The organism is Kitasatospora phosalacinea, assembly GCF_030268885.1.
GTDB lineage: Bacteria > Actinomycetota > Actinomycetes > Streptomycetales > Streptomycetaceae > Kitasatospora > Kitasatospora phosalacinea_C.
Map to the genome: position 1 here is coordinate 57,672 of NZ_BSSA01000013.1, position 111,744 is coordinate 169,415.

Here is a 111,744-nt window from a genome sequence, read left to right on the forward strand (position 1 = left end):
CCAGGGCGTCGGACTCGCCCTGCTGGAGAACCTGCGCACCGAGGGCGGTGTCCCCGTCAACGCCTCGCTCACCGGCTACCGGCTCCCCACCGCGCTGGACACCCCCGACATCCGGATCGCCGCCCTGCTGGAGGAGCGCGACGTGGTCGCCCCCTTCGGCGCCAAGGCGGTCAGCGCCGTGCCCGCCGTGGTCGCCCCCGCCGCGGTCGCGGCCGCCGTCCGCGCCGCGACCGGGCTGCCGGTCGGGCGGCTGCCGATCCCGCCGGAGGACGCCATCGTGCCGGTCTGACGGGGCTCCGTCGGACCCCGGCCGTGGCTCCGCCGGACTCCGGCCGTGGCTCCGCCGGACCCCGGCCGTGGCTCCGCCGGACCCCGGCCGTGGCTCCGCCGGGCCCCGGCTCCCGGCCGGGCTGCCGGCTCAGCGCCTGGCGGGCACGGCCGAGCGGACGTGCGCCGCCCAGGCCGCCTGGAACTGCGCCAGGGGCTGGCCGGTCGCCGCGGTGACCTGCTGCTCGTACTCCTTGGGCTGCCCGTACTGCGCGGCCACGAACGCGAACACCTTGGCGTCGCCGTACTTCGACGCCATGAACCGCAGCGCGTCGCCGGACAGCGTGTAGTTCGCCGTCCGGCGGTCGGCGTCGCTGGCGTAGAACTCGTCACCGTTGCCCGGCAGTTGGCCGTCGAAGGGGACGTCCTTCAGGTACGCGTTCAGCTCGTCGCGGGCCAGCGAGTCCTTGCCGCGCAGCGCCATGTACTCCGCGAAGCCCTCGGAGACCCAGTCGCGCGGGCCGCCCGACCCGTCGAAGCCGCCCGAGGTGGTGAGCAGCGGGGCGACGATCGCGTGCGCCATCTCGTGCCGGCCGATGTCCGTCACGCCGCCCTGCCACTGGTCGCTGGTGAAGCGGCTGCCGGTGGTGTCCATCACGATCCGGCTGCCGCCGATCAGCAGTTCGCCGTCGCCCGCCTTCGGCCCCTGCGCGGCCTGCATCGGCATGTTGACGCCCGCCTCCAGGCTGTCGTTCGGCTTCCCGTCGCCCCGGTACAGCTTGTTGTAGACGTCCCGGTTCTTCTCCAGCACCACGAAGAACCCGCTCGCCCCCTTCCGGTCACCGGTCGGCGCCGGACCGTACTTCTGCCAGGCCGCCAGGTCGTCCGCCGCCGCCCGCGCCAGGACGTCCACGTCCCGGTTCAGCTCGGCCGCCTGCCCCTTGTCCGACATCACCACCAGGTGGTCGCGGACCTGCACCGCCAACTCGTCGTACGCGTCCCACGGGGCCGGGTAGTAGCCGAAACCGGCGTCCTTGCCCCGGTCGTCCTTCACCCCGCCGACCTCGGTGACCACCTCGTCCACCCCCGGCGGCGGGCCCGCCATCGGGTCCGGGCTCGGCCCCGACGCGGCGGACAGCACCTTCCACCCGTACTGCTCGGTGATCGGGAAGTTGTCCACCCCCTTCACCTGGTGCACGAAGTCCACCGTCAACTGGCCGTCCATCGTCAGGCCCGGCTCCCAACGCGCCGTCTCCCACGGGATCTTGACCAGGTTGCGGAACACCAGCCGCTGCTTCTCCTTCGTCGCCCCCGCCGCGAACGGCTTGACGAACGCCTCCTCGTCCTTCGCCGCCAACGCCGCCGTCAGCCCCGCCGTCACCTTCTCCCACGCCCCGCCACCCCCCGACGACGACAACGGCTGGCGCACCGGCGCCCGTTGCCGCGCCACGTGCAGCAGCACCGCCCCGCCCGCCACCACCCCCAGCAGCACCACCAGCACCACGCCCGCACACGCCAACTTCCGCCCCGCCCCGCCCCGCCGCACCGGCTGCGGTGCCCCGTACGGCGGGAACGGCTGCTGCTGCGGGAAGTGCGGCGGAAACTGCTGCGGGTACTGCTGCGGGAGCCCCGGCCCGGACGGACCCTGCGGGTACGGCGGCTGCGGGTACGGCTGCTGCTGCGGGTGCGGCGCCTGCGGATACGGCGGCTGCTGCTGGTACGGCGGCTGCTGGTAGGGCGGCACCGGCTGCCCCGCACCGGACACGCCGGACTGCGGCGGGTACGTCACAAGATCCCCCTGGATGAACGACGCGCCATTCATAGCACAGCCCCCCACCACCCCCACCGGCCCTTTTCCCCGCCACCGGGCCGGCCGGAGCAGTCGTACGGACCGCCGCCGGCGGCACCGCCGGACCCTCCGCACCAGCGGACGCCGCATCAGCAGCCTTACCGGGGCGGCAGTTGGCAGGAGGTCATGATCAGGTGAAATGTGGTGCGCCTGTCACGACGGCCCGGTGCCGGGGCGAGGGGCGGACGATACGATCGGACCGTCCCACGTTCCGGGGGCGCTGCGAGAACGAACGGGCTGTCGATCGACTGACGGGGTACTGATGACGCTGACCAAAGCCGTGCGCCTGCTCGGCGCGACGACACTGACCGGGGCCCTGCTGCTCAGCGCCGCACCGACGGCGTCGGCGGACCAGGTGCGGGACGCGCAGTGGACGAACGCGTACTTCGACCTGGACAAGGTGTGGTCGGTCAGCAAGGGCGACGGCGTGATCGTCGCGGTGATCGACACCGGCGTGGACGCCTCGCACCCGGACCTCACGGGGTCGGTGCTGCCGGGCTACGACCCGAGCGGAGCCGGGCAGGACAAGCGGCCGTCGGATCCCCACGGCACGAACATGGCGGGCCTCATCGTCGGGCACGGACACGGGGACGGGGTGGGCGTGGTCGGCCTCGCACCCGGTGCGAAGGTCCTTCCGCTCTACCGGGAGACCGCGGCCGGTGGTGACGCGATCCCGGAGGACATCAAGTGGGCGGTCGACCACGGGGCCAAGGTCATCAACCTCTCGCAGGCCGGCGTCGGCGAGCCGAAGGGGGACTCGGCGCTGACCGAGGCGGTCGCCTACGCCGCCCGGCACGACGTGCTGATCGTGGCGGGTACCGGGAACGACGGCCGGGGCAAGGTCGCCAGCCCGGCGAACGAACCCGGTGTGCTCGCGGTGGGAGCGACCGACAAGGCGGACGTGATCTGGCCGAAGTCCAACTACGGCTCGCAGACGATGCTGGCGGCTCCCGGAGTGGGCGTGGTCACTCCCGGTTCCTGCGGGGGGAACCAGTACTGCATCGGCGACGGGACGTCGAACTCCACGGCCTTCGTCTCCGCCGCGGCGGCACTGGTCCGGGCCAAGTTCCCGGAACTGACCGCAGGTCAGGTGGCTGACCGGTTGGTCAAGTCGGCGAAGGTTCCGACCGCGCTGAAGGGCGGGAAACTGCCCGACCCGCACTACGGCTACGGAATCCTGTCGCCGTACGACGCGCTGACGAAGGACATCCCGGCAGGTTCTGCGCAAGGTCCCCTCGCGGGGACTTCCGGCAGTGGAGCCACCGCTGCGCCGAGCGGCGCGGCGACCGTCGGCGCAGATCCCAAGCAGCCCGACGCGCTGCCGCAGGCCAGGAGTTCCTCCGACTCCGGCCTCGGTGTCGGAGTGCTCGCCGCCATCGGCGCGGGTGCCGTTCTGGTGGTCGTCCTCATCGTGGTCGTGGTGGTGCGGAGCCGTCGGCGCCCCGCCCCGGTGCCGCCCCAGGGGCAGCCGCCGTACGGTACCCAGCCCGGTTGGCCGCAGCCGCAGCCTCCGTACGGCGGCCAGGCGCCGCAGCAGGGGTATCCGCCGCAGCAGCCCTACGGCGGCCAGCCTCCACAGCAGGGTTACCCGCCGCAGCAGGGCCCCTACCAGAACCCGTACGGCCAGGGCGGGAACCAACCGCAGCGTTGACGCCGGTATGGGTGCGGAGCCGTGTCGGCGATACCATCAGAGTCTCAACTAGCCGAATTCTGAAGCCTTTTGGCTGGTCGGACTTACGGGGAAGAACTCAAGACTCCAGGGGGAGGAGAGGGCCGCGTGGCCAACGGATACCGCGTCAACACGGACGAGCTGGAAGCGGTCGTGAAACGACTGCAGGTGATCCAGCAGAACATGGCCCAGACCAGCGAGCGCAGTGCGTACGGCACCGACGTCTCAGGCTCCGATTTCGGGTCGAACTTCAGTCATGCTGCCAAGGTGCACGAGGCCCACCAGAACATGCAGGCCTGGCTCACCGAGACCATCACGGGCCTGACGGAGCTGATCAACGACTTCGGGAACAAGACTCAGACGGTCAACAACGCGTACAAGGGGCTCGAGACCGAGGGCGTGGCCAACATGACGTACCAGGGAGGGGCGAGCTGACATGGAGCGCATCCACGAGTTCGAGCAGCAGGCGCTGATCCCGCTCAAGGGCATGTTGGCGGACTCCCAGCCCGAGAAGCTCACCAGGGTCGCCGAGCACTGGGGCACCGCGAGCGAGGACCTCCAGGCCGCGGCGAGGGACCTCCAGCAGGCACTGGAGCACGCACAGAGCAACTGGGAGGGCGCGGCGGCGGACGGCTTCGCGGCGCGGGCGGCAAAGATCCAGACGATGCTCAGCAGCACGGCCGACCACGCGGCCAAGACCTCGTCGGCGATGCACCTGGCGGCGAACGCCCTGCAGGCGGCCAAGGCGCAGATGGACCGGATCTCGGTCCCCAGCCAGTTCGACAGCGGCGTCAAGTGGCTCAGCGACCTGGGCGACCGGTCGGACGCCCAGTTCAAGGCGGACCTCGCCAGCGGCATGAACCGCTTCGACGCCGTCAACAAGAACTACGACGAGCTCTCGGCCACCGAGATCCAGCACCAGTACGCCATCGGCACGATGGAGTACCTCGCGCCGTACTACGAAGAGGCCGCGAACCAGATGCCGCCGCCTCCCAAGGGCAGCATCGTGGACCCGCAGCCCTTCCCGCCGCCGCCGGACGACCCGGGCGGCAAGGGCACCGTTCCTCCGGTGGGGAGGCTGCCGGAGATGCTGCCGCCCAAGGAGCCGCCGCAGCAGACCACGCCGCCCAAGCAGGTGTCGCCCGGCCTGCCCGGGATTCCGGACCCGACCTCGCCCGGGCACCCGACGACGCCCGGGATCCCCCCGGTGTCGACGCTGCCCGCGCCCGGGCACCCGACGTCGCCGACGAGTCCGGGGACGTGGATCGACGGGGTCAACCTGCCGCCTTCGGTGGGGGTGCCGATCGGGCCCGGGACCGGAGGGCCCGGCGGGGTGGGGACGTTGCCGGGGGGTGGTGCCGGAGGTGGTGGCACCGGCGGCGGTGGCGGCCTCGGCGGTGGCGGGTTCCTGCCGGGGGTCGGCGGTGGCGGGTACGTGACCGGTGGTGGTGGTCTCGGTGGCGGCCGGGTGTCCGGCGGCGGGCTGGCGGGGACCACGGGGGCCGGTGGCGGCCGGACGGCCGGTTCGGGTGCTGCGGGGTCGGCGGGCCGGGGGGTTGCCGGTGGGGCCGGGGCCGCGGGAGCCGGGGCTGCGGGTGCCGCGGGTGGCCGCGGGGCCGTGGGTGCCGGCGGGATGGGCGGCATGCACGGTGGTGCCGGTGGCGGTGCGCGGGGCGGTGCCGGGGGCAAGAGCAGCGGCAGCGGCCTGGTGCGCAAGGCCGGTGGCACGATCGGCGGGGCCAAGGCGGCCGGTGCCGGTGGACGGGCGTTCACCGAGGGCGGGTCGGGCATCGGGAAGGGACGGGCCGGGCAGGCGGGCGCGTCCGGGATGCACGGCGGCTCGGGCAGCGGCGGCAGCAAGAAGAAGAACCAGGGGCACCGTCCCGACTACCTGGTCGAGGACGAGGACACCTGGCGCGGTGGCGAGGCCAACCCCGGCGTCATCGAGTAGCCGGGCGTCCGGACGGGCCCGGGCGGGCGTCGACGGCGGTCCTGGGGACCGCGGTCGGCGCCCGCCGCCGTTCCCCGGCGGGGGAGGACTGCGAGAATCCCCCGGAGAATCCCCCGCGGAAAAGGAAAAGGGCAGCGGAATTCACCGGTCGCCCGCTCCGCGAGGAAAGGCGACCGGTGAATTCCGGACGGAGACCATGACGGGAATCGAACCCGCGTAAACCGTTTTGCAGACGGTTCCCTGAACCACTCGGGCACATGGTCGTGGAGTGGAGCGAGCCGACGGGAGTCGGCGGGCAGGCGTCAACGGGCCTGCTGCTAGGGGTGGTTGCGACTCAGGCGCAACAGCTGCAACGACAGGAACGCGCGCAGTCGGGACAGGGGGCACAGGTGCGGGGCGCCGCGTGGGCCACCGTCTTCCTGTTCATCGCCATCTCCTGTCGCGGGGTGCGGACTGCGCCGGATTCGTTCCGGTGAATTCACTATAGCGGGCGCCGCCGGGTCCGCGTCAATATTCGACCGTGAATTCTGTGTGTCGGCGCCGTGCTACCGTCGGAGGGGAGGCGGCCGTTCGCGGCGGCCCCGGACGAGGTGCGTCGTACCCGGCACGACAAGACGGCGCGGTAGGTGTTTCGACTACTGCGGAGGAGTCCGTCGTCATGGCCTGGGTGGTTCTGATCGTTGCCGGGGTGCTGGAGACCGTGTGGGCGGTGGCCCTGGAGGCGTCCAAGGGGTTCTCGCGGCTGGTGCCGAGCGTGGTGTTCGCGGTGGCGTTGGCGCTGTCGATGGGCGGGCTGGCGTACGCGATGCGGTCGATCCCGCTGGGGACGGGGTACGCGGTGTGGGTGGGCATCGGCGCGGTGGGCACCGCGCTGTACGGGATGGCGGCGATGGGGGACGCGGTGAGCGCCGCCCGGATCACCTGCCTGGTGCTGATCCTGTCGGGCGTGGTCGGGCTCAAGGTGCTCCACTAGGTCCGGCCGCGGGTCCTAGGGCCGGGGGCGGAGGCCGGGTTCCGCCTGCAGGTCAGGATCGAAATGCGGATGTGGCACTTACCATGGCTCGGTGACCAGCACTTCCCCGGCCGAAACGGCGGCACCCGCGCACCCCCTCCCCGACGGCACCGGCAGCGACGACGGCACCGGCGGGGTGCTCAGCGGCCCCTGGCGGGCGCTGACCCTGGGCATCGTGTCGGTGGTGCTGCTGCTGGCCTTCGAGGCGACGGCGGTGAACACCGCGATGCCGACGGCCGCCCAGCAGCTCGACGGGATCGGCCTGTACGCCTTCGCGTTCTCCGGGTACTTCACCACCACGCTGCTGGCGATGGTGGTCTCCGGGCAGTGGTGCGACCGCAGCGGCCCGCTCGCCCCGCTGTTCAGCGGCATCGCGGTGTTCGCGGCGGGCCTGGTGACGGCCGGCACGGCGGTGAACATGTGGATGTTCGTCGCGGGCCGGGCGGTGCAGGGCCTGGGCGGCGGCCTGGTGATCGTCGCGCTGTACGTGGTGGTCGGCCGGGCGTTCCCGGAGCGGTTGCGGCCCTCGGTGTTCGCGGCGTTCTCGGCGGCCTGGGTGCTGCCCTCGATCCTCGGCCCGGTGATCTCCGGCGCGGTCACCCAGCACCTCGGCTGGCGCTGGGTGTTCCTCGCGGTGCCGGTGCTGGTGCTGCTGCCGCTCGCGGTGATGGGCCCGGCGCTGCGCCGCTCGGAGCGGTCCCAGGCGTCGCTGCGGGCCGGCGCGTACGACTGGCGGCGCACCCGGGACGCGGCGATGGTCGCGCTCGGTGCCGCGCTGCTGCAGTACGCGGGCCAGCGGCTGGACGGCTGGGCGCTGCTGCCTGCGGCGGCGGGGGCGGCGCTGCTGGGCCCGGCGGCGCTGCGGCTGCTGCCGCGCGGCACGCTGCGGGCGGCGCGCGGGCTGCCGACGGTGATCCTGCTGCGCGGGGTCGCGGCGGGCGCGTTCTTCGCGTCCGAGCTGTTCATCCCGCTGATGATGCAGACCCAGCGCGGGCTGTCGGTGACGATGGCGGGCCTGACGCTGGCGCCGGGCGGGCTGTCCTGGGCGTTCGGCTCCTGGTTGCAGGGGCGGCCGGGCGCGGAGCGGCACCGCGGGGCGCTGATCCGGATCGGGTTCGTGTCGACGGCGGTGGCGGTCGGCGGGGCGGCGCTGGTGCTGTTCCCGGCGGTGCCGGTGTGGGTGACGGCGGTGTTCTGGGGGGTCGGCGGCGCCGGGATGGGCCTGGCGATCGCCAGCATCAGCGTGCTGATGATGAAGCTGTCCAAGCCGGAGGAGACCGGCGGGAACTCGGCGGCCCTGCAGCTCAGCGACGCCCTGGGCAACGTGCTGCTGACCGGCCTGGCGGGCGTCCTGTTCGCGGCCCTGGGCGGCGGTGCGGTCGGCGCGGCGGCCCACGGCGCGGACGGCGGGGCGGCCCTCCCGGCGGGGGCGTTCGCCGCGGTGTTCCTGACCATGCCGGTGGTCGCGCTGGTCGGCGCGGTGCTGTCGGGCCGGGCGACGGCGAAGGCCGGAGCCTGACGAGCGGCTCCGGCCTCGCACGAGGGGGACGGGAGGGGAGGCTGGGCTACTTGCCGCCCGCGACCGCCGGGACGGACGGGGACGCCGCCCCGCCCGCCGGGCTGCCGCCGGTGCCGCCGAGGTAGGCGTTCCAGCCGCCCGCCGGGGCCTGGCCGGGGGCGAGCGCCTGGAGCTTCTTGAGGACCGCCGGGTCCTGCGCCTCCAGCCACTCGACGAGCTGCCGGAAGGAGACCATCCGGACCTCGGGCTTGTCGGCGATCTGCTTGATGGTCTCCTCGACGGCGTTCATGTAGATGCCGCCGTTCCACTGCTCGAAGTGGTTGCCGATGATGAACGGCGCCCGGTTGGTGGTGTAGGCGCGCTCGAACCCGGCCAGGTACGCGTCGCGGGCCTGGTTCTGCCAGAACGCCTGCTTGCCCGGGTCGCCCTTGGTGTTGTCGCCGGACTGGTTGTACATGATGTTGTAGTCCATCGAGAGCACCTGGAAGCTGTGCCCGGGGAACGGGATGGACTGCAGCGGCATGTCCCACAGCGCGCCGCCGGCGAACTTCTGCGGCCACACCTGCAGCCCGCCGGGGCCCGAGCTGTCGTACTTCCAGCCGCGCTTGACGGCGGTGGGCAGCAGACCGCGCTGGCCCTCCAGGCAGGGGGTGCGGCCGCCAATGAGCTCCTTGCGGTAGTCGAAGGGGAGCGCGGGCAGCTCGGTGTTGCCGGTGTTGGTGCGCCAGTTCATGACGAAGTCCATGGCCTGCTGGATCTCGCTGTCCCAGTCCTCGGGCGACCACCGTCCGCCGCCGTTGGCGCCGCAGAAGTGGCCGTTGAAGTGGGTGCCGATCTCGTGGCCCTCCAGCCAGGCGGCGCTGACCTGCTCGATGGTGGCGCGGATGTGCTGGTCGCTGAGGTAGCCGATGTCCGAGGCGCCGACCGGGTGCTGCGGCGGGTGGTAGAGCGACTTCTTCGACTCGGGCAGGGTGTAGATGCCGCTGAGGAAGAAGGTCATGGTGGCGTCGTGGTCCTTGGCGAGCTTGCGGAACCGGCTGAACAGCTGGTTGTCGAGCTCGCCCGCGCCGTCCCAGGAGAAGACCACGAACTGCGGCGGCCGCTGACCGGCCTCCAGCGGGACGGCCTGGGGCTGGTTGGGCTGCGGGCCGGTGTCGGAGGTGGAGCCGTCGCCGATCAGGGTGGCGGGCGGCTTGGGGACGGCGCTGGGGCTGCCGTTCGCGGCGAGGCCGTCGGCCTGCGCGGGCGGGGCGGCGCCCCCGCTCCCGGAGGTGCTCGCGCAGCCCGCGGCGAGGGTGGCGGCGGTCGCCGCACCGGCGGCCAGCAGGGTCCGGCGGGAGAGGGCGTCCATGTCTCACATCCGTTCACCAGGGAGTCAGGGGAAGTCACCGGCCGGATGAACCGTCCATCGGATGGAATGGAGAGATGCGTCGTCCGGGGAGTCGGCCTCAGCATGGCACGCGTCCGCCCGCCGCGCCGGTAAGCACGGCCCGGGTACGGATGACCGGGGGACGCCACGCCGGAGCGCTCACCTGTTCGGAGCACCGGACCGGAGCGGCGGCACCGCCGGGGAGTTGACTTGACGTCAGATGGCACGGCACGCCCGCCCCGCCGACATGGAGGTCGCACCCGCCGATGTGGCAGCCGCTGATCGACGCCTACCGGGACCGGATCGTCGACACCGGGCGGGAGCCGCTGTTCCTGCTGCTGCTCGGCCTGGTGCTGGCGTTCCTGTTCATCCGGCTCAGCACCCGGATGATCCGCGCCCGGGTCCGCTGGTGGCCCGGCAACGTGACCCCGGGCGGGCTGCACATCCACCACGTGGTGTTCGGCCAGGCCCTGCTGCTGCTGTGCGGGGTGGCCGGGTTCGCGCTGCGCGGGGACGGCGGCGCCTGGTGGAACCTGCTGGGCTTCGGGTTCGGCGTCGGCGCGGGCCTGGTGCTGGACGAGTTCGCGCTGGTCCTGCACCTCGAGGACGTCTACTGGTCCACCCAGGGCCGCGCCTCGGTGGACGCCGTGGTGTTCGCCGTCGCCGTGATCGGGCTGCTGCTGATCGGCGAGCTCCCGCTCGGCGGCTTCGTCCGGAACCCGGACGGGCCGACCCTGGCCGGGGCGGCCGTGCTGCTGGCGCTGGTCGTGGTCAGCCTGCTCAAGGGCAAGACCTGGACGGGGCTGCTGGGCATCATGCTCTGGCCGCTCGCCCTGGTCGGCGCCGTCCGCCTGGCCCGCCCGGCCAGCCCGTGGGCCCGCTGGCGCTACCGCGCCCGCCCCCGCCGGCTGGCCCGCGCCGAGCGCCGCGAGGAGCGGTTCCACCGCCGCCTGGTCGCGGCCAAGACCGCCGCGTACGACCTGGTGGCCGGCACCCCCGACGCCGACCCCGAGCCCGAGCCCGCTCCCGCCGTCCCCGCCGCGCCCGTCGAGCCGCTGCCCGAGCCGCTGCCCGAGCCGTCGCCCGAGCGGCCGCCCGCGCCCTGGCGGCTGCGCTGCGCGGCGCTCGCGCAGTGGTACCTGCGGATCGCCACCCTGCTGAACCTGCTCGGCGCGGTGGTCGCCCCGTTCCGGGCCCAGGTCGAACGCGCCGACCGGGGCGAGTACTTCACCCCGGTGCTGGTCACCTCCGGCTTCACCACCGCGCTGCTGACCGGGTTGCTCGCCGTCATGCTGCGCCGCCGCAAGCGGGCCGCCTGGATCGCCGCGCTGGCGCTCACCGGGCTGCACGCCGTCGGCTACGCCCTGGCGCTGGCCTTCCCCGAGTACCGCGCGCACCCGTTCAACTGGGTCTCGGCCGCCCTGACCCTGGCGCTGCTGCTGGCCCTGCTGGCCGCCCGCCCGGTGTTCCGGGTCCGCGGCGGGCGCGGCAACCTGCCGCTGGCCGCGGCCGTGCTGCTGCTCGGCGGGGCGCTGCTGACCGGCGCCGGGGCCCTCGCCGTCCGGCACACCGGCGGGGCGCCCGGCTGGGGCGAGGCCGCCCGGTACGCGGTGCTGCGGCTGGTCACCGTCTCCGGCACGGTCGAGGTCGACGGCGTGGACGTGCCGGGCTGGCTCGACCTCGGCCTCAACCTGCTCGGCACCGCCCTGCTGCTGCTCGTCCTGCGGATCCTGCTGCGCTCCCCGCGCGGCACCGACCGGCAGGGCCCCGAGGACGAACGGGCGCTGCGCGCCCTGCTGGCGCGGCACGGCGGCCGCGACTCGCTGGGCTACTTCGCGCTGCGCCGCGACAAGTCGGTGTGCTTCTCGCCCAGCCGCAAGGCCGCCGTCGCCTACCGGGTGGTCAACGGCGTGGCGCTGGCCTCCGGCGACCCGGTCGGCGACCCGGAGGCCTGGCCGCAGGCGATCGAGGAGTGGCACCGGCTGGCCCGCGCGCACGCCTGGGTCCCCGCCGTCACCGGCGCCGGGGAGCGCGGCGGCACGGCGTACGCCCGGACGGCCGGGCTGCGTGCGCTGCACCTGGGCGACGAGGCGGTGGTCGACGCGGCGGGCTTCACCCTGGAGGGCCGGGAGTCGCGCGGCCTGCGGCAGACCTGCCGCCGGGTGGAGCGGGCGGGCTACACGGTGCTGCTGCGCCGCCACCGCGACGTCCCGCCCGGGGAGTTCGCCGATCTGGTCCGGCTGGCCGACGCCTGGCGGCACGGCCGCACCGAGCGCGGCTTCTCGATGGCGCTGGGCCGGCTCGGCGACCCGGCGGACGGCGACTGCCTGCTCGCCGAGTGCCGCGACGGGGCCGGGCGGACGGCCGCCCTGCTGTCCTTCGTCCCGTGGGGCGCGGACGGCCTGTCGCTCGACCTGGTGCGCCGGGACCGGGAGTCCGACAACGGGCTGGTCGAGTACGCCGTGGCCGCGGTGCTCGGCCGGGCCGCCGAGTTCGGGGCGGTGCGGGTCTCGCTGAACTTCGCGATGTTCCGCGCCGCCTTCGAGCCGCGGCTGGGCGCCGGGCCGGTGCTGCGGCTGTGGCGCGGGGTGCTGCGGTCCCTGTCCCGCTGGTGGCGGCTGGAGGCGCGGTACCGGGCGAACGCCCGCTACCGGCCGGGGTGGGAGCCGCGCTACGTGCTGTACGAGAGGGCGTCCGAGCTGCCCGCGATCGGGCTGGCCACCGCGCTGGCGGAGGGCTTCCTGGCCCGGCCCCGGCTGCGCCGCGGCGGCCGCGCTGCGGACGGCCCGCCCCCCGGCGCGTCGCTCGGCGCGTCACCCGGCGCGTCACCCGGACAGAACGCACGGGGTGCTGCGGCCCCGGGCGGCGGGTGAACTGGGCGGGTCGTGGTGTCGGCGGGCGGAGGGCGCGGTGGGCGAGCGGACGTGGACGGGGGCGGTGGCGGCCGCCGGGGCGGTGGTCACCGGGGCCTGGCTGCTGCACGGCGGGCTGGCCGGCACCCTGCCGCCCGCGCCGGTCGCCGCGCAGGCGTACGACGGCACCCCGGTCGGCCCGGCCGTCCCCGCGCTGCCGCCCTCGCCGCCGGTGCGGGTCCGGATCCCGGTCCTCGGGGTGGACGCGCCGGTGGCCCGGCTCGGGCTGGACGGCGAGGGGCGGCTGCAGCCGCCCCCGGAGGAGGACCGCAACCTGGCCGGCTGGTACCGGGACGGGGCCGCGCCCGGCTCCAGCGGGGCGGCGGTGCTGGCCGGGCACGTCGACAACGCGCACGGCCCGGCGGTGTTCTACCGGCTGGGCGCGCTGCGCAAGGGCGACCAGCTGGAGGTCGCCCGGACGGACGGCTCCGGCGCCTGGTTCCAGGTCGACGGCGTGGAGGTCTACCCGAAGAGCGACTTCCCGGACCGCAAGGTGTACGCGGCCACGCCGGACGCCCAGCTGCGGCTGATCACCTGCGGCGGCAGCTTCAGCCGGGAGGGCGGCTACGACGGGAACGTGGTGGTGTACGCGCACCTGGTGCGCACCCAGAAGGCCTGAGCGGCCGCCGTCCTGGCGGGGCGTGAGGGCACCCGGCCGGGACGGCGGCCGTTCAGGACAGCAGCTCGGCCAGCGCCCGGTCGCAGTCCAGGTGGCGCAGCTCCTGCCCCTCGGGCACCACCAGGTAGCTGTGCCACAGGAAGCGGCGCAGCTCGGTGCGGTCGAACTGGAGCAGGGCGACGCCGTCGGGGGAGCGCAGCTCGACCACGGTGCGCTGGCCGAGCGCGGGGCGGACGTGCACGTCCCCCTCGCCGCTGGGCAGGTCCAGCCCGGTGGCGAGCAGTTGCCGGGCGAACACCCACTCCACCCCGTCCACCGGGGCCGGCTCGGCCGGGAGGTCCGCGGCGGCCTCCAGCGGGTCGGCGGTCGGATCGGCGGCCTCCAGCGCGTACTCGGCGGGGAAGACCATCCGGACCGCCAGCGGGTCGTCGGCGCGGTACCGCAGGGTGACCCGCAGCAGTGCGGAGCGGTGGGTGCTGACGATCAGCCGGGCGTGCGTGGTCTGCTCGACCGGCGCGGGCGCTGAGAACACGGTGGTTCCTCCGGGAGGTGCGGGCGGTACGGACGGTGCGGATGCGACCGGTGTCGCCTCCTGATGATGAAGAGTCAGGAGGGGCAGGTGCGATTACACCGGTTTCGAGTCCGTCCCCAGTGATCCGCGTCACACCCGGACGGACCAATCCGGTCATTCCGGGCCGGTGGCATGGGCATTCCATGGGCAGCGGCGGGGGCGCCCGGGCAGGATCGCGAAAGCCGTGCGGGCCCCCCACCCCATCGCCCGCGCGGCGACCCAGGGGAGGGCCGAGACCATCGAGGAACGAGTGCGGACGGCCGGGCGGACCCCGCTCGCCGCGTACACCGAGCTGTACCAGCGCCACCACCCCGGCCTGCTGCGGTACGCCGGGAGCCTGACCGGCGGCGACCGCTGGCGGGCCGAGGACCTGGTCGCCGAGGCGCACCTGCGGGTGTGGCGGCGGCTCGCCGACGGGCACCGGATCGAGGACCCGCGGGCCTACCTGGCCGCCACCGTCCGGCACCTGGCGGCCGCGCCCGTGCGCGAGAGGGCCGCCGGGGAACTGCCCGGCCGGGCCGCGGGGGAGGAGGCCGCCGACCCGGCGCCCCGGGTGGCCGAGACCGACCGGATGCGCGGGCTGCTCGCCCAGCTGCCCGCGCGCTGGGCGCAGGCGCTGTGGCTCTCCGAGGTGGAGGGCCTGCCGCCGGGCGAGGTCGGCGACCGGCTCGGCGTGGGCCGCGGCGCCGCCGCCGTGCTGCTGCACCGGGCCCGCGAGGGCCTGCGGCTGGCCTACCTGCGGGCCTACCCCGGTGCCCCGCGCGACCCCGGCTGCGCCGGGCACTGGGCGGCGCTCGCCGGACAGGCCCGCGGCCGGGCCGGGCGCCGGGTCCAGCGGCACCTGGCCGACTGCGCCGACTGCCGGGGCCGCCTCGCGCTGCTGCGCCGGGTCAACCGGCGGCTGGCCGTCCTGGCGGGCAGCGCGGCGGCCCTGCTGGGCGCCCTGGCGCCGGCCCCGTTCGGCGAACCGGGCCGCGCCGACCCGGCCGAGGCGGGCTGCGAGGTGCGCTACCGGGGCACCCGCGAGAAGGACGACCGGTTCACCGCCCGGATCGCGCTGCGCAACACCTCCGACCGCCCGGTGAACGGCTGGACGCTGCGCTGGCCGCTGCCCGCGGGCGAGCACCTGCTGGCGGCCTGGCCGGGCACCGGCGAGGGACGGGAGGGGGCGGGCGAGGCCGCGATCCACGACGGCGGCTGGAACGCCGTCCTGCCGCCCGGCGGCTCCACCGTCACCGGTTTCTCCGGCAGTTGGACGCACCCGCAGCCGGCCCCGGCGGCGATCACCCTGAACGGCCGCCCGTGCCGCGTGAAGGTGTGGTGACAGTCGTACGAATTGGCTGGGACGGACGCCACAGGGGCGTGCCGCGGCGGCCGTCCGCCCTCCGGGAGGAGCTAGGCTGGGCGGGTTCCACGACCGCCCGCCGACCGCGGGGGAGGGGCCTCGCACAGGCCCTGACCTGCGACGACCCCGTTCGGAGACCGTGACTACCGCCGCCTCCTCCTCGATGGCCCCGCTGTTCTCGCACGCAGACGGCACCCACCCCCGCCCGAGCGGCACCTCCGCCGCCGCGCACCTCTCCCCGGCCTTCCCGGGCCGCGCCCCCTGGGGCACCGCCGCCAGCCTCCGGGCCTGGCAGCAGGGAGCGCTGGACCTGTACATCGAGAAGCAGCCCCGGGACTTCCTGGCGGTCGCCACCCCGGGCGCCGGGAAGACCACCTTCGCCCTGACCCTGGCGTCCTACCTGCTGCACAACCACCTGGTGCAGCAGGTCACCGTGGTCGCGCCCACCGAGCACCTGAAGAAGCAGTGGGCCGAGGCCGCCGCCCGGATAGGGATCCGGCTCGACCCGGCGTACTCCTCGGGCCCGCTGTCCAAGGACTACCAGGGCATCGTGATCACCTACGCGGGCGTCGGGGTCAACCCGATGCTGCACCGCAACCGGACCGAGGCCCGCAAGACGCTGGTGATCATGGACGAGATCCACCACGCCGGCGACTCCAAGTCCTGGGGCGAGGCCTGTTTCGAGGCCTTCGAACCGGCCACCCGCCGACTCGCCCTCACCGGCACCCCGTTCCGCTCCGACACCAACCCGATCCCGTTCGTCCAGTACGAGGCCGGGAGCGACGGCATCCGCAAGTCGGTCGCCGACTACACCTACGGCTACGGGCACGCGCTGGCCGACCACGTGGTCCGCCCGGTGATCTTCCTCAGCTACTCCGGCAACATGCGCTGGCGCACCAAGGCCGGCGACGAGCTGGAGGCCCGGCTCGGCGAGCCGATGACCAAGGACCTGATCGCCCAGGCCTGGCGCACCGCGCTCTCCCCGCAGGGCGAGTGGATCCCGGCCGTGCTGCAGGCCGCCGACCGGCGGCTGACCGAGGTCCGCAAGGGCATCCCGGACGCGGGCGGCCTGGTGATCGCCACCGACCAGACGGTGGCCCGCGCGTACGCCAAGCTGCTGCGCGAGATCACCGGCGAGAAGGTCACCCTGGTGCTCTCCGACGAGGCCGAGGCCTCCCAGCGGATCTCCGACTACGCCGAGGGCACCTCGCGCTGGATGGTGGCCGTCCGGATGGTCTCCGAGGGCGTCGACGTGCCCCGGCTGTGCGTGGGCGTGTACGCCACCTCGATCTCCACCCCGCTGTTCTTCGCCCAGGCCGTCGGCCGCTTCGTGCGCGCCCGCAAGCGCGGCGAGACCGCCTCGGTGTTCCTGCCGACCATCCCGATGCTGCTCGGCTTCGCCAACGAGATGGAGCTGCAGCGCGACCACGTGCTGGACCGGCCGAAGAAGGAGGGCGAGGGCCTCTTCGACGAGGAGGACCGGCTGCTCGCCGAGGCGGAGAGGGCCAACGACGGGGCGGACACCGGCACCGAGGAGTTCTCCTACGAGGCGCTGGGCAGCGACGCGGTCTTCGACCGGGTGCTGTACAACGCCATGGAGTTCGGCATGCAGGCGCACCCCGGCAGCGAGGAGGAGGAGGACTACCTCGGCATCCCGGGCCTGCTCGAACCCGACCAGGTGCAGATGCTGCTGCAGAAACGTCAGCACCGGCAGATCCAGCGCTCCAAGGCCAAGCCCGCCGAGGAGGCCGACCTGCTGGAACTCCCCGCCGGGGAGCGCCCGGTGGTCACCCACCAGGAGCTGCGCGAACTGCGCAAGGAGCTGAACGCGCTGGTCGCCGCCTGGCACCACCGCACCGACCAGCCGCACGGCAGCATCCACAACGAGCTGCGCCGTCAGTGCGGCGGCCCGCTCACCGCGCAGGCCACCGCCAACCAGCTGAAGGCGCGGATCGCCCGGATCCGCGAGTGGGCCAACCAGGGCTGACGGGACGGCGGCGCGGCCCGGCCGGACGGGGCCGCGCCCAGATATCGGACACTCGGGCGCCCGCGGCGCGAGTTATGTGCGCCTTATCCGATTTTTCATCACGACTTCCCATCGATACTGACCGAATTTTGGACAACCACTTCCACGGGGCGTCCTCCGTTCATTAGCGTCTCCCCACACTCATCCGGGCCCCACCCGCCGGCCCGGACGAGTGCCGCGGAGCCTGCGCCCTGTCGACGTCGCCTAGGCCGGACTCCCGCGCCGGACACCCTTCCTGCGCGCGACCAATTCCGGTGCGGCCCGCGGCAGTTGTGTCGTAGGGTCGGACTTGCCGCGGAAAGGACCTGGCGCCCCGTGACTGCTGAGACTTCCCAGACGCTGGACAGAGGTGTCCGGGTACTGAAACTGCTCGCTGACTCCGAGCGCGGGCTCACGGTGACCGAGCTGGCCGCTCGGCTGGCCGTCAACCGCACGGTGGTCTACCGCCTGCTGGCCACCCTGGAACAGCACGGCCTGGTCCGCCGGGACATCGGTGGCCGCGCCCGGGTCGGCCTCGGCGTGCTCCGGCTCGCCCACCGGGTCCACCCGCTGCTGCGCGAGGCCGCGCTGCCCGCGCTGCGCTCGCTCGCCGAGGACCTGGGCGCCACCGCCCACCTCACCCTGGTCGACGGCAACGAGGCGCTCGCCGTCGCCGTGGTCGAACCGACCTGGACGGACTTCCACGTCGCCTACCGCACCGGCCTGCGCCACCCGCTCTCCGAGAGCGCGGCCGGCCGGGCCATCCTGGAGGCCCGCAGCTTCCCCGGCCAGCGCCGCCCCGAGCAGGGCTGCGTGATCACCCGCGCCGAGGAGCAGTCGGGGGCCAGCGGCGCGGCCGCCGCGCTGATCGGCCTCAGCGGCATCGAGGGCAGCGTGGGCGTGGTGATGCTCAACGGCCTCGTCCCGGAGCGGGTCGGCCCGCGGGTGATCGAGGCGGCCACCGAGGTCGCCGACGCGCTGCGCTGAGCCCGGCCGCACCGGGCGGTCCGCGCGGCCGTCCGTGGCGGGTGCCGCGGTGTGTTTGGATGCGGGGGTGGCTTCCCAGAACCCGTCCCCGGTCCTGACCTCCCCGCGCACCCGCGCCCTCGGACTGTGCGCGCTGCCGGTGCTCGCGCTGTTCGCGGTGGCCGCGTTCGTGCCGCTGCCCTACACCCTGGAGTCGCCCGGCGCCACCGCCGACACCCTGGGCGCGTACAACGGCGCCCAGGTGCTGACGATCACCGGAACGCCGGTGCGGCAGACCGGCGGACAGCTGCGGGTGGTCACCGTCAACGCGACGCCGCCGGAGCAGCGCAACAGCCTGTGGGACGCGCTGGCGGCCTGGGGCGACCCGAAGCGCGCGGTGGTGCCGACCGAGGAGGTCTTCCCGCAGAGCGACCCGGACAAGGCCAACCAGGTGACGCTGCAGCAGATGACGCAGTCCCAGGACAGCGCGACCCTGGCCGCACTGAACTACCTGCACCTCTCGCCGGACCAGGTCAAGGTGCAGGTCGACCTCGGTGACATCGGCGGCCCCAGCGGCGGCCAGATGCTCGCGCTGGGCATCATCGACAAGATCGCCGGGGACGGCAGGGGCGGCGAGCTGACCGGCGGGCGGAACGTGGCGGGCACCGGCACGATCGACGCGGACGGGCAGGTCGGCCAGGTCGGCGGCATCCCGCTGAAGACCCAGGCGGCGCGCGAGGCGGGCGCCACGGTGTTCCTGCTGCCGCGCAGCGAGTGCGCGCAGGGCAGGGTCAACACCCCCGACGGCCTGCAGCTGATCCCGGTGGACACCCTCGCCGACTCGGTCGCCGCGCTCCAGGCGCTGAACGGCGGCGGCGCCGTCCCGCACTGCTGACGGCCGGTGGCCGCTCGGGCGGCTGCTGATGGGACCGGGCGTGGCACCCCCGTGCGCCCGGCCCTCGTACGTGGTCCTCCCCCGGGAGAGTGCGTCCGGTCCTACAGTCCGAACGCGGCCGTCACCAGGTCGTCACCGACCCGGGTGCGCAGCTGGGCGGCGATCTCCGGTAACCGGTGGGCCTGGGACATCGGCAGCGACACCGCGACCGCGGCGAGCCCGCTGCCCAGCACGATCGGCACCGCCGCCCCGGCCGTGCCCAGTGCGTACTCCTGGTACTGGGTGATCGGCACGGCCCGCTGCGGCCCGTGCCGGGGCAGCAGCGGCAGGTGGGCGGGTTCGCGCAGGGTGTACGGGGTGAAGGGGACCATCGGGTAGCGGGACAGGTGGCTCCGCCGCTCCTCGGCGGACATCAGGGCCAGCAGCGTCTTGCCGGCCGCGTGGGCGTGCGCCCCGGCCCGGAAGTGCCGCGGGTCGACGGTGGGGGCGCCGGGGGCGGCCGCCGCGGCGAGCAGGTCGACCTCGCCGTCCTTGTAGCGGGCGAAGTGCACGGCCGCGGACAGCTGGTGGGCGATCCGGCCGAGCAGCCCGTCGAGCCGGGACCGGCCGGCCGCCGGGCTCTCCGCCCGGCTCAGGCCGGAGACCGCGGGACCGGTGCAGTACAGGCCCTCGCGGCGCTCCAGGTAGCGGTCGTGCACCAGGGTGCGCAGCAGGTGGTAGGTGGTGCCGAGGGCCAGCCCGGTGTCCCGGGCGAGCTGCTTGGCGGTGGCGCCCGAGGGGTACCGGGCGGCGGCCTCCAGCAGCCGCAGGGCCCGTTGCGCCGAGGCGATCAGGGTGGTCTGCGGCTCGGTGACCCGGCTCATCGCGCGGCCCCCCGTGGTCGAACGGCCCGGCCGGGCCGTGGTGCTGACGACGGGGCGGCTGGTGGGCACTCAGGGAGTGCGGTCCATATGCTCATGGCTGCGATCTTTGCGTGCACGAGCAAAAGGCATATGCCAAAAAACCGCGGGCAAGGGGAGGCGCGCCCTGGAACGGACGAGGTGACGGGGGGTCAGGCGGCCCCGCCGCCGCCCGCCGCCTGCTCCACCAGCGGCAGCACCCGGTACGGCACCGGGTTCTCCAGCGCGATCGCGGTGGACGCCCGGACGATCCCGTCGAACCCCACCACCCGGTCGATCACCCGCTGCAGGTCCGCGTTCGAACGGGCCACGATCCGCACCAGCATGTCCCCGTGGCCGGTGATGGTGTGCAGCTCCAGCACCTCCGGCACCGCCGCCAGGTGCGCCCGGACGTCCGCGCCCTGCCCCTGCGAGATCTCCAGCGTGGCGAACGCCGTCACCGGGTAGCCCAGCGCCGCCGGGTCCACCTGCGGGCCGAACCCGCCGATCACCCCGCGCGCCTGCAGCCGGTCCAGCCGGGCCTGCACCGTGCCGCGCGCCACCTGCAGGCGGCGCGAGCACTCCAGCACGCCGATCCGCGGCTCCTCGGCGAGCAGCCGGATCAGCTTTCCGTCCAGCGCGTCGATGGCGTCGGGCTGCGGGGGCACGGGGCGGCTCCAGGGGGCGCGGGCAGGTCGGGCGTCGACCGACATTGTGCGGCCGCCCCGGTCCGCGCGTCAGCCCGGAGCGGCGGCCGGACGCCCGCCCCGGGGGTCAGTTGCCGATGACGTACGTCTGCACCACGGGCTCGGTGCCGTTCCAGCTCACCGAGACCGAGGAGACCCGGTCGTCCTTGGAGAAGTCGACCCGCAGCCACTGCTCGCCGTGCCAGACCTGCATCGACCAGCCCGGCTCCGGCACCGCCGACACCAGCCGGGCCTCGGTGGGCCGCTGGTCCAGCGCCACCCGGCCGCCCAGCACCGGGTAGCTGTGCACCGTGCTGGGCGGAGCGGTGCTCTTGCGGGCCGCCGAGGTCGGCCGCGAGGTCGTGGTCGCCCCCGGCGTCGGGGACGGGTCCGGCGTCGGCGACGGTGGCGGGGCCGCCGCGGACGGCGGCGGATCCTGGGGGGAAGCCGCGGGCGGAGTCGTCTCCGCCGGCTTCGTGGAAGCCACCGAGGGCAGCTGAACCGCCACCGGCTGCTCGAACACCGTATCGACGAGCACCGCGTGCACGCCGAGCCAGGACAACGCCACCGCTGCTCCGGTGGCTGCCGTCCAGGCGCCCAGTTGAACCAGTCCGCTCCGCATCGCGGGCCCATCCTGCCGTACGAAGGTCACGGGCGGGTCAGTGGGCCGGGTCATCCGCAGGAACCTTGTGGAAAAAGGGGGCCGAGCCTTCAGGGAAGCTCAAGTCCCTGCCCGTTCCCGGGGGCGCCGAACCCCCCGAGGTACAGACCACTCGGCCGCCATGCCGTACCGTGCAGCCCCATGGCAACAGTGCTTGTGGTCGAGGACGACCCCTTTGTGCGTTCCGCCCTGATCCGCCATCTGGCCGACACCGGCCACGCCGTGCGCTCCGTCGGCACCGCCCTGGAGGCCCTGCGCGAAGTCGCCCAGGTCGGGTGCGACCTGGTGGTCCTCGACCTGGGCCTGCCGGACCTGGACGGCAGCGAGGCGCTCAAGATGATCCGCGGACTGACCAACGTCCCGGTGATCATCTCGACCGCCCGGGACGACGAGGCGGAGATCGTCCGGCTGCTGAACGACGGCGCCGACGACTACCTGGTGAAACCTTTCTCCGGAGAGCACCTCACGGCCCGGATGGCCGCCGTCCTGCGCAGGCTGGGCGGCGGCGCCCTGACCGCCCCCCAGATCCTCCGGGTCGGCGGCCTCGCCATCGACCCGCAGCGCCGCGAGGCCCTGCTCGACGGACAGCGGCTGGACCTCACCCGCCGCGAGTTCGACCTGCTGGCCTTCCTCGCCGCCCGCCCGGGCGTGGTCGTCCCGCGCAAGGAGATCCTGGCCGAGGTGTGGCGGCAGACCTACGGCGGCGACCAGACCATCGACGTCCACCTCTCCTGGCTGCGCCGCAAGCTCGGCGAGACCGCCTCCAGCCCGCGCTACCTGCACACCGTGCGCGGCGTCGGCGTCCGGCTGGAGGCACCCTCCGGACCGGCGGGGTGCACGACGTGAAGCGCATCCTCCGCTCGCTGCGCTGGGCGATGGTCAAGGCGGCCATCGCCGGCACCGTCATGGTCGCGCTGGCCTTCCTCATCCCGCTCGGCCTGATGGTCCAGCAGACCGCCCGCGACCGGGCCTTCACCGCCGCCGAACGGCAGGCCTCCGCGCTCGGACCGGCCCTCGCCATCACCACCGACCAGGACGCCGTCTCCCGGGCGATGGCCTCCACCGACGCCGGGGCCCGCGAGCGGCTGGCCGTCCACCTGCCCGGCGGCGTCACGGTCGGCACCGCCCACACCGACAACGACCAGCTGCCCGGCAACGCCAACCAGGGCTGGACCCGCACCGTCCGGGCCGGGACCGTCCGGGTCGACGGCGGGTACGCGCTGCTGCAGCCGGTCGCCGTGGACGGCGGCGGCATCGCCATGGTCGAGGTGTTCGTCCCCAACTCCGACCTGTCGCGCGGCGTCGGCACCGCCTGGCTGGTGCTCTCCGGCGTCGCGCTCGCCCTGGTCGCGGTGTCCGTCGCGGTCGCCGACCGGATGGGCACCCGGATCATCCGCTCCGCCCGCCGCCTCGCCACCGCCGCCCGCTCGCTCGGCTCCGGCAACCTCTCCGTCCGGGTCCCGGTCGAGGGGCGCGAGGCGGCGGGCGCGCCCGAGGAGCTCCGGGAGGCCGCCTACGCGTTCAACGCCATGGCCGACCGGGTCGTCCACCTGCTCGCCGCCGAGCGCGAGCTCGCCGCCGACCTGTCGCACCGGCTGCGCACCCCGCTCACCGTGCTCCGGCTCAACGCCGCGGCGCTCGGCGAGGGCGACGCCGCCGACGCCACCCGGCACGCCGTCGCCCAACTGGAGCGCGAGGTCGACCAGATCATCCGCTCCGCCCGCCGCCAGCCCGAGGACGCCCCGGCGGTGGCCCTGGGCTGCGACGCCGTCGAGGTGGTCCGGGAGCGGGTCGGCTTCTGGTCCGCGCTCGCCGAGGACGAGGGGCGCCCCTGGCAGCTGGCCGGGGACGAGGCGCCCGCGCCCGTCCCGGTGCAGCGCGGCGACCTGGCCGCCGCCGTCGACGCGCTGCTCGGCAACGTCTTCCGGCACACCGCCGTCGGCACCCCCTTCGCCGTCGACCTGCTGATCGGCGAGGACGCGGTGACCGTCCTGGTCGGCGACGGCGGACCGGGCTTCGCCGACCCGGCCCCGGCCATCCGCCGCGGCGCCGGACACGGCGGCGAGGGTTCCACCGGCCTCGGCCTGGACATCGTCCGCAAGCTCGCCCAGGGCACCGGCGGCGACGTCACCCTCGGTCGCTCCGCCGTCCTCGGCGGCGCCGAGATCTCGGTGCGGATCAACACCCGCACCGAAGTGGAACTGCCGCGGCAACAGCGCCGCCGCACCGGCCGACTGATCCGCAAGGACTGAGGGCCGGGGGCAGGGGCCGGGGACCGAGGACGACCGGTGTCGACGCAGGAGCTGTTACCGCGGGGGCGACAGCTCGGTGTCGCTCCTCTCCCTTAAATGCGTCCTAGGCCGTGCTCAACGCTGCCTCATCCCGCCCGGGCGCGGGCGAACGGGCCCGCCGGCCCGGATAGCGTCAGCCGACACCGGGGTACGGGACCCCGGAACCGGTGCGCCGACGGGGCCGGGCCGGCTCCGACCGGACGGTGCGGCCGCCGCGCGTGACCAACACCACCGCGCGGCCCGCCCGGTGCCCACGGCCTGCCGGTGCTCGCCGGGAACGGCACCGCCGACCGACCGGCCGCGGCCTGCGCCGTTCCCGCCGGCCGCGCGAACCCGCGGTCGCCCCGGGCCGGGCCCGTCCGTCCGGCCGCTCTCCCCGGCGGCCGGACGGCAGCCCCAGGAGGGGAGCCCGGGGCGACCGCGACCGGTGGCGCCCGCCGACCGTTCGGGTAGTGTCGGCTGCTGGCCCAGCGGAGGTCGACGGCGGACGGAGCAACACAGTGACCACGGTGCAAACGGAACGGGGCACGCACCCGGGCGACCCCGCCCGCTCACCCGCCCCGGCCTGGCAGCGCGTCCTCACCGCCCCCGTCCGACAGGCCGGGGCCGTCGCCGCGGCCCTGCGCGCTGCCCCCCGGCGCCCGCTGCTGGCCGCCGCCGCGCTCTCGCTGCTCTCCCTGCTCGTCTACGCGGTGGTGCGGCACTTCGTCCACACCTCGATGGTCGACATGATGGTCTACCGGGCCGAGGGCGCCGCCGTCGCCGACGGCCACGACCTGTACGCGCTGCGGGTCACCCAGTGGAACCTGCCCGCGACCTACCCGCCGTTCGCCGCGATGCTGTTCGTGCCGACCACCTGGTTCGGCGTCCCGTTCCTGCGCCTCGCCGTCACCGCCGGGAACCTGCTGCTGCTCGCCACCCTCGCCCACCTCTCCTTCAAGCTGGTCGGCTGGCCGCGCCGCGACCTGCGTCCGATCGGCGTCCTGCTGGTCACCGGACTGGGCGTCTGGCTGGAGCCGGTCTTCACCACCCTGCGCTACGGCCAGATCAACCTCGCGCTGGCCTGCCTGATCCTCTGGGACCTCACCCGCCCCGACGCCGCCCGCAGCAAGGGCGTCGCGATCGGCATCGCCGCCGGGATCAAGCTCACCCCCGGCCTGTTCGCCGTCTACCTGCTGATCACCGGCCGGATCCGCGCCGCGTTCGTGGCCGGCGCCACCTTCCTCGGCACCTTCCTGATCGGCGCGCTGGTCCTCCCGGACGCCACCCGCGGCTTCTGGACGAAGTACATGTTCGACTCCAGCCGGGTCGGCAGCACCGTCATCGTCGACAACCAGTCGCTGCGCGGCCTGGTCGCCCGGTACCTGCAGGTCGAGAACCCCGGCACGGTCGCCACCGTGCTCGGCGCCCTGGTCGCCGTCGCCGGACTCTCCGTCGCCGTCTGGACGCACCGCAGCACCCGCTGGTCGCCGCGCGCCGACGCCTGGAGCGTGTGCACCGCCCTGGTCACCGCCGTGCTGGTCTCCCCGATCAGCTGGACCCACCACTGGGTGTGGTGCGTACCCGTGCTCGTCCTGCTCGCCGCCGAGGCCGCGCACGAGCGCTCCCGCCCCGCCGCCGTCCGGCGCCTGCGCTGGCGGGCCATCTTCGGCCTGACGCTGGCCGGCTTCCTCTCCTTCGCGATGTGGGCCGTCCCGCACAAGGGCGACCTGGACCTCCACCTGTCGGTCCTCAAGCAGTTCCCGGCGGGCGTCTACCCGCTGATGGGCCTGTGCTTCCTCGCGGTCGCCGCGCTCCGGGTCCGCTCCCGGCGGCTCGCGGCCGGCGCCCCGCTGGTCCGCGTCCCCGCCCCGCGCGCCGACTCGGACGGGCTCGGCCGCTCCGGCAGCCAGAAGGCCCCCGCGGCCCGCTGAACCGGGTGCCGCGCTCGGCCCGTTCCCTCCTGCTCGCCCGTTCCCTCCGGTCGGCCCGCTCCTTCCGGCCGCCCCGTTCCCTCCGGTCGGCCCGGCCGCCCCGAAGGCGGGCGTTCCGGCGGACGGCCGGGCGGGCGGGTCGGGCCGGACTGCGCCCGCACCCGCGCTCGGGAGGGCCGTACGCGCCCCCTCACGCCAGCAGCTCCGCCAGCGAACCGTCCAGGTCCATCGCCTCCAGCTCCGCCCCCGGCGGCACCAGCCGGTGCGCCCGCTCCAGCCAGGCCGCCACCGTCGGCAGCGGCGCCTCCAGCAGCGCGTCCCCCGCGGGCGAGCTCAGCGCCATGCACAGCACGCTGCGCCGCCCCGACCGGGTCGGCCAGATCCGCACGTCGCCCTGACCGCACGGCCGGAACGTCCCCTCCACCAGCAGCTCGCGGGCGAACACCCAGGTCACCGGCGTCCCGCTGTCCAGGTGGAAGGTCACGTACACCGCGAACGGGTCGTGGCTCCCGTACGACAGCCGGGCCGCCACCGGGACGCTGCGCTCCGGCGACAGCACCAGCTCCAGCTCCAGCTCCTGCTCCACCACTCCGGTCGACTGTCCGGCCATCGCCCTCACCCTCTCCGCCACGCGGGCCGCGATTCGGCCCCGCACCGGTCGAGAGCGCGGTCGCCCCGGACTCTTACACGGGTTGCGCGAGTTCCCGCGGAACTTTTTTCCGGCCGCGCCCGGCAGAACCTTTTCCGCCCCGTCCCGGTTGTTCCGGGCGGGAACACCGGAACAACCGGAGCCGCCCGACCGCTGCTCCGCCACCGCCCCCGGAACGGCCCCGGCCGTCCCGGGCGCACCTGCCGTACCACGTGTCCCCGCTCGTTACACGAGTTCCGGTGAACCCGGGGGACGAGGTCGTTCGAGGTACTACCCTTTGTGACTGCCCGGCGACTCTCCGCCCGCGGCTCCCCCATGCACGTCCGCACACCCGCACGCCGCGGTGCCGGTACGAAGGAAGACGCGACGCCATGACGGACCGGCCCTCCACCGCAGGCTCGATGCCCGGCGCGACCCTGGCCGGGGACGCCGGAGCCCCCGGCTACTACCCCGACCCCTCGGTGCCCGGCTTCGTCCGCTACTGGGCCGGCCATGCCTGGGTCCCCGGCACCAGCCGCCCCGCCCCCGCCCCCGGCGAACCGCTCGACCCGCCGCGCTTCGTCGCCCGCTACCTCACCGCGCCCCCGTACGGCCTCCCGCCCGGCCCGGCCCCCGCGAACCCGGCCCCCGCGAACCCGGCGGCGGCCGGGCCCGGGGCGGGAGCGGGGGCGGCGGCGGGGGTGTCCGCGGGGTCGGTGGTCGAGACCGGGCCGATCTACCTGGACGAGACCGGGGCGCAGGCGCTCTTCACCATGCCCGTCCACCCCGGGGCGGGCGGTCCCGGGGCGGGAGGGGACGGGGCGGGAGGGGACGGGGTGACGGCCGACGCGGCGGCCGGTGGGGCGGCGGACTCCGGGCCGGGAGCGCTGGAGGTCCGGCCCCGCAGCGAGGTGGAGTCGCTGCGCCCCGTCGAGGTGGCCCCCTGGGCGGTCGCCGGTAACGGGCTGCAACCGGTCGCGGCCGAGTCCTGGGCCACCGCGGCCGCGCTGCACCTGGGCAGCGGGGGAGCGGGCGTGCCGGTCGGCGCTGTCGTCGCGCCGCGGAAGGGGCGGGACGCCCGGGACGACGGCCGGGACGGCGCCAGGAGCGGGCGGGGCGCGCGGTCGGCCCGGGAGGTGCGGGAGGTGGAGGCCGCCGCCCGGCCGCTGGAACTGGCCGGGCCCGCGGTCACCGTCGAGCCGGAGTCCGGCCTCGGCGCGGCGATGCCGCCGCGGGCCGCGCAGCCGCTCGGGGGGACGCCCTGGCACGGAGCCGCCGCCGGGGAGGGGATCGGCGGCGGCGACGGTTCGGTGGGGTTGGTGGCCTCGCCGGGGGCGCTGTTCGAACCGGTGCCGTCGGCGGGGCCGGCGGAGTCGGAGCCGCCGGTGGAGTCGGTGGAGCCGGTGGAGTCGGCGGAACCCGGGCGGCCGTCGGCCGAGCCGCGGTCGGACGCGCTGCCGCAGCCGCGGTCGGCCGACTCCGCCTCGGGGTGGCGGGCCGACCCGCGGGCGCAGCGCGGGCTGATGGAGACGGGCGGGGCGCCGCGCTGGGTGTCCTGGGGCGTCGACCCGGAGCCCGGTGCCGGTGCCGGGGGCGCCCCCGTACCGGAGCAGGCCCCGGCGACGGTCGAGGCCGAGCGGCCCGGGCGGGAGCCGCGGGCGGCGCACGTCACCAGCGAGCGGGTCCGTCCGCCGCGCCGGGACGGGGGGCCCGGCGCCGCTGAGGGCGCTGCTCCGGCTGCCGCTGCTGCCGCGACCACCGCCACCGCGACCGCGACCGCGACCACCGCCACTGCCGCCGCCAGCGCCAAGAAGCGGCGTACCGGGGCCCCGGCGCCGGTACCCGCGGGAGTGGGGGCGCGGGCGCTCGCGTGGCTGGTGGACGGCGCGGTCACGGCGGTGGTCGGCGCGGCCGTCGCGGTGCCGCTGGCCGGGACGGTGCGGGCGCACGTCCAGTCGAAGATCGACCAGGCCGCACTGGTCGCCAGCATGACGGGCCGTCAGCGCCAGGTGTGGCTGCTGGACGGGACGGTGCTGGGTCGGGTGGGCGTGCTGCTCGGGGTGCTGCTGGTGTTCGGGCTGCTCTACCAGGTGCTGCCGATCGCCCGGACCGGCCAGACCTTCGGCAAGCGGCTGGCCCGGGTCAGGGTGGTCGCCGCGGGCGGGACGGGCGCGCCGGGCTTCGGCCGCTCCCTGCTGCGCTGGCTGGTGCGCGGGCTGGGCACCGTCGTCCTGCTCGGTCCGCTCGCCGCGCTGCTGGACCGTCCGGCCCGGCGCGGCTGGCACGACCGGGTGGCGCGGACCAGGGCGGTGCGGGCGGAGCGGGGCTGACGTCCGGGGCGGTGCGGGGCTGACCTCCGGGGGGTGCGGGCAGCGGTCCGGCCCGGGGCGGGCGGCGAAACGGGCGGAAACGGATCAAATATCCCAACATCGTAGTATTCGCGGTGTTCTACTCGTGCCATGAGCACCAGCGACCCCTCCGGAACCGAGCCGGAGGAGGGCGGACGGCCTTCCTTCGACAAGCAGCCCCCGTCGCCGGGCAGCCCGTACGACACCCCGCCCGGCTACGGCGGCCAGTACGGCGCCCCGGCCGACTCGGGCTCCCCCTACGACACCCCGCCCCCCGGCTACGGCCCCCCGCCCGGCGGTCCGGTCGGCTCGGGGGGCCCCGGCGCTCCCGGCGGCCCCGGCGACCCGTACGGCTCGCCCTACGGCGCGCCCGGGCCCGGCCCCGTTCCCGGGATGCCCCCGCTCGGCGGCTGGGGAGCGCGGATCCTCGCCCGGGTGGTCGACTACCTGTTGGTGCAGGTGATCGCCATCGTGGTGCTGCTCCCGTTCCTCCACTTCAACGAGCGCAACGGCTGGGCCGGCTCCTTCTGGCTCGGCGGCGCGATCTACCTGGTGTACGAGGGCCTGATGCTCAGTCGGGACGGGCAGACCCTCGGCAAGAAGCTGATGAAGGTCCGGGTCGCCATGCTCGCCGACGGCTCCTCCCCCACCCCCTCCGCCGCCTGGACCCGCGCCGCGGTCTTCATCTTCCCCGCGCTGATCTGCTGCGGCGGCCTCTGGTGGATCGTCGACGGCCTGTTCGGCGTCTTCGACAAGCCCTACCGCCAGTGCATCCACGACAAGGCGGCCAAGACCGTGGTGGTCTCCACCGCCTGACCTCTCCTCCACCCCACTGGGCCCCGGGCGCGCGGCAGCCGTTGACCTGCCGCGGGCCCGGGAGTCTTCGCGTGTCCTCGTGCGTCCTCGGGCGTCCTCGCGTCGGTGCGCGCCCCGCCTCAGCGCCCCTGGTGCGCGTACACCGGCTCCCGGGCGGCGGACGGCGCGGGCTGCGCCCTCTCCCGCGACGCGGTGGCGACCGCCCGCGACGGCGGCAGGCGGCGGGCCGCGACGGGGGACAGCAGGACGGCGGACAGCGTGCCGAGCGCGACGGCGAAGCCGACCAGCACCGCGATCCGCCACACCCCCGACTCCCCGGACACGGCCAGCAGCGCCACCGCGGCCACCACCGCGACCAGCGTGCCGACACCCAACTGCAGGGCACTGAAACGACTTCCGGACACCAACGCGGAAGCCCGGGACGCGGCAACGGCACGGGACGGAACGGCGGGGCGCGGCATGGCGGTCGACCCTTCGCGCGGAGCGGGAGCGGGAGCGGGAACGGGAACGGGAACGGCGAGCGGTGCAGAACGGTAAGTACAGCCTAACCGCCAGGAGTTGCCCTACTCCGGGGCACGGGGGGCGCACGGACTCACTCCCGGCGGTCGCACTGCCGCACCCGGCGTGCGCGACCGCCCGCTAACGTGCGTGCGTACGGACAACCGCGGGGCACCGAGGGGCGCACCGTCCTCCGCGTCCGTTCCTGTTCCTCCCCCCTGTTCCTGACCCGTCCCCGTCGCTGACCACCGGAGCCGCCATGACCGTCCCCGCCGACTGGCCCACCACGGCCGAGGCCGCCCGTGCCGAACAGGAACGCCTGCGTCCCCTGGTCGTCCCCGAAGGCCCCGAACCGCCGCGCCGCCCCGGCACGTTGATCGCCGGGGTCGATGTCGCCTACGACGACGAACGCGACGTCGTCGCCGCCGCGGCCGTCCTCCTCGACTACGCCACCCTCGACGTCGTCGAACAGGCCACCGCCGTCGGCCGGGTCGCCTTCCCCTACCTCCCCGGCCTCCTCGCCTTCCGCGAACTCCCCGCCGTCCTCGACGCCCTGTCCCGCCTCACCCGCACCCCGCACCTCGTCGTCTGCGACGGCTACGGCCTCGCCCACCCCCGCCGCCTCGGCCTCGCCAGCCACCTCGGCGTCCACACCGGCCTCCCCACCCTCGGCATCGCCAAGAACCCCTTCACCTTCACCCACCAGCCCCCCGCCGACCACCGCGGCGCCTGGTCCCCCCTCCTCGACGGCCCCACCCCCGTCGGCCGCGCCCTGCGCACCCGCCAGGGCGTCAAGCCCGTCTTCCTCTCCGTCGGCCACCGCATCGGCCTCGACGAAGCCACCGCCGTCACCCTCGCCCTCACCCCCTCCTACCGCCTCCCCGAAACCACCCGCCGCGCCGACGCCCTCTGCCGCCAGGCCCTCGCCGCCACGGCTCCCGCTCCCTGATCCCACCCGCACCCACCAGGGGGCGTGTTGACAGCCCGTTCCATGTGTTAGACATAGAGATTGGAGCCAACTTTCTTACAGGCCCCAGGCGGTCGAGCAGGAGTCGCGCGGGGCAGCAGGTACGGGGGAGGTACGAGACACATGACTACGGGCGGCAACGGCTTCCAGGTGGAGGTCGACAACCTGCGGGCGTTCGCGTCCCAAGTGCGCGGCTTGCTGAGCGAGTTCGAGAGCGGTGCGGGCAAGTCCGCGGTGTACGGGGCGAGCGGTGTCGGCTCGGGGGCCTTCGGGAGCTTCGGTGAGGCGCAGGAGCTGAGTGCGTCGTACAACATGGTGCGCGTCCGACTGAGCAACATCCTGGCTCAGATCCAAGAGACCATCGATGTGGCGCAGCAGAACGCGGACCACACTGCGATGAACTACGAGGAGCACGAGCAGGACACCAGCAAGCGCATGACGATGGCGCAGGACGGGTGGGCCACCACCTGGAGCCAGGCCGAGCTGAACGCACAGCAGACCTCTGCCAATGTGCCGCAGAGCCAACCGACGACCACGGCGAGGCCGCAGTGGTGAAGGCGCGGAAGATCCAGGGAACGGACGAAGGACGGGGGGCTCCACAATGAGGATGCTGGACCAGGGCGGCGACGGCGGCGGCGCGTACACCGACTTCTCCGCCCACAGTCACGCCGAGTTGATCTCTATGGTGCACTCGCTGGATTCCGGCTCGGTCATGGCAGCAGCCGATCCTTGGCGGCGAGCCCATGAGACGCTGACCCGGATTCAGGCTTCGCTGGCGACTGCCACCAGTGATGCCACCAGCACCTGGCAGGGAAGCACCAGCGATGCTTTCCATCAGCACATGACCGAGTTGGCAAACAACGTTGGCAAGGCGGCTGAGAGCACGCACTATACCGCCACCGTGCTGCAGGAGTTGTCGAAGTCGATCGACCAGGCGAAGGCCGATATGCCCGAGGAGCCAGGCTTCTGGGACAAGGTCGGTGACAGTGTCAGCGACGTGGCCAAGGAATCGGTTGGAGTCGACGACGCGGACACCCAGCACAGCATCACCGAATCGCGCAAGCAAGAGGCGGTTGGAGTGATGCAGGTGCTGGCAGCCAAGTACAGCGTCGCCACCAGTTCTCTGGGGAGGTTCGGGCTTTATGACGATGACCCGAACGCGGCGAAGCAACTGACACCGCCGAGCGACGGTGCTGCGGGGTTCATCGCGGCAATCGCCGGTGTCACTGCGGGTTCCTTCCAGGGGAGCACCCGAACGGTTGCTCCCTCTGGTTCGCAGACTTCACTCAAGGGTTCGTCGAGTAGCCGACCTCCCCAGGCTCCGAAGATCCAGCCCACCGTAATCCGTCCGACCGATGCGGGAATCTCCGGCGGTACGGCTAATGCGCTTCCCCAGCCGAAGGGCCCCGGTACGGGGATCGACGGTATTCAGGGTGGTGTCCAGGGCGGTGCGCGTGGAGGTACCACGACGGTCGGTGGCCCCGGCAGCGTGCATGGTCCGGTCGCCGGTGGCGGCGGAGGTGGACTGGCCGGTGGTGGCACCACCGGCGGCCTGATCGGCCAGGGTGGGGGAACCCTGATGGGTGGCACCGGTCTCGGTGGTAGCCGCGCTGGGTTCAGCGGCAACAGCGTTTCCAAGGCCGGGACGTTTGGCGCCAATGGTCTGAGCAGCAGTTCCGGTGCGGGTGGCACGGCGTCCGGTGGTGCCAATGGTGCCGGTGGGCGGGCTGGCGGCGTGGGTGGCGGTATGGGCGGTGGTGCCGGTGCGGGTGGTGCCGGTGGCGGGGGCCTCAAGGGGCGTTCCGGTAGCGGTCTGACCGGCAAGGCCGGCGGTGTCGTCGGTGAGGCCGCGCAGGGCGGTGCCGGTGGGCGGTCCTTCTCGCAGGGCGGCTCCGGTATCGGTCGGAGCCGCTTCGGCCAAGGTGCCGCAGGTGGCGCCGGTCAGGCGGCCGGTGGCGCGGGCCAGGGCGGTGCGGCCGGGCACGGCGGCATGGCCGGTCACGGGCAGGGCAGCAAGCGGGCCAAGAAGGGCACGTCGGACCGCCCGGACTACCTGGTGGAGGACGAGGAGACCTGGGCCTCCGGCGAGAAGGCCAACCCGAACGTGGTGGAATGACGTTCGGTCAGTAGAACAGTCGGACATGACCTGGCCGCCCTGCAGATCCGAGGGTCTGCGGGGCGGCCGCTCAACGAGGGGTGACGAGGCTTGACGACCAGCCGATCCGTGCGCGGTCTGGCCGCGCTTGCTGCGGGAGCCCTGTTGTGGGGCGTGAGCGCCGGGACTGCCGCAGCGGACCAGGACCGTGAGCAGCAGTGGGTGCTGAAGAACTACAGCCCGGACGTGAAGGTCTGGCCCATCAGCCAGGGCGAAGGCGTGACTGTTGCGGTTATTGATACTGGCGTTGATGCCAGTCATCCGGACCTTTCCGGACAGGTCCTCCCTGGTCTGGATCTCACCGGTTCTGGTGGTGATGGGCGTACCGACGAAAAAGGTCATGGTACGGCCATGGCTTCCAATATTGCTGCGCACGGCCACGGCGGCGATGCGGGAGTGATGGGGCTTGCTCCCAAGGCAAAGATCCTCCCGATAAAGATCGACCTCGGGGACAAGATGCAGCTTGGGGAGGGGGTGGATTACGGGAGCCTCGCCAAGGCGGTTCGATACGCGGTTGATCACAACGCGAAAGTCATCAATATGTCCTTCGGTGGAGGTGGAGGTGCACCGAAGGAGTTCAAGGATGCAATCAACTATGCGATCCAGAAAGACGTTGTGCTGGTCGCTGCTACTGGAAACGAGGGCGCCCCTCTTCCTTCCTTTCCTGCAGGATTCCCCGGCGTAGTTGCGGTTTCGGGGGTGACGGAGAGCGGCGATATTTGGAAGGGTTCAAACACGGGCCCGCAGGTTACGCTTGCTGCTCCGGCTGGTGACATCCATCACGCTGGCCTCAATCATGGGTATGCGACTGCTTCTGGAACTTCCGACTCCACGGCTTTTGTGTCCGCAATTGCTGCGCTCGTGCGCTCGAAGTACCCCAATCTTTCAGCGGGCCAGGTCATCAACCGGATGACCAGTAGTGCGTTCCACCCGGAGGGCAAGGGGACCTTCCCGAACGACAAGTACGGGTACGGCATCGCGTCTCCGTCGGGGGCACTGGCCGAGAACCCCGCGGTGGACAACGGGCCGAAGGAGAACCCTCTGCTCAACCGGGCGGAGCCGGACTGGGCCAACATCGACAGTCCTGTCGCCTCGCCGTCCGCCGGGGCCTCGAAGCCTGCGACGGGCGGGGCCAAGACGCCCTCGAACGGTGGCAGCTCGACTGCTCCGCAGGCGAGTGGTGACTCGGACAGCAAGAGCAGCACCGGGATGCTGATCGCGATCGGCGGCGGTGTCATCGCCGTGATCGTGGTCGTGGTGATCATCGTGCTGGTGCGCCGCTCCAAGAACGGCAACAACGGCGGTGGCCCGGGCGGCCCCGGTGGGTCGGGGGTGCCGGGCGGGCCGGGTGGGCCCGGGGCGCCGGGGTACGGGTATCAGCAGCCGCAGCAGGTGGCGGGGTACGGGCATCCGCAGGGGCAGGCGCAGCCGGGGTACCCGCCGCAGCAGCAGGGTGGGCAGCCGGGGTATCCGGTGCAGCCGCCGGCCGGCGGGAATCCGTACCAGGGCTGAGGTTCGGTGGGTGGACGGCCCCTCGTGGGGCGGCTGGGTGGGGCCCGGTCGCTCTGCGGGGGGCCGTTGGTGTGTGGAGGGCGGGTGGGGGACACGCCGCGGATGGGGGAGGGTGTTCGGGCGGGGTGGGGGTGGTGGGGTAGGAGATGGCGGGAGTGTGGTCGTCGGATACCCGGAGGTGGTTGCTGTGGTGCGGTGGAAGTCCGTGGTGGCGGGGTTGGTCGTGGTGGTGGCGGGTGCGGTGGGGGCGTCGGGGGTGGCGGCGGCCGAGGGGGTGCAGGACGAGCGGCAGCGGGAGGTGTGCGAGCGGTTGCTGGACGGGTTGTTGCCGGGGTTGGTGCCGACGTCCTCGGTGTGTGCGGTGAACGGGGTGGGGCAGGGCTGAGGACGGCCGTAGGGTGGGGGGATGACGGGTGGGGAGTGTTACGCGTGCGCCCGGGAGGGCGAGTTCGAGCGGTTGCCGGCGTACGAGCGGATCGCGGCGGACGAGCACTGGCGGGTGGTGCACGCGGTGGACTGCGCGTTGCCGGGGTGGCTGGTGCTGCTGCCCCGGCGGCATCTGGAGTCTATGGCGGAGCTGAGTGACGCCGAGGCGGCTTCGCTGGGGGTGTGGCAGGTGCGCTTGGCGCGGGCGCTGGCGGTGGTGACGGGGTGCCGGAAGGCGTACGTGGCGCAGTTCGGGGAGGCGGAGGGGTTTGCGCACGTGCACTTCCACGTGGTGCCGCGGGGGGAGGAGTGGCCGGTGGAGTGGCGGGGGCCGCGGGTGTTCGGGTTGTTGGGGGCGGGGGAGCGGGCGGTGCCGGTGGAGCGGATGGAGGAGCTGGCCGGGCGGTTGGCCGCCGTGCTGGGGGAGTGAGGGCGGGTGGCGGAATGTCGACGGCGGCTGGCGTTCTCGCTGCTGGTGGGGCGGGTGGCGGGTCGGCCATGCTGGGCTCATGATCACTCCTGACACCAAGGACTGGACCTGGGTCCTCGAGCGTCCCTGCGCCGACTGCGGCCTGGACACCCCTGCGGTCGCCTTCGAGGCGGTGCCGGGCATGGTGCGTGCGAACGCGGAGTTCTGGGTCGCCCTGCTGGGCGGCGACGGGGCGGTGCTGCGCGAGCGGCCGGCGCCGGGGGTGTGGTCGCCGCTCGAGTACGCCTGCCACGTCCGGGACGTGTTCCGGCTGTTCGACGTGCGGCTGCGGTTGATGCTGGACGAGGACGGCCCGCTGTTCGCCAACTGGGACCAGGACGCCACCGCCGTCGAGGAGCGCTACCACGAGCAGGACCCGGCCGTGGTCGCCGTCGAACTGGCGGCGGCCGGGGAGCAGTTGGCGCGTTCCTTCGAGTCGGTGGCGGAGGCCGACCGGCAGCGCACCGGGAACCGCAGCGACGGCGCCCGGTTCACCGTGGAGTCCTTCGCCCGCTACCTGATCCACGACCCGGTGCACCACCGCTACGACGTCACCGGGCTGGCGCACCAGGCGAGTTGACCCTAGATCGGACGCAGGGCGGGGTCGTCCTGCTCCAGGGTGCGGGCGGGCAGGCCGTGCGGCCTGGCCTCGGCGAGCGTCTGCTGCGGGCCGGTGCCGAGCCGGGCGGTGAGCAGGAAGCGGTGGGTGGCGCCGACCCGGCGGGGCTCGAAGGCGAGGTGGAGGAACGGGGCGGCGGGGGTCGAGGCGGCCGCCAGCCGGGCCAACTCGCCTTCCACGGACCGCCATTCCTCGGCGGGGACGTACTGCCGCATGATCGAGTGCCAGACCACCGTGAGCGCGCCCTCGGCGGTCCCGACGTCGCGCAGGAAGGCGGCCGCGCCGAGCCGTTCGACCGGGGCGGGCGTCTCCGCGGCGAGGGCGAGGGCGCCGTTCAGCCGCTGCACGCGCGGGAGTTGGTCCGCCCACAGGTAGGCGCGCAGGGCCAGGGCGCCGTCGGCGGAGCGGGGGTCGATCGGAGTGGGGTCGCAGCCGCGCCGCTCCGTCACCCGCTGGAGCGGGGCGCCGGGCAGCCAGGCGGGCGGCTCGCCCTGCCAGGCGTCGGCGAGGACGACGGGGGAGTCCGGCGGGCCGTACGAGAAGCCCGCGGAGGTGCAGCGGAACCGGTCGGCGAGGAGGTTGAGGCCCGCGCTGGAGCCGAGTTCGTGCAGTCGCACCGGGAGGGGCGGGGCGGCGGCGAGCTGCTGCTGGGCCCAGGCGAGGCCGGTGAGCAGCAGGTTGGCCCGGCCGACCTCGTTGGTCTGCGGCGGGCGGGTGAGCCACTCGCGGACGAACGGCAGGTGGTCGGCGACGGCGGCGCGGAAGGCGGGCCAGGGGACGTCCGGGTCGGCGGGGTCGAAGTGCCCGCCGACGCTGGGGTAGTGCGCGGCGAGGTCGGGGGCCAGGTCGGACAGCACCAGGGCGTGCACGGCGCCGAGCAGGCGCAGGGCGACGGCGTCCGGGCCGGGGGCGTCCTCGTGTCCGGCGATCGCCTCCGCGCACGGCCCGCCCGCGGCGAGGTCCTCGGCGGCCCGGCGCAGCAGGGCGGCGGACAGCGGTGAGCCCAACTCGGCGCAGGAGTCCGCCTGGTGGCGGAACATGGCGGCGGCGTGGGCGAGCGGCATCCCGGGGTCTCCGTTCTGGTCGGTCGGGCCGACGGTGATCGGCCGCCCCCATCCTTCGCCCGCCGGGCGCGCGGGGGGTAGTGCGCCGGGGGTGATCTCGATCACCGGCCCTTCGGGTGCGACCGGCCCGGGCGGGGGAGGAGCGGCGACCGGCCCGGTGGCCGCGGTCCGCGCCCGGGGGAGCGCCGTCGGCGGTCGAGGCGACCCGGGGGCGTGCGGCCCGCTCCGTGCGCCCGTCGGGTGCGGGGAGCGGGGCGGCGGGGTCACCAGTCGGTGGCACGCCTGCGGTGGGTCTGGCGGAGCTGGCTGGTGATGCTGGCGGTGTCGCCGCCCACCACGTCCGCGATCTCGGGGGTGGCCAGGCCGACCACGTAGTGCAGGATCGCCAGGTCCTCGTCGCCGTCCACGTCGGGACGCAGACCGGCGGGTTCGGCGAGCCCGTGCTGCTCGGTGACGGTGTCGCGGAGGATCTGCCAGGCCTCGGCGGCCGGGTTCGGGCTCTCCAGGACGGTCGGCCACACCGAGGCGATCGCGTGCAGGGCGAGCCGGACCACCCGGTGGGCGGCCCCCGGCTCCTGGAACCAGACCCGGGCGTAGCTCTGGTACCTGGGCTCGTGGAGCTCGCAGAAGGCGGCGAACTCGACGGACACGTGCGGGAGTTCGGTGGACCGATCAGCGGATGCCGAGTCTGCGGCCGGGACATGACGGTCAGTCACATCAGCTGCCTCTCGATCTGGGTCCGGACGGGGAGCGTCAGCGCTCACTCTAGGCCCTCGGGTGGGTGCTGTGGGTGACAAGTCTGCTGAGATGCCCGGAGCCGGAGCGGATTCGGGCCGTTGTGTGACGACACGTCAGCAAATGCCGCCCGCCGAGTGCAGCTGCGAGGGCATCGCACCTGGTCAGAGGTGGTACATCGGCAGTGGCTGCAGGGGAGTTGGTGTGCCACTGTAAGCCGCATGGGTGAACGCTGGAACGGCGACGGGACTCACCTCCACGGGCGAATCCCGGGCCACGGGCATGACCACCATCACACACCGGACCGGCCGGAGCTCCCCGGCCGCGAGCCCCACGACCACCACCACCCGCCCGGCGGCACCGCCCCCGGAGCGGAAACTTCCACCGCGGATCGGCGCACGGAGCACCGGCACGCGCCCCACGCCACGCGCCACCACCGGCAGCACCGGCACGACGACCACGGCCACCACGGTCACGATCACGGCCACGGCCACGGTCACGATCACGGCCACCACGGTCACGATCACGGCCACGGCCACGGTCACGATCACGGCCACCACGGCCAAGAGCACGATCACGGCCACGGCCACGACCACGGCGGCCACGACCACGGCGGTCACGGCCACCCGGGCCTGCGGCACCGCCTGGCGCACCTGCTGCGCCCGCACTCGCACGACGCCGCCGACCGGGTCGACGCGGCGCTGGAGTCCTCCGCCGAGGGCCTGCGCACGCTCTGGGTCTCGCTGCTGGTGCTGGGCGCGACGGCCGCCGCGCAGGCGGTGATCGCGGCGCTGTCGGGCTCGGTGGCGCTGCTCGGCGACACCGTGCACAACGCCGCGGACGCGCTGACCGCCGTCCCGCTGGCCGTGGCGTTCCTGCTGGGGCGGCGGGCGGCGAACCGCAGCTACACGTACGGGTACGGGCGGGCCGAGGACCTGGCGGGCGTCGCGGTGGTGCTGGCGGTGGCGGCGTCCTCGCTGGTGGCGGGGTGGACGGCGGTGCAGCGGCTGCTGGACCCGCAGCCGGTGGGGCACCTGTGGGCGGTGGCCGCCGCGGCCCTCGCGGGGTGCGTCGGCAACGAGTGGGTGGCCCGCTACCGGATCGCCACCGGCCGCCGGATCGGCTCCGCGGCCCTGGTCGCGGACGGCCTGCACGCCCGCACCGACGGGCTGACCTCGCTGGCGGTGCTGCTCGGCGCCGGGGGCAGCGCGCTGGGCTGGCGGTACGCGGACCCGGTGGTGGGGCTGCTGATCACGGTGGCGATCCTGGGCGTGCTGCGCGGCACGGTGCGCGAGGTGGGCCGACGGCTGATGGACGCCGTCGACCCGGCCCTGCTGGACGCGGCGGAGCGCGAACTCGCGGCGGTGGACGGGGTGCGCGGGGTCGGCGCGGTGCGGATGCGCTGGATCGGCCACGCGCTGCGGGCCGAGGCGGACGTGGTGGTCGACGGCGCGCTGACGGTGGTGGCCGGCCACCAGGTCGCGGAGGCGGCCGAGCAGGCCCTGATCCGGGCCGTGCCCCGGCTGCTCGCGGCGACCGTGCACGTCGACCACGCCCCGGCCGAGGCGGCCTGACCGCGTCGGAGGGGCCGCCCGGTCGGCTGACGCACCGTCAGAAAGCCCACCGAGGGGGCTGGTAGGCCCCCTCGGCGGGCTTCTGCGGCCCTCGCGGAGCGGCCGGAGTCTTCTCGGGCGGCTCCGGCGCGTCCGGGCCGTCGACGGGCCGTCCAGCGCTTCCCCGTGCGCGCCGTCCAGCGCTCGCGCGCAGCGCTCCTGCGCCGCTCAGCGCTCGCGCGCCGCCCGGCCCGCCCGGCCCGCCCGGCCCGTCCGGTCGGACCGGTCCGCCTCCGCCGCCGACCGGACCGCTGCCTCCGCCGCCGTCCGGGCCTCCACCGCGGCCCGTGCCGCCGCGCTCTCGGCCGCCCGGGCGGCAGCCGCGACGCTGTCGGGTTCGCGGCGGGTCTGCTCGGGGATGCCGGCGCGCGGGTCGGTGCGGGCTTCGGCCCGGGTGGTCGCCTCGGTGGCTTCGAGGCTCTCGCGGGCGGCCAGGTACGCCTGCACCGCGGCGATGCCGTAGACCGGCTGGATGAGCTGGTGGCCCTTGAAGAAGGGCCGGGCGGGGGCGAAGCCGGCGGCGGTCACGAGTTCGCGGATCTCGGTTATCTCCGCTTCGCTGCGCGCCGTGAAACGCACTTCCCAGCCCTTCTTGTACGTACGTCCGTCCTCCCCGCCGCGCCGGGCGGGATCCGGTTGGCGGACGTAGCCGGGCAGGCGGCCGAGGCGTAGTCGGGCGGCGCGCTGGGCTGATGTCTCGTCGCGGGGCATGTGCCCGATGGTAGGCAATTCGGGGCGGTGGACGACGCCGGGGGCGGTGACGTTGGGTGTGTGGTCGGTCACGTGGGGTCAGATCGCCCAGGTCGGCGCCGCGGACTCGATGGGATCGCAATGCTGTGTCGATCCGATGAAAATCGGATAGTAGAAAACAAGTCCGATCTATTACGGCAGTGGAGTGAACATCCGATACGCCGAATGGGTGAGGGTATGGGGACTTTAGTGCGGAGCAGTCCCGGTTTGACGACGGTTGCGTAACAGGTCGTCAGGTCGGGGGCCGGCTGTCAGCGGTGCGGGGGAACGTGGACGTCATGAGCTACCGGATTCCGCAGCAGCCCGTGTCCCTCGAAGAACTCGCCCGGCGCCAGCAGAACGTGGTGACCGCCAGCCAGCTCCGCGCCCGCGGGGTGCCCGCCCGGATGGTGAGCGAGCACTGCCGCAGCGGCGGTCCCTGGCAGCGGCTGCTGCCACGGGTCTACCTGCTGCAGGAGGGCGCGCCCACGCCCGAGCAGCGGATGTGGGCCGCCCTGCTGTACGCGGCGCAGAACGGGCCGGCCGGGGACGGGGCCCGCGAGGGGGCGGTGATCACCGGGGCGGCGGCGCTGGCGCTGTACGGGTTCGTGTCGGTTCCGCGGCTGCCGGCCGTGCTCGGGGTGGAGGTGCTGGTGCCCCGGCAGCGCCGCCTGCGGGACGCCGGGCAGGTGCGGATCCGGCGCACCGGGCGGGAGCTGGAGGCCAGGTCGGTGCACGGGCTGGCGGTCGCCCCGGTGGCCCTGGCGGTGGCGGACGCGATCCGCGAGTGGAACGAGCGGGGCGCGTTCGAGTCCGGCCGGATCGGTCCGGGCCTGCTGCGGGCGCTGCTGCGCGAGGCGCTGGCCGGAGGGGGCGGCGGCTGCACGGCGGAGCAGCTGCTGGCCGAGCTGGCCGAGGCGCAGCTGCTCGCGGATCCCCGGGTGCGGGCCGCGGTGGACGAGCTGCTGGCGGCGCGCCGGGAGGCCGCGTTCGGCGAGCTGGTCGGGCTGGCGGTGGAGCTGGACCTGCCGGTGCCGCTGTGCGGCCCGGAGCTGCGGATGCGCGGCGGCACCTACGTCGCGGTGCCGGACCTGTACTGGCCGGAGGCGGCGGTGGCGGTGGAGGTCGACTCCGAGCTGCGCTGCGTCAGCGAGGGCGAGGCGGCCTGGGTGCGCGGCGGCCAGCACCGGATGGAGTACCTGGGGGTGCGGGTGGTGTACGTCTCCTCCGCCCGGCTCGCCGCCGAACGGGAGGCGGTCGGCGGCGAGTTGGCCGAGGCGTACGGGATCGGCGGGGAGGACGTGGTGGAGATGGTGGTCACCGACCGCTGAGCGGGGTCGAATTGACCGTCTGTCAGCTGCGGACGATCGGCGTTCCGGTCAACTCGACTCCTGCGGCGCGCAGTTCGTCCAGCGCGGTGGCGGTGGTGGCGGGGGCGACGCCGGCCGTGAGGTCGAGCAGGACGCGGGTGGCGAAGCCCTCGCGGGCGGCGTCCAGGGCGGTGGCGCGGACGCAGTGGTCGGTGGCGATGCCGACCACGTCGACGTCGGTGACGCCGCGCTCGTTCAGCCAGTCGGTGAGGGTGCCGCCGTGCTCGTCGAAGCCCTCGAAGCCGCTGTACGCGGCGGCGTGCGCGCCCTTGGAGAAGACCGCCTCGACCGCGCCGGAGGTCACCGAGGGGGCGAAGTTGGGGTGGAAGCCCACGCCCTCGGTACCGGCCACGCAGTGCGCGGGCCAGGAGCGGACGTAGTCGGGCTCGGCGGCGAAGTGCGGCCCGGGGTCGATGTGGTGGTCGCGGGTGGCGACGATGTGGGCGTAGCCGGGGGCGGACTCGGCGATCAGGTCGGTGATCGCGGCCGCGACCTCGGCCCCGCCGGCGACGGGAAGGCTGCCGCCCTCGCAGAAGTCGTTCTGCACGTCGACGACGATCAGGGCCCGGTGCATGGCTGGCTCTTCTCTCGTGGGCTCGTTCGGATGGGTGCGGGCCGGGGAGGTCCCGGCCGCGGTGGTGTCGGGGAGCCCGGGCGGGCCCGGACGGTACGGCGGTTGGCACTCTAGGCAGTGCCGGGGCGGGCGCGGAAGGCCCGGCGGGCAAAGCCGGGCAGGGGCTCCGGCCCAGGGCGGGCCGGGCTCAGCCGGCGTACCGCTCGGTGGTGATCACCGGCTCGCCGCGGGAGAGCTGGGTGGCCGACAGCGGCAGGGCGGCCAGGGCCCGGCGGTGGCGCTCGCGGGCGGCGTCCAGCGGCTCGCGGCCGACCACCTCGCCGTCGGTGATCAGCGGGACGTGCAGCAGGTGCGGCTCCAGGTCGGCGGGGACGGGGCCGGTGCCGACCACCTCGGCCTCGGCGACGCCGTCCCGGTCGGGGCGGCGGGCGGCCCACTTGCGGCCGCCGACGCTGGTCTTGCCGCCGGCCGAGCGCTTGGCGACCGGGACGAGCTCGCCGCCGGGCACCGACTCGCGGGCGACCAGCTTGTAGACCATCGCGCAGGTCGGGTGGCCGCTGCCGGTGACCAGGCTGGTGCCGACGCCGTAGCCGTCGACCGGGGCGGCGGCGAGCGCGGCGATGGCGTACTCGTCCAGGTCCGAGGTGACGATGATCCTCGTGTCGGTGGCGCCGAGCTCGTCGAGCTGGCGGCGCACCCGGTGGGCGAGCAGGGTCAGGTCGCCGGAGTCGATCCGGACGGCGCCCAGCTGCGGGCCGGCCACCTCGACCGCGGTGCGGACGGCCTCGGCGAGGTCGTAGGTGTCCACCAGCAGGGTGGTGCCGCGGCCCATCGAGTCGACCTGGGCGGTGAAGGCGTCCTTCTCGGTGTCGTGCAGCAGGGTGAAGGCGTGCGCGGCGGTGCCGGTGGTGGGGATGCCGTAGGTGAACCCGGCCTCCAGGTCGGAGGTGGCGGCGAAGCCCGCCAGGTAGGCGGCCCGGGCGGCGGCCACCGCGGACTGCTCGTGGGCCCGCCGGGCGCCCATCTCGATCACCGGGCGTCCGCCCGCGGCGGCGGTCATCCGGGAGGCGGCGGCGGCGATCGCCGAGTCGTGGTTGAGGATCGACAGGATCACCGTCTCCAGGATCACCGCCTCGGCGAAGCTGCCCTCGACGGTGAGCAGCGGCGAGCCGGGGAAGTACGCCTCGCCCTCGGGGTAGCCGTGCACGCTGCCGGTGAAGCGGTAGTCGGCGAGGAAGCGCAGGGTGTCGTCGTCCACCACCTGCTGGTCGGCCAGCCAGTCGAGCTGCGGCGCGGTGAAGCGGAAGTCCTCGATGGCGTCCAGCACCCGGCCGGTGCCGGCCAGCACGCCGTAGCGGCGGCCGTCGGGCAGGCGGCGGGTGAAGACCTCGAAGACGGAGCGGCGGTGGGCGGCGCCGCTGCGCAGCGCGGCCTGCAGCATGGTGAGCTCGTAGCGGTCGGTGAGCAGCGCGGAGCTGCGGTGCGCGGTGATGGCGTCCATGGGAATGATGCTACTACCACTTAGCGTCAGTTTGACGATTTCTCTCGCGGGGTCTCGTGCCGTGCCGCACCGGGCACCCTGATTCGCTCCTGCGTCCCTCGGATGGAAGCATGGGACGGGGGGAAGCCGAGGTCGACGAGGAGAGACGGACTGTGAGTGTCGCGCCGGTGGAGATCGAGCGCCCCGAGGTGGAGGGGGTTCCGGTCACGGAGCCGGACACCCCGTGGGTGACCATCGTCCACAACGACCCGGTCAACCTGATGAGTTACGTCCAGTACGTGTTCCAGAGCTACTTCGGCTACCCGAAGGACAAGGCGCACCAGCTGATGATGGACGTGCACCACAAGGGTCGGGCCGTGGTCTCCAGTGGCACCCGCGAGGAGATGGAGCGCGACGTGCAGGCGATGCACGGCTACGGCCTGTGGGCCACCCTGCAGCACGACTGACGGACCGTCACCCACCATCCACGAGGGACTGAATCCAGACACATGGCCGGTTTGTTCGAGAGTGCGGGCGACGGCGGCGCGGCGATCGCGCTGGACGAGTTCGAGGCGTCCATCCTGCGCTCGCTGGAAGTGCAGATGCTGGAGCTGATCGGGCCGCCGCCCGGCGGGGGGAGCGACGACCCGCTGGCCGCGCTGTTCGCCGAGGGTCCGAGCGAAGCCCCCGCGGACCCGGCGCTGCTGCGGCTGTTCCCCGACGCGTACGGCGGGCCGGGCGCCCCGGAGGACCCGCGGACGGCCGAGATGGCGTCCGAGTTTCGCCGCTACACCGAGCTGGACCTGCGGGCCCGCAAGCGCGAGGACGCGCTGCTGGTGGTCCGCGAGCTGGACGGGCTTGGCGGGGAGGGCGGGGTGCTGGAGGTGGAGCCCGGCGACTTCCCGCACTGGCTGGGCGCGCTGAACGACCTGCGGCTGACCCTGGGCAGTCGGCTGGAGGTCACCGAGGAGGACGAGGAGGGCCTGTACCGGCTGCCCGACTCCGACCCGCGCAAGCCGCTGGTGATCGCCTACCTGTGGCTGGGCGCGATGCAGGAGAGCCTGCTGGAGGCGATGGCGGGCTGAGCCCGTCCGACCGGCCGTTTCCTTCATATTGTCCGATTGCTCAGGAGACGCTCAGATATCAGGCGTTCCGGGCCCTTCGCGTGGTTCACTGCTGCCTCCCCGGGAAGACGGGGCCCGTCGGCCGACCGGCCGGCGCGGACCGGGAGGCGAGGCGGCGGATGACGCAGCAGGTGACGGACGGGACGGCCGGGCCCGTCTCCGAGGAGGAGGGCTACCAGCGCGGTCTGGGCAGCCGACAGATCCAGATGATCGCGATCGGCGGCGCGATCGGCACCGGCCTGTTCCTCGGCGCGGGCACCGCCATCTCCAAGGCCGGGCCCAGCCTGATCCTCAGCTACGCGGTGGCCGGCGTGGTGATCTTCGTGATCATGCGGGCGCTCGGCGAACTGCTCACCTACCGCCCGGTGTCCGGCAGCTTCGCCGAGTACGCCCGCGAGTTCCTCGGCCCGTTCGCCGGCTTCGTCACCGGCTGGACGTACTGGCTGTTCTGGGTGGTCACCGGCATGGCGGAGACCACCGCCGCCGCCGTCTACGTCCGCTTCTGGGCGCCCGGCATCCCGCAGTGGACCACCGCGCTGGTCTTCCTGGTGCTGCTGTACGCGGCCAACCTGATCTCGGTGAAACTGTTCGGCGAGATCGAGTTCTGGTTCTCCATGGTCAAGGTCACCGCGATCCTCGGGATGATCCTGATCGGCGTCGGCGTGCTCACCCTCGGCTTCTCGGACGCCGGGGACACCGCCTCGATCACCAACCTGTGGCAGGACGGCGGCTTCTTCCCCAAGGGCGTCGGCGCCACCGTGATGACCCTGCAGATCGTCATGTTCGCCTACGTGGGCGTGGAGCTGGTCGGCGTCACCGCCGGGGAGAGCGAGGACCCGGAGAAGACCCTGCCGCGGGCCATCAACACCCTGCCGCTGCGGATCGCGCTGTTCTACGTCGGCGCGCTGGTGGTCATCCTGTCGCTGGTGCCGTGGAGCGAGTTCCAGCCCGGCGTCAGCCCGTTCGTCGCCGCGTTCGGCAAGGTCGGCATCCCGGCGGCGGCCGGGATCGTCAACTTCGTGGTGCTCACCGCCGCGCTCTCCTCCTGCAACTCCGGGATGTACTCCACCGGCCGGATGCTGCGCGACCTGGCCCTGCGCGGACAGGCCCCCGGACGGCTGACCCGGCTCAACGCCCGCCGCACCCCCGCCGCCGCGATCACCGTCTCCTGCCTGCTGATGGGCGTCGGCGTGGTGCTCAACTACTGCGTCCCGGAACGGGCCTTCCAGTACATCACCTCGGTCGCCACCGTCTGCGGCCTGTGGACCTGGGGCGCCATCCTGGCCAGCCAGATCCGCTACCGCACCGCCTGGACGTCCGGGCGGCTGCCCGCCCCCAGCTTCCGCGCCCCCGGCGGCAACTGGACCCGCGCCCTCGCGCTGGCCTTCCTCGCCCTGGTCGCCGTCCTGATCGGCGTCGACCCCGACACCCGGATCTCGCTGTACGTCTTCCCCGGCTGGGCGTTGTTCCTGGTGGTCGGCTACGCGCTGCTGCGCCGCCGCGACCCGGCCCTCGCACCCGCCGGCGGCCGCCCGGGGGAGGGCCGCTGACGCCTCGCTATCCTGGCCGCATGCTGACCATCACCCGAGAACTGCGCGACCGGATCGTCGCCCACGCCCGCGCCGACCACCCGGACGAAGCGTGCGGCGTGATCGCCGGACCGGCCGGCACCGGGCGTCCCGAGCGGTTCGTCCCGATGCTCAACGCGGCCCGCTCGCCCACCTTCTACGAGTTCGACTCCGGCGACCTGCTGAAGCTCTACCGCGAGATGGACGACCGCGACGAGGAGCCGGTGGTGATCTACCACTCGCACACCGCGACCGAGGCCTACCCCTCCCGCACCGACGTGAGCTACGCCTCCGAGCCGTTCGCCCACTACGTCCTGGTCTCCACCGCCGAGGGCACCGGCGAGGAGGACCCCTACCAGTTCCGCTCGTTCCGCATCGTGGACGGCGTGATCACGGAGGAAGACGTCGAGGTGGTCGAGGACTACGCGGCCTGACCCCCGCCCGCCCGACGACGGGCCGGTCCGACCTGCGCCCCGCGCGGCGGATCGGCCCGTTTTCTCATGCCTCGGAACGCTGCCGACCGGATGCCGAGACAAGCATGTCAAAGCGGGGCCGGGAATCTATACGATGAGTCCATGCGTTCCGTCGATGTGAGCAATCAGGCCCCAGGCATCCGCCTCGTGGCGCGCCTGCACGTCGACCTGTGCCGGCTCGCCAGCGCGATCTGTCCCGGCACCGCCGCGCGCTGACCGCCGACCGGCGGAGCCGCCCGCCGCACCAGACCGCCCGCCCCGCCGCCCCGGGGCCCTTCCCCCTGCCGCGCCCCGCCCGGCCCGGCAGCCCGAACCCACTCCACAGGAGCGCAGCCATGGCCATCGAGGTCCGCATCCCGACCATCCTCCGTACCTACACCGACGGCGCCAAGGCCGTCGACGGCAACGGCGCCGACCTCGGGGAGCTCTTCACCGACCTCGACTCCCGCCACCCCGGCATCGCCGCCCGGCTGCTGGACGGCGGCGAGCTGCGCCGCTTCGTCAACGTCTACCTGAACGACGAGGACGTCCGCTTCCTGGACGGCGTCTCCACCGCCCTCTCCGACGGCGACAGCGTCACCATCCTCCCGGCCGTGGCCGGCGGTATGAAGTAATGCGCTACGACAGCCCGATCGAGGCCATCGGCAACACGCCCCTGGTGCGGTTGCCGAGGCTCTCGGCCGGCGTCCCCGGGAACGAGGACGGCCGGGTCACGCTCTGGGCCAAGCTGGAGGACCGCAACCCCACCGGCTCGATCAAGGACCGCCCGGCGCTGCGCATGATCGAGCGCGCCGAGGCGGAGGGCCGGCTCACCCCCGGCTGCACCGTCCTGGAGCCCACCAGCGGCAACACCGGCATCTCGCTCGCCATGGCGGCCAAGCTCAAGGGCTACCGGATGGTCTGCGTGATGCCGGAGAACACCAGCGAGGAGCGCCGCGAGCTGCTCCGGATGTGGGGCGCGGAGATCATCCCCTCGCCCGCCGCGGGCGGCTCCAACACCGCGGTCCGGATCGCCAAGGAGCTCGCCGCCGAGCACCCCGACTGGGTGATGCTCTACCAGTACGGCAACCCGGACAACGCCGGTGCGCACTACGCCACCACCGGCCCGGAGATCCTCGCCGACCTGCCCACCGTCACCCACTTCGTGGCGGGCCTGGGCACCACCGGCACCCTGATGGGCATCGGCCGCTACCTGCGCGAGAAGGTCCCGGGCGTGCAGATCGTGGCCGCCGAGCCCCGCTACGACGACCTGGTCTACGGCCTGCGCAACCTGGACGAGGGCTTCGTCCCCGAGCTGTACGACGCCGAGGTGCTCACCACCCGCTTCTCGGTCGGCTCGGCCGACGCCGTCACCCGCACCCGCGAACTGCTGCAGCTGGAGGGCATCTTCGCGGGCGTCTCCACCGGCGCGGTCGCGCACGCCGCGATCGGCGTGGCCCGCAAGGCCGCCAGGGCCGGGGAGCGGGCGGACGTGGTGTTCGTGGTCGCCGACGGCGGCTGGAAGTACCTGTCCACCGGCATCTACACCGCCGAGACCACCGAGGCGGCGGTCGAGGCGCTGCAGGGCCAGCTCTGGGCCTGAACCGGCGGAAGTCCCCACGGCGCGGCACCCCTTCCGGGGGCCGCGCCGTCCGTTCGTCCGATCGTCGTCCCGCTGTGACACTGCGGCATTTGTCCGTCCCGGGTGACCGGTTCGTCACGGAACCGCCACCGCGCCGGTCACGCCCCGGCCGCCGCGGACCGCCCCGCCAGGCTGGCGGCGCACCACTGGTTCGCCGTCTGGAGGTGGGCGCGATGCCCGGCCGAGAGCTCTGGTCCTACGTCGAGATCGGTCTGCACATCAACGTGCAGACCGAGACCGTGCGCAACTACAAGCGCCACGGACTGCTCCCCGAACCCGACCGGGTGGACGCCGCGGGCCACCCCCGCTGGTACCCGGAGACCATCCGCGCCTGGGCGCTGGCCCGCCCCGGCCGCCGCTAGCCCCCGCGTTCGAACGCCCCCGCCCCGTCCTGGTGATTCCGCCCACAGCCCGGCACGGGAGAGGGGGCAAAGTGCCGCCCGGCCCTTACCCTCGACAGTCAAAGCACCGACGGAGTCGAAGAACCCCGCCCGCCCGACCGGCGGTGCGGACGGCCGCGGACGATGGCCCGACGGGGCGGGAAGGGCTCGGCATGAAACTGACCGTGGTGGGGTGCTCGGGGAGCTTCCCGTCCGTGGACTCCCCGTGCTCCAGCTACCTGGTGGAGCACGACGGCTACCGCCTGGTCCTCGACCTCGGCAACGGCGCGCTCGGCGCGCTGCAGAAGTACACCGGGCTGTACGAGGTGGACGCCGTCCTGATCAGCCACCTGCACGCCGACCACTGCGTCGACCTGTGCGCCTACTGGGTGGCCCGCAACTACCGGGTCGAGGGCTGCCCCGACCCGCTGCCCGTGCACGGGCCGAGCGGCACCGCCGGGCGCCTGGCCCGGGCCTACGACATGCCGGAGAAGCCCGGCATGACCGAGGTCTTCGACTTCCGCGACCTCAGCGACGGCGCCCGGCTGGAGCTCGGCCCGTTCACCGTCACCGCCGCCCGGGTCAACCACCTGGACTGCGAGGCGTACGGCTTCCGGGTCGAGGCGGACGGCCGCAGCCTGGTCTACTCCGGGGACACCGGCATCTGCCCCGAGCTGGTCGAACTCGCCCGCGGCACCGACCTGTTCCTGTGCGAGGCGGCCTACACGGACGGCAAGGAGACCTTCGACTCCATCCACCTCAACGGCACCCAGGCCGGGGAGCACGCCACCGAGGCCGGGGCCGCCCGGCTGGTCCTCACCCACATCCCGCCGTGGACCGACGCCGAGCGCAACCGCGCGGACGCCGCCGCGGCCTTCGCCGGACCGGTCGAACTCGCCCGGGCCGGGGCCGTCTACGAGCTGTGAACCGGCGTCAGCCAGTGCCGGTGGCGGGCGTCCGCGCCACTGACCGCGGCCCGGTACGCCTCGGCCAGCTTCTTGGTCAACTCGCCCTCGGCAGACGGTAGTTCACGGTTGTCCAGGGAGGCCACCGGGACCACCCCGGCCGCCGTCCCGGAGATGAACAGCTCGTCGGCCGCGTACAGGTCCGACCGCAGCAGGCTCTCCACCCGAACCTCCACGCCCAGCTCCCGGGCCAGCGTCAGCAGGGTGTCCTGGGTGATGCCCTCCAGGGCGCCCGCGCTGGCCGGAGTGGTGCGCAGCACGCCGCCGCGGACCGCGAACACGTTCTCCGAACTGCACTCGCTGACCGTGCCGTCCGGTGCCAGCAGCAGCGCCTCGTCGAAGCCCGCGTCGGTCGCCTCCCGCCGGGCCAGCGCCGAGTTGAGGTACGGGCCGGTGGCCTTCGCCGCCGGGGGAACGGAGTTGGGGTCGGTGCGCCGCCAACTGCTGGTCATCAGCCGCAGTCCGCGCCCCGCCTCCAGGTAGGCCGGCCACTCCCAGGAGGCGATCGACACGCTGGTGGGGGAGTGGCGCATGTCCAGCCCCATCGAGCCGTAGCCCAGGAACGCCAGGTGCCGCAGGTAGCAGGAGCGGTGGCCGTTGGCCGCCACCAGCGCCACCGTCGCCGCCGCCAACTCCTCCTGACTGTACGGGAGTTCGATGCGCAGCATCCGGGCGCTGCGCTCCAGCCGGGCCAGGTGCTCGTCCAGCCGGAACACCGCGGGCCCGTCCGCGGTCTCGAACACCCGGGTGCCCTCCAGCACCCCGGTGCCGTAGTGCAGCGCGTGCGTCAGCACGTGGACGCGGGCCTCCTGCCAGGGCACCAGCGCGCCGTCGAACCAGATCACGGAAGACTCGGGAATCGCCATGCCGCCCATCCTGGGGACCCCCGGCCGCCCGGCGAAGCCCCCCGGCCGCGCCGGATCAGGCCATGGCCGCCACCGGAGCACCCGTCTCGGATGCCGGTCACCCGCCGCCGCTCCCGGCCCCGGACCCCCGCCCGCCGTCTCGCATGCTGAAAACCGCGGTCCGCCCACCGGCTGCGGCCCTAGGCTCCCGGAGGGTGGAGACCAGCACCGCCCTGTACGCCCGCCTGCTCGCCGACCCCGGCTTGCCGCTGGACTCCCTGCGCAAGGAACTCGGCTGTACGGAACGGGAGTTCGAGCAGGCGATGGGCGAACTGCGCGGCCTCGGCCTGCTCCGGCAGACCTCCGCCACCGGCAGCGGGGTCACCGTCGTCTCGATCGACACCGCCGTGCGCCGCCTGCTCGCCGACTCCGACCGCCGCTTCACCGAACTGCTCGGCGAGGCCCGCCGCACCCGCGAGCAGGTCGAGCACCTGCACGCCCGCTACCTGCCGCTGCAGACCGGCACCGCCCACGAACTCGTCCGCGGCGCCGACCGGGTCGCCGCCCTGCTGGAGGACGCCGCCCGCGGCGCCCGCACCGAGGCGCTCTCGCTGCGCCCCGGCCAGGACCAGTCCGAGAGCGGCCTGGCCGGGAAGCTCGCCCGCGAGCGGATCGCGCTGGCCCACGGGGTCACCCTGCGCACCATCTACCCCGCCGCCGCGCTCCACCAGGGCGCGGTGCTGGCCCACGTCCAGGCGCTGACCGCGGCCGGTGCGCACATCCGGGTCGCGCACACCCTGCCGCTGTGGCTGATCGTGGTCGACGCGGGCCTGGCGGTGCTGCCCGCGCCGGGGGAGCCGCCGGGCAGCGCGGCGGTGGTGGTCCGCGACCCGGCGGTGGTCGGCGTGGTCCGCGAGCTGTTCGAGCACTTCTGGGCGGCCAGCTGGATCCCGCCGGAGCTGCTCGGCCGCACCACCCCCGACGACCGCCACCGCGAGGTGCTGCGGCTGCTCGCGGCCGGGCTCACCGACCAGGCGATCGGCCGCAAGCTGGAGATCTCCGACCGCACGGTGCGCCGCCTGGTCGCCGACCTGACCACGGCGCTGGGCGCCCAGTCGCGCTTCCAGGCGGGCGTGCACGCGGCCCGGCTGGGCTGGATCTAGGCCCCCGTCCGGCCTACCCGTCCTCGAAGCCGTCGTCCTCCTCGCGCCCCGGGGTCCTGAGGTCGAACCTGATGATGACGAAGCGGAACAGCGTGTAGTAGACCGCCGCGAAGCACAGGCCGATCGGGATGACCAGCCACGGTTTCGTGGCCAGGTTCCAGTTCAGGACGTAGTCGATGACGCCCGCGGAGAAGGTGAAGCCGTGGTGCACGCCCAGCGCCCAGGTGACGGCCATGGACAGGCCGGTGAGCACGGCGTGCAGGGCGTACAGGACGGGGGCGATGAACAGGAAGGCGAACTCGATCGGCTCGGTGATGCCGGTGGCGAAGGAGGTCAGCGCGAGCGAGAACATCATGCCCAGGACGGCGCGGCGGCGCTCCGGGCGGGCGCAGTGGGCGATGGCGAGGGCGGCGGCGGGCAGGCCGAACATCATGATCGGGAAGAAGCCGGACATGAACTGGCCGGCCGCGAGGTCGTGCTGGAAGAACCGGGTCTGGTCGCCGTGGAACTCCTGGGTGCCGACTCGGTACGTCCCGGCCTGCTGCCAGAAGAAGGTGTTGGCGAACTGGTGCAGGCCGAACGGCAGCAGGGCCCGGTTGATCAGCCCGAACAGGCCGGAGCCGAGCGCGCCGAGGCCGATCGTCCAGCTGCTGAAGCGGTCCACGACGCTGCCGATCGGGCCCCAGCACAGGCCGAAGAAGACGCCGAGGGCGGTGCCGACGAAGGCCATCACGATCGGGACCAGCCGCCGCCCGTTGAAGAAGCCGAGCCAGTCGACCAGCCGGGTGCGGTGCAGCCGCTGCCACAGGACCGCGGACAGCAGGCCGACCACCACGCCGCCGAGCACCCCCGGGTCCTGGTAGGCGGCCTCGACGTCCCGGCCGGGCAGCACCTGGTAGCCGGACTTCGGGAAGGCGGTGAGGACCTGGTGGTAGGTGAGGAAGCCGACCAGGGCGGCGAGCGCGGTGGAGCCGTCGGACTTCTTGGCGTAGCCGATGGCGATGCCGACGCAGAACAGCAGCGGCATCCAGTCGAAGACGGCGTGGCCGGAGGCGGAGAACACCTCGGCCACCCTGGTCCAGCCCAGGCCCTGGTCGCCGAAGACGTCCTCCTTGCCGAGCCGCAGCAGGATGCCCGCGGCGGGCAGCACGGCGATCGGGAGCTGGAGGCTGCGGCCGATCTTCTGGAGGGACGCGAAGACCCGGGAGCGCAGCTCCCGTCCGCCGGGTGCCGCCGCGGGCCGGGAGTTCTGCGCGGTCGTACTCATAGCGGTGGTTCCTCACGGCAGCGCGATCCTGGTCTAGACCACTTAAGGTCTCGTTCAGCTTTCTAGCACGGGCCGAACGGGGTCCGGAACCCTCTTAAGGTTCACGGGGGACAAGCGCTGCGGGATCGAAACCTGGGTCGGGTTGACGCCGGATCAATTGACCGGGATTTCCCTCCTTTTGGATCGACCGGAAACAAAAGTGTGCCCCCGGCGGGAATGCCTCCCGCCGGGGGCGCCGGGGCCGCTGACCTGGGATCAGGCCTTGGTCACGTCCTCGACCTCGTCGTCGTCCTCGCGACCCGGGGTCTTGAGGTCGAACTTGACGATGATGAAGCGGAACAGGACGTAGTAGACCACCGCGAAGCACAGGCCGATCGGGATGATCAGCCAGGGTTTCGTGGCCAGGTTCCAGTTGATGACGTAGTCGAGCAGGCCGGCCGAGAAACTGAAGCCGTCGTGGACGCCGAGCCCCCAGGTGATGGCCATCGAGGCGCCGGTGAGCAGGGCGTGGACGGCGTACAGCAGGGGGGCGACGTAGGCGAAGGAGTACTCGATGGGTTCGGTGACGCCGGTGACGAAGGAGGTCAGCGCGACCGAGAGCATCAGGCCGTAGATCTCCTTGCGCCGGTGCGGCTTGGCGGCCGCGGCGATGGCCATCGCCGCGGCGGGCAGCGCGAACATCATGATCGGGAAGAAGCCGGAGGTGAACTGGCCCGCCGTCGGGTCGCCCGCCAGGAAGCGGTTGATGTCGCCGTTGACGACCGTGCCGTCCGGCTTGGTGAAGGAGCCGAACTGGAACCAGAGGAAGGTGTTCAGCAGCTGGTGCATGCCGATCAGCAGCAGGGCGCGGTTGGCGACGCCGAAGATGCCGGAGCCGCCGGCGCCGAGGTCGGCCAGCCACTGGGAGAAGTCGTTCATGCCGGTGCCGATCGGCTTCCAGATCCAGGCCATCAGCGAGCCGAACAGCAGGCCGACCAGGGCGGTGATCATCGGGACCAGCCGGCGGCCGTTGAAGAAGCCCAGCCAGTCGACCAGCCTGACCCGGTGGTAGCGCACCCACAGCCAGGCCGAGAAGAGGCCCATCAGGATGCCGCCCAGGACGCCGGGGTTCTGGTAGACGGTGTTGGCCGCCTTGCCGCCGGCGAAGTCGATGCACTGGTTGCCCTTGAGCACGGTGGGCGCCGGGCAGTCCTCGGGGAACGCCTGCAGGACGGCGTAGTAGACCAGGAAGCCGGCCACCGCGGCGAGCGCGGTGGAGCCGTCGGCCTTCTTGGCCATGCCGATGGCGACGCCGATGCAGAACAGCAGCGGCAGGCCCAGCGAGGAGTTGAGCAGCGCGCCGCCCGCGGCACCGATGGCGGTGGCGACGTTGTCCCAGCCGAGGCCGTCGGAGCCGAAGATGTCCGGCTGGCCGAGGCGGTTCAGGATGCCCGCGGCGGGCAGGACGGCGACCGGCAGCTGGAGGCTGCGGCCCATCTTCTGCAGGCCGCCGTAGAAGGTGTGCCACCACGTGGTCTGGTGCGCCGTGGCGCCTGGTGAACTCATCGTCGGCCCTCCGCTGCCGTTCCCGTTGCCTCTGGGGTCCATCCGTGCGCGGGGCCAGGAACACCGGCGGACCGTTCTGCGTTGTCCCGAGTACACCTAGGATTGGTGTAGACCATTTTCGAGGCAGTGGCGGTCCGCGGGTTCGAGAGCCCGATGATCGTCATCCTCCGGCGGCCGCGGAGGCGGCCGCGCGCGGGGATAGCCCGAAAGGGGACTAACGTGGCATGTCGGTCGGAATCGGGTGATGCTGGTCGCGCCGTCGGAAGACGCGGCAAACTGATCCCGGGTCACCTCCGGCCGGCACCACCGCACACGCAGTACGGCACCCGGCGACCGACCGCCGAAGCGCCGAGACAGAGGGAGAAAGACCATGGCCAGCAAGGCTGAGAAGATCGTCGCCGGTCTCGGCGGAATCGAGAACATCGACGAGGTCGAGGGCTGCATCACCCGGCTGCGCACCGAGGTCCACGACGCCTCCAAGGTCGACGAGGCGGCGCTCAAGGCGGCCGGCGCCCACGGTGTGGTGAAGATGGGCACGGCCATCCAGGTCGTCATCGGCACCGACGCCGACCCGATCGCCGCCGAGATCGAGGACATGATGTGAGCTGAGCCTCCCCGCAGGCCGCTCCACCCGCACGGCCCGCCCGCCGGAGACCACCGGCCGGCGGGCCGTCGCGCGTGCGCCCCCGCCGGAGGCCGGGCGGCGACCCGATACGCTCGGGGCATGTCTCGCATCGACGGCCGCACCCCCGACCAGCTCCGCCCCGTCACCATCGAACGGAACTGGAGCAAGCACGCCGAAGGCTCCGTCCTGGTCTCCTACGGCGACACCAAGGTGCTGTGCACCGCCAGCGTCACCGAGGGCGTCCCGCGCTGGCGCAAGGGCAGCGGCGAGGGCTGGGTCACCGCCGAGTACGCCATGCTGCCCCGGGCCACCAACACCCGCGGCGACCGCGAGTCCGTCCGCGGCAAGATCGGCGGCCGCACCCACGAGATCAGCCGGCTGATCGGCCGCTCGCTGCGCGCCGTGATCGACCACCGGGCGCTCGCCGAGAACACCATCGTGCTGGACTGCGACGTCCTCCAGGCCGACGGCGGCACCCGCACCGCGGCGATCACCGGCGCGTACGTGGCCCTGGTCGACGCGGTCTCCTGGGCGCGCGAGAAGAAGCTGCTGCGGGCCAAGGGCCAGCCGATCACCGGCGGCGTCAGCGCGGTCAGCGTCGGCATCATCGACGGCGTGCCGATGCTCGACCTCCGCTACGAGGAGGACGTCCGGGCCGAGACCGACATGAACGTCGTCTGCACCTCCGACGGCCGCTTCGTGGAGGTCCAGGGCACCGCCGAGGGCGCCCCCTTCGACCGCGAACTGCTCGACCGGCTGCTCGACCTGGGCAGCCTGGGCTGCGCCGAGCTCGACGAGATCCAGCGCAAGGCCCTGGAACTGTAGGGAACCGCGGTGGGCTGAACGGCCGTCAGGGAGGGAGGGACGGGCCGACGGGTGCTGTACAGGCGCGCGGGCCGGGCCTTAACGTTCGGGGTGAGCCCGCTCACCCTCCTGGAGGACTCGCCGATGCAGCAGCCGCTGAGCATCAACCGCACCACCGCGCTCGCCGTCGCCGCACTGGCCCTGGTGCTGCCGCTGAGCGCGGTCAGCTGCTCCGCCGCGGAGAAGGCGCTGAGCTGCGCCAACACCGCGGTGCAGATCACCACGCACGTCACCGAGCTCGGCGAGGCGGTCAACAACGTCGACCAGGACCCGAACGCCACCGGGCAGGCGCTGCAGAACCTCAAGGGCGACCTGGACAAGCTCGGGCGCAACTCCGGCGACGCGGACCTCTCCAAGGCGGTCACCGACCTGCAGGGCCAGGTCGACAACGTGCAGAAGGCCGTCGACGCCCACCAGGCCCCCGACCTCGGGCCGCTGGTCAGCGCGGCCGGGCGGGTCAGCAAGGTGTGCACCGGCTGATCGGCCGGACCGGGCGGGCGGCGGCACTAGGCTGGGGGCCATGACCAAGCGACTCGTTCTCGCCACCCGCAACCAGCACAAGGTCGCCGAGCTGCGCGACATCCTCGGCGCGGCCGGGCTGGACGTCGAACTGGTCGGCGCGGACGCCTTCCCCGAGGTGCCCGACGTGCCGGAGACCGGCGTCACCTTCGCCGAGAACGCGCTGCTCAAGGCACACGCGCTGGCGAGGGCGACCGGGCTGCCGGCCGTCGCCGACGACTCCGGGCTCTGCGTGGACGTGCTGGGCGGGGCGCCCGGGATCTTCTCCGCGCGCTGGGCCGGGCGGCACGGCGACGACAAGGCCAACCTGGACCTGCTGCTGGCCCAGCTCGGCGACATCGCCCCCGAGCACCGGGCCGCCTCCTTCGCCTGCGCCGCCGCGCTCGCCCTGCCGGACGGCACCGAGCGGGTGGTCGAGGGCCGCCTGCACGGCACCCTGCGCACCGAGCCGGCCGGGACGAACGGCTTCGGCTACGACCCCGTCCTGCAGCCGCTCGGCGAGAGCCGCACCTGCGCCGAGCTGAGCGCCGAGGAGAAGAACGCGATCAGCCACCGCGGGCAGGCGTTCCGCTCGCTCGCGCCGGTGGTCGCCGAACTGCTCGGCTGAGGACGCCGCGCACGCGCGAAGAGGCCCGCCCCGGGGAGCCGGGGCGGGCCTCTTCGCGCACTGAACGCCGGTGCGGCCTGAGGGACTCGAACCCTCACGAGATCTCTCTCACGGGCACCTAAAACCCGGGCGTCTGCCAATTCCGCCAAGACCGCCGATACGTGACGTCCGCCATGCTACTGGCCCGTTGCGCAGGCGTGCACCACCCTTTCGGGCGGCGGTTCGGGGCGTCCTGGCTTGTTCAAGAATTGGTACAGACCTATTGACCGGTGTGGTCCAGACCACGTACGTTCGCGCCGATCCGCGGAAAACCGGGTCCCGGGCGGTGCGCAACGGCCGGGCCCAGGCACGTCTTCCTCCCCCACGGCGCCCGGCCCCCCACCCCGGGCGCGAGCATTGGAGCGTCCCATGCCCGAACGCGCCACAGCCGCGCGCTCCGCCGCCCGCACCGGGCGGCGTCCGCTGAAGGCCGGCACCGCGCTGGCGACCGCGACCGCCCTGGTGGCCGGTGCCGCCGGACTGGTCACCGCGATCGGCGGCGCCTCCTCGGCCGCCACCGTCAACCTGCTCGCCAACGGCGACTTCGAGAGCGGCACGCTGAGCGGCTGGAACTGCTCGGCCGGGCTCGGCTCGATCACCTCCACCGCCCCGCACGGCGGCACCAGGGCGCTGCAGGCGGCGGCCTCCGCCTCGGACACCGCCCAGTGCTCGCAGACCGTCGCGGTCAGCCCGAACACCACGTACAGCCTGAGCGGCTGGCTGAAGGGCAACTACACCTACCTGGGCGTCACCGGGACGGGCACCACCGACACCAGCGCCTGGGGCTCCAGCGCCGACTGGGCCAACCGCAGCACCACCTTCACCACCGGCGCCTCGACCACCTCGGTGACGGTCTACACCCACGGCTGGTACGGCCAGGGCACCTACTACGCGGACGACCTGGTGCTCACCGGCCCCGGCGGGTCGGGCTCCAGCAGCCCCTCGACGAGCGGGAGTTCCAGCGCGAGCGCCAGTGCTCCGGCGAGCGCGTCGGCCTCGGCGAGCACCTCGGCGTCCGCCTCGCCCTCGCAGAGCGCCTCGCCCTCGGCGAGCGCCTCGCAGAGCGGGACGCCGGGCGGGGACGGGGTGGTGACCACGCCGACCGGGCTGACCGCGAGCGTGTCGGGCACCTCGGTGACGCTGAAGTGGAACGCCTCGACGGACAACGCGCAGAACGGCAACAGCGCGGTCTACCGGATCTTCACCGGCGGCACCACGAACCAGACCGCGACCTCGATGGGCACGACGGTGACCGTCTCCTCGCTGCTGCCGAACACCTCGTACAGCTTCACCGTGCAGGGCTACGACAAGGACGGCCACAGCAGCGGGTTCACCGCCCCGGTGACCGTGACCACCGGGGCGGCCCCGACCGGCGCGCTCAAGTCGGCGTACTTCGCGCAGTGGGGCATCTACGGGAACAAGTACTACCCGTCGACGATGGCCGCCACCGGCGCCGCGGGCGGGCTGAACACGATGACCTACGCGTTCGCCAACATCAACCCGTCCACGCTGACCTGCTTCGAGACCATCAAGGCCGCGGACACCAACGACAACAACCCGAGCGCCGGCGACGGCGCGGGCGACGCGTTCGCGGACTACCAGAAGGGCTACACCGCGGACATCGCGGTGGACGGCACCACCGACGCCTGGACCCAGCCGCTGAAGGGCAACTTCAACCAGCTGCGCGAGCTCAAGGCGAAGTACCCGAACCTGAAGATCACCATGTCGCTGGGCGGCTGGACGTACTCCAAGTACTTCTCCGACGCGGCGGCCACCGACGCCTCGCGCAAGAAGCTGGTCTCCTCCTGCATCGACATGTTCATCAAGGGCAACCTGCCCTCGATCCAGGGCGACGCCACCGGCGGCACCGCCGCGGCGATGGGCATCTTCGACGGCATCGACATCGACTGGGAGTACCCGGCCTCCGCGGGCGGCCACACCGGCAACCACTACTCGGCCGCCGACACCGCCAACTTCACCGCGCTGCTGGCCGAGTTCCGCAACCAGCTGGACGCGTACGGGCAGACCGTCGGCAAGAAGTACCTGCTGACCGCGGCGCTGCCGTCCGGCCAGGACAAGATCGCGCTGCTGCAGACCGACCAGATCGGCAAGTACCTGGACTACGGCAACGTGATGTCCTACGACATGCACGGCGCCTGGGACGCGACCGGCCCGACCAACCTGCAGGACCCGCTGTACGACAGCCCGAACGACCCGAGCAACCCGGTCGCCCCGGGCACCCAGAAGTACACCGTGGACAACGCGGTCAACGCCTACCTGAACGGCGCCCCGGCGTACGGGATCAAGGGCGGCTTCCCGGCGAAGAAGCTGGTGCTGGGCGTGCCGTTCTACTTCCGCGGGTGGACCGGCGTGCCGGCCGGGTCGAACTACGGCCTGTACCAGACCGCGACCGGCCCGGCGGCGGCGCAGGGCACCAGCCAGACCGCGGGCGTGGCGTTCTGGAAGGAGCTGGTGGCGGCGGGCAGGAGCACCGGCTCCTCGGTGCACTGGGACCCGACCACGCAGAGCTCGTGGATCTACGACGGCACCAACCTGTGGACCGGTGACACCCCGCAGGCCATCGCGGCGCGCGGCGCGTACGCCACCTCCAAGGGCCTCGGCGGGATCTTCGCCTACTCGCTGGAGGCCGACGACCCGTCCGGAACCCTCGTCAACGCGATGACCGGAAGCATGAAGTAGCGTCAACTCGCCCTAGGGAGGGCCGGATCGTCCGAATGCGGACGGTCCGGCCCTTCATATCAAGTTGGTACAGACCTGTTGACGCGGGTGGTCCAGACCTTTTAGGTTCGGCGGAACTTCCCCCACAGGCGCACGGCTTCCCACGGCCGGGCGCCCGACACTCTCTCCAGGAGGACCGAGTGTTGATCCGAAACAAGGCGGAGCAGCGTCCCACCGCTGCGGGCCGCCACCTCAAGGGCCGCAAGGTGGCGTTCGGCGCCGCCGCGGCCGCGGGGCTGGCGGGCCTGCTGATGGGCACGCTCGGCGTGGCCCCGTCCGCCGCCGCCGTCGACAACCAGGCGTGCCGCCCCGACGGCATGTACACCACGCCCGGCGTCGACGTCCCGTACTGCAACGTCTACGACACCAGCGGCCGCGAGCAGATGGGCGCCGACCACCAGCGGCGCGTCATCGGCTACTTCACCAGCTGGCGCACCGGCAAGGACGGCACGCCCGCCTACCTGGTGAACAACATCCCCTGGGACAAGGTCACCCACCTCAACTACGCGTTCGCGCACGTGGCCTCCGACAACACGCTGTCGGTCGGCACGGACGGCCCGGACAACGCCTCCACCGGGATGACCTTCCCCGGCGTGGCGGGCGCGGAGATGGACCCGGCGTACTCGTACAAGGGCCACTTCAACCTGCTCAACAAGTTCAAGAAGCAGTACCCGAACGTCAAGACCATGGTCTCGGTGGGCGGTTGGGCCGAGACCGGCGGCTACTTCGACGACTCGGGCAAGCGGGTCAACTCGGGCGGCTTCTACTCGATGACCGTCAACGCGGACGGGTCGGTCAACCAGGCCGGCATCAACACCTTCGCGGACTCGGCCGTCGCCTTCATCAAGAAGTACGGCTTCAACGGCGTCGACCTCGACTACGAGTACCCGACCTCGATGAAGGACGCGGGCAACCCGCTCGACTACTCCCTCTCCAACGCCAAGCGCGCCTCCCTGATGAAGGGCTACGCCGCGCTGATGAAGACCATGCGGGAGAAGCTCGACCGGGCCTCCGCCGCCGACGGCAAGTACTACCTGCTCTCGGTCGCCGCCCCGTCCTCGGGCTACCTGCTGCGCGGCATGGAGACCTTCCAGGTCACCCAGTACCTGGACTACGTCAACATCATGTCGTACGACCTGCACGGCGCCTGGAACAAGTACGTCGGCCCGAACGCGGCGCTGTACGACGACGGCAAGGACGCCGAGCTGGCGGCCGCCAACGTGTACGGCACCTCGCAGTACGGCGGCATCGGCTACCTGAACACCGACTGGGCCGTGCACTACTTCCGCGGCGCGATGCCGGCCGGCCGGATCAACCTCGGCGTGCCGTACTACACCCGCGGCTTCCAGAACGTCCAGGGCGGCACCAACGGCCTGTGGGGCACCTCCTCCACCACCACCTGTCCGGCCGGCTCCGGCCTGACCACCTGTGGTGACGGCGCCGTCGGCATCGACAACATCTGGCACGACCTGGACGACAACGGCAAGGAGTCGCCCGCCGGCTCCAACCCGATGTGGCACGCCAAGAACCTGGAGGCGGGCGTCCTGCCGGACTACCTGTCCAAGTACGGCGTGAGCGACACCGCGCTCAAGGGCACCTACTCCCGCAACTACAGCTCGGCGCTGGTCGCGCCGTGGCTGTGGAACGCGGACAAGAAGGTCTTCCTGTCCACCGAGGACGACCAGTCGATCGGCGCCAAGGCCGACTACGTGGTCAACCAGGGCGTCGGCGGCGCGATGATCTGGGAGCTGGCCGGCGACTACAAGTGGGACGCCACCGCCAACGGCGGCAAGGGCGAGTACGTCCAGGGCAGCACCATGACCTCGCTGCTGTACGACAAGTTCAAGTCCGCCCCGGCGTACGGCGCGACCCGCTCCACCATCGCGCTGCCGCAGCAGACCCTGCCGATCGACGTCTCCTTCACCGACTTCGCGCTGGGCGACAACAACTACCCGATCAACCCGAAGATCCACATCGTCAACAACTCGACGGTCACCCTGCCGGGCGGCACCGAGTTCCAGTTCGACTACTCGGTCTCCGCGCCCAGCAACGCCGCCGACCAGTCCGGCTTCGGCTCCAAGGTGATCCGGGCCGACCACACCGGCAGCAACGTCGGCGGTCTGAAGGGCACCTACAACCGGGTCTCGCTGAAGCTGCCGACCTGGCAGACGCTGGCGCCCGGCGCCTCGGTGGACGTCGCCTTCGTCTACTACCTGCCGGTCTCCACCCCCGCCAACTGGACCGTGAACGTCGGCGGCACCCTGTACGGCATCACCGGCGACTACACCCGCGGCACCACCGCGGGCACCGCCTCGCCGTCCGCGTCGGCCTCCGCCTCGGCCTCGCAGTCCGCGTCGCCGTCGGCCTCGGCCAGCGCCTCGGCCTCCCCCTCCCGGTCGGCCTCCCCGTCGGCCTCGGCCTCCGCCTCGCAGTCGGCCTCGCCGTCCGCGTCGGTCACCGCCGGTGCCTGCACGGGCGCCCCGAGCTGGAGCGCCGGGACGACCTACGCCACCACCACCAAGGTGTCGTGGAAGGGCCACTACTACCAGAACAAGTGGTGGACCGCGGGCGAGGACCCCTCGTTGAGCGGCGCCTGGGGCGTCTGGACGGACCTCGGGGCCTGCTGAGGCTGATCCCGAGCCCATGAACGGCGGTGGCGGTCGACCCGGTCGGGGGGTCGGCCGCCACCGCTCCTTCGCGCTCCGACGGCTACTGGCCGACCTTCAGGTCCTTGAGCAGCTTGGCGACGTGCCCGGTGGCCCGGACGTTGTAGAGCGCCCGCTCCACCCTGCCCTGCTCGTCCACCACGACCGTCGAGCGGATCACGCCCTGGTAGGTGCGGCCGTAGTTCACCTTCTCGCCGTACGCGCCGTACGCCTCCAGCACCCGGTGCTCCGGGTCGGACAGCAGGGTCACCTTCAGGTTCTCGGTCTCGCGGAACTTCCCGAGCTTCTCCGGCTTGTCCGGCGAGATGCCGATCACGTCGTAGCCCGCGCCCGCGAACACCTCCAGGTTGTCGGTGAAGTCGCACGCCTGCTTGGTGCAGCCGGGGGTCAGCGCCGCCGGGTAGAAGTAGACGATCACCTTGCGGCCGAGGTGGTCGGCCAGCGACACCTCCTGGCCGTCGGCGTCGGGCAGGGTGAAGGCGGGGGCGGTGTCGCCGGGCTGCAGGCGCTCGCTCACGGTCGGGCTCTCCTCGGGAGGGGACGGGTGGTCGTGCTGCGGGCCAACCTACCCCCGTTGGTGGGTGGCGCTGCGCGCGTGCGGCGGCGAGCTGACAGACTGTCGGTGGAGAAGAAGTACCTAGCGGTAACAGAGATGGGGTGGCCCCAGTGGCAGCGAGCGGCAAGGACACGTCGGCACCGCGTACGACGGCCCAGATCGAGGCGGACATCGCCGGGACCAGGGACCGGCTCGCCGCGACCCTCGACGAGCTCGCCATGCGCGTCCACCCGGCCACCGTCGCCGCCCAGACCAAGGCCAAGGTCCGCGCCTCGGTCGAGCAGAAGGCCGGGCAGGCGTACGTCGCCGCGAGCGGGGCCGTCGAGCAGGTCAGGTCGAAGTTCGTGGACGAGGAGGGCCGGCTGCGGGCCGAGCGGGTGGTGCCGGTCGCGCTGGTCGGCGTCGGCGTGGTGCTGCTGATCGCCTCGGCGCGGCGGCGGCGCAAGGGCTGACGCCGGTACGGTCGGGGCCCCGGGCAGGCGCCCGGGGCCCCGCCGCCGCGTGCCGGTCCGGTACGGTCGGGGCGTGAGCGAGAACGACACCCAGAACACGGCCGCAGCCGGTGAGGACGCCCCGCACGGGCGGCACGACCGGCTCGGGGAGAAGCTGCCGATCCGGATGCTGCACGACCGGGTGCTGGTGCGGACCGAGACCGGCGAGGGCGAGCGGCGCTCCACCGGCGGCATCCTGATCCCGGCGACCGCCGAGCTGTCGCGGCGCTGCGCGTGGGCCGAGGCGGTGGCCGTCGGCCAGAGCGTCCGCTCGGTCGAGCCGGGCGACCGGGTGCTGTACGACCCGGAGGACAAGCTGGAGGTCGAGGTCCGCGGCGCCACCTACGTGCTGCTGCGCGAGCGCGACCTGCACGCGGTCGCGGCGGGCCGGTTCGGCGACCTGGAGGGCTCGACCGGGCTGTACCTGTAGGACCCGGAGGAGGAACGGAGGGCGCCCGCGGCGGGCCGGTACACGCCGCGGGCGCCCTTCGCCGTGCCGCGGGCGCGCTCCGCCGTGCCGCGGGCGCCGTCGAAAACCGGGTGCGGGCGGCCGGGCGGCGGGCATAGCTTGGTGGGTCGCGTCCGCGTGCGGGTGATTGTCGACAAGGGGACAAGTGTGTTCGACGGGGTCTACTTATCGGTCGCCCGCGGGGCCTTCCGGCGGTACTCGACGTACCGGGCCGCGACGGTGGCCGGGACGGTCACCAACACCGTGTTCGGGATGATCCTGGCCTCCACCATGCTCGCCCTGTGGCGGGCCAGACCGGGCCTCGGCGGCTACGACGCCGCGCAGGCGGTCACGTATATCTGGATCAGCCAGGGGCTGCTGGTGACCGTCGCGGTGTGGGGCGGCGGCTTCCAGGACGACCTGCAGGCGCGCTTCCGCAGCGGGGACATCGCCGTCGACCTGTACCGGCCGGTGGACTTCCAGGGCTGGTGGCTGGCCACCGACCTGGGCCGGGCCGGGTACCAGCTGCTGACCAGGGGCGCGCTGCCGATGCTGGCGGGCGCGGCGCTGTTCGACCTGGTGCTGCCGGGCGACCCGCTGGTGTGGGCCGAGTTCCTGCTCGCGGTGGCGCTGGCGGTGGTGGTCAGCTTCGGACTGCGCTTCCTGGCCTCGATCACCGGCTTCTGGCTGCACGACTCCGACGGGGTGCGGGCCGCGATGGCCGTGGTGTCGATGTTCTTCTCCGGGATGCTCCTGCCGCTGGCCCTCTTCCCCGGCGCGCTGGGCGAACTGGCCCGGGTGCTGCCCTTCTCGGCGATGGTGCAACTGCCCGCCGACGTGCTGCTGCAGCGCCGCACCGGCACCGCCCTGCTCGGCCTGTACGGGTTCCAACTGGCCTGGGGAGCCGCCCTGCTGGCGCTCGGCCGGGCCGGACAGACGCTCGCGGTGCGCCGGGTGGTGGTCCAGGGTGGCTGAACCCGGCCGCGGCACGGCGGCGCGTGCGGGCTGGGCGGTGCGCTCCTGGTGGCTGATCACCGGGATGTGGATCCGCTCCACGATGGCCTACCGGGCCTCGTTCGCGCTCTCGCTGGCCGCCAACACGCTCATCACCTTCCTCGACTTCGCGGTGCTGCTGCTGATGTTCGCCCACACCCGGCAGCTGGCCGGGTGGACGCTCGCCGAGACCGGCTTCCTGTACGCCACCTCCTCGGTCGCGCTCGGCGCCGCCAACGTCCTGGTCGGATCGGTCGGCGGACTGGGGGAGCGGGTGCGCTCCGGCAGCCTGGACACCATGCTGATCCGGCCCGCCCCCGCGCTGGCCCAGCTCGCCGCCGAACGCTTCTCGCTGCGCCGCCTCGGCCGGCTGGTCCAGGCCTTCGCGGTGCTCGGCTGGTCGCTCACCGCACTGGACGTGCACTGGAGCTGGGACCGGGTGCTGATGGTGCCCGCCCTGCTGCTGTGCGGCACCGTCATCTTCTGCGCGCTGTTCGTGGGCTGCTCCTGCGTGCAGTTCTGGTGGGGCGAGGCCGCCGAACTGCAGAACGCCGTCACCTACGGCGGCGCGACCGTCCTGCAGTACCCGCCCACCGTGTTCGCCAAGGAGCTCGTCGCCGGGACGGTCTTCGGCGTGCCGCTGGCGTTCGTCAACTGGCTGCCCGCGCTGCACGTGCTGGGCCGCACCGACCCGCTCGGACTGCCCGCCGCCTTCCGGTTCGCCTCGCCGCTGGCCGCCGCGCTGTGCGTGCTGGCCGCCGGGCTCGCCTGGCGGGCCGGGCTGCGCGCCTACCGCTCCACCGGAAGCTGAGAGAAGGGGAACCATGGCCGTGATCGAGGTCGAGGACGTCCGGCGGAGCTTCACCGTCCGCACCAAGGAGGGGCGTTGGCGCCGCGGCAAGCGCGAGGTGCGGGCCGTCGACGGGCTGAGCTTCACCGTCGCGGAGGGCGAGTGCGTCGGCTACATCGGGCCCAACGGCGCCGGGAAGTCCACCACCGTCAAGATGCTCACCGGCATCCTGGTGCCCAGCGGCGGACGGCTGCGGGTGGCCGGGGTCGACCCGGCCGCCCGGCGGGCCGAACTCGCCCGCCGGATCGGCGTGGTGTTCGGCCAGCGCACCACCCTGTGGTGGGACCTGCCGCTGCGCGACAGCTACGAACTGGCCCGGCGGATCTACCGGATCCCCGACGCCAGGTACCGGGCCAACCTCGACCGCTGCGTCGAACTCCTCGACCTGGCCGCGCTGCTGGACACCCCCGTGCGCCAGCTCTCGCTCGGCCAGCGGATGCGCGGCGACCTGGCCGCCGCCCTGCTGCACGACCCCAGCGTGCTGTACCTGGACGAGCCCACCATCGGGCTCGACACCGTCAGCAAGGCCAAGGTCCGCGCGTTCCTGCGCGAGACCAACCGGGAGCGCCGCACCACCGTGCTGCTCACCACCCACGACCTCACCGACATCGAGCAGCTGTGCGGCCGGGTCATGGTGATCGACCACGGCCGCCTCGTCCTGGACGGGCCGCTGGAGCGGCTGCACGAGATCGGCGGCAGCGAACGCACCCTGGTCGTCGACCTCGCCGAGGCGCACCCGCCGATCGACCTGCCCGGCGTCCGGGTCGCCCGCACCGAGGGCCCCCGGCAGTGGCTGGCCTTCCCGGCCCGGCAGAGCGCCGCGCCGATCGTCGCCGCCGTCGCCGAGCGCTACCCCCTGGTCGACCTGTCGGTGCGGGAGCCCGCCATCGAGGACGTGATCTCCCGGATCTACGCGGGCGATCCCGCCGCCGTGCCCGCGCCCTGAGCCGCCGCCCGGGCCCCCGGACGGTCGCCCTCACTCGTTCGAGTGGCGGAGGTGACCAGACGGCCGGTACGGGAGTTGACACCTCGTGACCGAGCAAGGACCGGACGTCAGCGTGGTGATCGCCGTCCACGACACCATGCCCTACCTCACCGCCTGCCTGGACTCGCTGGTGGGCCAGAGCATCGGACCGCAGCGGATGGAGGTCGTCGCCGTCGACGACGGCTCCACCGACGGCAGCACCGAGGAGCTCGCCCGCTACGCCGCCGCCCACCCCGGCCTGTTCCGCACCGTGCGGCAGCCCGCGTCCGGCGGCCCCGCCAGACCCACCAACCGCGGCACCGAACTCGCCCGCGGCCGCTACCTGCTGTACCTCGGGGCCGACGACTGGCTCGGCCCCGAGGCGCTGGAGCGGATGGTCGAGGCCGCCGACCGCTGGGAGTCCGACGTGCTGATCCCCAAGCAGGTCGGCGAGCACGGCCGGATCGTCCCGCAGGGCATCTTCGACCGGACCGCCGAACGCGTCGGCTTCACCGACTCCGCGCTCGCCTGGGCGCTCGGCGACACCAAGCTGTTCCGCCGCGACCTGGTCGTCCGGCACGGGCTGCGCCGCCGCGAGGACCTGGTCATCCACTCCGACCAGCCCTTCACCCTCGGCGCGCTGCTGCACGCCCGCAAGGTCTCCGTCCTCGCCGACTACGACTACTACCACCTGGTGCTGCGCCGGGACCGCTCCAACGTCACCCACCGGGCCGGGCCGATGGACCGACTGCGCGGCTTCACCGCCGCCCACGAGGTGCTCGACCGCTCCACCCTGCCCGGCCCCGCCCGGGACGCCGTCCGCGCCCGCTACTTCAGCTGGGACGTCCCGCAGCTGCTGCAGGCCCCCTTCCTGGACGAGCCGCCCGCCATGCAGCGGCGGATCGTCCAGGAGATCGGCCGGTTCACCGAACGGCACTGCTCGCCCGCCGTGTTCCGCACCCTGCCCGTCCCCGCCCGGCTGCGCCTCGCCCTCGCCCGGCGCGGCGAACTGCACGCCCTGTGCGACCTGATCGCCTGGGAGCGGGACCACGGCGAAGCCGCCCCCGTCCGCCGCGGCTCCAGGCTCTACGCCCACTACCCGATGTTCCGCGACCGGCGCTTCGGCCTGCCCGACGCCCTGTTCGAGCTCGGCCCGGCCCCCGGCCCGGACGGCTGGCGCCGCCTCGTCCCCGCCCCGCTGCGCCGCGCCCGGTGGGCCGCCAAGCGCGCCCTGCGCCGGGCCCGGCGGGACGGCCTGGGCGCGGCCCTGCGGGGGGCCGCCCGGTGAGCGCCCTCGAACAGCAGGACGCCCTGGACGTCTGCGTGGTGGGCCTCGGCAAGATCGGCCTGCCGCTGGCCGTCCAGTACGCCGCCAAGGGCCACCGGGTCACCGGCGCCGACACCGCCCCCGCCGTGGTCGCCGCCGTCACCGCCGGGCGGCCGCCCTTCCCGCGCGAGGCCGACCTCGCCGAACGCCTCGCCGCCGCCGTCGCCGCCGGACGGCTGCGCGCCACCGCCGACACCGCCGCCGCGACCGCCACCGCCGACGCCGTGGTGATCGTCGTCCCGCTGGTCACCGACCCCGACGGCAGCCCCGACTTCGCCCTGCTGGACGCCGCCACCGACGCCGTCGCCGCCGGGCTGCGCCCCGGCACCCTGGTCAGCTACGAGACCACCCTGCCGGTCGGCACCGTCCGCGGCCGCTTCGCCCGGCGGCTGGAGGCGGGCTCCGGCCTGGCCGCCGGACGGGACTTCGCGCTGGTGTTCAGCCCCGAACGCGTCCGCACCGGGCGGGTCTTCGCCGACCTGCGGCGCTACCCCAAGCTGGTCGGCGGCGTCGACGAGGACTCCACCCGGCGCGGCGTCGACTTCTACCGGGCCGTCCTCGACTTCGACCCGCGCCCCGACCTGCCGCGCGGCAACGGCGTCTGGGCGCTGTCCAGCGCCGAGGCCGCCGAGTTCGCCAAGCTCGCCGAGACCACCTACCGGGACGTCAACATCGCGCTGGTCAACCAGTTCGCCCGGTACGCGGACCGGGTCGGCGTCGACCTCGCCGAGGTCATCGACGCCTGCAACTCGCAGCCCTACAGCCACCTGCACCGCCCCGGCATCGCGGTCGGCGGCCACTGCATCCCGGTCTACCCCCGGCTGTACCTGTGGAACGACCCCGGCGCCAGCGTGGTGCGCACCGCCCGCGAGGCCAACGAGCAGGTCCCGGCGTACGCGGTGGGCCTGCTGGAGGGCGCGCTCGGCCCGCTGGAGGGCGTCGCCGTGACGGTGCTCGGCGCGTCCTACCGGGGCGGGGTCAAGGAGACCGCGTACTCCGGCGTCTTCCCGCTGGTCGCGGCGCTGCGGGCGGCCGGGGCCCGGGTCGGCGTCAGCGACCCGCTGTACGCGCCGGAGGAACTGGCCGCGCTCGGCCTGCCGCCGGACGAGGGCAAGCCCGCCGCCGCGCTGGTCGTCCAGGCCGACCACCCCGAGTACCGGGACCTCGGCGCGGTCGACTTCCCCGGCGTCCGGGTGCTGCTCGACGGCCGCCGGGTCACCGACCCGGCCCGCTGGGAGGGCGTGCGGCGGATCGTGCTGGGCGGCGGGGGCTGAGGCACCGCGGGCGCGGATTTCGCGGGGTGGCGGCCGTTTCGCGCGGTCCGTGTGCCAGGCTGGCGGGGTGAGCACGGACGAGACGGCCCCCGGAGTCAGGTTCACCGCTGCCGACGAGGAGAAGCGGCGCGGCGTGCGGCGGATGAAGACCATCGCGACCGGCCTGCTCGGCCTGGCCACGCTGGTGTTCGCGCTCGCCACCTGGGCGAAGGCGTCCGGCGCGGGCGCCTGGGCCGGGTACGTCGCGGCCGCCGCCGAGGCCGGCATGGTCGGCGCGCTCGCCGACTGGTTCGCCGTCACCGCGCTGTTCCGCCGCCCGTTCGGGCTGCCGATCCCGCACACCGCGATCATCCCGACCAAGAAGGACGCCTTCGGCCGCTCGCTCGGCGACTTCGTCGGCGACAACTTCCTCTCCGCGCCGGTCGTCCGGGCCCGGCTCGGCAGGATCGGCGTGGCCCGGCGGCTCGGCGAGTGGCTGTCCGCGCCCGGCAGCGCCGAACGCGTCACCCGGGAGGCCGCCGCCGCGCTGCGCGGACTGCTCGCGGTGCTCCGCGACGACGACGTGCAGGCCGTGGTCGCCGAGGCGGTCACCCGGCGGGCCGCCGCCACCTCGGTCGCCGAACCCGCCGGGCGGCTGCTGGGCAAGGTCGTCGCCGACGGCGGACACCGGGGCCTGGTCGACCTGGTCGCGGTGCGCGCCCACGACTGGCTGGTCGAGCACCACGGCGAGGTGGTCGCCCGGGTCACCGCCAAGACCCCCGGCTGGACGCCCAAGTTCCTCGACCAGCAGGTCGGCGAACGCGTCTACAAGGAACTGCTGCGCTTCGTCGGCGACGTCCGCGACGACCCCGTCCACCCGGCCCGCGGCGCCCTCGACAACTTCCTCGCCGACTTCGCCCGGGAGCTCCAGCACGACCCCGCGACCATCGCCCGGGTCGAACGCGCCAAGGCCGACCTGCTGGCCCGCCCCGAGGTGCAGGACCTGATCGCCTCCTCCTGGGCGGCCGTCCGGGCCCTCGTCCTGAACGCCGCCGAGGACGAGGACAGCGAGCTGCGCCGCCGCCTCACCGGGGCGCTGCGCACGCTCGGTCGCCGACTGGCCACCGACGGCAAACTTCAGGCAAAAACTGACGGCTGGCTGCTGGACGCCGCCGAGTACGTGGTCTCCACCTACCGGGAGGAGATCACCTCGCTGATCTCCGAGACCGTGGCCGGGTGGGACGCCGCCGACGCCTCCCGCAAGATCGAGGCCAACGTGGGCCGTGACCTGCAGTTCATCCGGATCAACGGCACCGTGGTCGGCGCCCTGGCCGGACTGCTCATCCACACCGTCAGCACCGCCCTCGGCGGCTGACGGCGCCCCCGGGCCCGGCCCGCTCCCCGGGCGGGCGGTGCGTGTCCGACCGCTCGGCGCCGTGGGCTAGGGTGAGCGACCGATCGGCGCGGCCAGGGGGGTCGAGCGCCTGTTCTCCACGGGGGAGTTGACGGACATGACGGTGCGTACGCGAAAGCTCGGACTGCGGGTCGCGGCCCTGGCGGCCACCGCGCTGGTGCTGACCGCCTGCAACGACGACGGGTCCTCGGACCAGGCGGCGGCCGGTGCCTCCTCGCCCGCGGCGGCCGCGCCGAGCGCGAGCGCGACCGGCAAGGCCAAGGCCAGGCCGACGGGCAGCGGCAAGCCGAGCAGCGCCCCGGCGGCCGGGGACAAGGCGGCGCAGGCCAGGCTGGGGAAGATCGTGCTGAACGCGCAGGACGTCGGCGAGGGCTTCGTCGGCAACGGCGACGACGACACCAGCACCGACAGCTACACGATGGACGCCTCCTGCGTCTCCAAGGCCGACGGCAGCGCCATCGCCGGGCTGACCGCCACCGTCACCCGCTACCTGCGCGAGGACCACGAGAGCAACTCGACCTTCCTGTCGACCGGCGCGGACCAGTTCACCGGCCCGGACGCCGCGCACCGGGACATCCAGGACGCCAAGGACGAGGACCGGCGCTGCCCGGCCAACACCAACGACGCCGGGGACAAGTTCACCGGCACCCGCACCGTCCAGGCCCCCGCCGTGACCGGCGCCGACGAGGTGTACGCCGTGGAGGGCACCGTCACCTTCGCCCCCGGCGACAACGGCCCGAACAAGCCCGCGCCGTTCACCTACTACATGGCGCGCAAGGGCAGCGTGGTGGTGAGGGTGTTCGTGGCCGGCGACCCGGGCTGGAACCCGCAGATGGCCAAGGACGACGCCCGCCGGGCGCTGGCGAAGCTGGCCACCCGCTGGTGACGGCCCGGCGGCGGCCCGCGGGTTAGCATGCGAGGTCTGTCCGGGTCCGGGTGAGAGTAGACGGGAGCGTGCCGTGGCCGAGGGTGTCCAGGGGATCGAGGCGTTCATCGCCGGAATGCCGAAGGCGGAGCTGCACGTGCACCACGTGGGTTCGGCCTCGCCGAGGGTGGTGGCCGAGCTGGCGGCGCGGCACGCCGGGCGCAGCAAGGTCCCGGTGGACCCGCAGGCGCTCGCCGAGTACTTCACCTTCACCGACTTCGCGCACTTCATCGAGGTGTACCTGAGCGTCGTCGACCTGATCCGGGACGCCGAGGACGTCCGCGCGCTGACGTACGGCGTCGCGCAGGACATGGCCCGGCAGAACATCCGGTACGCCGAGCTGACCGTCACCCCGTACTCGTCGGTCAGCCGCGGCATCCCCGACGTCGCCTTCATGGAGGCGATCGAGGACGCCCGGCTGTCCGCCGAGAAGGACCTCGGCATCGTGCTGCGCTGGTGCTTCGACATCCCCGGCGAGGCCGGGCTCGCCTCCGCCGAGGAGACCGCCCGGCTCGCCCTCGACCTGGCCCCCGACGGGCTGGTCTCCTTCGGGCTCGGCGGCCCCGAGATCGGCGTGCCGCGGCCGCAGTTCAAGCCGTACTTCGACCGCGCCCGGGCCGCCGGGCTGCACAGCGTGCCGCACGCGGGCGAGTCGACCGGCCCCGAGACGGTCTGGGACGCGATCCGGGTGCTGGGCGCGGAGCGGATCGGGCACGGCACCCAGTCGGTCAAGGACCCGGCGCTGGTCGACCACCTCGGCGAGCACCGCATCCCGCTGGAGGTCTGCCCGACCTCCAACCTGGCGACCCGGGTGGTCGAGCGGATCGAGGACCACCCGATCCGGCAGATGGTCGACGCCGGGCTGGTGGTGACCGTCAACAGCGACGACCCGCCGATGTTCGGCACCGACCTGAACACCGAGTACGCCGTCGCCGCGAAGCTGCTCGGCCTGGACGAGGCCGGGATCGCGGCGCTCGCCCGCAACGCCGTCGAGGCGTCCTTCCTGGACGCGGCGGGCAAGCGCCGGCTGACCGGCGAGATCGACGCCTACCTGGCGGCCTGGCCCACCGCCTGAGGGACGGCGCCGTGGGCGGCCGGGCGGTGCAGGTACCACCGCTCGGCCGCCGTCCAGGCGGTGGAGGTCAGCAGGTGGAGGCCGCCCGCGAGGGGCAGCAGCAGGGCGAACAGCGGCGTGCCGAAGGCCAGCCAGCGCAGCGCACCGGCGGGGGCGTTCGCGGCGGCGGCCTTCCGCGCGCGGCGGACGTTGGAGCAGGCCAGGGCGAGCAGGGCCGCCTCCAGGGCGGCGAACACCGCGAACTGCGCCGGGGCGTGGGCCGCCGCCGGGTGCGCGGTGAGCGGGACGCCCGCGAGGGTCGCGTCCAGCAGGTGGCCCGGGGCGGTGGTGAACAGGCGGTACATCACCGAGAAGAACGGCGCCTGCAGCAGCGCGGGCAGCAGCCCCGCGAACGGGCCGACGCCCTCGGCCCGGTGCAGGGCCAGCAGTTCGCGGTTCAGCCGCCCGGGGTCCTTCGCGTGCCGCTCGCGCAGCTGCGCGACCCGCGGCGCGAGCCGCAGCCGGGCCCGCTCGGCCCGGGCCGCGGACCGGGCCAGCGGGTGCAGGGCCGCGCGGACGGCCAGCGTGAACAGGACGATCGCCACCGAGGTGGGGACGACGGTGGCGAGGGCCGCGACGGCGGCGTGGGCGAGGTGGACGGCGGGGTCGAGGAAGCTCAGGACGGACACGGTGGCTCTCCGGGAGTCGGGCGGTGCCCGGGCGGCAGGGCCCGGGCGACGGTGACGGTGCTCGGAGGGCGGACGCGACGAGGGGGCCCGGGCCGACCCGGCGACGCGGTGCCCCGCGCGGGCGTGCGGGCGTGGCGGGAGCCGGGACGGCGGGCGGTCGCGCGCGGTGCCCCGCGCCCTGGCGGGCGCGGGGGAGTGCGCGGAGTGCGGAGGAGGGAAGGACGGGCCCCTCAGGCGGCCGCGGGCCGGTGCCCCGGGGCCCGGGGGCGCGGGCGGCCAGGGGCGTCCGGGTCGCGCGGGGGGAGGTAGGCGGTGCGGTGGGCGCGGCGGCGCAGGGCGGCCGCGTGCACGGCCGCGGGGGTGCGGGCGTCCGGCGGACGGGCCGTGGTGGCGGCGACGGTGACGGCAGCGGCGAGCAGCAGCAGCGCGGCCGCGGTCAGGGCGCCGGGGCCGGTGGGCAGGTCGCCGGTGAGGACCCGCAGCAGCGCGAGGAGGAGCGGCGTGACGAGCACGGTGCGCACCTCCTCGGGTCGGGTCGTCCGGGACCGATGCTACGTCAACGGCGGGGCGGGGGAGGGGAGTTCCCGTCCGGGCGCCGGGGCCGGGCGGCGGCCCGCCCCGGCGGCGGGTCAGGGGAGGCGGACCACGGAGGCCGTCGCCGCGGAGGCGCGGGCGGCCTCCAGGACGGCGAGGGTGGCGACCGCGTCGCGCGGGTCGACCGGGGGCGGGGTGCGGTCGGCGAGGGAGGCGGCGATGCCCGCGTAGTAGGCCGGGTAGTCGCCGGGGTCGGTGGGGACGGGCTCGGCGTCGCCGTCGCTGCCGAGCAGCCCGTACGCGGCGGGGTCGTCGTCGCCCCAGTGGTCGTCCGGCCCGCCGGGGCGGCGGCCGGCCCGGAGGGCGGCCTCCTGCGGGTCCATGCCGAACTTGACGTAGCCCGCGCTGTCGCCGAGGAGCCGCAGGCGCGGTCCGGCGAGCGGGGCGAGGGCACCGGCCCACAGCTGGGAGCGGACGCCGCCGGTGTGGGTGAGGGCGAGGAAGGCGTCGTCGTCGACCACCGCGCCGTCGCGGCGCACGTCGACCTCCGCGTACACCGTCTCGACCGGACCGAACAGGGTCAGCGCCTGGTCGACCAGGTGGCTGCCCAGGTCGTACAGGGTGCCGCCGACCTCGGCCGGGTCGGCGAGCTCGCGCCAGCCCGGCTTGGGCTTGGGGCGGAAGCGCTCGAACCGGGACTCGAAGCGGTGCACCCGGCCGAGCCGGCCCTCCTCGACCAGGCGGCGGGCGGTCAGGAAGTCGCCGTCCCAGCGGCGGTTCTGGAACACCGACAGCAGCAGGCCGGACTTCTCGGCGAACTCGCACAGGTCGCGGGCCTCGGCGCTGGTCGCGGCGAGCGGCTTGTCGACCACGGTGGCCAGGCCCGCCAGCAGGGCGGTGCGGGCCAGCGGCACGTGGGTGCGGTTGGGGGAGGCGATCACCACCAGGTCGAACCGGTCGGCGTCCTCGAACAGCTGCTCGGGTGTGTCGAGGGCGCGGGCGCCCGGGTGGTCGCGGTGCAACTGGGCGCGGCGGTCGGGGTTGGCGGTGACCACCGCGTCCAGCTGCAGGCCGGGGGTGGTGGCGATCAGCGGGGCGTGGAAGGCGGAGCCTGCCAGGCCGTAGCCGATCAGGCCGACGCGGAACGGGGCGGGGGGCGTGCTGCTCATGCCCTCAACTCAACCACCCCGGCCCCCCGGACGGTGGGATCAGCGGCCGTTGCGGGGGCGGCGCCGACACAGCACCACGAACGCCGCGCCGGTCAGCAGTAGCACCGAGCCCAGGGAGAGCAGGACCCCGTCGGCCGTCCCGTCGCCACCGGTCCGGGCGAGCTGCTGCTGGGCGGGGGAGGGGCTGGGGGAGGCGGAGGCGGAGGCGGTGGGGGCCGGGCCCGGGTCGGCGGCCCGGGCGGCCGGGGTGCCGAGCAGGGCGGCGGCGGCCAGCAGGGCGGCGGCGGCCCAGGCGGCCCACAGGGCGGTGGTGCGGCGGACGGAGGCCATCGGAGGCTCCCTTGCGTCGTGCGGAGAGGGTGTGACCGGGACGCTAGCCAGCCCGAGGGGCCGATCTGACGGTACGTCAGGGTAGTTACGGGCGGCTTAAGGCCGCGTTGAGGCGCCCCGGACCGCGGGCGACGGTCCGGGGCCGGGCGGTCACTCGCCGTTCGCGAACAGGACGGTCGCCGCGCGGTGGGTGTCGGTGTACTCGCGGACGGCGGCGATCCGGCCGTCGCGGACGGTGAAGACGCCCAGGTTGCGGTTCTCGTAGACCGCGCCGCGCACGGTGGTGCAGCGCGAGGTCCACTCGGCGACCACCCGGTCGCCCTGCACGACCGGCTCGTCGACCAGGGCGACCTCGACGTCGGTGCCCGGGGCGATCAGGCCGCCGATCGAGCCGAGGAAGCCCTCGACGACGGCCTTCCGGCCGCGCCACTCGCCGCTCAGCGGCAGGTCGCCCGGGTAGGTCCAGACGACGTCCTCGGTGAAGGCCTCGTAGACGGCGTCCGCGTCGCCGCGGTCCACGGCGGCCACGTAGTCGGCGACGACGGTGCGGGGGTCGGTGCTCATGGCGGATCTCCTTCTGGGAGCGGTCAGTCGAGGGTCAGGACGGTGTTGCCGCGGACGCGCCGACCGCGCAGCGCGGCGACCGCGTCGGCGGTGCGCTGCCAGTCGTCGACCAGGCCGAGCTCGGGGTGCAGCCGGCCCTCGGCGGTCAGCCGGACCAGGGTGTGCAGGTCCGGGCCGTCCGGGTGGTCGACGTCCGCGTAGCTGAAGTGCTCGACGGTGGCCGAGACCGGGCCGTGCAGCAGGGCGAAGAAGTCCAGCCGGACCGGCTCGCGGGAAGCCTGGCCGAACCAGACCAGCCGGCCGCGCGGCGCCAACCGGGCCAGCGCCAGCGGGAGTTCGGAGCCGCCGGTGGACTCCAGCACCAGGTCGTACGGGCCGCGCGCGTCCGCCACCGCGTGCACCACCTCGGCGCCCAGCTCCCGCAGCCGCTCGCCGCGTTCGGCGTTCGCGGTGACGGCCGTCAGCCGTGCCCCGGCGGCCACGGCCAGCTCGGTCAGGTAGTGGCCGACGCCGCCGGAGGCGCCGGTCAGCAGCAGCCGCCGCCCGGTCACCGCGCCCGCCCGGCGCAGCAGCCGCAGCGCGGTCAGGCCCGCCAGCGGCAGCGCGGCGGCCGTGGGCGCGTCCAGCTGCTCGGGCAGCACCGCCAGCGCGTCCGTGCGCACCGCCGCGTACTCGGCCCAGCCCGCGCCCGGCGGGTGCGCCACCACCCGCTGCCCGACCGCCGGGCCGGTGCCGTCCGCGGCGGCCTGCACCACCAGCCCGGCGACGTCCTTGCCGGGCCGCCAGCGGGGTGGCGGGTCCTCCAGCAGGAAGGTCTCGCCGCGGTTCACCGAGAACGCGTCGACCTTCACCAGCACCTCCTCGGGGCGCGGTTCGGGTTGCGGGACCTCGGCGAACTCGACCGTGCCGCGGGCCGGGACCAGGGCCTTCATCGGTGACTCCTCTGCTCGTACCGGTCGTTCGGTGACGCACCCAGTCAACGGCCCGGGCCGGGAGGGGGTCCAACAACCGGAACGGCCCCACGACAACCGGCGGTTGTCGGCGATGATGGCCCGGTGGACGACCCCGACCTGCGGCAGTTGCGCGCCTTCGTCACCGTCGCCGAGCAGCGCCACTTCGGGCGCGCCGCCGAGCAGTTGGCGATCACCCAGCAGGCCGCCTCGAAGCGGATCGCCGCCCTGGAGCGGGAGTGGGGCGTCCGGCTGCTGGAGCGCGGCCCCGGCTCCGTCCGACTGACCGAGGCCGGGCACCGGTTGCTCGCCCCCGCGCGGGCCGCCCTGGCCGCCGGGCAGGCCGCCGTCGCCGCCGTCCGGCGGCAGGCCGCACCCGCCCGGCTGGACGTCTGGGGCCACCTGTACGAGCCGCTGCGCACCGTGCGCGAAGCGCTCGCCGCGGCGCCCGGGCTGAGCGTCGAGGTCGGCCCGGCCCGGGACTTCGCCGCCGTCGCCGCCACCCTCGTCCGGGGTGAGGGAGCCGCCGGGTTCGGCCGCCACCAGCCGGGCGCCGAACGGGAGTTGGCGCACCGCCTGGTGCGGCTGGAACCGCTCGACGCGGTGCTCCCCGCCGACCACCCGCTGGCCCGCGCCGAGCGGCTGCGCCCCGCCGACCTGGCCGCGCTGCGGCTGGTGCTGCCCGCCGACCCCGCCCGGCTGGACTTCCTGGCCCGGTTCGGCGAGCGCTTCGGCGTCCCGCTGCTGCCCGGCGAGGCCAACCTCGGCCTCGCCCACCTGCTCGACCGGGTCCGCGCCGTCCCCGACGGCTGCACCCTGCTGCCCGCCGAACTCCCGCTCGCCGTCCCGCCCGGCCTGGCCGTCCGCCCGCTCGTCGACCCCGTCCCGCTGTACGCCTGGTCGCTGGTCTGGCACCGCGAACGCCCGCACCCCGCCGTCCCCGCCCTGCTGCGGGCCTTCGCCGACCGCGGCCGCGACCGCCGCTGGCTGGAGTACCGCCCCGACCGCGACTGGCTGCCCGGCACGGACGCCCGCGACCTGGCATGACGCAGGCCCCCGGCGCGGTGCGCGCCGGGGGCCTGCGGGGAGCGGCGTCAGACCAGCTCGACCAGGTCGGCGATCGAGTTGACCACCTGGGTCGGCCGGTACGGGAAGCGGTCGACCTCGGAGGCGTGGGTCAGCCCGGTCAGCACCAGGAAGGTCGACATGCCCGCCTCCATGCCGGAGACGATGTCGGTGTCCATCCGGTCGCCGATCATCGCGCTGTTCTCCGAGTGCGCGCCGATCGCGTTCAGGCCCGCGCGCATCATCAGCGGGTTCGGCTTGCCGACGAAGTACGGCTCCACGCCGGTCGCCTTGGTGATCAGCGCGGCCACCGCACCGGTCGCGGGCAGCGCGCCCTCGGCGGACGGGCCGGTCTCGTCCGGGTTGGTGGCGATGAACCGGGCGCCGTCGTTGATCAGGCGGACGGCCTTGGTCATCGCCTCGAAGGAGTACGTGCGGGTCTCGCCCAGCACGACGAAGTCCGGGGCGGAGTCGGTCAGCACGTAGCCGACGTCGTGCAGCGCGGTGGTCAGGCCCGCCTCGCCGATCACGTACGCGGTGCCGCCCGGACGCTGGTCGTCCAGGAACTTCGCGGTCGCCAGCGCGGACGTCCAGATGTGCTCGGCGGGCACGTCCAGGCCCATCCGGGAGAGGCGGGCGTGCAGGTCGCGCTGGGTGTAGATCGAGTTGTTGGTGAGCACCAGGAAGGGCTTCCCGGAGTCACGCAGCCGCTTGATGAAGGCATCGGCCCCGGGGATCGGCACGCCCTCGTGGATGAGGACTCCGTCCATGTCGGTCAGCCAGGTCTCGATGGGCTTGCGGTCTGCCACGTGGGTGTCTCCTTGGTCTTGCACAGGTCGAACGATCTTCGTGATCGCTCCGACCGGACACCGCTGGCCGGTCGGGCGCCACAGGCTGCCCCAACGCCGATCAGCCTAGTCGTCCGGGCCGGTCGGCCACAGGGGCGTCCGCGCCCGCGGACCCCCGCCGACCTCCCGCGGACGCCGACGGCGGGCGGCCGGGAGACCCCGCACCGCCCGCCGTCCGCACCGGCCCGCCGTCAGCCCGCGTACGGGTTCCCGCCCGACGGCGGCTGCTGCTGCCCGTAGGCGGGCGGCGCGGGCGGCTGCTGGCCGCCGTACGCCGGGGGCGCGGGCGGGGCGCCGTAGGGCTGCGGCGCGGGCGGCTGCTGGCCGTACCCGGGGGCGGCGGACGGTGCGGCGGGCGGCTGCTGGCCGTACGGCTGCTGCGGCGGGGCGCCGTACGGCGCGCCCGGCGGCACCGGGCCGGGGCCCGCGGAGCGGTTGCGCCGGACGAGCAGCACCACCACGAGCACCAGCACCAGCACGCCCGCCACGGCACCGCCGACGATCAGCGGGAGCTTGCCCGACCCGGACGACTCCTTCCCCCCGGCGGTCGGCGCCGCGGCCGGAGCCGGGGGCGCGGCCCCGGCCGAGGCGGCCCCCGAGGGCGCCCCGGCGCCGTCGCTCGCGGCGTCGCTCGGCCGGGCCCCCGCACCGTCCGACGGCGCGGGCGAGGCGGCCCCGCCGCCGCTGCCGGCCGCGGCGGGCAGCGGGCTGACGTCCGCCGGGCCCGGGTCGCCGGGGGTGGTCAGCGCGATCCGGGGGCGGATGACGCCGTACCCGAGGAAGTCGCTGCGCTGGCCCTGGCCGCTGGCGGTGTTGATCAGCACCCGCAGCACCTGGTTGCCGGTCCAGTCGGGGTGCGCGGACCAGATCAGCGCGGCGGAGGCGGAGACGAAGGCGGCGGAGTCGGAGGTGCCGTCGCCCTTGCAGTAGCCGGACGAGCCGGTGCACGCGCCGTAGATGTCCACGGCCGGGGCGGCCAGCACCACCTGCGGACCGTGCTGGGACTTCGCCCACGCCTTCCCGTCGCGGTCGGCGCCGCCCACGCCGACGACGCCGGGCAGGGCGGCCGGGTAGTCGACGGGGTTGCCGACGTCGCCCTCGTTGCCGGTGGCGGCTACCACGAGCGCGCCGAGGGAGTTGGCGTGGTCGACGGCGGCCTGGAGCTTGCTGCGGTTGGCGGCGCTGAGCCCGCCGATGCCCTGGGAGACGTTGATGACCTTGGCGCCGTGGTCGGCCGCGTAGCCGATCCCCTGGGACAGCTGGTCCACGTACCGGTCGTCGTTCTGGACGGTGCCGCCGGCCATGTCGTTGATCTTGACGGGGAGGATCTTCGCGCCGGGGGCCAGACCGTACGCACCCTGGCCGTTCAGGCTCTTCCCGGTGCCGGCGATGTCGCTGGCGATGTGGGTGCCGTGGCCCGCCGGGTCGGAGAGCACCCCGCCGGGCAGGCCACTGAGGTCGGTGCCGGGGAGGAGCTGGCCGGCCAGGTCGGGGACGTCGCCCTGCACGCCGGTGTCGACCACGGCCACGACGACGCCCTTGCCGGTGCTGGTCCGCCACATCTCGTCGGCGTGCATGGCGTCCAGGTGCCACTCCTGGGCGCGGATCGAGTCCGCCGCCGACGCGGGACCGGCCGACCACCCCCACAGGACGGCACCGACCGCCGCCGCTGCGGCGAACCGCCGCCCCCGTCCTGCCCTGTCCGTTCGCCGCATCACGCTCTCCTTCGTGCTCCGTCGTGTGCACCGGGAGCGCCCCGCCGCACGGTTCGGCCCGGTCGCGGGAGCCGCAGCCCCCGCGACCGGGCCGTCGAAACCGGTCGTTACTCGATCACGTTCGGGTTGACCGGGCCCATCCCGGACGTCCAGGTGTTCTCGTCCTCGGTCAGGTAGTCCGGGCGGTTGCCCTGGCCCTTGCCCTTGCGGTTGGCGCTGCCGCCGCCGTGGCCGCCGCCGAACGAGCCGCCGGCCCGGCCGTCCGCGCCCCGCTCGGCCCGGCCGCGCAGGCCGGTGCCGCCCGGGGTGAACTCGCCGCGCCCGCCCGTGCCGCGGCTGCCGCCGACGGTGCCGCCCGCGCGGCTGACCATCCCGCTGCTGCGCGAGCCGCCCGCACCGCCGCGGGCACCGCCCGCGCCGCCACCGCCGCCGTGCATGCCGCCGCCCATGCCGCCCGCGCCCGCGCGGCCGCTCTGGCCCGCGGCGCCCGCAGCGCCCGCGGAGGCCGAGGAGGTGCCGCCGCCGGGACGGGCGCCCGTACCGGAGGTGCCGGCCGAGCCGCCGCTGCCGGTACGGCCGCCGCTGGCGGCCCCGCCGCCGAGGGTGCTCCCGCCGACGCCGCCCAGGCCGCCGGGGATCCCGCCCCCGCCCACGTAGCCGCCACCGCCGTAGCCGCCGCCACCCGAGCCGCCGAGGCCGCCGCCCAGGCCGCCACCGCCACCGGTGTACCCGCCGCCACCGCCACCGCCACCGAGGGGCGGAGTGACGACCGGCGGGTCGGTGTGGGCGATCTGCAGCGGCGGGGGCGTGGGCACCGGACCGGTGACCGGCGGCGAGGTCCAGGGCGGGGTCGGGTGCGGACCCGGGGTCGGCGTCGGCGTGGGCACCGGACCGGTGGTCGGCGGCGACCAGGACGGCGGCCGGTACGTCGAACCGCCACCACCACCTCCGCCGCCGGTGCCGCCGCCCCCGCCGGTGTACCCGCCACCGCCACCGCCGCCGGTGTACCCGCCGCCGCCACCGGTGCCGCCACCGCCGCCGATCGGCACGTCCTGCAGGTCGTCCTTCTGTCGCGACCCCGGCGGGGCCGGGAACACCGGCACCTGCGCCGAGTTGAGCTGCGTGGTGGCGTGCTCGTACGACTGGCTGAGGCGCTCCATCTGCGTGATGGCCTCCTGGTGCGCCTCGAAGATGCGGTCGGACGCGGCGCGGGCCTGGTCCTCGGTGACCCAGTCGGAGTCGAACATCCCGGCGACCTTGCTGCCGACGAAGCCGCCCACGACGGTGCCGACGCCCGGCATCAGGACGCTGCCGACCACGGCGCCGCCGATGGTCGCGGCGGTGTTGTCCTGGGCCTGGTAGCGGCGCACCGTCTCGATGTCCTCGTGCGGGACCGGCGGCAGGCCGTACTTGACGGTGCTGAGGGTGTCGGCCGCGGAGGTCATGTAGGTGCCCGCGGTCCGCGAGTACGAGGCCAGGTCCATGGTGGAGCGGGAGACCTGGCCGCCCCAGGCCTTGAAGCTGTCGGCCGCGGTGCCCTCCCAGTCGAGGCCGCTGATGTGGGCGTGCAGCTCCTCGCTGATCTGGTCCAACTGCGCCGCGGCGTCGGACAGTTGCTGACCTACGGAGGACACCGCGAACGGGTTCGCGTCCTGGACCATGGCCAGCAGTTCCTCGTGGCTGGCGCGGCCGATCTCGCCCGGCTGGAGGCGGACCAGCCTTTTCTCTTCGAGTTCCATCGCGTTTCTTCCCCCTGGAGTGTGGACGGACCGGCCGTCAGTACGAGCCCTGCTGGGTGCCGGTGAGCGGGGCCTGCGGGGCCTGGGCGCCGGCGGCGCCGTACCCGCCGGAGGCCCCGTACCCGCCGGCCGGCGGGCGGTTCGCCTGGGCGCCCGCCTGGTTGAGGATCGAGTGGAACTGCTGCTGCTGTTCGGCGTCGGCGTTGTCGTAGCCGCGGGCGGCCATGTCGATGCTGGCGCTCATCGCCTCGATCTGGAGGGACAGCGTCCGGGAGAGTTGCTCCAGGTTGGCGTGCACGGTGCTGTAGGCGCTCATCAGGTCGCCGGCCTGGCCGAAGTTCTGGCCGAGCTGACCGGGCGTCAACTGCTGCTGCGAGATGGTGCCCTGGGCGGCGGGCGAGCTGTTGAGCGTGCTGAGGATGCCGTCCACCCGGGACTTGAAGGTCTGCAGGCTCTCGATCTCGACCTTGACCGCGCCCGCGCCGACCTGACTGGCCAGCGCCTGGGTGGCGGCGAAGGCGGCGTTGACGGCGGAGACCGCGCCGCTGAAGAAACCGGTGGGGGCGGTCGTACCGCCACCACCGCCGTCGGTGGATGCCTCGAGCATCGTGGTTCCCTTCCCCCGTGGGCGCGGACTGCCGCGCCCCTCCCTGCTTCCACGGTCGGCGCCCGCTCCCCAGGGGCCCGGCGGGTCCGTTCCCGCGGCGGGTGCACGGAGCGCCAGGGCAAAGATAGCGGTCCGGGGGGACAGCCGAGCAGGGGCCCTGCGCGCACGTCCGACCGGCGCCGGACGGGCGGGGCCGGTAGCCTGGGCCGGTCGCGCGCCCGGCCGGTGCCGCAGTGGCGCCGGGGCGGTCCGGGTGGGGCGTCAAGGGGCGCGCCGTTCGGGGGAGTTGGCGATGGAGGAGAAGCGCGTCACCTGGGCCGAGCTGTACTTCGACCTGGTGTTCGTGTTCGCGGTGACGCAGGTGTCGGGGCTACTGCACCACCACCACGACTGGGCGGGCTGCGGGCGCGCCCTGGTCGCGTTCGTCCCGGTCTACTGGTGCTGGGTCGGCACCACCGTGCAGGCCAACATCCGGGACGTGGACAACCCGCGCGACCGGATCGGCATCTTCGCGGTCGGCCTCTGCGGCCTGTTCACGGCGCTGGCGCTGCCCGGCGCGTACGGCTCCCGCGGGGTGCTGTTCGGCGCCGCGTACTGGGCGGCCCGGCTGGTGCTGGTGGGCCTGCTGGCCGGCCGGATCCGGCGGATCTGGTTCGGCCCGTACGGGGTGGCCGCGTTCGTCACCGGGCCGCTGCTGCTGGTCGGCGGGCTGGTCGACGGGCCGGGGCGCGAACTGCTGTGGGCCGTCGCCGCGGTCACCGACCTGGCGGCCCCGCTGGTGTTCCGGCGCCACCTGGCCGAGGTCGCGTACCACCCGGGCCACCTGCCCGAGCGCTTCGGCCTGTTCCTGCTGGTGGCGCTCGGCGAGTCGATCGTCGGGATCGGCGCCCCGGTGGCGGCCGCACCGCTGCACCCGGGCCGACTCGCCTCGGTGGCCGTGGCGTTCGTGATCTCCTGCGCGCTGTGGTGGCAGTACTTCGGGTACGCGTCCGACGCGATGCGGCACGCGATGGAGACCGCCGCCTCGCGCCGCGACCTGATGCGGCAGGTCTTCTCCTACGGGCACCTGGCGCTGATCGCCGGGGTGATCACCGTCGCGGTGGGCTTCGCCGAGACGGTGGCCCGGCCCGGGCAGTCGCTCGGCGGCGGCGCCCTCGGGCTGCTGTACGGCGGCAGCGCGCTGTACCTGGTGACCTTCGCCTACACCCGCCGGATGATGTTCGGCCTGCTCTCGCCGACCCGGCTGACCGCCGCGGCCGCCGTCCTGGCCCTGCTGGCCCTGCTGCTGCTGACCCCGCTGCACCGGCTGCCCGCGCTGGCGGTGCTGGGCCTGCTGGCGGCCGTCCTGGTCGGCCTGAACGGGTGGGAGGCCCGGCGGGTGCGCGGGGCGCGACGGGCCGAGCGGACTGTCGGCGCGACTGTGTAGCGTTCACCGCAGCAGGTCCGGGACGGGCCCGCGGAACGGTACGTACGAACGAGAGCGGTCGCCGTGCGGCGCGGCCGGTGGGAGGTACAACGTGACGGAGCTGGCCGAGGCGTCCACGAGCGGCGCGCCGGAACTGCCCGCGTCCTGGCAGGCGGTGCTCGCCGAGGAGACCGGCAAGCCCTACTACGCGCAGCTGAACGCGTTCCTGGCCGCCGAGCGCGCCGAGCACGAGGTGTTCCCGCCCGCCGGGCAGGAGTTCGCGGCGCTGGAGGCGACGCCGTACCAGGACGTCAAGGTGCTGATCCTCGGTCAGGACCCGTACCACGACAACGGCCAGGCGCACGGCATGAGCTTCTCCGTGCTGCCCGGTGTGAAGACCCCGCCGTCGCTGCGCAACATCTACAAGGAGCTCAGCACCGACCTCGGCCTGTTCAAGGACCCGGAGACCGGCGCCTTCCTGCCGCCCGACAACGGGTACCTGATGCCGTGGGCCGAGCAGGGCGTGCTGCTGCTCAACGCGGTGCTCACGGTGCGGGCGCACGAGGCCAACTCGCACAAGAACAAGGGCTGGGAGAAGTTCACCGACGCGGTGATCAAGGCGGTCAGCGCCCGCGAGGAGCCCTGCGTGTTCGTGCTCTGGGGCGGCTACGCGAAGAAGAAGCTCCCGCTGATCGACACCGAGCGCCACGTGGTGGTGCAGGGCGCGCACCCCTCGCCGCTGTCCGCGAAGCTGTTCCTCGGCAGCAAGCCGTTCTCGCAGATCAACGCGGCGCTGGAGGGCTTCGGCCAGAAGCCGGTCGACTGGCGGATCCCGAACCTCAAGGACTGACCGCACGGCCGCGGGGGCCCGGGAGCGCACCGCTCCCGGGCCCCCGCGGCGTTCAGCCCGCCAGCACCGGGGGTTCGGTGGCGGCGCGCACCTGCTCCAGGGTGACGCCCTCGGCGAGGGAGACCAGGCGCAGGCCCTCGGGGGTGACGTCGAGGGTGGCGAGGTCGGTGACGACGCGGTGGACGACGCCGCGGCCGGTGGCGGGCAGGCTCAGCTCGTTGACGATCTTCGGGGTGCCGTCCTTCGCGGTGTGCTCCATCACCACGATCAGGCGGCGGGCGCCGTGGACCAGGTCCATCGCGCCGCCCATGCCCTTGACCATCTTGCCGGGGATCATCCAGTTGGCGAGGTCGCCGGCGGCGGAGACCTGCATCGCGCCGAGCACCGAGACGTCGATCCGGCCGGAGCGGACCATGCCGAAGGAGGCCGCCGAGTCGAAGTAGGCGGCGCCGGGCAGCACGGTGACGGTCTCCTTGCCCGCGTTGACCAGGTCGGGGTCGACGTCCTCCTCGGCGGGGAAGGGGCCGGTGCCCAGGATGCCGTTCTCGGAGTGCAGGACGACGTGCACGCCGGGCGGCAGGTGGCCGGGGACCAGGGTGGGCAGGCCGATGCCGAGGTTGACGTACTGGCCGTCGCGCAGTTCGCGGGCGGCCCGCGCGGCGAGCGCCTCGCGGGGGTCGGGGGCGGCGGTCATCGGGACTCCTTCGCGGCGGCGGGACGGCTGACGGTGCGCCGCTCGATCCGGCGGTCGGCGGGGTCGGCGGCCACCACCCGGTCGACGTGGATGCCGGGCAGGTGGACGGCGTCCGGCGGGAGCTCGCCCGCCTCGACGATCCGGTCCGCCTCGACGAGGGTGACCCGCCCGGCGGCGGCGCACAGCGGGTTGAAGTTGCGGGCGGCGGCGTGGAAGACGCAGTTGCCGTGCCGGTCGGCGACGGCGGCGCGCACCAGCGCGAAGTCCGCGACGATCGCCTCCTCCAGCAGGTGGCGGCGGCCGCCGAACTCGCGCACCTCCTTGGGCGGGGAGGCCACCGCCACGGTCCCGCCGCCGGGGGCGTAGCGCCAGGGCAGCCCGCCCTCCTCGACCTGCGTCCCGGCACCGGCGGGCGTGTAGAAGGCGGGGATGCCCGCGCCGCCCGCCCGCAGCCGCTCGGCCAGGGTGCCCTGCGGGGTGAGCTCGACCTCCAGCTCGCCGCTGAGGTACTGGCGGGCGAACTCCTTGTTCTCGCCGACGTAGCTGGAGGTCATCCGGGCGATCCGGCCGGCCCGCAGCAGCAGGCCCAGCCCCCAGTCGTCCACGCCGCAGTTGTTGGAGACCACCCGCAGGCCGGTGGTGCCCGCGTCGACCAGGGCGCCGATCAGGGTGGACGGGATGCCGCACAGGCCGAAACCGCCGACCGCGAGCAGAGCGCCGTCGGGAATGTCCGCGACCGCGCGGGCCGGGGAGTCCAGGACCTTGTCCAAGGGGGCCGCCTTTGTCCGAGGGAGGGGCTGACTGCCGCACCACCCTCCCCGCGGGCCCCGGGGCTTTCCATGGCGGGCGCCGCCATGGGGCGGGCCCGGGCCATGTGCCCGCCGCACACACCGGGCTGGCGGCCGCCGCGACATGGCGGCGGGTCACACAGCGCGGGCCGCCGATGCGTGGGCCCGTCACATGTCGTCCCCGGGGGTGCGCCCCTACGGTTCCGGCATCCCACCAGCACCGGCACGTCAGGAGCCCCCCACCATGTCAGTCACGGACGCCACCCCCAGACGCCCCGTCCGGAAGCTCGCCGCACTGGCGGCCTGCGCGCTGCTCGCCGCGGGCTGCGCGAAGGCCGGCACCGCCGGGAGCTCCACCGACGCGGGGGGCAGCAGCCCGGTGAAGGTCGGCCTGGTGTACTCGAAGACCGGCCCGCTGGCCGCGTACGGCAAGCAGTACCTGGAGGGCTTCGAGGCGGGCCTGGCGTACGCCACCAAGGGGACCGGCGCGGTGGACGGGCACCGGGTGGAGGTCGTCGAGCAGGACGACGCGGGCGACCCGGCGAAGGCGGTCTCCGCGGCCAAGGACCTGATCGGCAGGAACGTGAGGATCCTGGCGGGCTCGACCGCGTCCGGCGTGGCGCTGCAGGTCGGGCCGATCGCGGCGCAGAACAAGGTGCTGTTCATCTCCGGCCCGGCGGCGGCCGACAAGGTCACCGGCCTGAACAGGTACACCTTCCGCTCGGGCCGCCAGTCGTACCAGGACACCCGGGCGGCGGCGTCGTTCATCGGCGACGCCAAGGGCAGGAAGGTCACGGTGCTGGCCCAGGACAACGCGTTCGGGCAGGCCAACGTGGCCGCGGTCAAGGAGGTGCTGGGCGGGGAGGGCGCCACCGTGGACGCGGTGCTGGCGCCGCCCTCGGCCACCGACCTGACGCCGTTCGCGACCCAGGCCAAGGCGGCGAAGCCGGACCTGCTGTACGTGGCGTGGGCGGGCGACACCGCCTCGGCGCTGTGGACCTCGCTCACCCAGCAGGACGTGTTCTCCGCGACCAAGGTGGTCACCGGCCTGGACGTGGCCGCCTCGTACCCGCTGTTCGGCCCCGCCGCCGAGAAGATCGACTTCCTGAACCACTACTTCGCGGGCGCGGCGGGCGGCACCGACGCCGAACTGGCGATGACCGACGCGGTCACCAAGGCCGGTTCCAAGCCGGACCTGTTCACCCCGGACGGCTTCACGGCCGCGCAGATGGTGGTGCACGCGCTGGAGGCGAACAAGGGCTCCGACACCGACACCGACGCGCTGGTGAAGTCGCTGGAGGGCTGGAGCTTCGACGGCGTCAAGGGCAGGCTGACCGTCCGGGCCGAGGACCACGCGCTGCTGCAGCCGATGTTCCAGGTCAAGCTGACCGGCACCGGCGCCGCGGCCAAGCCCACCGCCGAGAAGATCCTGACCGCGGAGCAGGTCGCCCCGCCGGTCGTGAAGATGGCGGGCTGAGCGGCATGGGCGGCTCCGCCCCGGTCCTGCGGCTGGACGGGCTCGGCTGGTCCGTGCGCGGCGTCCCGATCGTGCAGGACGTGAGTTTCGAGGTGGCCGAGGGCGAGTTCGTGGCGTTCATCGGCCCGAACGGGGCGGGCAAGACCTCCCTGTTCAACCTGGTCTCCGGCATCCACCCCGCCACGCAGGGCGCGCTGTACCTGGACGGGGCGGACATCACCGCGCTGCCGGTGCCCGCCCGGGCCCGGCGGGGCCTGGGCCGGACCTTCCAGACCTCCTCGCTGTGGCCGGGCCTGACGGTGGCCGAGCACGTCCGGCTGGCCGCGCAGGCGGCGGCCGGACCCGGCGCCTCGTACCGGATCTGGCGCCGGGCGGGCGGCTACCGGCAGCAGGTGGAGCAGACGCTGGAGCGCACCGGCCTGGCCGACCGGGCCGACGACCCGGCCGGCTCCCTGTCGCACGGCGGCAAGCGGAAGCTGGAGCTGGCGGTGCTGCTGGTGGGCGACCCGCGGCTGATCCTGCTGGACGAGCCGATGGCCGGGGTGAGCGCCGAGGAGGTGCCCGCCCTGGTGGAGCTGATCCGCTCGGTGCACCAGGAGCAGGGCCGCACCGTGCTGATGGTCGAGCACCACATGGACGTGCTCCTCGGCCTGGCCGACCGGCTCGCCGTGATGCACCACGGCACCCTGCTCGCACTCGACACCCCGGACGCGGTGATGGCGGACGCCACCGTGCAGGGGGCCTACCTCGGGGAGGCGCTGTGAGCCTGCTGACGGTCCGTGACCTGCGGGTGGTGATCGACGGCCTGCACATCCTGCACGGGGTGGAGCTGGACGTCGCCGCCACCGGCGTCACCGCCCTGCTGGGGCGCAACGGCGCGGGCAAGACCACCACCGTCAGGGCGGTGATGGGCCTCGTCCCGCGCACCGGCACGGTCACCTTCGACGGCGCCGACATCACCGGCCTGCCCACCCACCAGGTGGTCCGGCGCGGCATCGGCTACGCCCCCGAGGACCGCGGCGTCTTCGCGCAGCTGAGCGTCGCGGAGAACCTGCGCCTGGCCGAACGCGACCCGGACCCCGCCTACGACCTGGTCTTCGAGCTGTTCCCCGAGCTGAAGCAGCGCCACAGGCAGGCCGCCGGGACGCTCTCGGGCGGGCAGCAGCAGATGGTCGCCATCGCCCGCACCCTGCTCAACGGCAACCGGCTGGTCATCGCCGACGAGCCCACCAAGGGCCTCGCCCCGAAGATCGTCACCGAGGTCGCCGACGTCCTGGCCCGCGCCGCCGAGTCCGTCCCCGTCCTGCTGGTCGAGCAGAACCTCGCCCTGGTGCGCCGGATCGCCGGACGCTGCGCGGTCCTCGCCGACGGGCGCACCGCCCACCAGGGCGACGCCCGCGCGCTGCTGGCCGACGAGGACGCCGCCCGCCGCCTGCTCGGCGTCGGCAGCCACCAGCCCGAGACCACCGCCCCCGAGGGGAGTTCACGTTGAGCACCGTCGTCCTGCTCGCCTGCACCGGACTGGGGCTGGGGGCGCTGTACTTCCTGGTCGCCTCCGGCCTGTCGCTGATCTTCGGCCTGATGGACGTCCTCAACTTCGCCCACGGCGCCCTGCTCTCCGTCGGCGCGTACGCGGCCTGGTGGGCGGCCACCGACGGGGGCACGGGCTTCTGGCTCGCGGTGGTCTTCGGCACGGTGGTGGGCACCGCGGCCTCCGTGCTGCTCGAACTCGCCCTGATCCGGCCGCTGTACGTCCGTCCCCGCGACCAGATCCTGGCCACCGTCGGCGTCGGGCTGGCCCTGCCCGCCCTGCTGATGGGCGTCTGGGGCTCCGACGCCCGGCCCTTCCCGCAGCCCGCCGCGCTGTCCGGCACCGTCGGCCTGCTGGGGGCGACCGTCCCGGTCAACCGCTTCGTGCTGATGGCCGCCGCGCTGGCCGTCCTGGTCGCCCTGCGGCTGTTCCTGGCCCGCACCCGCTACGGCCTGATCGTCCGGGCCGGGGTCGAGGACCGGGCGATGGTCACCGCGCTGGGCATCGACGTCCGCCGGGCCTTCACCCTGGTCTTCGCCATCGGCGGCGCCGCCGCCTCGCTCGGCGGGGCGCTGGCCGGGCTGTACTTCGGCTCGGTCAACCCCTCCCAGGGCACCGGCCTGCTGATCTTCGCCTTCGTGGTGGTCGTGATGGGCGGCATGGGCTCGGTCACCGGCGCCGCGGTCGCCTCGGTCGGCGTCGGACTCGTCCAGCAGTTCGCCAACTACTACACCGCAGCGGGACTCGGCGACCTCTCCGTGGTCGTCCTGCTCGCCGTCCTGCTGCTCGTCAAGCCCCGAGGACTCACCGGGAGACTCGCGTGACCGCCCACCTCAAGCGCTGGTGGCCGCTGGCCCTGCTGCTGGTCCTGATCGCCGCGCCGTACAGCGCCCTGCCGCTGCCCGGCCTGCTCGACGGCCCGCTCGGCAGCCCCGGCAGCCTGCAACTGATCGCCCTGTGCCTGCTCTACGGCGGCCTCGCCACCGGCTACGACCTGCTGCTGGGCCGCACCGGACTGCTCTCCTTCGGCCACGCCCTCTACTTCGCCACCGGCCTGTACGCCACCGACCTGGCCATGCTGGAGCTCGACCTCGACCTCCTGCCCGCCGCCCTGTTCGGCACCGCCTGCTCCGTCGCCCTGGCGCTGGCCCTGGGCGCGGTCTCGCTGCGCGTCACCGGCATCGGCTTCTCCATGGTCACCCTCGCCTTCGCCCAGGCCGGGGCGATCCTGGTGCAGCGCAACCCGGGCGGGTACACCGGCGGCGAGGAGGGCCGCTCCGCCCCCGCCCCGCACCTGCCCGACGCGCTCGTCGGCATCCAGAACACCGCCAACCTGTACTGGATCGCCCTGGCCTACCTCGTGCTGACCCTCGCCGTCGTGCACTGGACCACCGCCTCGCCCACCGGCCGCGTCTGGGCCGGCATCCGCGAGAACGAGCGCCGGGTGGAGGTCCTGGGCCTGCGCCCCTACGGCTTCAAGCTCCTCGCCTTCACCGTCTCCGGCGCGCTGGCCGGGGCGGGCGGCGTCGTCTACCTGCTGCTCACCGGCGGCGCCACCCCGCAGGCCGCGAGCTCGGACGCCACCCTCGCCCTGCTGGTGATGGTCGTCCTCGGCGGCTCCGGCACCCGCTGGGGCCCGCTGCTCGGCGGCGTCCTCTACACCTGGGCCGCGCACCGCCTCGGCGACCTCGCCAACTCCGCCGCCGTCGCCGACCTCCCGGCCGCCCTGCGGGTCCCGCTCTCCCAGCCGCTCTTCCTGCTCGGTACCCTCTTCGTCGCCGTCGTCTACCTGCTGCCCGGCGGCCTCGCCAAACTCCCCGCCCGGCTGCGCACCGGCCGCACCCCCACCGCCGCGGCCCCCGCCGCCGCCCTCCCGGAAGGCGCCGCATGACCGACCCCCGGCCCGAAGCCCTGACCGTCCCCGTCGAGGGCGGCGACCTCGCCGTCCTGCACTGGCCCGCGACCGGGCCCGACGCGCCCGTGCTGGTCGCCGTGCACGGCATCACCGCGAACGCCCTCGCCTGGGCCGGGCTGGCCCGGCTGCTCGACGGCCGCGCCGCGCTGTACGCCCCCGACCTGCGCGGCCGGGCCGCCAGCCGCGACCTGCCCGGCCCGTGGGGCCTGGCCCGGCACGCCGAGGACGTCGCCGCACTGGTCACCGCCCTGGACGCGGGCCCGGTCCGGCTGGTCGGCCACTCGATGGGCGCCTGGGTGGGCGCCCTGACCGCGACCCGGCACCCGGACCTGGTCGCCGACCTCACCCTGGTCGACGGCGCCGTCACCTTCCCGCTGCCGCCCGGCGTCGAGGAGCAGGACGCCCTCGCCGCGGTCCTCGGCCCGGCGCTGGCCCGGCTCTCGATGACCTTCGCCAGCCGCGAGGCGTACCGGGAGTTCTGGCGGGCCCACCCGGCCTTCGACCCGTGGACCGCCGAACTCGACGCCTACACCCAGCGCGACCTGGTCGGCGAGGCCCCCGAGCTGGTCTCCTCCTGCGTCCACGAGGCGATCACCACCGACGGCACCCAGGTCCTGCTCGACCCGGAGGCCGCCGGCGCGGTCCACCGCCTGACCGTCCCCGCCCGGCTGCTCTACGCGCAGCGCGGCCTGCTGGACGAACCCCGGGCCCTCTACGACCCCGAGCGGCTGGCGGCGGCCGGGGTCACCGTCCCCGCCGAGCTGGTGCCGGACACCAACCACTACTCGATCATCTGGTCCGAGCGCCTGGCGGCGGAGCTCCTGCGGGCGCCCGAGCGGGCCTAGCCGCCCAGGAACGCCTGCCAGCCGCCCGCCGGGGCCTGGCCGACGTTGAGGGTGCGCAGCTTGCGCAGGGTGGACTGGTCCTGGGCCTCCAGCCAGTCCACCAGCTGCCGGAAGGAGACCAGGCGGACGTCCGGCTTGTCGGCGATCTGCTTGATGGTCTCCTCGACGGCGTCCATGTAGATGCCGCCGTTCCACTGCTCGAAGTGGTTGCCGACGAAGAACGGCGCCCGGTTGGTGGTGTAGGCCCGGTTGAAGCCCGCCAGGTACGCGTCGCGGGCCTGGTCGCGCCACTGGCCGTACTTGCCCGGGTCGCCCTTGGTGGAGCCGCCGGACTGGTTGGCCAGGATGTTGTAGTCCATCGACAGCACCTGGAAGTTGTGGCCGGGGAACGGGATGCCCTGCAGCGGGAAGTCCCAGATCTTGCCGTCCTGGACCTTCTGCGGCCACATCTGCAGGCCGCCGGGCGAGCTGGCGTCGTACTTCCAGCCGAGCTTGGCGGCGGTGGGCAGCAGCGCCTTCTGACCCTCCAGGCAGGGGGTGCGGCCGCCGATCAGCTCCTTCTTGTAGTCGAAGGGGAGCGGGTCGACGTCGGTGAAGCCGGTGTTGGTGCGCCACTGGGTGACGAAGGACACCGCCTGCTGGATCTCGCTCTCCCAGTCCTCCGGGCTCCACTTGTTGACGCCGTTGTGGTCGGAGCGGGTGGAGCAGAAGTGCCCGTTGAAGTGGGTGCCGATCTCGTGGCCGGCCAGCCAGGCCTGGCTGATCAGCTTGATGGTGTTGCGCACCGCGTTGTCGGACAGGAAGGGGATGTCCGAGGCGCCGACCGGGTGCTGCGGCGGGTGGTAGAGGGAGGACTTCTCCTTCGGCAGGGTGTAGATGCCGGAGAGGAAGAAGGTCATGCTCGCCTTGTGCTCCTCGGCGAGCTTGAGGAAGCGGGCGAACTGGCCGTCGTCGGTGGCGCCCGCGCCGTCCCAGGAGAAGACCACGAACTGGGGCGGGGCCTCGCCGGGCTTGAGCTTCTCGGCGACGGGCTGGTGGGGCTGGGTGCCGGTGTCGGCGGTGGAGCCGTCGCCGAGCGGGGTGCCCTTGACCGGGGACTGGCTCGCACCGGGGGTGCCGGTCGCGGGACCGCCGTCGGAGCCGGGGCGGTTGGTGGCGGCACCGCCCCCGCTGGAGCAGGCGGAGACGGCTCCGAGGGCCGCCGTGGCCGCCGTGGCGGTCAGCACTGTCCTGCGCGAGATGGTGCTCATGATCGTCTCCCCTGCCCCATGGGCCCGTGCAGAAGAAAACCGGGGCCGACGGTCGGCTCCGGGGTCAACTTCTGGCAAAATCGGACAATTTGACGGTAACGCCACCCAAGGATGGCATGGCCGGGGTGGCCGGTCCAACGCCGCCCACCCTCATCGGGTCATCACGTGGCAAAGCTTCGTCCGGCTCCCGGGCCGACCGTCTTATTACCGTCCTGAGACAGGGAACGCCGAGGTCGCGGGCAGGGCGGCCGACGGCTCGCCCTCGACCAGCACCGCCAGGCGGCGGCGCCGCCGGACGAGCTGCACCACGGCCGAACTGATCACGGTCGCCGCCAGGCAGGAGATCGCGAAGCTCAGCCACGCGGTGTCGAACCAGTGCTGGTTGAGCCAGCCCAGGGTGACGATGTACGCCGCCCACACCACCCCGGCCACCGCCGACCAGCGCAGGAAGGTCCACGGCCGGTGGGTGGTGGAGTGGCCGACCGCCACGTCCAGCACCGTCCGCCCGGCCGGGACGAAGCGCGCGATGATCACGATCGCCGCGGCGGCCCGGCTGGTGGTGCGGCCGGTCAGCGCCCGCTGCACCCGCTCCACGCTCTCCGCCAGCCGCGGCCGGCGGGCCAGCCGCCGGTGCACCGCGGGCGCGCCGCGCCGGGCCAGGTTGAGCAGCAGCAGGTCGCCCAGGAAGGACGCCACGGCCACCCCGGCGGCCAGCAGCAGCGGCGAACCGCCGACCTGCCCGGTCTTCAGCACGGCCAGGATCACCAGCGTCCCGCTGGGCAGGAACGGCAGGAAGGCGTCGCCCAGGACGGCGACCAGCGCCAGCGCGCAGTACCAGGCCGGTCCGACGACGGCGTTCAGGTCCACGGTCTCTCTCCCTCCAGCACGCCCGGGGGGAGCAGCTGCAACGGGGGTCAACGCTAGCGCGGGCAAATTTCATGGCATGAAGCACCCCCGTGTGGCATACCGCACACGCGCCCGGGCACGCGAGAGCCCCCGGGGCGGGGTGCCGCTCCGGGGGCTCGTGAGGATCGAACGGCGCTGGTCCAGCCCGCCGATCTGTCGCTGGTGCGCGGAGCCGGTACGTCCTCCGCGCTGGTACCAGCGTGCCCCATCCGGGAGCCCGCTTCGACCGCCGGACCTGGCGACTTCTCGCTGTGGCGTGAAGTCGCCACGCAGCGTGGCCTGTTGGCGGGCCGTCAGCGCCACCCCGGCGTGTCGCGCCCCACCACCCCCGGCGCGCCGCGCCCCGCCGCGGGGCGCCGACCGCCCCCGCGGGCGGGAACAGGCCGGGCGACGGGCGGGTTGTGCTCCGACGAACGCCCGGGCACCCGGCCGGGGCACCAGGAGGACGCACCGCATGAGCACCGCACCGGAGCCGACCGCCCCCGACAGCGCCGCCGGGCCCGCCCCGGCCCCCACCGCCGACCGGATCCGCGGCCGGGCCGCGGGCCGCGCCCCCGCCCCGCTGTCCATCCTGGACCTCGCCACCGTCGGCTCCGGCCACACCGCGGGCGAGGCGCTCGCCGCGACCACCGAACTGGCCCGGGCCGCCGAGGGCTGGGGCTACCACCGCTTCTGGGTCGCCGAGCACCACGGCATGCCCGGCGTGGCCTCCTCGGTCCCCGCCGTCCTGCTCGCCCACCTCGGCGCGCACACCACCACGCTGCGCCTGGGCTCCGGCGGCGTGATGCTGCCCAACCACGCCCCGCTGGCGATCGCCGAGCAGTTCGGCCTGCTGGAGGCCCTGCACCCGGGCCGGATCGACCTCGGCCTCGGCCGCGCCCCCGGCACCGACCAGGCCACCGCCCGGGCGCTGCGCCGCGGCCTGGCCGACGGCGCGGAGGACTTCCCGCGCCAGCTCGCCGAGCTGCGGCACTTCCTGGACGGCGACTTCCCGCCCGGCCACCCGTACGCCCGGCTGGAGGCGGTGCCGCGCTCGGCCTCCCGCCCGCCCCTGTGGCTGCTCGGCTCCTCCGGGTTCAGCGCCCAGCTCTCCGCCCGCCTCGGGTACCCGTTCGCCTTCGCGCACCACTTCAGCGCGGCCAACACCGTCCCCGCCCTCGACCTGTACCGGGAGGGCTTCACCCCGTCGGAGGTGCTGGAGGAGCCGTACGCCCTGATCGGGGTCAGCGCGGTCGCCGCGGAGAGCCGGGAGCGGGCGCTGTGGCTGGCCCGGTCGGCGGGCCTGGGCATGCTGCGGCTGCGGCAGGGCCGACCGGGGCCGATCCCGACGCCGGAGGAGGCCGCCGCGCACCCCTACACCCCCGCCGAGGAGGACTTCCTCGACTCCTGGCTGGCGAACGTGGTGCTCGGCACCCCGGCGGAGGTCGCCGAGGGCCTGGAGGCACTGCGGCGGCGCACCGGGGCGGACGAGCTGATGGTCACCTCGCACATCCACGGGCACGAGAACCGGCTGGCCTCCTACGGGATGATCGCCGAGGCGTACGGGCTCACCGGCTGAGTGCGTCCAGCACCGCCAGCTGCTCGGTGACGCGCTCCGCCGACCAGGTCCGCACCCAGTCGGCGAAGTCGCCGGCGTACGCCCGCGGCACGGCCTCGACCCGCATGATCAGCGCCAGGTAGATCCGGTACAGCGCGAGCCGGGCCCGCCCGGCGTCGTCCACCGCGAAGGCCGGGTCGACCGAGCGGTAGCCGGCGACGAAGTCCCCGTCCAGCTCGGCGGCGCCCAGCGGGTCCAGGCCGACCAGTTCGGCCAGCGGGTCGCCGAAGAACGCCCGCTCGCCGTCGATCACGCCGGTCAGCTCCCAGCCGCCGCCCGCGCCGGGGGTGAGCAGCAGGTTGCCCTCCCAGGCGTCGAAGTGCACCAGGGCGGGGCGGCGGACCTCGGCCAGGGCGGCTCCGAAGCGCTCCGGCAGGGCCCGCAACTCCTCGACGGGGGCGGGCAGTTCGACGCCGTAGCGCTCGGCGTCGGCGAGCAGCGCGCCGAACATCGCGGCGAACGCGGCCGGCCAGCTGTCGGCGGACAGGCCCGGCCCGGGCTGCGGGTAGCCGTAGCGCTCCCCGGTGGCCCGGGCCACCCCGGCCGCCCAGGCGCCCAGGGTGCGGCGCAGCCCGGCCCGGTCGGCCGCGGAGAGCTGCTCGCGCAGGCTGTCCCAGGTGGTGCCCTCCACGTAGCTGAGCAGCAGCCACTCGCGGGTGTCGGCGTCCCCGTCCGGGTCGTGGTGCAGCACCTGCGGGACGGTCAGCCCGGCGTCCGCGGCCAGCGCGTGGAACAGCCGCTCGGTGCCCAGCAGCCCGCGCTCGTGCGCCAGCCCGGGGGTGCCGGGCGGCGGCGCGCACTTGAGCACCAGGCGCCGCCCGTCGGTCAGTTCGAGCAGCCGGGCCGCGTTGTACAGGCCCCCCGACATCGATGTCCCGGACACCACGCTCGCCCCGTCGAGCACCGCGTTCACGCGTTCCATCGGCCCTGCTCCCCTCCGTACCGGAAAATCCGCCGCGCTACCGCCGCGGTTGGTCACGGAGTATCCCGGCGATCAGCTCGGGACCGCCAGGGCGGGCGTAGTACCAGCCCTGCGCGGTGTCGCAGCCGGTCTGGCGCAGCCGCTCGGCCTGGGCGGCGTTCTCGATGCCCTCGGCGGTGACGGTCAGGCCCAGGGCGTGCGCCAACTGCACCATCGCGCCGACGATCTGCTCGTCGGCGGCCCGCCGCCGGCCGTCCGCGCCGGGCGCGGACTCGCGGAACGCCTCGATGAAGGTGGCGTCCAGCTTGAGCGCGTGCACCGGCAGCCGGGACAGGTAGGCGAGGTTGGAGTAGCCGGTGCCGAAGTCGTCGATGGCGATCCGCACGCCCGTGTCGGCGAGCGCCTGCAGGGCCTGCAACGGGCGGCCGCTGGGGCCCAGCAGCGCGCTCTCGGTGATCTCCAGCTGGAGCAGCCGGGCGGGCAGCCCGGTGCGCTCCAGCACCTCGGCGACGTCGGCGACCACGTCGGAGTCCCAGATCTGGCGGGGCGCCAGGTTGACGCTCACCAGCACCGGCTGCTCCGGGAACCCGTCCAGCCACTGCCGGGCCTGGCGGCAGGACTCCTCCAGCACCCACTTGCCCAGCGGCACGATCGCCCCGGACTCCTCGGCGAGCGGGATGAACCGGTCCGGCGACAGCAGCCCGTACCGGGGGTGGTTCCAGCGCACCAGCGCCTCCGCGCCGCGCACCGCGCCGTCGGCCAGGCCCACCAGCGGCTGGTACTCGACGGTGAACTCGCCGCGCTCCACGGCCGGGCGCAGCGCGGCGGCCAGCTCGTGCCGGGTCAGCTGGTCGGCGCCCCGGTCGCGGTCGTACAGCGTCCAGCGGGCGCGGCCGTCGGACTTCGACCAGTACAGCGTGGAGTCGGCGTCGCGGACCAGGTCGGTGGGCGTGGAGCCGCGCACCGGGCGCTCCACCACGCCGACCGAGGCGGTGACGGTCAGCCGCTGCCCGGCCACCTCGAAGGGCCGCTCCAGGTCGGCCACCAGGGCGGCGGCCAGCCGGGTCAGCTGCTGGTGCCCGGTGCTGCCGGTCACCAGCACGGCGAACTCGTCGCCGCCCAGCCGGGCCACCAACTGCCGCCCCTCCCGGGCGAACCCGTGCTCCAGCCGAGCCGCGACGGCCACCAGCAGCTGGTCGCCGACGTGGTGGCCGAGCGTCTCGTTGACGGCCGCGAAGCCGTCCAGGTCGACGTAGCACAGCCCGATCCGGCGCTCGCCGCCCGCCGGGCCGTCCTCCCCGTCCGGCTTGAACGCGGCCTCCAGCCGCTCGTAGAACAGCGTCCGGTTCGGCAGCCGGGTCAGCGGGTCGTGCAGCGCCTGGTAGGCGAGCCGGTCGCCGAGCTGCCGCCGCTCGGTGACGTCCTCGACCATGACCAGCGTGTAGTACGGCTCGCCCGCGCCGTCGCGGATCAGCGAGACGGTGACCCGGCCCCAGACCTCCCGGCCGCCGCGGTGCTTGAGCCGCTTCTCGGCCCGCATCCGCTCGCGCTCGCCGCGCACCAGCTCGCGGTAGTGGTGGCGGGACGGCTCCTCCGGGTCGATGATCTGGTGGATGTGCATGCCCGGGAGCTCGGCCACCTCGCGGCCCAGCATCGCGGCGAACACCGGGTTGCCCTCGATCACCAGGTCGTCGCGGTCGATCAGCGCCATGCCGATCCCGGCGTCGGAGAACGCGGCCCGGAACCGCGACTCGCTGGCCCGCAGGGCGGCGGCCAGCCGCTCGGCCTCGGTGTCCGGCGGGGCACCGCAGGCGGCGCACGGAGCGGACCGGTCGGTTCCGGCTCCCGGGCGCGGCGCTTCGGACCACCCACCTCGGTGGTGGGCGTCGGCCCCGACGTTCCGGCCCGGCACGGCACGCTCCCGTCCGCTGCTGCCACTGGTCGCGCCGGAGGCTCCGTGCGGGCGGCGACCGGCCAGGCGGCCCGCGCCCGCCCGGCGGCCCCGGCCGGTGGCAGGGGAACGGACGGCGGCCTCGGGCCACGCCCGCCGATCATAGGCCGCCGGTGTAACTGTCCGCGACCGCCGCCAGAGTGATTGGCGAGGAACGTCCGAAAATGCCCGTTACATTCTGTGTGAAGCCGTCCGGAACCGGACAGCGCGTCCCGGAACCCGGGCGCGCACGGCGAAACCCCCGGTGACCGCGGGAAGGGCGGACGCCGGGAGAGTGCGCCGCCGCTCACGCGCCGTGACGGAGCGTGAGCGGCAGGGGAGTTGACGGTCGGAGGACCGGACGGCCGGACGGGTCGTCGGGCCGGGCGGGTCGTCAGGCCAGGCTGGCGGAGAGCGTGATGGTGGTGCCGGCCAGCGCCTGGCTGACCGGGCAGTTCGCCTTCGCGTCCTCGGCGGCCTTCACGAAGCCCGCCTCGTCCAGGCCGGGAACGGTGCCGACCACGGTCAGGTGGATGCCGGTGATGCCGGTGCCCGGCTGGAAGGTCACGTCCGCCTTGGTCTCCAGCTTGGTGGGCGGGGTGCCGGCGCCGGTCAGGCCGTGCGAGAGCGCCATCGAGAAGCAGGACGAGTGCGCGGCCGCGATCAGCTCCTCCGGGCTGGTCTTGCCGTTCGCGGCCTCGGCCCGGGAGGGCCAGGACACCGGGAACTCGCCGACGCCCGAGGAGTCGAGGGTCACCAGGCCCTTGCCGTCGAGCAGGTTGCCCTCCCACTCGGTGTGCGCGGTGCGGGTCGTCGCCACGATCAGGTACCTCCACATGAGAACGGACAGCAGACGAACTGCTGTACCGGCAGCCGGACTTCCGGCCGCGGCCCGCCCAGCCTACGGCCCGCACCGCGCCTCGGTGGGCGAACGCCGCGCGGAGCGCCGGGCCCGGCCCGGACGTCCGTGCGGACGGCGTCCGGACACCTGCCCGAACGCCGCCCGCGCCCCTCCCACCGGCCGCTCCACCAGCCGTCCCACCGGCCGTCCCACATGCCGGAACAGGCCGGTCATCAGGGCGAACGCGGCCCGTCCGCCCTGTTAGATTGGCCGTTCGCCACGCCCGAGCGACCACCCGTAATCCCGCATCGGAGCCGCCCCACATGACGGACCAGCCCACCCCCTCCCCGGCGGGGATCGACGACGCCGTGCTGGCCGAGCTGACCCGCCTGCGCGAGTCCATCGACAACATCGACGCCGCCGTCGTGCACATGCTCGCCGAGCGCTTCAAGGCCACCCAGCAGGTCGGCCGCCTCAAGGCCGAGCACCAGCTGCCCCCCGCCGACCCGGCCCGCGAGCGCCGCCAGATCGACCGCCTGCGCGCACTCGCCCTCAGCGCCAACCTCGACCCGGTCTTCGCCGAGAAGTTCCTCAACTTCATCATCGCCGAGGTGATCCGCCACCACGAGGCCATCGCCAAGGAGGGCTGAGGGCCCGCCCGCCGGGGTTGTCGGCTCCGGGTAAGAACCCGATTTCGCGCTGCCCCCGGTACGGGTTAGCGTGCAGTCCTTGCCAAGGAGGCGGTGTCGGTGTCGGTGGCGGTGGCCGAGGAACCCAGCCAGGAGCAGCGTCCGCGCAGGCGGCGGCCCTGGTACGTGGAACTGCCCGTGATGATCGCGATCGGCCTGGTCGTCGCCGTGCTGATCAAGACCTGCCTGTTCCAGATGTTCTCCATCCCGTCCGGCTCGATGGAGAACACCCTGCAGGTCGGCGACCGGGTCGCCGTCAACAAGTTCGCCACCCTCACCGGTTGGACGCCCAAGCCCGGCGAACCCGTGGTGTTCAAGGACCCGGGCGGCTGGCTGCCGCCCGCCCCCGAGGGCGGCAACGTCCTCACCCGCGCCGTCCACTCCGGCCTCAGCGCCGTCGGCCTGCTGCCGCCCGGGGACGACTACCTGGTCAAGCGGGTCATCGCCACTGGCGGCCAGACCGTCTCCTGCCACGGCAGCACCCTCACCGTCGACGGCCGGGCCGTCACCGAGCCCTACCTGCACCCCGGCGACGACTCCTGCGCGGGCATCGACTTCGGCCCGGTCACCGTCCCCGCCGACCACGTCTGGGTCGAGGGCGACCACCGCAGCGACTCCGCCGACTCCCGCTACCACCGCGACGGACCGGACGGCGGGGCCGTCCCCGTCTCCGACCTGGTCGGGCCGACCACCGCCGTCGTCTGGCCACTCGACCACTTCACCTGGTTCGGCTGGAGCGGGCGCTGAGCCACCGGGCCGGACGGCGTCAGGCCGCGACGCCGCGCCGCAGCCGCACCGCGCAGCCCGCCGCCGCCGCGCCCGACAGCAGCACCAGCGCCCCCGTCTCGACCCACTGGAACGGCCAGTAGCGGCGGGCCGGCTGGTACTCGACGCGCTGCACCAGCCCCAGCGCGTCGATCGCCTCCCGGCAGGCCCCGACCGTCCCCGCCTCCGGGTGGCACACCTGCGGCACCGGCCCGGTGAAGGTCCGCCCGGCCGGGTCCACCGACCCCACCGACAGCACCCACGCCCCCGGCAGCGACACCGGCGTCGACGCGTACAGCCGGTCGCCCTCGATCCGGATGACCCCCCGCTCCGCCTCCAGCACCAGCGGACCCTCCGACCGGACCGGCGCCGCCAGGTGCGGGCGCACCAGCAGCGGCACCAGCACCTGCGCCGCCGCCAGCACCCCCAGCACCACCGCCGTCGCCGCCACCTGACGGCGCAGCAGCAGCCCAGCCGTCACCCCCGCCGCGAACCCGAACAGCGCCCAGCCCACCGGCACCGCGCCGCGCGCCGCGAACACCAGCGGCCCGAACCGCCCCGGCAGCCCCGCGTCACCCGCGCCCGGCAGCGCCTCCGCCCGGTCCAGCGGCGCCGCCCACCAGGACACCGCCAGCGACAGCAGTCCCGCCACCGCCGCCACCGCCGCACCGACCAGCGCCAGGCGCACCAGCAGCCAGCGCGTCCGGGACACCCCCTGCGTCCACGTCAGCCGGAACGCCCCCGACTCCAGGTCGCGGGCCACCAGTGGCACCCCCGCGAACATCCCGACCCCGGCGGGCAGCACCAGCAGCAGCACCACCCCCAGGTGGAACAGCCCGGTCAGCAGGCCGTCCGCGCCCACCGCCGCCGCGAACGCCGCCTGGGCCCGCTCGCAGCCCGTCCCCGTCCGCGCGCAGTCCGGCAGGCCGCTCGCGTCGTACAGGCCCGCCAGCCGGGGCCCGGTCGCACCGTACAGCGCCCCGACGACCGCCAGCAGGGCCAGCGCGCACCACGCCTGCGCCCGGTACTGGCGCCAGGTCAACCAGCTCACGACCGCTCCTCCGCCCGCTCGTCGCGGTCCTGCTGCAGGTGTTCGAGGACGACGTCCTCCAGGTCGCGCCGCCGCCCGTCCGGGCCGGTCAGCAGCTCCGCGAGCGGGCCCGCCGCGCGCACCCGGCCCCGGCCCAGCACGATCAGGTGGTCGCAGTCCCGGGCCAGGTCGCCGATCAGGTGCGAGGACAGCAGCACGCTGGGGCCGTGCTCGGCCCGGGCCGCCGCCAAGCGGTCCAGGAACTCCCGCCGGGCCAACGGGTCCAGCGCCGCCACCGGCTCGTCCAGCACCAGCAGGTCCGGGCGCTTCGCCAGCGCCAGGGTCAGCGCGAGCTGCGCCCGCTGCCCGCCCGAGAGGCGACCCGCCCGCTGCCCCGGGTCCAGCCCCAGCTCGGCCACCCGACGCCGGGCCCACCCGTCGTCCCAGCGGCGGTTCGTCCGGCGGCCGAACACCAGGTGCTCCGCCACCGTCAACGACCGGTGCACCGGGGCGTCCTGCCCCACGAACCCGATCCGCGCCAGCCACTGGGCGCTCGAACCCGGCCGCTCGCCCCACACCCGCAACTCGCCCTCGCTCGGCGGCAGCAGCCCGGTCACCAGGTGCAGCAGCGTGCTCTTCCCGGCCCCGTTCGGCCCGACCAGCCCCACCGTCCGCCCCGCCGGCACCTCCAACGTGCACTCCCGCAGCGCCCACCGCCTCCGGTAGCGCCGCCCCGCACCCCGTGCCTCGATCACGACCCCTCCTCCGTCCCGTTTCCGAACGCCCCCACCCTGGCCCGGGGCGCCGCGACGCCGCATCGGACCCGGGACCACGCCCGGAGTGGTACTCCGACGGGACGGGGGGCCCGATTCGTCCCCTTCGTCGTTCCCGTCCTTGCTCCCCGGTACGACGTCCGCTCTCGTCCCCAGGGCCGATCCGCGCCGCCCGCACCGCCGCTACCGTGGCGGGCATGGACTGGCACCGGCCGCTCGGCCCCCGCTGGCAGGCCGTCGGTGACGGGGCGGCGGCCGCCGCGCTGACCGCGCTGCCCCTGGTCTCCAGCTGGAACACGTACTCCGGAGGGGCGTCGTCGGGCCCGCGTCCGGCGGACCTGGTGATGGTGGCGGTGGCCGCGGCGGCCGCGCCGTCGGCCCGGCGCCGACCCCTCGTGGTGCTGGGGGCGGTGCTGGGCCTGGCCGCGCTCGGGGCGGGGCAGTCGTCCTCGCCCGCACCGTGGGTGGCGGTCGCGGTGGTGCTGTACCGGCTGCCGCGGGCGCTGCCGCGCCGACGGGCCGGTCAACTGCTGGCGCTGTCACTGCTGCTGGCGGTGCTGTGCCTGTCCGGGCTGCTGGGCCGGTTCTGGCCGCACCCCGGTTTCGGCGGGCCGACGGCGGCCGTCACGGCCTGCCTGGTCTTGGTGACCGGCTGGACGGCGGGCTGGGCGGTGGACGAGCGCCGTCGCCGCCGCACCGAGCACGCCGCCGCCCGGGAGCGCGAGGAGCGGCTGCTGATCGCCCGCGAGCTGCACGACGTGGTCGCGCACAGCCTGGGCGTGATCGCGGTGCAGGCGGGCGTCGCCAACCACGTCGCGGCCGAGCAGCCCGAGCAGGCCCGGCTGGCGCTGGCGTCGATCGAGGAGACCAGCCGGACGGCGCTGAACGAGATGCGGGCCCTGCTGGGCGTGCTGCGCACCGGCGGGGGCGAGGGGGAGCGGCTGCCCGCGCCGCGGCTGTCCGACCTGGACGGGGTGGTCCGCCGGGCGGCCGCGGCGGGCGTCCGGGTGGACGTCCACCTGGTCGGTGAGCGGGCCGAGTTGCCGCCCGGGCTGGAGCTGGCGGGCTACCGGGTGGTGCAGGAGGCGGTGACCAACGTGGTGCGGCACGCGGGCACCGACCGCTGCCGGGTGCGGGTCGACTACCGCCCCGACGCGCTGGAGCTGACCGTCACCGACGAGGGCCGCGGCGGCCCCCCGTCCGGTACGGGCGGCGGGCACGGGCTGGCCGGGATGCGCGAGCGGGTCGCCGTGCACGGCGGCGCGTTCCGGGCCGGGCGGCGGGCGGCCGGGCGGGGCTTCGAGGTGTCCGCGGTCTTCCCGCTGGCGGTGGCCGGGTGATCCGGGTGCTGGTGGCGGACGACCAGGCGCTGGTGCGCGGCAGCTTCCGGCTGCTGGTGGACTCCGCGCCCGACCTGGGCGCGGTCGGCGAGGCCGCGGACGGCGTCGAGGCGTTCGAACTCGCCCGCGCGCAGCGGCCGGACGTGGTGCTGATGGACATCCGGATGCCCCGGCTGGACGGCATCGAGGCGACCCGGGCGATCACCGCCGACCCGGAGCTGGCGGGCGTCCGGGTGCTCGTGCTGACCACCTTCGACCTGGACGACTACGCCTTCGCGGCGCTGCGCGCGGGCGCCGCCGGGTTCCTGCTCAAGGACACCCGCCCGGCCGAACTCCTCGACGCGGTACGGGTGGTGGCCGCGGGCGAGGCGCTGCTCGCGCCCCGGGTGACGCGTCGGCTGATCGAGGAGTACACCCGCCGCCCCGAGCCGTCCGCGCTGCCCGGCCCGGCGGGGCCGGCGGGGGTGACCGAGCGGGAGCGGGAGGTGCTGGCACTGGTCGGGCTGGGCTTCTCCAACGAGGAGATCGCCGCCGAGCTGCACGTCAGCCTGTCCACCGCGAAGACCCACATCGGCCGGCTGCTGCAGAAGCTCGCCGCCCGCGACCGGGCCCAACTGGTCATCGCCGCCTACGAGTCCGGCCTGGTCCGGCCCGGTACCCGGTGACCCTCCGGCGTACGATGACCGGGTGTTCATCCTCGAACTGACCTACACCGCCCCGCTGGAGCGCGTCGACGCCCTGCTGCCCGCCCACGTCGCCTGGCTGGAGCAGCACTACGCCAGCGGCACCTTCCTCGCCTCCGGCCGCAAGGTCCCCCGCGACGGCGGGGTCATCCTCGCGGTGGCCCCCGACCGCGCCACCGTCGAGGCCCTCGCCGCCACCGACCCCTTCGTCCCCGCGGGCGTCGCCGCCTACCGCGTCACCGAGTTCCTCGCCACCACCGTCGCCCCCGCCCTCGCCGCCCACCGCGAGACCCTGCCGTCCTGAGGCCGGTCCGCCCCTCCGGGCGGGGCGGACCGGCCTGCTGTCCGGCTACTCCGGCTGCACCACCTGCAGGGCCCATCCGAGCGGGGCGCCGCCGGCGTCCACGTACACCGAGAAGGAGCCCTGGACCACGCCCGGTGCCAGGGTCACGGACCCCAGGCCGGTGGTGCCCACCGGGCAGTCCACGGTGAACGCGGCGACCTCGGCCTGCTCCGTCCGCATCGTCACCCGCACCGTGCCGCCGCCCTCGCAGGCCACCGTCAGCACGGTCGGCAGGCTCGCCCAGGCCCCGCCCGACACCAGACCGCCGTCCCCGACCCGGTCGTTCACCCAGACCAGGCCGTCCGGCCCGGGGTAGGGCAGCGCGACGCCGTCGGCCGCCGCGGCCGGCCCCGCGCCGAGACCGGTCACCGCGCACACTGCCAGGGCCGCCGCCCCCAGGGTCCTCGCACGCCTCATGGCTGTTCCTCCCGTGGTCGCCGTCGATGCCGGACCCATCCTGACCGGGTCCGCCGGGAGGCACCTGAGTACGGGTACTCAACCGGCCGGCCGCGGGCGGCTACCCCCGGCCCGCCGACTGGGCCGCGAACGCGCCCGCGAGGACGAGCGCGCCACCGGCGAGCTGCGGGGCGCCCAGGTGCTCGCCGAGCAGGACCCAGGCGAGGACGGTGGCGACCACGGCCTCCAGGTTGGCGACCACGCCCGCGACCGGCGGGGAGAGGTGCTGGACGGAGACCACGCCGGTCAGGTAGGCGAGGACGGTGGCGACCAGGACCATCCACAGGGCCGGGACGAGGGCGGGCAGCTGGTGGCCGTTCATGCTGACGGAGCGGCCGAGCAGCGACCAGTCCGCCTCCCAGGGGCGGGTGGTCGCGGTCAGCAGGACGGCGCCGATCAGCAGGCCGTACGCGGAGACCGCCAGCGGGTCGACCGGGCGCTCGCCGCGGCGCCCGGCGTCCGCCAGCACGAAGTAGCCGACCTGGCAGCAGGCCGCGCCCAGCGCGAACAGCACGCCCAGCGCGTCGAAGGACAGGCCGTTCCACACCTCGACCACGCAGGCCAGGCCCGCCACCGCGACGCCCGCCCCGGCCGTGGCCCGCCGGGAGACCGGGCGGCGCTGCACCAGCCGCACGTAGGCGATCAGCAGCGGCGGGCCCAGGTACTCGATCAGCAGGGCGACGCCCACCGGGATGCGCGAGATCGCCGCGAAGTAGCAGGCCTGCACGCCCGCCACCGCGAGCAGCCCGAAGCCGAGCAGCAGCCCGGGCCGCCGCCGCACCGCGTCCCGGTGCCGCCAGGCCACCGGCAGCAGCACCAGCGCGGCCCCGGCCACCCGCAGCCACACGGTGTGCGCGGGGGAGAGCCCGGCCTCGATCAGCGGCTTCGCGGCCGTGCCCGACCCGCCGAACGCGGCCGCCGACACCAGCGCCAGCACCAACCCGAGCGAGACCGCCCGCTGCCGGACGGCCGGGGCGGGCGCGGGGGAAGGGGCGGGCGCCGGGGACGGCGGGGCGTCGACCGGGACGGCGGAGGGGTCCGAGCTGCTGCGCATCGCCGCATTCTGTCAGCCCGGACCCCTCCGCCGTAAGGCGTTACCCCGCCTGTTGGTACTGATCGCCGAGCAGGCCGCCCGTCCCGCCGAGGCCCGGCGTGCTGCTCGCCGACGGGCTGCGTCCGGCCCCGCCGTTGGGGCGGCCGGAGGGGGAGCGGGAGGGCTCGCCGCCGGTGCCGCCGGTGGGGCGGGCGGTGGCGGAGCGCGAGGGCAACTGCTCGTTCCCGGCGGACGGCGAGGGCGAGCCGCCCGCGTCCCCGTCCGCGTCCCCGCTCGCGTCCCCGCCCGCGGACGGGCTCCCGCTGGGCGTCGCCGAGGGGCCGGCGGTGGTGGAGGGGGTGCTCGCGGCCGGGGCCCGGGTCGGCCCGGCGAAGTCCTTGACCGGCTGTCCGGCCAGCGCGGCCTTCATGTACGCCGTCCAGATCTGGGCCGGGTACTTGCCGCCCGCCGCGCTGCCGGTGCCGCCGACGCCGTCCAGGCTGACCTGCTTGCCGGTGCCCGGCTCCTGGCCGAACAGGCCGACCACGGTGACCAGCTCGGGGGTGTACCCGGCGAACCAGACCGACCGGGACTCGTCCGTGGTGCCGGTCTTGCCCGCCGTCGGGCGGTTCAGCGCGGCGGCCCGGTAGCCGGTGCCGCCCGGGTCCTCGACGACGCCCCGGAGGATCGCGGTGGTGGCCCGGGCGGCGTCCTGGGAGATCGCCCGGGTCGCCCTGTGCTCGGGCAGCGCGACCTGCTCGCCGCCCAGCTCCAGGCCCTTCACCAGCCACGGGGTGATCTGCTGCCCGTCGTTGTCCAGGGTGGCGTACACCCCGGCCAGGTCCAGCGCGCTCGGCGTGGCGGTGCCCAGCGGGATCGAGGCGAGCGCCTTGAGGTCCGGCGTGTCGGCGGGCAGGCCGAGCGCCACCGCGGTGGCGCGGACCCTCTCCAGCCCGGTGTCCTGCGCGAGCTGCGCGAACACCGAGTTCACCGACCAGTCGGTGGCCTGCTGGAGGGTGATCTGCCCGTACGAGCGCTCGCCCTCGTTCGGCGGCGCGTACGGGGTGCCCTTCGCGCCGCGCACCGGCCGCCGGTTGGTGCCGTCGTACACGGTGTCGGCGGTGATCCGCTCCCCGGACTGGGTGCGCGCCCCGGAGTCCAGGGCGGCCGCCAGCGCGATCGCCTTGAAGGTGGAGCCCGCCTGGTAGTCGGTGCGGGTGGCGTTGTCGATCCAGTGCTTGGTGGCGTCCGAGCCGCCGTACAGCGCCAGCACCTGCCCGGTCCTCGGGTCCACCGACACCGCACCGGCCTGCGCCGCCGCGTCGACCTTCCGGCTGTCCGGCTTGAGGTTGTCGGTCAGCTGGGCCTGCACCGCGTCCTGCAACTGCTGCTGCTTCTTCGAGTCGACGGTCAGCGTGATGGTGTACCCGCCCTGGGCGAGCTGGGCGTCCGAGACGATGCCCTGGCCGGTCAGGTACGAGGTCGCCGCGGCCACCAGGTAGCCCGCCTGCCCGGACAGGCCCGGCGCCGACTTCGGCGCCAGCACCTCGGGGAACGCGGTCTGCTGCCGCTCCTCGGCGCCCAGCCACTTCTTCGCCACCATGCCGTCCAGCACGTAGTTCCAGCGCGCCACGGCCTTCTGCCTGCCGGCCTCGCTCGCCGAGGACACGTCGAACGCGCTCGGTGCGTTCAGCAGCGTCGCCAGGTAGGCGCCCTGCGCGGCGGTGAGCTGGCTCGCGTCCACCCCGAAGTACGCCTGCGCGGCGGCCTGGATGCCGTAGGCGCCGCGCCCGTAGTACGAGGTGTTCAGGTAGGAGGAGAGGATCTCGTCCTTGCTCAGGGTCGCGTCGACCTTGATCGCGATGAAGACTTCCTTGACCTTGCGGCTGACGGTCTGCTTCTGGTTCAGGTACGCGTTCTTCACGTACTGCTGGGTGATCGTCGAGCCGCCCTGGGTGGCGCCGCCCGACGCGGTGTTGAAGGCGGCCCGGGCCATGCCCTTGAGGTTGACCGCGCCCTCCGAGTAGAAGTTGCGGTCCTCGGCGGCCAGCGCGGCGTGCTGCGCCGCGGGGGAGACCTTGTCCAGGGAGACGTTCTGCCGGTTGGTCTGGCCGGTGCGGGCCAGCAGCGAGCCGTCCGAGTAGAGCCAGGTGTTGGACTGGGCGGTGGCGGCCGCGTGCGCGTCCGGCACCTTCACCAGGGTGATGCCCAGGGCGAACAGCCCGATCCCCAGCAGCAGGGACGCGGCCAGTCCGAGCAGGGTGAAGCGCCAGGTGGGTATCAGCCGGCGCCAGCCGGTCCGCTTCCTGCGCTCACGAGGCTTTCGAGGCAACGGAGACCTTCCCGCAGGCCCCGGACGGGCTGCTCGCTCGGGCGACGGCGTGAACCTCGCCAGCCTGACTGATCGACTTGTCAGATGTTAGGGACCTATGTCCCATTTCTCCTAAGACGATCTTTAAATCCCCCTTAGCTTCACATCCTCCCCCTTCTCAACGAGCGTGCCCGGCAAGGGACATGGCGACGCGGCCGGAAAACGCCGAAGGCCCCTCGCTCTCGCGAAGGGCCTTCGACCTGTCTGTGCGCCGCCAGGGACTCGAACCCCGGACCCGCTGATTAAGAGTCAGCTGCTCTAACCAACTGAGCTAGCGGCGCGTGCTGACGGAGAGAACACTACACCCTCCCCGACCTGCGGCGAAACCGGCTTCCCGCGAGGGGTTCGCGAGAGGTTCGCGGGGGAGGGGGAGGGACGGGCCGGAAACGCCGAGAGCCTCCCCGGAGGGAGGCTCTCGACCGTCTGTGCGCCGCCAGGGACTCGAACCCCGGACCCGCTGATTAAGAGTCAGCTGCTCTAACCAACTGAGCTAGCGGCGCCTGCTGACCCGGAGAACACTACACGCCCCGGGCCCGTCCGCCGAAATCGTGACGCCCCGGCCACGCAGCGTGGCTCAGCGCGGTGGCGGCAACCGGTTCAGGAACACCTCGAACGCGGTCGGCTTCACCGCGTTCGCCCCGTCGAACGGGTAGTTCATCTCCTTGATCGCGATCAGCGACAGCGCGATCAGCCCGGCCAGGCTGAGCACCATCGCCAGGTGCGCCCAGGTGTTGGAGAGGCCGAACAGGAAGGTGAAGGCGACCGTGACCACCGCCCCCGCGATCAGCGCCGCCCACAGCAGCGGCGGCACGCAGTTGGTGATCAGGTTCAGCCGGGCCCGCCGCTTGCTGGCCAGGCCGTCCACGTGCTGGATCACGTTCTGGTAGATCGCCGACTGCTGGTCCCCCTGCGGGTCGAAGGAGAGCGCGCCGTCGCGGATCTTGTACATCAGCGCGGTCGCCGCCGGGTCGCTGTGGTGGTCGGCCATCAGGCGCCACTCGGTGTTCACCACGGCGTGCGCGTAGGCGAGCGTCAGCCCCTCCAGCTCCGCGCCCTGCGGCAGCGGCATCTGCCGCGACATCCAGTACACCCCGGCCAGCTCGTCCGCCTCCTCGAAGGTGGTGGCCTTCGCCGTCGAGGTGTTCTCCCACACCGCGATCACCACGAAGGCGACCAGCACCGCGTAGAACGCGCCCACCGCGGCGAAGATGAACCCCGCCACGTCGTTGCAGCTCTCCCGGGCCGGGACGGAGGCGTACCTCTGCACCAGCAGCATCCCCGCCGCGGTGCCCACCAGGGTGCCGACCATGATCACCACGTCGGTCCAGTTCACGGCCACCCCCGCTGTTGCCCTCGGTGCACGACAGTACGCATACGGTCATCACACCGCGGCCGGGCGGGGCCCGGCGAGCGGGGCTAGTCCGACCGGCCCCCAGGGGGGGGCGGGCGCGGCGCGGGGCGGGAGGGGCCCGCGCCGGCGGGACGGGCGTCCCGCCGGCGCGGACCGGGCCGTCCGTGGTGCGGGGCGCCGGGCGGACGCCGCGCAGCGCTGTCGGGCAGCGCGGTGATCACGAGGAGTTCGGGTCCTGCGGTCCACGGGAGCCGGTCCCGTGCCCACCCTCGTCCTTGACCTTCCGCGTTGCCCGCGAAGCGCCCTCGTCGTCGTCCGTCCATCCGCAGAGGAATCTATCGGTCCAATTCGGACAGACGGGACAATCGACGCAACACGCGCCGAAATGGGCCAACCTGTCACTCGGATCGCGCACTGCGGCGTCAACTCTGCCTGACGCGTAGCCAAATCGGGTGTATTCGGGCGAATCGGCGTGCCGTGCACGGTGCGTGCGCCGTTGGGCCGGGGCTGCCAGGATCGCCGGTGTCCAACTCCCCTGCCGTGCGCGCCCCCTGCCGCGCGGCCCGCGCACCCGAGGCAGAACGATGAACGCCGCCCCCGACCCCTTCCGCCCGGTCCGCCGGATGCTGGCCCGCGACCGCGGCGAGTCCCACCGGGTCGCCACCCCGCTGGAGTTGTTCTTCGACCTGTGCTTCGTGGTGGCCGTCTCCCAGGCGGGCCGGGAACTGGCCCACGCCCTGGCCGCGGGCCACCTCGCCCACGCGCTCACCGGGTTCGCCACGTCCTTCTTCGCGGTCTGGTGGGCCTGGATGAACTTCACCTGGTTCGCCTCCGCGTACGACGTCGACGACGTCCCCTACCGGCTCACCACCCTGGTGCAGATCACCGGCGTGCTGGTGCTCGCGGCCGGCGTCCCGCGGGTCTTCGAGGACCAGGACCTCGCCCTCGCCGTGGCCGGGTACGTGCTGATGCGGCTGGCCATGGTCACCCAGTGGCTGCGCGCCGCCCGCGGCGAGAGCGGGCCGGCCCGCACCTGCGCGCTGCGGTACGCCGTCGGGATCACCGTCGTCCAGCTGTTCTGGG

The 111,744-nt window shown here is 74.2% G+C and carries 109 protein-coding genes, 4 tRNA genes and 1 riboswitch (2 of these 114 running past the window's edge); of the genes, 69 read left to right on the forward strand and 44 right to left on the reverse strand.

Annotated features, from left to right (window positions below):
• Positions 1-289 carry the final stretch of a xanthine dehydrogenase family protein molybdopterin-binding subunit gene (locus QSK52_RS19745; RefSeq protein ID WP_285737418.1) on the forward strand. Its footprint begins 2,033 nt before the window's first position, so only the last 289 of its 2,322 coding nucleotides appear in the window; the start codon falls outside the window, past its left edge; it ends in the stop codon at positions 287-289.
• Between the two features lie 129 nt (positions 290-418).
• On the opposite strand, the gene QSK52_RS19750 is transcribed toward QSK52_RS19745, so the two are convergent.
• On the reverse strand, positions 419-2,056 hold the full coding sequence (locus QSK52_RS19750) for a hypothetical protein (RefSeq protein WP_285737419.1): 1,638 nt from the start codon (positions 2,054-2,056) through the stop codon (positions 419-421).
• Positions 2,057-2,378: 322 nt separating this feature from the next.
• Here QSK52_RS19750 and QSK52_RS19755 point away from each other — a divergent pair, with 322 nt between their 5' ends.
• The 3 genes from QSK52_RS19755 (at position 2,379) to QSK52_RS19765 (ending at position 5,736) form a co-directional block, all read left to right on the forward strand.
• Complete coding sequence (locus QSK52_RS19755) at positions 2,379-3,767, forward strand: S8 family serine peptidase (RefSeq protein ID WP_285737420.1); 1,389 nt, start codon at positions 2,379-2,381, stop codon at positions 3,765-3,767.
• A 126-nt stretch (positions 3,768-3,893) separates the two neighbouring features.
• Positions 3,894-4,220, forward strand: coding sequence for a hypothetical protein (locus tag QSK52_RS19760; protein ID WP_285737421.1), 327 nt, complete (start codon positions 3,894-3,896; stop codon positions 4,218-4,220).
• A gap of 1 nt (position 4,221) precedes the next feature.
• On the forward strand, positions 4,222-5,736 hold the full coding sequence (locus tag QSK52_RS19765) for a WXG100 family type VII secretion target (RefSeq protein ID WP_285737422.1): 1,515 nt from the start codon (positions 4,222-4,224) through the stop codon (positions 5,734-5,736).
• A gap of 191 nt (positions 5,737-5,927) precedes the next feature.
• Here the strand turns inward: QSK52_RS19765 and QSK52_RS19770 are convergent.
• Positions 5,928-5,999 (reverse strand) — tRNA-Cys (locus QSK52_RS19770).
• Positions 6,000-6,296: 297 nt separating this feature from the next.
• A riboswitch (guanidine-III (ykkC-III) riboswitch) is annotated at positions 6,297-6,360 on the forward strand.
• Positions 6,361-6,394: 34 nt separating this feature from the next.
• Between QSK52_RS19770 and QSK52_RS19775 the strand changes: the two genes are divergently transcribed.
• The gene (locus QSK52_RS19775) at positions 6,395-6,709 is read left to right on the forward strand and encodes a DMT family transporter (RefSeq protein ID WP_285737423.1); all 315 of its coding nucleotides are present in this window, start codon (positions 6,395-6,397) and stop codon (positions 6,707-6,709) included.
• Between the two features lie 91 nt (positions 6,710-6,800).
• Positions 6,801-8,267: an MFS transporter gene (locus QSK52_RS19780; protein ID WP_285737424.1), complete on the forward strand. Its 1,467-nt coding sequence runs from the start codon at positions 6,801-6,803 to the stop codon at positions 8,265-8,267.
• Positions 8,268-8,313: 46 nt separating this feature from the next.
• Here QSK52_RS19780 and QSK52_RS19785 read toward each other — a convergent pair whose 3' ends face one another.
• Positions 8,314-9,618: a hypothetical protein gene (locus QSK52_RS19785; RefSeq protein ID WP_285737425.1), complete on the reverse strand. Its 1,305-nt coding sequence runs from the start codon at positions 9,616-9,618 to the stop codon at positions 8,314-8,316.
• 284 nt (positions 9,619-9,902) lie between these two features.
• On the opposite strand from QSK52_RS19785, the gene QSK52_RS19790 reads away from it, so the two are divergent.
• The gene (locus QSK52_RS19790; protein WP_285737426.1) at positions 9,903-12,509 is read left to right on the forward strand and encodes a phosphatidylglycerol lysyltransferase domain-containing protein; all 2,607 of its coding nucleotides are present in this window, start codon (positions 9,903-9,905) and stop codon (positions 12,507-12,509) included.
• Between the two features lie 37 nt (positions 12,510-12,546).
• Positions 12,547-13,167 carry a class F sortase gene (locus QSK52_RS19795; protein WP_285737427.1) on the forward strand — a complete coding sequence of 207 codons (621 nt, stop codon included), beginning with the start codon at positions 12,547-12,549 and terminating at the stop codon, positions 13,165-13,167.
• Positions 13,168-13,219: 52 nt separating this feature from the next.
• On the opposite strand, the gene QSK52_RS19800 is transcribed toward QSK52_RS19795, so the two are convergent.
• Positions 13,220-13,699 carry an SsgA family sporulation/cell division regulator gene (locus QSK52_RS19800; RefSeq protein ID WP_285737428.1) on the reverse strand — a complete coding sequence of 160 codons (480 nt, stop codon included), beginning with the start codon at positions 13,697-13,699 and terminating at the stop codon, positions 13,220-13,222.
• 223 nt (positions 13,700-13,922) lie between these two features.
• Between QSK52_RS19800 and QSK52_RS19805 the strand changes: the two genes are divergently transcribed.
• The 4 genes from QSK52_RS19805 (at position 13,923) to QSK52_RS19820 (ending at position 18,949) form a co-directional block, all read left to right on the forward strand.
• Complete coding sequence (locus QSK52_RS19805) at positions 13,923-15,062, forward strand: sigma-70 family RNA polymerase sigma factor (RefSeq protein ID WP_285737429.1); 1,140 nt, start codon at positions 13,923-13,925, stop codon at positions 15,060-15,062.
• Between the two features lie 184 nt (positions 15,063-15,246).
• On the forward strand, positions 15,247-17,070 hold the full coding sequence (locus QSK52_RS19810) for a DEAD/DEAH box helicase (protein ID WP_285737553.1): 1,824 nt from the start codon (positions 15,247-15,249) through the stop codon (positions 17,068-17,070).
• A gap of 354 nt (positions 17,071-17,424) precedes the next feature.
• Positions 17,425-18,075 (forward strand): IclR family transcriptional regulator, encoded by a 651-nt coding sequence (locus QSK52_RS19815; protein WP_014135981.1) that lies wholly within the window; start codon positions 17,425-17,427, stop codon positions 18,073-18,075.
• Between the two features lie 67 nt (positions 18,076-18,142).
• The gene (locus QSK52_RS19820) at positions 18,143-18,949 is read left to right on the forward strand and encodes a hypothetical protein (RefSeq protein ID WP_285737430.1); all 807 of its coding nucleotides are present in this window, start codon (positions 18,143-18,145) and stop codon (positions 18,947-18,949) included.
• 101 nt (positions 18,950-19,050) lie between these two features.
• On the opposite strand, the gene QSK52_RS19825 is transcribed toward QSK52_RS19820, so the two are convergent.
• The 3 genes from QSK52_RS19825 to QSK52_RS19835 form a co-directional block, all read right to left on the reverse strand.
• Positions 19,051-19,812 (reverse strand): helix-turn-helix domain-containing protein, encoded by a 762-nt coding sequence (locus QSK52_RS19825; protein ID WP_285737431.1) that lies wholly within the window; start codon positions 19,810-19,812, stop codon positions 19,051-19,053.
• 188 nt (positions 19,813-20,000) lie between these two features.
• Positions 20,001-20,495, reverse strand: coding sequence for an Lrp/AsnC family transcriptional regulator (locus tag QSK52_RS19830; RefSeq protein WP_285737432.1), 495 nt, complete (start codon positions 20,493-20,495; stop codon positions 20,001-20,003).
• Between the two features lie 106 nt (positions 20,496-20,601).
• Positions 20,602-20,823, reverse strand: coding sequence for a hypothetical protein (locus tag QSK52_RS19835; RefSeq protein WP_285737433.1), 222 nt, complete (start codon positions 20,821-20,823; stop codon positions 20,602-20,604).
• 16 nt (positions 20,824-20,839) lie between these two features.
• Here QSK52_RS19835 and QSK52_RS19840 point away from each other — a divergent pair, with 16 nt between their 5' ends.
• The 4 genes from QSK52_RS19840 (at position 20,840) to QSK52_RS19855 (ending at position 25,378) form a co-directional block, all read left to right on the forward strand.
• On the forward strand, positions 20,840-21,013 hold the full coding sequence (locus QSK52_RS19840; protein ID WP_285737434.1) for a hypothetical protein: 174 nt from the start codon (positions 20,840-20,842) through the stop codon (positions 21,011-21,013).
• Positions 21,014-21,315: 302 nt separating this feature from the next.
• Positions 21,316-22,020, forward strand: a complete 705-nt coding sequence (locus tag QSK52_RS19845) for a response regulator transcription factor (RefSeq protein WP_176188180.1) — start codon at positions 21,316-21,318, stop codon at positions 22,018-22,020.
• A gap of 17 nt (positions 22,021-22,037) precedes the next feature.
• A complete protein-coding gene (locus QSK52_RS19850) occupies positions 22,038-23,426 on the forward strand; it encodes a sensor histidine kinase (protein ID WP_285737554.1) in 1,389 nt (462 codons plus the stop codon).
• Between the two features lie 539 nt (positions 23,427-23,965).
• Entirely contained in the window at positions 23,966-25,378 is a 1,413-nt protein-coding gene (locus QSK52_RS19855; protein WP_285737435.1) for a glycosyltransferase 87 family protein, read from the forward strand.
• A gap of 190 nt (positions 25,379-25,568) precedes the next feature.
• Here QSK52_RS19855 and QSK52_RS19860 read toward each other — a convergent pair whose 3' ends face one another.
• The gene (locus QSK52_RS19860; protein ID WP_285737436.1) at positions 25,569-25,988 is read right to left on the reverse strand and encodes an SsgA family sporulation/cell division regulator; all 420 of its coding nucleotides are present in this window, start codon (positions 25,986-25,988) and stop codon (positions 25,569-25,571) included.
• Positions 25,989-26,398: 410 nt separating this feature from the next.
• Here QSK52_RS19860 and QSK52_RS19865 point away from each other — a divergent pair, with 410 nt between their 5' ends.
• Positions 26,399-28,336, forward strand: a complete 1,938-nt coding sequence (locus tag QSK52_RS19865) for an RDD family protein (protein ID WP_285737437.1) — start codon at positions 26,399-26,401, stop codon at positions 28,334-28,336.
• 129 nt (positions 28,337-28,465) lie between these two features.
• Positions 28,466-29,170, forward strand: coding sequence for an RDD family protein (locus QSK52_RS19870; RefSeq protein ID WP_285737438.1), 705 nt, complete (start codon positions 28,466-28,468; stop codon positions 29,168-29,170).
• A 119-nt stretch (positions 29,171-29,289) separates the two neighbouring features.
• Here QSK52_RS19870 and QSK52_RS19875 read toward each other — a convergent pair whose 3' ends face one another.
• Complete coding sequence (locus QSK52_RS19875; RefSeq protein ID WP_285737439.1) at positions 29,290-29,544, reverse strand: hypothetical protein; 255 nt, start codon at positions 29,542-29,544, stop codon at positions 29,290-29,292.
• Between the two features lie 383 nt (positions 29,545-29,927).
• Between QSK52_RS19875 and QSK52_RS19880 the strand changes: the two genes are divergently transcribed.
• The 7 genes from QSK52_RS19880 to QSK52_RS19910 all read left to right on the forward strand — a co-directional run bounded on the left by QSK52_RS19880 (position 29,928) and on the right by QSK52_RS19910 (position 35,777).
• Entirely contained in the window at positions 29,928-30,617 is a 690-nt protein-coding gene (locus tag QSK52_RS19880) for an endonuclease V (protein ID WP_285737440.1), read from the forward strand.
• Between the two features lie 141 nt (positions 30,618-30,758).
• Positions 30,759-31,190 carry a hypothetical protein gene (locus QSK52_RS19885; RefSeq protein ID WP_285737441.1) on the forward strand — a complete coding sequence of 144 codons (432 nt, stop codon included), beginning with the start codon at positions 30,759-30,761 and terminating at the stop codon, positions 31,188-31,190.
• A gap of 52 nt (positions 31,191-31,242) precedes the next feature.
• Positions 31,243-32,751 (forward strand): WXG100 family type VII secretion target, encoded by a 1,509-nt coding sequence (locus QSK52_RS19890; protein WP_285737442.1) that lies wholly within the window; start codon positions 31,243-31,245, stop codon positions 32,749-32,751.
• 201 nt (positions 32,752-32,952) lie between these two features.
• Positions 32,953-34,302, forward strand: coding sequence for a type VII secretion-associated serine protease mycosin (gene mycP, locus QSK52_RS19895; protein WP_285737443.1), 1,350 nt, complete (start codon positions 32,953-32,955; stop codon positions 34,300-34,302).
• A gap of 157 nt (positions 34,303-34,459) precedes the next feature.
• Positions 34,460-34,687, forward strand: coding sequence for a hypothetical protein (locus QSK52_RS19900; RefSeq protein ID WP_285737444.1), 228 nt, complete (start codon positions 34,460-34,462; stop codon positions 34,685-34,687).
• Positions 34,688-34,708: 21 nt separating this feature from the next.
• On the forward strand, positions 34,709-35,158 hold the full coding sequence (locus QSK52_RS19905) for an HIT family protein (protein WP_285737445.1): 450 nt from the start codon (positions 34,709-34,711) through the stop codon (positions 35,156-35,158).
• A gap of 79 nt (positions 35,159-35,237) precedes the next feature.
• Positions 35,238-35,777: a DinB family protein gene (locus tag QSK52_RS19910; RefSeq protein WP_285737446.1), complete on the forward strand. Its 540-nt coding sequence runs from the start codon at positions 35,238-35,240 to the stop codon at positions 35,775-35,777.
• A gap of 2 nt (positions 35,778-35,779) precedes the next feature.
• Here QSK52_RS19910 and QSK52_RS19915 read toward each other — a convergent pair whose 3' ends face one another.
• Together QSK52_RS19915 and QSK52_RS19920 are read right to left on the reverse strand one after the other, a co-directional pair.
• The gene (locus QSK52_RS19915) at positions 35,780-36,880 is read right to left on the reverse strand and encodes a DUF2332 domain-containing protein (protein ID WP_285737447.1); all 1,101 of its coding nucleotides are present in this window, start codon (positions 36,878-36,880) and stop codon (positions 35,780-35,782) included.
• A 263-nt stretch (positions 36,881-37,143) separates the two neighbouring features.
• On the reverse strand, positions 37,144-37,530 hold the full coding sequence (locus QSK52_RS19920) for a hypothetical protein (protein ID WP_285737448.1): 387 nt from the start codon (positions 37,528-37,530) through the stop codon (positions 37,144-37,146).
• A 306-nt stretch (positions 37,531-37,836) separates the two neighbouring features.
• Here QSK52_RS19920 and QSK52_RS19925 point away from each other — a divergent pair, with 306 nt between their 5' ends.
• Positions 37,837-39,189: a cation diffusion facilitator family transporter gene (locus QSK52_RS19925; protein WP_285737449.1), complete on the forward strand. Its 1,353-nt coding sequence runs from the start codon at positions 37,837-37,839 to the stop codon at positions 39,187-39,189.
• 207 nt (positions 39,190-39,396) lie between these two features.
• Here QSK52_RS19925 and QSK52_RS19930 read toward each other — a convergent pair whose 3' ends face one another.
• Positions 39,397-39,939, reverse strand: a complete 543-nt coding sequence (locus QSK52_RS19930) for a hypothetical protein (RefSeq protein ID WP_285737450.1) — start codon at positions 39,937-39,939, stop codon at positions 39,397-39,399.
• 317 nt (positions 39,940-40,256) lie between these two features.
• On the opposite strand from QSK52_RS19930, the gene QSK52_RS19935 reads away from it, so the two are divergent.
• Positions 40,257-41,288, forward strand: coding sequence for a type IV toxin-antitoxin system AbiEi family antitoxin domain-containing protein (locus QSK52_RS19935; RefSeq protein ID WP_285737451.1), 1,032 nt, complete (start codon positions 40,257-40,259; stop codon positions 41,286-41,288).
• 22 nt (positions 41,289-41,310) lie between these two features.
• On the opposite strand, the gene QSK52_RS19940 is transcribed toward QSK52_RS19935, so the two are convergent.
• Complete coding sequence (locus QSK52_RS19940) at positions 41,311-41,901, reverse strand: isochorismatase family protein (protein ID WP_285737452.1); 591 nt, start codon at positions 41,899-41,901, stop codon at positions 41,311-41,313.
• Positions 41,902-42,088: 187 nt separating this feature from the next.
• Positions 42,089-43,402: a nicotinate phosphoribosyltransferase gene (locus tag QSK52_RS19945; RefSeq protein WP_285737453.1), complete on the reverse strand. Its 1,314-nt coding sequence runs from the start codon at positions 43,400-43,402 to the stop codon at positions 42,089-42,091.
• Positions 43,403-43,554: 152 nt separating this feature from the next.
• Between QSK52_RS19945 and clpS the strand changes: the two genes are divergently transcribed.
• The 9 genes from clpS to QSK52_RS19985 all read left to right on the forward strand — a co-directional run bounded on the left by clpS (position 43,555) and on the right by QSK52_RS19985 (position 49,473).
• Entirely contained in the window at positions 43,555-43,848 is a 294-nt protein-coding gene (gene clpS, locus QSK52_RS19950; protein ID WP_030459888.1) for an ATP-dependent Clp protease adapter ClpS, read from the forward strand.
• A gap of 42 nt (positions 43,849-43,890) precedes the next feature.
• On the forward strand, positions 43,891-44,466 hold the full coding sequence (locus QSK52_RS19955; RefSeq protein WP_285737454.1) for a DUF2017 domain-containing protein: 576 nt from the start codon (positions 43,891-43,893) through the stop codon (positions 44,464-44,466).
• A gap of 158 nt (positions 44,467-44,624) precedes the next feature.
• A complete protein-coding gene (locus tag QSK52_RS19960; protein WP_285737455.1) occupies positions 44,625-46,055 on the forward strand; it encodes an amino acid permease in 1,431 nt (476 codons plus the stop codon).
• A gap of 20 nt (positions 46,056-46,075) precedes the next feature.
• Positions 46,076-46,507, forward strand: coding sequence for a M67 family metallopeptidase (locus tag QSK52_RS19965; RefSeq protein ID WP_285737456.1), 432 nt, complete (start codon positions 46,076-46,078; stop codon positions 46,505-46,507).
• Positions 46,508-46,648: 141 nt separating this feature from the next.
• Positions 46,649-46,762 carry a putative leader peptide gene (locus QSK52_RS39470; RefSeq protein ID WP_324606789.1) on the forward strand — a complete coding sequence of 38 codons (114 nt, stop codon included), beginning with the start codon at positions 46,649-46,651 and terminating at the stop codon, positions 46,760-46,762.
• A gap of 119 nt (positions 46,763-46,881) precedes the next feature.
• A complete protein-coding gene (locus QSK52_RS19970) occupies positions 46,882-47,160 on the forward strand; it encodes a MoaD/ThiS family protein (protein ID WP_033253819.1) in 279 nt (92 codons plus the stop codon).
• On the forward strand, positions 47,160-48,128 hold the full coding sequence (locus QSK52_RS19975) for a PLP-dependent cysteine synthase family protein (protein ID WP_285737457.1): 969 nt from the start codon (positions 47,160-47,162) through the stop codon (positions 48,126-48,128). The genes QSK52_RS19970 and QSK52_RS19975 overlap by 1 nt, the downstream gene beginning before the upstream one ends.
• 212 nt (positions 48,129-48,340) lie before the next feature.
• A complete protein-coding gene (locus QSK52_RS19980; protein ID WP_285737458.1) occupies positions 48,341-48,529 on the forward strand; it encodes a MarR family transcriptional regulator in 189 nt (62 codons plus the stop codon).
• Between the two features lie 191 nt (positions 48,530-48,720).
• Entirely contained in the window at positions 48,721-49,473 is a 753-nt protein-coding gene (locus tag QSK52_RS19985; protein WP_285737459.1) for an MBL fold metallo-hydrolase, read from the forward strand.
• Here the strand turns inward: QSK52_RS19985 and QSK52_RS19990 are convergent.
• Positions 49,461-50,378, reverse strand: coding sequence for a branched-chain amino acid transaminase (locus QSK52_RS19990; protein ID WP_285737460.1), 918 nt, complete (start codon positions 50,376-50,378; stop codon positions 49,461-49,463). The two genes, QSK52_RS19985 and QSK52_RS19990, sit on opposite strands and share 13 nt — an antisense overlap.
• Before the next feature lie 194 nt (positions 50,379-50,572).
• Here QSK52_RS19990 and QSK52_RS19995 point away from each other — a divergent pair, with 194 nt between their 5' ends.
• A complete protein-coding gene (locus QSK52_RS19995) occupies positions 50,573-51,520 on the forward strand; it encodes a helix-turn-helix domain-containing protein (RefSeq protein WP_285737461.1) in 948 nt (315 codons plus the stop codon).
• 13 nt (positions 51,521-51,533) lie between these two features.
• Here the strand turns inward: QSK52_RS19995 and QSK52_RS20000 are convergent, their stop codons facing one another.
• Together QSK52_RS20000 and QSK52_RS20005 are read right to left on the reverse strand one after the other, a co-directional pair.
• On the reverse strand, positions 51,534-52,787 hold the full coding sequence (locus QSK52_RS20000) for a PTS transporter subunit EIIC (RefSeq protein ID WP_285737462.1): 1,254 nt from the start codon (positions 52,785-52,787) through the stop codon (positions 51,534-51,536).
• 255 nt (positions 52,788-53,042) lie between these two features.
• Positions 53,043-54,332: a PTS transporter subunit EIIC gene (locus QSK52_RS20005; protein ID WP_285737463.1), complete on the reverse strand. Its 1,290-nt coding sequence runs from the start codon at positions 54,330-54,332 to the stop codon at positions 53,043-53,045.
• Between the two features lie 370 nt (positions 54,333-54,702).
• On the opposite strand from QSK52_RS20005, the gene QSK52_RS20010 reads away from it, so the two are divergent.
• The 4 genes from QSK52_RS20010 (at position 54,703) to rdgB (ending at position 56,947) form a co-directional block, all read left to right on the forward strand.
• Positions 54,703-54,936 (forward strand): glucose PTS transporter subunit EIIB, encoded by a 234-nt coding sequence (locus tag QSK52_RS20010; RefSeq protein ID WP_014135942.1) that lies wholly within the window; start codon positions 54,703-54,705, stop codon positions 54,934-54,936.
• Positions 54,937-55,056: 120 nt separating this feature from the next.
• Complete coding sequence (gene rph, locus QSK52_RS20015) at positions 55,057-55,782, forward strand: ribonuclease PH (protein ID WP_285737464.1); 726 nt, start codon at positions 55,057-55,059, stop codon at positions 55,780-55,782.
• Between the two features lie 90 nt (positions 55,783-55,872).
• On the forward strand, positions 55,873-56,301 hold the full coding sequence (locus QSK52_RS20020) for a hypothetical protein (RefSeq protein WP_285737465.1): 429 nt from the start codon (positions 55,873-55,875) through the stop codon (positions 56,299-56,301).
• A 40-nt stretch (positions 56,302-56,341) separates the two neighbouring features.
• Positions 56,342-56,947 (forward strand): RdgB/HAM1 family non-canonical purine NTP pyrophosphatase, encoded by a 606-nt coding sequence (gene rdgB / locus QSK52_RS20025; RefSeq protein WP_285737466.1) that lies wholly within the window; start codon positions 56,342-56,344, stop codon positions 56,945-56,947.
• Between the two features lie 71 nt (positions 56,948-57,018).
• Here rdgB and QSK52_RS20030 read toward each other — a convergent pair.
• Positions 57,019-57,102, reverse strand: a tRNA-Leu gene (locus QSK52_RS20030).
• Between the two features lie 253 nt (positions 57,103-57,355).
• Here QSK52_RS20030 and QSK52_RS20035 point away from each other — a divergent pair.
• Positions 57,356-59,686, forward strand: coding sequence for a glycosyl hydrolase family 18 protein (locus tag QSK52_RS20035; RefSeq protein WP_285737467.1), 2,331 nt, complete (start codon positions 57,356-57,358; stop codon positions 59,684-59,686).
• A 245-nt stretch (positions 59,687-59,931) separates the two neighbouring features.
• On the forward strand, positions 59,932-62,352 hold the full coding sequence (locus QSK52_RS20040; protein WP_285737555.1) for a chitinase C-terminal domain-containing protein: 2,421 nt from the start codon (positions 59,932-59,934) through the stop codon (positions 62,350-62,352).
• A gap of 82 nt (positions 62,353-62,434) precedes the next feature.
• Here the strand turns inward: QSK52_RS20040 and bcp are convergent, their stop codons facing one another.
• Positions 62,435-62,908: a thioredoxin-dependent thiol peroxidase gene (bcp, locus tag QSK52_RS20045; protein ID WP_285737468.1), complete on the reverse strand. Its 474-nt coding sequence runs from the start codon at positions 62,906-62,908 to the stop codon at positions 62,435-62,437.
• Positions 62,909-63,048: 140 nt separating this feature from the next.
• On the opposite strand from bcp, the gene QSK52_RS20050 reads away from it, so the two are divergent.
• From QSK52_RS20050 to QSK52_RS20095, 10 genes are all read left to right on the forward strand, one after another.
• A complete protein-coding gene (locus QSK52_RS20050; RefSeq protein WP_435053297.1) occupies positions 63,049-63,399 on the forward strand; it encodes a DUF3618 domain-containing protein in 351 nt (116 codons plus the stop codon).
• Between the two features lie 166 nt (positions 63,400-63,565).
• Positions 63,566-63,868 (forward strand): GroES family chaperonin, encoded by a 303-nt coding sequence (locus QSK52_RS20055; protein ID WP_051732111.1) that lies wholly within the window; start codon positions 63,566-63,568, stop codon positions 63,866-63,868.
• A gap of 186 nt (positions 63,869-64,054) precedes the next feature.
• Positions 64,055-64,861, forward strand: coding sequence for an ABC transporter permease (locus tag QSK52_RS20060; RefSeq protein ID WP_285737469.1), 807 nt, complete (start codon positions 64,055-64,057; stop codon positions 64,859-64,861).
• Positions 64,854-65,690: an ABC transporter permease gene (locus QSK52_RS20065; RefSeq protein WP_435053298.1), complete on the forward strand. Its 837-nt coding sequence runs from the start codon at positions 64,854-64,856 to the stop codon at positions 65,688-65,690. Before QSK52_RS20060 ends, QSK52_RS20065 begins: the two co-directional genes overlap by 8 nt.
• A gap of 13 nt (positions 65,691-65,703) precedes the next feature.
• On the forward strand, positions 65,704-66,675 hold the full coding sequence (locus tag QSK52_RS20070) for an ABC transporter ATP-binding protein (RefSeq protein WP_285737470.1): 972 nt from the start codon (positions 65,704-65,706) through the stop codon (positions 66,673-66,675).
• Between the two features lie 85 nt (positions 66,676-66,760).
• The gene (locus QSK52_RS20075; protein WP_285737471.1) at positions 66,761-67,981 is read left to right on the forward strand and encodes a glycosyltransferase family 2 protein; all 1,221 of its coding nucleotides are present in this window, start codon (positions 66,761-66,763) and stop codon (positions 67,979-67,981) included.
• Between the two features lie 23 nt (positions 67,982-68,004).
• Entirely contained in the window at positions 68,005-69,294 is a 1,290-nt protein-coding gene (locus tag QSK52_RS20080; protein ID WP_285737558.1) for a nucleotide sugar dehydrogenase, read from the forward strand.
• A 67-nt stretch (positions 69,295-69,361) separates the two neighbouring features.
• Positions 69,362-70,648, forward strand: a complete 1,287-nt coding sequence (locus QSK52_RS20085) for a DUF445 domain-containing protein (RefSeq protein WP_285737472.1) — start codon at positions 69,362-69,364, stop codon at positions 70,646-70,648.
• Between the two features lie 136 nt (positions 70,649-70,784).
• On the forward strand, positions 70,785-71,573 hold the full coding sequence (locus tag QSK52_RS20090) for a hypothetical protein (protein ID WP_285737473.1): 789 nt from the start codon (positions 70,785-70,787) through the stop codon (positions 71,571-71,573).
• A gap of 115 nt (positions 71,574-71,688) precedes the next feature.
• Positions 71,689-72,687 (forward strand): adenosine deaminase, encoded by a 999-nt coding sequence (locus QSK52_RS20095; protein ID WP_285737559.1) that lies wholly within the window; start codon positions 71,689-71,691, stop codon positions 72,685-72,687.
• Here QSK52_RS20095 and yidC read toward each other — a convergent pair.
• The 6 genes from yidC to QSK52_RS20125 all read right to left on the reverse strand — a co-directional run bounded on the left by yidC (position 72,660) and on the right by QSK52_RS20125 (position 76,884).
• Positions 72,660-73,355, reverse strand: a complete 696-nt coding sequence (yidC, locus tag QSK52_RS20100) for a membrane protein insertase YidC (protein ID WP_285737474.1) — start codon at positions 73,353-73,355, stop codon at positions 72,660-72,662. The genes QSK52_RS20095 and yidC overlap by 28 nt on opposite strands.
• A gap of 230 nt (positions 73,356-73,585) precedes the next feature.
• Positions 73,586-73,867 carry a DUF6412 domain-containing protein gene (locus QSK52_RS20105; RefSeq protein WP_285737475.1) on the reverse strand — a complete coding sequence of 94 codons (282 nt, stop codon included), beginning with the start codon at positions 73,865-73,867 and terminating at the stop codon, positions 73,586-73,588.
• Between the two features lie 117 nt (positions 73,868-73,984).
• Positions 73,985-75,058, reverse strand: coding sequence for a Gfo/Idh/MocA family oxidoreductase (locus QSK52_RS20110; RefSeq protein WP_285737476.1), 1,074 nt, complete (start codon positions 75,056-75,058; stop codon positions 73,985-73,987).
• A gap of 39 nt (positions 75,059-75,097) precedes the next feature.
• The gene (locus tag QSK52_RS20115) at positions 75,098-75,388 is read right to left on the reverse strand and encodes a hypothetical protein (RefSeq protein ID WP_285737477.1); all 291 of its coding nucleotides are present in this window, start codon (positions 75,386-75,388) and stop codon (positions 75,098-75,100) included.
• A gap of 150 nt (positions 75,389-75,538) precedes the next feature.
• Positions 75,539-75,952: a nuclear transport factor 2 family protein gene (locus QSK52_RS20120; protein ID WP_285737478.1), complete on the reverse strand. Its 414-nt coding sequence runs from the start codon at positions 75,950-75,952 to the stop codon at positions 75,539-75,541.
• 23 nt (positions 75,953-75,975) lie between these two features.
• Positions 75,976-76,884, reverse strand: coding sequence for a zinc-binding dehydrogenase (locus tag QSK52_RS20125; RefSeq protein WP_285737479.1), 909 nt, complete (start codon positions 76,882-76,884; stop codon positions 75,976-75,978).
• 123 nt (positions 76,885-77,007) lie between these two features.
• Here QSK52_RS20125 and QSK52_RS20130 point away from each other — a divergent pair, with 123 nt between their 5' ends.
• A complete protein-coding gene (locus QSK52_RS20130) occupies positions 77,008-77,949 on the forward strand; it encodes a LysR family transcriptional regulator (protein WP_285737480.1) in 942 nt (313 codons plus the stop codon).
• A gap of 47 nt (positions 77,950-77,996) precedes the next feature.
• Here QSK52_RS20130 and QSK52_RS20135 read toward each other — a convergent pair whose 3' ends face one another.
• The 4 genes from QSK52_RS20135 to QSK52_RS20150 all read right to left on the reverse strand — a co-directional run bounded on the left by QSK52_RS20135 (position 77,997) and on the right by QSK52_RS20150 (position 82,876).
• A complete protein-coding gene (locus QSK52_RS20135) occupies positions 77,997-78,776 on the reverse strand; it encodes an HAD-IIA family hydrolase (protein ID WP_285737481.1) in 780 nt (259 codons plus the stop codon).
• A 230-nt stretch (positions 78,777-79,006) separates the two neighbouring features.
• Positions 79,007-80,530 carry a type VII secretion-associated serine protease mycosin gene (gene mycP / locus QSK52_RS20140; RefSeq protein ID WP_285737482.1) on the reverse strand — a complete coding sequence of 508 codons (1,524 nt, stop codon included), beginning with the start codon at positions 80,528-80,530 and terminating at the stop codon, positions 79,007-79,009.
• 107 nt (positions 80,531-80,637) lie between these two features.
• On the reverse strand, positions 80,638-82,269 hold the full coding sequence (locus QSK52_RS20145) for a hypothetical protein (RefSeq protein WP_285737483.1): 1,632 nt from the start codon (positions 82,267-82,269) through the stop codon (positions 80,638-80,640).
• Between the two features lie 37 nt (positions 82,270-82,306).
• Positions 82,307-82,876: a hypothetical protein gene (locus tag QSK52_RS20150; protein ID WP_285737484.1), complete on the reverse strand. Its 570-nt coding sequence runs from the start codon at positions 82,874-82,876 to the stop codon at positions 82,307-82,309.
• A 292-nt stretch (positions 82,877-83,168) separates the two neighbouring features.
• Here QSK52_RS20150 and QSK52_RS20155 point away from each other — a divergent pair, with 292 nt between their 5' ends.
• On the forward strand, positions 83,169-84,302 hold the full coding sequence (locus QSK52_RS20155) for a low temperature requirement protein A (RefSeq protein WP_285737485.1): 1,134 nt from the start codon (positions 83,169-83,171) through the stop codon (positions 84,300-84,302).
• Between the two features lie 91 nt (positions 84,303-84,393).
• A complete protein-coding gene (locus QSK52_RS20160; RefSeq protein WP_285737486.1) occupies positions 84,394-85,131 on the forward strand; it encodes a uracil-DNA glycosylase in 738 nt (245 codons plus the stop codon).
• A 52-nt stretch (positions 85,132-85,183) separates the two neighbouring features.
• Here the strand turns inward: QSK52_RS20160 and QSK52_RS20165 are convergent, their stop codons facing one another.
• Positions 85,184-85,825, reverse strand: coding sequence for a 3-oxoacid CoA-transferase subunit B (locus QSK52_RS20165; protein WP_285737487.1), 642 nt, complete (start codon positions 85,823-85,825; stop codon positions 85,184-85,186).
• A complete protein-coding gene (locus QSK52_RS20170; RefSeq protein ID WP_285737488.1) occupies positions 85,822-86,595 on the reverse strand; it encodes a CoA transferase subunit A in 774 nt (257 codons plus the stop codon). The genes QSK52_RS20165 and QSK52_RS20170 overlap by 4 nt, the downstream gene beginning before the upstream one ends.
• Positions 86,596-86,857: 262 nt before the next feature.
• Here QSK52_RS20170 and QSK52_RS20175 point away from each other — a divergent pair, with 262 nt between their 5' ends.
• From QSK52_RS20175 to QSK52_RS20200, 6 genes are read left to right on the forward strand one after another with little or no spacing between them, the layout of a single operon-like run.
• Positions 86,858-88,090, forward strand: coding sequence for a substrate-binding domain-containing protein (locus QSK52_RS20175; RefSeq protein WP_285737489.1), 1,233 nt, complete (start codon positions 86,858-86,860; stop codon positions 88,088-88,090).
• A gap of 5 nt (positions 88,091-88,095) precedes the next feature.
• Positions 88,096-88,854 (forward strand): ABC transporter ATP-binding protein, encoded by a 759-nt coding sequence (locus QSK52_RS20180; protein WP_285737490.1) that lies wholly within the window; start codon positions 88,096-88,098, stop codon positions 88,852-88,854.
• On the forward strand, positions 88,851-89,582 hold the full coding sequence (locus tag QSK52_RS20185; RefSeq protein WP_285737491.1) for an ABC transporter ATP-binding protein: 732 nt from the start codon (positions 88,851-88,853) through the stop codon (positions 89,580-89,582). The genes QSK52_RS20180 and QSK52_RS20185 overlap by 4 nt, the downstream gene beginning before the upstream one ends.
• Positions 89,579-90,445, forward strand: a complete 867-nt coding sequence (locus tag QSK52_RS20190) for a branched-chain amino acid ABC transporter permease (protein WP_285737492.1) — start codon at positions 89,579-89,581, stop codon at positions 90,443-90,445. The genes QSK52_RS20185 and QSK52_RS20190 overlap by 4 nt, the downstream gene beginning before the upstream one ends.
• Positions 90,442-91,512, forward strand: a complete 1,071-nt coding sequence (locus QSK52_RS20195; protein ID WP_285737493.1) for a branched-chain amino acid ABC transporter permease — start codon at positions 90,442-90,444, stop codon at positions 91,510-91,512. Before QSK52_RS20190 ends, QSK52_RS20195 begins: the two co-directional genes overlap by 4 nt.
• Complete coding sequence (locus tag QSK52_RS20200; RefSeq protein ID WP_285737494.1) at positions 91,509-92,381, forward strand: alpha/beta fold hydrolase; 873 nt, start codon at positions 91,509-91,511, stop codon at positions 92,379-92,381. Before QSK52_RS20195 ends, QSK52_RS20200 begins: the two co-directional genes overlap by 4 nt.
• On the opposite strand, the gene QSK52_RS20205 is transcribed toward QSK52_RS20200, so the two are convergent.
• Both QSK52_RS20205 and QSK52_RS20210 read right to left on the reverse strand, forming a co-directional pair.
• Entirely contained in the window at positions 92,378-93,631 is a 1,254-nt protein-coding gene (locus tag QSK52_RS20205) for a hypothetical protein (RefSeq protein WP_285737495.1), read from the reverse strand. The genes QSK52_RS20200 and QSK52_RS20205 overlap by 4 nt on opposite strands.
• Positions 93,632-93,835: 204 nt before the next feature.
• Positions 93,836-94,498, reverse strand: coding sequence for a DedA family protein (locus QSK52_RS20210; RefSeq protein WP_285737496.1), 663 nt, complete (start codon positions 94,496-94,498; stop codon positions 93,836-93,838).
• A gap of 493 nt (positions 94,499-94,991) precedes the next feature.
• Here QSK52_RS20210 and QSK52_RS20215 point away from each other — a divergent pair, with 493 nt between their 5' ends.
• Positions 94,992-96,095, forward strand: coding sequence for an LLM class flavin-dependent oxidoreductase (locus tag QSK52_RS20215; protein WP_285737497.1), 1,104 nt, complete (start codon positions 94,992-94,994; stop codon positions 96,093-96,095).
• On the opposite strand, the gene QSK52_RS20220 is transcribed toward QSK52_RS20215, so the two are convergent.
• The 3 genes from QSK52_RS20220 to QSK52_RS20230 all read right to left on the reverse strand — a co-directional run bounded on the left by QSK52_RS20220 (position 96,085) and on the right by QSK52_RS20230 (position 99,806).
• Complete coding sequence (locus QSK52_RS20220) at positions 96,085-97,056, reverse strand: phosphotransferase family protein (protein ID WP_285737498.1); 972 nt, start codon at positions 97,054-97,056, stop codon at positions 96,085-96,087. The genes QSK52_RS20215 and QSK52_RS20220 overlap by 11 nt on opposite strands.
• 37 nt (positions 97,057-97,093) lie before the next feature.
• Positions 97,094-98,968 (reverse strand): putative bifunctional diguanylate cyclase/phosphodiesterase, encoded by a 1,875-nt coding sequence (locus tag QSK52_RS20225; RefSeq protein ID WP_285737499.1) that lies wholly within the window; start codon positions 98,966-98,968, stop codon positions 97,094-97,096.
• Positions 98,969-99,380: 412 nt separating this feature from the next.
• Complete coding sequence (locus QSK52_RS20230) at positions 99,381-99,806, reverse strand: OsmC family protein (RefSeq protein ID WP_014135908.1); 426 nt, start codon at positions 99,804-99,806, stop codon at positions 99,381-99,383.
• A 344-nt stretch (positions 99,807-100,150) separates the two neighbouring features.
• On the opposite strand from QSK52_RS20230, the gene QSK52_RS20235 reads away from it, so the two are divergent.
• Together QSK52_RS20235 and lepB are read left to right on the forward strand one after the other, a co-directional pair.
• On the forward strand, positions 100,151-100,477 hold the full coding sequence (locus QSK52_RS20235; protein WP_285737500.1) for a chorismate mutase: 327 nt from the start codon (positions 100,151-100,153) through the stop codon (positions 100,475-100,477).
• A gap of 99 nt (positions 100,478-100,576) precedes the next feature.
• Positions 100,577-101,263, forward strand: a complete 687-nt coding sequence (gene lepB / locus QSK52_RS20240; protein WP_285737501.1) for a signal peptidase I — start codon at positions 100,577-100,579, stop codon at positions 101,261-101,263.
• A 19-nt stretch (positions 101,264-101,282) separates the two neighbouring features.
• Here lepB and QSK52_RS20245 read toward each other — a convergent pair whose 3' ends face one another.
• Complete coding sequence (locus QSK52_RS20245) at positions 101,283-102,332, reverse strand: transporter (RefSeq protein ID WP_285737502.1); 1,050 nt, start codon at positions 102,330-102,332, stop codon at positions 101,283-101,285.
• Positions 102,329-103,066 carry an ABC transporter ATP-binding protein gene (locus QSK52_RS20250; protein WP_285737503.1) on the reverse strand — a complete coding sequence of 246 codons (738 nt, stop codon included), beginning with the start codon at positions 103,064-103,066 and terminating at the stop codon, positions 102,329-102,331. Before QSK52_RS20250 ends, QSK52_RS20245 begins: the two co-directional genes overlap by 4 nt.
• A 215-nt stretch (positions 103,067-103,281) precedes the next feature.
• On the opposite strand from QSK52_RS20250, the gene QSK52_RS20255 reads away from it, so the two are divergent.
• Genes QSK52_RS20255 through QSK52_RS20265 form a run of 3 tightly spaced genes read left to right on the forward strand, consistent with a single transcriptional unit; the run spans position 103,282 to position 105,411 of the window.
• Positions 103,282-104,424 carry a sensor histidine kinase gene (locus tag QSK52_RS20255; protein WP_285737504.1) on the forward strand — a complete coding sequence of 381 codons (1,143 nt, stop codon included), beginning with the start codon at positions 103,282-103,284 and terminating at the stop codon, positions 104,422-104,424.
• Complete coding sequence (locus QSK52_RS20260) at positions 104,421-105,089, forward strand: response regulator transcription factor (RefSeq protein WP_285737505.1); 669 nt, start codon at positions 104,421-104,423, stop codon at positions 105,087-105,089. The genes QSK52_RS20255 and QSK52_RS20260 overlap by 4 nt, the downstream gene beginning before the upstream one ends.
• A gap of 22 nt (positions 105,090-105,111) precedes the next feature.
• On the forward strand, positions 105,112-105,411 hold the full coding sequence (locus QSK52_RS20265; RefSeq protein ID WP_285737506.1) for a YciI family protein: 300 nt from the start codon (positions 105,112-105,114) through the stop codon (positions 105,409-105,411).
• A 45-nt stretch (positions 105,412-105,456) separates the two neighbouring features.
• On the opposite strand, the gene QSK52_RS20270 is transcribed toward QSK52_RS20265, so the two are convergent.
• From QSK52_RS20270 to QSK52_RS20295, 6 genes are all read right to left on the reverse strand, one after another.
• Entirely contained in the window at positions 105,457-105,867 is a 411-nt protein-coding gene (locus QSK52_RS20270; protein ID WP_285737507.1) for a hypothetical protein, read from the reverse strand.
• Between the two features lie 100 nt (positions 105,868-105,967).
• Positions 105,968-106,960 (reverse strand): EamA family transporter, encoded by a 993-nt coding sequence (locus QSK52_RS20275; RefSeq protein WP_285737508.1) that lies wholly within the window; start codon positions 106,958-106,960, stop codon positions 105,968-105,970.
• 40 nt (positions 106,961-107,000) lie between these two features.
• Positions 107,001-109,271: a transglycosylase domain-containing protein gene (locus QSK52_RS20280; RefSeq protein WP_285737509.1), complete on the reverse strand. Its 2,271-nt coding sequence runs from the start codon at positions 109,269-109,271 to the stop codon at positions 107,001-107,003.
• 246 nt (positions 109,272-109,517) lie between these two features.
• Positions 109,518-109,591 (reverse strand) — tRNA-Lys (locus tag QSK52_RS20285).
• A gap of 145 nt (positions 109,592-109,736) precedes the next feature.
• Positions 109,737-109,810: transfer RNA gene (locus tag QSK52_RS20290), tRNA-Lys, on the reverse strand.
• A gap of 74 nt (positions 109,811-109,884) precedes the next feature.
• A complete protein-coding gene (locus QSK52_RS20295) occupies positions 109,885-110,643 on the reverse strand; it encodes a DUF4239 domain-containing protein (protein WP_285737510.1) in 759 nt (252 codons plus the stop codon).
• A gap of 602 nt (positions 110,644-111,245) precedes the next feature.
• Between QSK52_RS20295 and QSK52_RS20300 the strand changes: the two genes are divergently transcribed.
• On the forward strand, positions 111,246-111,744 hold the start of the coding sequence (locus QSK52_RS20300; RefSeq protein ID WP_285737511.1) for a low temperature requirement protein A. Its footprint extends 668 nt past the window's final position; only the first 499 of its 1,167 coding nucleotides appear in the window; the start codon lies at positions 111,246-111,248; its stop codon lies off the right edge, out of view.

What these genes read in the sequence shown, in the direction of transcription:
- QSK52_RS19905 (WP_285737445.1), top strand. Translation starts at nt 34,709, where the DNA reads ATGACGGGTGGGGAGTGTTACGCGTGCGCCCGGGAGGGCGAGTTCGAG.
- QSK52_RS19940 (WP_285737452.1), bottom strand. Translation starts at nt 41,901, where the DNA reads ATGCACCGGGCCCTGATCGTCGTCGACGTGCAGAACGACTTCTGCGAG.
- QSK52_RS19775 (WP_285737423.1), top strand. Translation starts at nt 6,395, where the DNA reads ATGGCCTGGGTGGTTCTGATCGTTGCCGGGGTGCTGGAGACCGTGTGG.
- QSK52_RS19790 (WP_285737426.1), top strand. Translation starts at nt 9,903, where the DNA reads ATGTGGCAGCCGCTGATCGACGCCTACCGGGACCGGATCGTCGACACC.
- QSK52_RS20125 (WP_285737479.1), bottom strand. Translation starts at nt 76,884, where the DNA reads ATGAAGGCCCTGGTCCCGGCCCGCGGCACGGTCGAGTTCGCCGAGGTC.
- mycP (WP_285737482.1), bottom strand. Translation starts at nt 80,530, where the DNA reads ATGCGGCGAACGGACAGGGCAGGACGGGGGCGGCGGTTCGCCGCAGCG.
- QSK52_RS20095 (WP_285737559.1), top strand. Translation starts at nt 71,689, where the DNA reads ATGCCGAAGGCGGAGCTGCACGTGCACCACGTGGGTTCGGCCTCGCCG.
- QSK52_RS20165 (WP_285737487.1), bottom strand. Translation starts at nt 85,825, where the DNA reads ATGACCGCCGCCCCCGACCCCCGCGAGGCGCTCGCCGCGCGGGCCGCC.
- QSK52_RS20055 (WP_051732111.1), top strand. Translation starts at nt 63,566, where the DNA reads ATGCTGCACGACCGGGTGCTGGTGCGGACCGAGACCGGCGAGGGCGAG.
- QSK52_RS19860 (WP_285737436.1), bottom strand. Translation starts at nt 25,988, where the DNA reads ATGGCCGGACAGTCGACCGGAGTGGTGGAGCAGGAGCTGGAGCTGGAG.
- QSK52_RS19980 (WP_285737458.1), top strand. Translation starts at nt 48,341, where the DNA reads ATGCCCGGCCGAGAGCTCTGGTCCTACGTCGAGATCGGTCTGCACATC.
- QSK52_RS19985 (WP_285737459.1), top strand. Translation starts at nt 48,721, where the DNA reads ATGAAACTGACCGTGGTGGGGTGCTCGGGGAGCTTCCCGTCCGTGGAC.
- QSK52_RS20180 (WP_285737490.1), top strand. Translation starts at nt 88,096, where the DNA reads ATGGGCGGCTCCGCCCCGGTCCTGCGGCTGGACGGGCTCGGCTGGTCC.
- QSK52_RS20175 (WP_285737489.1), top strand. Translation starts at nt 86,858, where the DNA reads ATGTCAGTCACGGACGCCACCCCCAGACGCCCCGTCCGGAAGCTCGCC.
- QSK52_RS19925 (WP_285737449.1), top strand. Translation starts at nt 37,837, where the DNA reads ATGGGTGAACGCTGGAACGGCGACGGGACTCACCTCCACGGGCGAATC.
- QSK52_RS19845 (WP_176188180.1), top strand. Translation starts at nt 21,316, where the DNA reads ATGGCAACAGTGCTTGTGGTCGAGGACGACCCCTTTGTGCGTTCCGCC.
- QSK52_RS20000 (WP_285737462.1), bottom strand. Translation starts at nt 52,787, where the DNA reads ATGAGTACGACCGCGCAGAACTCCCGGCCCGCGGCGGCACCCGGCGGA.
- QSK52_RS20070 (WP_285737470.1), top strand. Translation starts at nt 65,704, where the DNA reads ATGGCCGTGATCGAGGTCGAGGACGTCCGGCGGAGCTTCACCGTCCGC.
- rph (WP_285737464.1), top strand. Translation starts at nt 55,057, where the DNA reads ATGTCTCGCATCGACGGCCGCACCCCCGACCAGCTCCGCCCCGTCACC.
- QSK52_RS19975 (WP_285737457.1), top strand. Translation starts at nt 47,160, where the DNA reads ATGCGCTACGACAGCCCGATCGAGGCCATCGGCAACACGCCCCTGGTG.
- QSK52_RS20150 (WP_285737484.1), bottom strand. Translation starts at nt 82,876, where the DNA reads ATGCTCGAGGCATCCACCGACGGCGGTGGTGGCGGTACGACCGCCCCC.
- QSK52_RS19885 (WP_285737441.1), top strand. Translation starts at nt 30,759, where the DNA reads ATGACTACGGGCGGCAACGGCTTCCAGGTGGAGGTCGACAACCTGCGG.
- QSK52_RS19935 (WP_285737451.1), top strand. Translation starts at nt 40,257, where the DNA reads ATGAGCTACCGGATTCCGCAGCAGCCCGTGTCCCTCGAAGAACTCGCC.
- rdgB (WP_285737466.1), top strand. Translation starts at nt 56,342, where the DNA reads ATGACCAAGCGACTCGTTCTCGCCACCCGCAACCAGCACAAGGTCGCC.
- QSK52_RS19910 (WP_285737446.1), top strand. Translation starts at nt 35,238, where the DNA reads ATGATCACTCCTGACACCAAGGACTGGACCTGGGTCCTCGAGCGTCCC.
- QSK52_RS20115 (WP_285737477.1), bottom strand. Translation starts at nt 75,388, where the DNA reads ATGGCCTCCGTCCGCCGCACCACCGCCCTGTGGGCCGCCTGGGCCGCC.
- QSK52_RS19865 (WP_285737437.1), top strand. Translation starts at nt 26,399, where the DNA reads ATGACGGACCGGCCCTCCACCGCAGGCTCGATGCCCGGCGCGACCCTG.
- QSK52_RS19930 (WP_285737450.1), bottom strand. Translation starts at nt 39,939, where the DNA reads ATGCCCCGCGACGAGACATCAGCCCAGCGCGCCGCCCGACTACGCCTC.
- QSK52_RS20255 (WP_285737504.1), top strand. Translation starts at nt 103,282, where the DNA reads ATGGACTGGCACCGGCCGCTCGGCCCCCGCTGGCAGGCCGTCGGTGAC.
- QSK52_RS19890 (WP_285737442.1), top strand. Translation starts at nt 31,243, where the DNA reads ATGCTGGACCAGGGCGGCGACGGCGGCGGCGCGTACACCGACTTCTCC.
- QSK52_RS19825 (WP_285737431.1), bottom strand. Translation starts at nt 19,812, where the DNA reads ATGAGCCGGGTCACCGAGCCGCAGACCACCCTGATCGCCTCGGCGCAA.
- QSK52_RS20110 (WP_285737476.1), bottom strand. Translation starts at nt 75,058, where the DNA reads ATGAGCAGCACGCCCCCCGCCCCGTTCCGCGTCGGCCTGATCGGCTAC.
- QSK52_RS19945 (WP_285737453.1), bottom strand. Translation starts at nt 43,402, where the DNA reads ATGGACGCCATCACCGCGCACCGCAGCTCCGCGCTGCTCACCGACCGC.
- QSK52_RS20205 (WP_285737495.1), bottom strand. Translation starts at nt 93,631, where the DNA reads ATGAGCACCATCTCGCGCAGGACAGTGCTGACCGCCACGGCGGCCACG.
- QSK52_RS20155 (WP_285737485.1), top strand. Translation starts at nt 83,169, where the DNA reads ATGGAGGAGAAGCGCGTCACCTGGGCCGAGCTGTACTTCGACCTGGTG.
- QSK52_RS19990 (WP_285737460.1), bottom strand. Translation starts at nt 50,378, where the DNA reads ATGGCGATTCCCGAGTCTTCCGTGATCTGGTTCGACGGCGCGCTGGTG.
- QSK52_RS20235 (WP_285737500.1), top strand. Translation starts at nt 100,151, where the DNA reads ATGACGGACCAGCCCACCCCCTCCCCGGCGGGGATCGACGACGCCGTG.
- QSK52_RS19965 (WP_285737456.1), top strand. Translation starts at nt 46,076, where the DNA reads ATGCTGACCATCACCCGAGAACTGCGCGACCGGATCGTCGCCCACGCC.
- QSK52_RS20010 (WP_014135942.1), top strand. Translation starts at nt 54,703, where the DNA reads ATGGCCAGCAAGGCTGAGAAGATCGTCGCCGGTCTCGGCGGAATCGAG.
- QSK52_RS39470 (WP_324606789.1), top strand. Translation starts at nt 46,649, where the DNA reads ATGCGTTCCGTCGATGTGAGCAATCAGGCCCCAGGCATCCGCCTCGTG.
- QSK52_RS20270 (WP_285737507.1), bottom strand. Translation starts at nt 105,867, where the DNA reads ATGAGGCGTGCGAGGACCCTGGGGGCGGCGGCCCTGGCAGTGTGCGCG.
- QSK52_RS20200 (WP_285737494.1), top strand. Translation starts at nt 91,509, where the DNA reads ATGACCGACCCCCGGCCCGAAGCCCTGACCGTCCCCGTCGAGGGCGGC.
- QSK52_RS20145 (WP_285737483.1), bottom strand. Translation starts at nt 82,269, where the DNA reads ATGGAACTCGAAGAGAAAAGGCTGGTCCGCCTCCAGCCGGGCGAGATC.
- QSK52_RS19785 (WP_285737425.1), bottom strand. Translation starts at nt 9,618, where the DNA reads ATGGACGCCCTCTCCCGCCGGACCCTGCTGGCCGCCGGTGCGGCGACC.
- QSK52_RS19955 (WP_285737454.1), top strand. Translation starts at nt 43,891, where the DNA reads ATGGCCGGTTTGTTCGAGAGTGCGGGCGACGGCGGCGCGGCGATCGCG.
- QSK52_RS20220 (WP_285737498.1), bottom strand. Translation starts at nt 97,056, where the DNA reads ATGGAACGCGTGAACGCGGTGCTCGACGGGGCGAGCGTGGTGTCCGGG.
- QSK52_RS19765 (WP_285737422.1), top strand. Translation starts at nt 4,222, where the DNA reads ATGGAGCGCATCCACGAGTTCGAGCAGCAGGCGCTGATCCCGCTCAAG.
- QSK52_RS20120 (WP_285737478.1), bottom strand. Translation starts at nt 75,952, where the DNA reads ATGAGCACCGACCCCCGCACCGTCGTCGCCGACTACGTGGCCGCCGTG.
- QSK52_RS19810 (WP_285737553.1), top strand. Translation starts at nt 15,247, where the DNA reads ATGGCCCCGCTGTTCTCGCACGCAGACGGCACCCACCCCCGCCCGAGC.
- QSK52_RS20275 (WP_285737508.1), bottom strand. Translation starts at nt 106,960, where the DNA reads ATGCGCAGCAGCTCGGACCCCTCCGCCGTCCCGGTCGACGCCCCGCCG.
- QSK52_RS20215 (WP_285737497.1), top strand. Translation starts at nt 94,992, where the DNA reads ATGAGCACCGCACCGGAGCCGACCGCCCCCGACAGCGCCGCCGGGCCC.
- QSK52_RS19960 (WP_285737455.1), top strand. Translation starts at nt 44,625, where the DNA reads ATGACGCAGCAGGTGACGGACGGGACGGCCGGGCCCGTCTCCGAGGAG.
- QSK52_RS20035 (WP_285737467.1), top strand. Translation starts at nt 57,356, where the DNA reads ATGCCCGAACGCGCCACAGCCGCGCGCTCCGCCGCCCGCACCGGGCGG.
- QSK52_RS20005 (WP_285737463.1), bottom strand. Translation starts at nt 54,332, where the DNA reads ATGAGTTCACCAGGCGCCACGGCGCACCAGACCACGTGGTGGCACACC.
- QSK52_RS19870 (WP_285737438.1), top strand. Translation starts at nt 28,466, where the DNA reads ATGAGCACCAGCGACCCCTCCGGAACCGAGCCGGAGGAGGGCGGACGG.
- QSK52_RS19880 (WP_285737440.1), top strand. Translation starts at nt 29,928, where the DNA reads ATGACCGTCCCCGCCGACTGGCCCACCACGGCCGAGGCCGCCCGTGCC.
- QSK52_RS19970 (WP_033253819.1), top strand. Translation starts at nt 46,882, where the DNA reads ATGGCCATCGAGGTCCGCATCCCGACCATCCTCCGTACCTACACCGAC.
- QSK52_RS19755 (WP_285737420.1), top strand. Translation starts at nt 2,379, where the DNA reads ATGACGCTGACCAAAGCCGTGCGCCTGCTCGGCGCGACGACACTGACC.
- QSK52_RS20090 (WP_285737473.1), top strand. Translation starts at nt 70,785, where the DNA reads ATGACGGTGCGTACGCGAAAGCTCGGACTGCGGGTCGCGGCCCTGGCG.
- QSK52_RS19915 (WP_285737447.1), bottom strand. Translation starts at nt 36,880, where the DNA reads ATGCCGCTCGCCCACGCCGCCGCCATGTTCCGCCACCAGGCGGACTCC.